The organism is Streptomyces sp. 378, assembly GCF_030124145.1.
In the GTDB taxonomy this organism is placed as follows: Bacteria; Actinomycetota; Actinomycetes; order Streptomycetales; family Streptomycetaceae; genus Streptomyces.
Map to the genome: position 1 here is coordinate 171,026 of NZ_JASKMS010000006.1, position 115,343 is coordinate 286,368.

A 115,343-nucleotide genomic window follows, 5' to 3' on the forward strand; every position below is an offset into this window, starting at 1 on the left:
ATGTCGTCGGCCAGACGCGGCCGGGTGGCCGGGCTGTAGAGCGTGGCGCCCAGGGCGGCCGAGAGCAGCCGGGCCGGGGAGTCCGCGGTGAACGGGCACGGCTCGCGGTAGAAGAGACGCTTCCGCACCTCAGGGGCGATGTGCCCGAAGTGACGCATGGAACTCCCCCGTGGTGGTTGTGCGACCTGCGAATCGACGACATCTGGCCGGTAATAGTACGTAGAAGTCCATGTCGGAGGTTCCCATCAGGCATGAATTTCAGGTAACGCGGGCCATCACAGCCAGTACCCGGCCATCACCACGGTAGTCCGCAACGGCGGTCGGCGCCGCTCGCGACCGTCGCCCGCGTTGTCGTGAGCAGGACCGAGAGGGCAGGATGACCGCATGACGCACGCGATGCTGAAGGGGTCGAACGTCCCGCTGGAAGCCACCACGGTGCGCGCCGTGCTGCGCTGGACACCCGGGCAGGGGGTTCCGGACGTCGACGCCTCCGCGCTGCTCCTCGGCCCCGACGGTCGTGTGCGCTCCGACGAGGACTTCGTCTTCTACAACCAGCCCCGGCACCCGGCCGGGAAGGTGTGGCGGCTCGGCAAGAAGCGGGACGCCGAGGGCCTGACCGACACGATCCAGACGGAACTCACCGGTGTCGAGCAGGAAGTCAGCCGGATTCTGCTGGTCGCATCGGCGGACGGCGTGACGTTCGACCGCGTACAGGCGCTGCGCATCCTGCTGTACGACGCGGCGGGCTCCGACGCCGAGGCGCTGGCGTATTTCGACGTCAAGCCGGAGACGGGCCAGGAGACCGCGCTGATCTGCGGGGAGCTGTACCGGCGCGGCGAGGGCTGGAAGTTCCGGGCGCTGGGCGAGGGCTATTCGAACGGGCTGAAGGGGCTCGCGACGGACTTCGGCATCTCGGTGGACGAGTCGGAGGCGGCCGAGGAGCCGACCACGACGGTCCCCGCGCCGCCCACCACGAACACGCCCGCGCAGCAGACGACCGCCGGTCCCGCGCAGCAGCCCCCCGAGGCCTCCCCGCCGCTGCCCCCGGAGCAGCCCGCCCCCGGAGTGCCCGCGCAGCCCGCCTACGGGTATCCCCAGCAGCCGCCGGCGACCCAGCCGGCGTACGGCTACCCGCAGTCCACCGGCCGCCCCACGTACGGCTACCCCCAGGCCCCTGCCGGGGCGGGTGCGGCGGGGGCGCAGAGCGGCTACGGCTACCCGCCGCCGGTCACGGCGTCCCCCGACCCTGACTTCACCCTGCCCCCGCAGGGCCCGCAGTTCGCCGGACGCTAGGGCGCCGTCCGCGACGTCGCGTCGTCCGCCCGGAAGGCGGGCCCTGCGGCGTCGGCCGGGGCCTCGGGGTCAGCGATCGACCTTGCTCTTGTAGCCCCGGCCCCACTGCAGCCCCCACCCGTACAGCCGGTCGAGTTCGGCCTGGAAGCCGTAGACGAACTTCGCCTCGCGGCGGACGACGATCTCGTCCTTCACCTTCTCGATCATGACGACGGCGCAGGAGCGTGCCTGGGGCTGACGTTCGTCGAGGTGGATCTCGATGCGGGGTCCGTTGCTCGGGTAGAGGGTGACGATGGCCTGTGCGCGGTCGAAGGCGGGTGTCTGGTCGTAGATGTAGACGAACACCAGCAGCCGCTTGATCTGGTCACGGTGGTCGAGGTTGATGTACATCGTCTCGCCGGACGCGGAGCCGAAGCGGTCGTCGCCGCTGAGCTTGACGTAGGGCGCGGCGTTGACGTCGCCGAAGTAGCCGCCGAGGGGCTGGACGACGCCCTTGCTGCCGTCCTGGAGTTCGTAGAGGCAGCCGAGGTCGAGGTCGACGTTGACCATGCTCTGGCTGTGGCCGACGACCTCGGGGGGTTTGAGCGCCCGGAAGGGATGGCGCAGCAGGCTCTCGCGCTGGTTGCCGCCGATGTCGGAGGTGCGCATCCGCCAGCTGAGGTTGACGCGCAGATGGCCGGTGGCCGCGCCCTGTTTGCTGAGTGATATCTGCGCGCGCCGCTTGGTCAGCTCGATCGCGTTGGTCGACGCGTCGCCCGAGTCGAACGGCGTGTCACCGCGCCGGAGTCCGTCGAACAGGCCCATTCCGCCCCCATGTTCACGTGGAGACCGCGGGTCGTCGCCGTACCCGCGGCCCTTGACGACCGACGGGACGGCCGCCGAGGACTCGCCTCGGTGGCCGCCCCGCACAGAGCGTTCCTCACCCGGAGGGGTGTCACACCCCGGACGAGACCTCAGTCTTCGAGTCGGAGCCGGAGTCTCCCTCGGCCGCGGCGATGGCGCGGTTGCGGCGGACGGAGGACCAGAAGGAGGCGCCGATCAGGACGACGCCGATGAGGCCGGTGACGATCTCGTTGATCTCGTAGCGGATGGTGATGAGCAGGATCGCGGCGAGCGCGCCGATGGCGTAGTGGGCGCCGTGCTCCAGGTAGACGTAGTCGTCGAGGGTGCCCTGGCGGACCAGGTAGACCGTGAGCGACCGGACGTACATGGCGCCGATGCCGAGGCCGAGGGCCATCAGGACGATGTCGTTGGTGATGGCGAAGGCGCCGATCACGCCGTCGAAGGAGAACGACGCGTCCAGGACCTCGAGGTAGAGGAACAGGAAGAACGCGGCCTTGCCCGCCACGACCATCGCGGACTTGGGCTTGCCCTCGCGCGCGGCCTGCTCCTCGGCCTCGTGCTCGCGCTCCTCCTCCTCTTCGAGCTTGTCCTCGAAGTAGCCGGACAGGCCACCGACGATCATGTACGTGATCAGACCGCCGATGCCGGAGAGCAGAACGGTCTCCGCCTTGTCGACGTGGGTACCGCCGTGCTGGTGGGCCTGGGTCGCGAAGGTCATGGCCGAGATCAGCAGGACGATCAGCGCGACGCAGACCGACAGCATGTCGACCTTGCCGAGCTTGGCCAGCGGGCGCTCCAGCCAGCCGAGCCACTTGATGTCCCGGTCCTCGAAGATGAAGTCGAGGAAGATCATCAACAGGAACATGCCACCGAACGCGGCGATCGCCGGGTGGGCGTCGGTGACGTACTGCTGGTACTGGTCCTTGTCGGTGAGCGCGAGATCGACGGCCTCGATCGGCCCGAGCTGGGCGCTGACCGCGACGATCACGACAGGGAAGACGAGCCGCATACCGAAGACGGCGATCAGGATGCCGATCGTGAGGAAGATCTTCTGCCAGAAGGCACTCATCTTCTTCAGGATTCCGGCGTTGACCACGGCGTTGTCGAAGGACAGCGAGATCTCGAGGATGGACAGGATCGCAACGACGCCGAACGCGGTCCACCCTCCGTAGAAGATCGCTGCGACCAGGCCGAGCGCGGTGACCGCGAACGACCACCCGAAGGTTTTCAGAACCACTGGCTACCCAATCGTGTGTGTACGGGGCTCCCCCGCGCCGTACCCGGCTTTACGAACTTTTGAAGCCGAAGTCTAGTCGGGACCCCTTCGCGCCCCACTGGCCCCTGGGTTTTGCTCATAACGCGTTATGAGACGTTGACCCCGAAGTCCAGCGCGATGCCCCGCAGGCCCGACGCGTACCCCTGCCCCACGGCCCTGAACTTCCACTCGCCCTGGTACCGGTAGAGCTCGCCGAAGATCATCGCGGTCTCCGTGGAGGCGTCCTCGCTGAGGTCGTAGCGGGCGAGTTCCTGGCCGTCGGCCTGGTTCACCACGCGGATGAAGGCGTTGCTGACCTGGCCGAAGGTCTGTCCGCGCTCGTCGGCCATGTGGATGGAGACGGGAAACACGATCTTGTCGCACTGCGGCGGGACCTTGGAGAGGTCGATCAGGAGCGACTCGTCGTCGCCGTCGCCCTCGCCGGTGAGGTTGTCACCGGTGTGCTCGACCGAGCCGTCCGGGCTCTTGAGCTGGTTGTAGAAGACGAACCACTCGTCCCCGAGCACCCGCCCGCTGTCGCACATCAGGGCACTTGCGTCGAGGTCGAAGGGCGCTCCGGTGGTGGAGCGCGCGTCCCAGCCGAGTCCGACCATCACCTGAGTGAGGTCGGGTGCGGCCTTGGACAGGGAGACGTTGCCCCCCTTGGCGAGCGTGACGCCCATGATGCTGTCCCTCCCCTTGGGCCACCGGCCCGGTGGTGTTACTGAGGTGGTCCTGCACGTCCGGCGCCGCACGTAAACCGTGCGGCGCCGGACAAGAAGACCTCGGGGCCCGGTCGTCAGGGCCCGTCAGGCGCTTCAGACGTTCACACCGAAGTCCTGCGCGATGCCGCGCAGGCCCGAGGCGTAGCCCTGGCCGATGGCGCGGAACTTCCACTCCGCGCCGTGCCGGTAGAGCTCGCCGAAGACCATGGCGGTCTCGGTGGAGGCGTCCTCGCTCAGGTCGTACCGGGCGATCTCGGCGCCGCCGGCCTGGTTCACGACGCGGATGAACGCGTTGCGCACCTGGCCGAAGGACTGCTGGCGGGTCTCGGCGTCGTAGATGGACACCGGGAAGACGATCTTCTCGATGTCGGCCGGGACGCCGGCGAGGTCGATCTTGATCTGCTCGTCGTCGCCCTCGCCCTCACCGGTGATGTTGTCGCCGGTGTGCTCGACGGAGCCGTCCGGGCTCTTGAGGTTGTTGAAGAAGATGAAGTGCTGGTCGTTGCCGACCTTGCCGGAGTTGTTCAGCAGCAGCGCGCTGGCGTCCAGGTCGAAGTCCGTGCCGGTCGTGGTGCGGACGTCCCACCCCAGACCGATGATGACCGCGGTCAGGCCCGGCGCCTCCTTGCTCAGCGATACGTTGCCGCCCTTGCTGAGGCTGACTCCCACGAGTCCTCCATTGGTGTCCAGGGGCGGGATGCCCCGTTGTGCTCGGATGTCGGATCAACGAGTCGATCCTAGTGACGGGTTCCCGCCGCACCCAGGCCCTAAGGCCGACAATTCGGCGGGTGTCGAGCGCTTGCCGCCCGACCGGCGTCACAGGGAGTCGAGCGCCTTCACGTAGTCGTTCAGGTCGCGCGCGTCCGGCAGGCCGTTGACGACGGTCCACCGCACGACGCCCTCCTTGTCGATGACGAAGGTGCCGCGCACGGCGCAGCCCTTGCCCTCGTCGAAGACGCCGTAGGCCCGCGAGACGTTGCCGTGCGGCCAGAAATCCGACAGCAGCGGGTACTCCAGGCTCTCCTGCTCGCCGAAGACGCGCAGGGTGTGGATGGAGTCGTTGGAGACGGCGAGCAGCTCGGTGTCCCGGTCGGAGAACTGCGGCAGGTTGTCACGCAGCTCGCACAGTTCGCCGGTGCACACACCGGTGAAGGCGAAGGGGTAGAAGAGCAGCACGACGTTCTTGCGGCCCCGGAAGTCGGACAGCCGCACGGACCGGCCGTGGTTGTCCTTGAGCTCGAAGTCGGGGGCCTTCTCGCCGACCTGGATCGCCATCGCTGTGGGTGTCCCTTCCTGGTCTCCTCGGGTGGGACCACCCTACGCAGGCACCGGCACAGGCCGGAGGGCGGGCCGACAGCGCCGGCCCGCCCCGCCGTACGACTAACGCTTGGACTTGGCGGCCTTGGGCGTGGCCAGCCGGCTGCCGCTCCAGTCCTTGCCGACGCTGACGCTCTTGGACGCCGTCAGACCCGCCGTGGTGGCGGCTTCCGAGATGTCACTCGGCTCCACGTACCCCGAACGGCCGGTCTTCGGCGTCAGGAGCAGGATCGCGCCGCCCTCTTCGATGTACGTGGTGGCATCCACCAGCGCATCCGTCAGGTCGCCGTCGTCGTCACGGAACCACAGCACAACGGCATCGGCCACGTCGTCGTAGTCCTCGTCCACCAGGTCGGCCTCGATGATGCCCTCGATGGCCTTGCGGAGCTCCTGGTCCACGTCGTCGTCGTAGCCGATCTCCTGGACCACCTGCCCGGGCTGGAACCCCAGCCTGGCGGCAGGGTTCGTCCGCTCCTCCGCGTGGTCCGCGGTCGCGCTCACGGGTTGCCTCCTGATCATGTTTTGGAAATATCTCAGCCACGCGCGTGCGCGAAGCATTGGCCGTAGTCCACACGGGCGGGACCGATCGCGCAAGTACCCGGCCGTTCAGACCGCCGAAACGGTGACGATCCTGGCCGTGTCGCCGCAACTTCAGGCACACCATCATGGCTCGAGGTGACGTACACCACACCTTTCTGCCCTGTTTGGGCGTTTGGGAATCGTCTGTGGGTACGAGACTCGAATGTATTCGCCCCATACGTCACGAAGCCGGGACGGAGTCGATCCCACCGTCGGGTTACCGTCCGGTAGAGATGACGATTCACGGCCCCTAGGGGGACGATGGGGAACGGCGCGGCCCCCAGCGACGACGCCCAGCGACGACAGCGAAACAGCGGCCCTCGCACGGCCCTCTGACAGGTAAGGAACAGCGTGGCTTCCGCATCCGATCGCAACCCGATCATCATTGGCGGCCTTCCGAGTCAGGTTCCTGACTTCGATCCCGAAGAGACGCAGGAGTGGCTCGACTCCCTCGACGCCGCCGTCGACGAGCGCGGCCGGGAGCGCGCCCGCTACCTGATGCTGCGGCTGATCGAGAGGGCCCGTGAGAAGCGCGTGGCCGTGCCGGAGATGCGCAGCACGGACTACGTCAACACCATCCCCACCAAGAGCGAGCCGTTCTTCCCGGGCAACGAGGAGATCGAGCGCAAGGTCCTCAACGCCACCCGCTGGAACGCCGCGGTGATGGTCTCCCGGGCCCAGCGTCCCGGCATCGGCGTCGGCGGCCACATCGCCACCTTCGCGTCCTCCGCCTCGCTCTACGACGTCGGCTTCAACCACTTCTTCCGCGGCAAGGACGAGGGCGACGGCGGCGACCAGGTCTTCTTCCAGGGCCACGCCTCCCCGGGCATCTACGCCCGCGCCTTCCTGCTGGACCGGCTCGGCGAGCAGCACCTGGACGGCTTCCGCCAGGAGAAGTCGAAGGCGCCGCACGCGCTGTCGTCGTACCCCCACCCGCGGTCGATGCCGGACTTCTGGGAATTCCCGACGGTCTCGATGGGCCTGGGCCCGATCGGCGCGATCTACCAGGCGCGCATGAACCGCTACATGGAGGCGCGCGGGATCGCCGACACCTCCAAGTCGCACGTCTGGGCGTTCCTCGGCGACGGCGAGATGGACGAGCCGGAGTCGCTGGGCCAGCTCTCCATCGCCGCCCGCGAGGGCCTGGACAACCTCACGTTCGTCGTCAACTGCAACCTCCAGCGCCTCGACGGCCCGGTGCGCGGCAACGGGAAGATCATCCAGGAGCTGGAGTCGATCTTCCGCGGTGCCGGCTGGAACGTGATCAAGCTGGTCTGGGACCGCACCTGGGACCCGCTGCTGGCCCAGGACCGCGACGGCGTGCTGGTCAACAGGATGAACACCACGCCGGACGGACAGTTCCAGACGTACGCCACGGAGACCGGCGCGTATATCCGCGACCACTTCTTCGGCGACGACCACCGGCTGCGGGCGATGGTCGAGGGCATGACCGACGACCAGATCCTGCACCTGGGGCGCGGCGGCCACGACCACCGCAAGATCTTCGCGGCGTACAAGGCGGCCGTGGAGCACAAGGGCCAGCCGACGGTGATCCTCGCCAAGACGATCAAGGGCTGGACGCTCGGCCCCAACTTCGAGGGCCGCAACGCCACGCACCAGATGAAGAAGCTGACGGTCGACGACCTCAAGCGCTTCCGCGACCGCCTGCACCTGCCGATCCCGGACAAGGAGCTGGAGTCCGGCGTGCCGCCGTACTACCACCCGGGCCGGGACTCGGAGGAGATCCAGTACATGCACGACCGCCGCAAGGGCCTCGGCGGTTACGTGCCCACGCGTGTGGTCCGCTCCAAGCCGCTGGCGCTACCCGAGGAGAAGACGTACGCGACCGTGAAGAAGGGCTCGGGTCAGCAGTCCATCGCGACGACGATGGCCTTCGTCCGGCTCCTGAAGGACCTCATGCGGGACAAGGAGATCGGCAAGCGGTTCGTGCTGATCGCGCCGGACGAGTACCGCACCTTCGGCATGGACTCGTTCTTCCCGAGTGCGAAGATCTACAACCCGCTCGGCCAGCAGTACGAGTCGGTGGACCGCGATCTGCTGCTCGCCTACAAGGAGGCGCCGAACGGCCAGATGCTGCACGACGGCATCTCGGAGGCCGGCTGCACGGCGTCGCTGATCGCGGCCGGGTCGGCGTACGCCACGCACGGCGAGCCGCTCATCCCGGTGTACGTCTTCTACTCGATGTTCGGTTTCCAGCGCACCGGCGACCAGTTCTGGCAGATGGCCGACCAGCTGGCGCGCGGTTTCGTCCTGGGCGCGACCGCCGGCCGTACGACCCTGACCGGTGAGGGGCTCCAGCACGCGGACGGCCACTCACAGCTGCTGGCCTCCACGAACCCGGGCTGCGTGGCCTACGACCCCGCGTTCGGGTTCGAGATCGCGCACATCGTGAAGGACGGTCTGCGCCGGATGTACGGCTCCTCCGAGGAGCACCCGCACGGCGAGGACGTCTTCTACTACCTGACCGTCTACAACGAGCCGATCCAGCACCCCGCCGAGCCGGACAACGTCGACGTCGACGGCATCCTCAAGGGCCTCTACCGGTTCAGCGAGGGCACGGCCGGCTCGATCCCGGCGCAGATCCTGGCGTCCGGTGTCGCGCTCCCCTGGGCCGTCGAGGCGCAGAAGCTGCTGGCCGAGGACTGGAACGTCAAGGCGGACGTCTGGTCGGCGACCTCCTGGAACGAGCTGCGGCGCGAGGCCGTGGACTGCGAGCAGCACAACCTGCTGCACCCCGAGGAGGAGCAGCGGGTGCCGTACGTCACGCGCAAGCTGGCGGACGCGCGGGGGCCGGTCGTGGCCGTCTCCGACTGGATGCGGTCGGTTCCGGACCAGATCGCGCGCTGGGTGCCCCAGACGTACCAGTCGCTCGGTGCGGACGGCTTCGGCTTCGCGGACACGCGGGGCGCGGCCCGGCGGTTCTTCCACATCGACGCGCAGTCGATCGTGGTGGCGGTGCTGACCGAGCTGGCCCGTGAGGGCAAGGTCGACCGCTCCGTGCTCAAGCAGGCCATCGACCGGTACCAGCTGCTCGACGTGTCGGCGGCGGACCCGGGGGCCGCGGGCGGCGACGCGTAGGACGTCGAGGTCGCGGGCGGTTCCCGTGGGGCGGCACCCTGAGCGGTGCCGCCCCACGCGTTTCCTACGATGCTTCCATGACGCTCCCGATGACCGCATCGACCGCTCTGGCCCGTTGGGAGCGGCGCACCCAGGGCCCACTGCTGGTAATGGCCGTGCTCTTCGCGATCGCCTACGCCTTCCCGATCGTGTCCCCGACGGCTTCGCAGGACGTGCTCACCGCGTGCCATGTCGCCAACTGGGTGGTGTGGGCCGCCTTCGCCGCGGACTATCTGGTCCGCCTGTGGCTGGCCGAGGACCGGCTGCGGTTCGTGCGCGGCAATCCGCTGGCGCTGCTGGCCGTGGTGCTTCCGCTGGCGCAGCCGCTGCGGCTGCTGAAGCTGGTGTCGATGCTGTTCCTCGCGGGGCAGCGGGCGCGGCTGGCGTCGCAGGTACGGGTCACCACGTACGTCGCGGGGTCGTGCCTGGGACTGCTCGTGTTCGGTGCGCTGGCCGTGCTGGAGGTGGAACGGGACGAGCCCGGTGCCTCCATCCAGACCCTGGGGGACGCGGTCTGGTGGGCGTTCACCACGATGACCACCGTGGGGTACGGGGACATGGCACCGACCACCGGGCTGGGGCGGATCCTGGCGGTCGGTCTGATGCTGTCCGGGATCGCGCTGCTCGGTGTGGTGACGGCGAACATCGCCGCCTGGTTCATCGCGCGGTTCGAGATGGACGACGCCGAGGAACGGCGGCAGACCGAGGCGATCCGGGAGCTGACCGAGGAGGTGCGGGCGCTGCGCGGGGAGGTGGCGGCGCTCAAGGGCACCCCGGTGGAATGACTGGAGGGCCCGCGTGTACCCCGTCGGCGGGCTTCGATACCGCTGCCTGCGCGCTGCCCCCCTCCAGCAGCGCGCCGCAGCGTCCGTCCTCCATGCCCTGCGGAGGACTTGACCCACTGTGACCTGCCGCGCCCGCCGAAGGGGAGGGTTCGGCGGTTCCGTTCACCCTGATAGGCGAACGGAACCGCCGGGGAGCGTCAGATGTGCGCCGCGCCCGCGCCGGCCTCCGCGTTCGCACCGCGCTTGGTGAGGAACGCGACCAGTACCGCCACCGCGGCGACCCCGGCCGCGACGAGCGAGGCCGCGCTCATGCCCGAGATGAACGTGTCGTGCGCGACGCCCGTGATCTTCGCGGCGATGGCGTCCGGTGTGCCCGGGGCCACCGGCGGAACGCCGACCTGGACCGCCTCCGAGGCCTGGTGCTCCTGCTCCGGGGTGAGCGGCGGGAGGCCCGCCTTCTCCCAGTTGCCGGCGAGGTCGCTGTTGACCTTGGAGGCCATGACGGCACCCAGCACGGCCGTGCCGAGGCTGCCGCCGATCTGCATGGCCGCCTGTTGCAGACCGCCCGCGACGCCCGAGAGTGCCAGCGGGGCGTTGCCGACGATGACCTCGGTCGCGCCGACCATGACCGGCGCGAGGCCGAGGCCCAGCAGGGCGAACCAGAGCGACATGACGCCGCTGCCGGTGTCCGTCTCCAGCGTCGACATCCCGTACATGGCGATCGCGGTGAACGCCATGCCGCCCGCGAGCGGGACCCGGGGGCCGAACTTGGTGATCATCACGCCCGCGAGCGGCGAGCCGACGATCATCATGCCGGTGAGCGGCAGCAGGTGCAGGCCCGCGTCGATCGGGCTCATGCCGTGCACGTTCTGGAGGTAGAACGTCACGAAGAACAGGCCGCCCATGAAGGCGATGGCCATCAGGACCATCAGCACGACACCCGCGGACAGCGGCACGGAGCGGAACAGCGCGAGCGGGATCAGCGGCTCCCTCACCTTCGTCTCCCAGAAGGCGAAGAGCGCGAAGCACAGCACGGAGGCGCCGAGGAAGCCGAGCGTCTTCGGGTCACCCCAGCCCCACTCGGACGGCGGTGCCTTGATGAGCGCCCACACCAGGCAGAACACGGCGGTCGACAGCAGGGCGATGCCCGGCAGGTCGAAGGAGCGCGGGGCGTTCTCGGCGCGGTGGTCGAGCAGGATGAGCACACCGAGGACGACGGCCAGGACACCGACCGGCACGTTGATGAAGAACACCGACTGCCAGTTGACGTGCTCGACGAGGACACCGCCGAGGATCGGGCCGCCCGCGGTGGACGCGCCGATGACCATGCCCCAGATGCCGATGGCCATGTTCAGCTTCTCAGCCGGGAAGGTGGCGCGCAGCAGGCCGAGCGCGGCCGGCATCAGCAGCGCGCCGAACAGGCCCTGGAGGACGCGGAAGACGACGACGAAGGCGATGCTGTCGGACAGGCCGATCGCGCCCGAGGCGGCGGCGAAGCCGACGACGCCGATGAGGAAGGTCTGCCGGTGCCCGAAGCGGTCGCCGAGCTTGCCCGCGGTGATCAGGGAGACCGCGAGGGCGAGGAAGTACCCGTTGGTGATCCACTGGACCTCGGCGAACGTGGCGCCGAGGTCCTTCTGTATGGCCGGGTTGGCTATGGCCACGATGGTGCCGTCGAGGGCCACCATCATGACCCCCACGGCGACGGTGATGAGGGTGAGCCAGGGGTGCCCGCGCAGCCCCTTGGCCGGCGCCGCGCCCGACGGCGACGCCGGTTCCCCGCCCCCCGGTCCCGTCGTGTCGATGGTGGTCTGACTAGTCATGCCGGGAGGCTAATGACAGTCACTGACAATTGACAAACCAATTCACTAGTCGGTTACTGACACGACATCCGCGTATAGCCTGAACTGGGCGAACACTTCAGATGAGAGGCATGTCTTGAACCTGCGCGAACGAAAGAAGCGGCGCACCCGGGACGCACTGCTGCGGGCCGCGCTGGAACTGTTCGCCACGCGCGGGTACGAGGAGACGACCGTCGACGACATCGCCGCCGCCGTGGACGTCTCGCAGCGCACCTTCTTCCGCTACTTCGCCGGCAAGGAGGAGACGGCGTTCTTCGTGCCGCGTCTCGCCGAGACGCTCGTCGTCGAGGCCCTGCGCACGCGCCCGCCGGACGAGGTGCCGCTGGAGGCGCTACGCCGGGCCGTGCTGGAGAGCTGGGACGCGATCAACGAGGCCGTCGAGGAACTCGTGCCGATCGAGCTCCACCTGCGCGTCTACCGGGTGATCGAGTCGACGCCCGCGCTGCTCGCCGCCCATCTGCGGCGGTCGGCGGAGCTGGAGGAGCAGCTCGCGTGCATCATCGCCGAGCGCGAGGGGCTCGACGTGGACGCGGACCCCCGGCCGAGGATCGTCGTGGCCCTCTTCGGCGGCGTGATTCGTGTCACCGAGCGGCTGTGGTCCGCGGGGGACGACCTCAGCCTCGACGGAATGCGCGGACTCACCACGACCTACCTGGATCAGGTGGGTCCCGCGCTGGCCGGGAACTGGCGTGCGGAGCGCTCCCCTTAACGCATCCACCGAAACGTGATCCCAGTCACTTGGCCAACGCGAGACCCTCTCGTTCTCCTAGTGTGTCCTTTCAGTGACTTCCTTCGACACCTCCCCGCAACTGAACGTCTGGCGCGCACTGCTCGCTCTGGCCGTCGTGTTCGTGATGCTGACGACCACCGGCTGGACGGCCCTGCGCAATCAGCGGGGCGCCACGCCGCTCCAAGCCTCGCTCTCCGCCTGGGAGCACGGCCGGATCGGCGGGCACCGGCTGCCGGACCCGCGGTCCGAGCCGGCGAAGCTGGCCCGCTTCTTCACCTCGCTCACCGAGCAGGACCGTTCGACGCTGATCCGCGAGTACTCGCTCGCGGTGGGCAATATGAACGGCGCGCCGGTCGAGATGCGCTACCGCGCCAACCACCTCGCGCTCGCCCAGGCACGCGAGGTCGAGCGGGAACGCATGCACGACAAGCGCCTCACCGCGGCCGGGCAGCACGAGGCGGGGCGCAGGATGCACCGCTTCGAGGACCTCATGGAGCCGGGCCGTCACATCCTGGCCTTCGACCCGGAGGGTTCGGGCCGGGTGGCGGAGGTCTTCGGCGACCTGCGCAGGGCGGAGCGGGTCTCGGTCGTCGTCCCCGGCGTCGACACCGACCTGCTCACCTTCCAGCGCACCAGCCGGCCGTACTCGGCGCCCGTCGGCATGGCCAAGTCCCTGTACGCGGCCGAACGCAAGGCCGGCCCCTCGACCCGTACGGCCGTCATCGCCTGGGCGGACTACACGGCGCCCAGCGGACTCGGCATCGACTCGGCCACGGCGATGCGCGCCCAGGAGGGTGCCGTGCGGCTGAACGCCCTCGTGCGGGCGCTGCCGGGCCGTTCGCCGGTCTCGCTGTTCTGCCACAGCTACGGCTCCGTGGTGTGCGGGGTCGCGGCCCCCGCGCTGCCCGGCCGGGTGTCCGACATCGCGGTGGCCGGCAGTCCCGGCATGCGCGTCGAGAGGGCCGCGCAGCTGGACACCACCGCCCGGGTGTGGGCGATGCGCGACTCCGACGACTGGATCCAGGACGTGCCCTATCTGGAGGTCGGCGGGCTGGGCCACGGCGCCGACCCGGTGTCCTCCGGGTTCGGGGCGCGGGTGCTGTCGGCGGCGGGCGCGAAGGGTCACGCGGGCTACTTCGAGCCCGGAACGGCAAGTCTGTTCAATTTCGCAGAGATCGGCGTCGGCGCATACCGCTCGGTGCACTGCGCGTACGAAGACGGCGTCTGCCGTACCGGTTTGTCCGGCACGGCGTCGGCCTGACGCGCGTAGAGGCGAAGGAATTGCGGTCTGCTCGGGAGGGGGACGGAGGAGCGCGTGCCGCATACGATGAGCCGCATGGGTGACGTACTGGCCGGATTTCATGCCGCCTGGGAGTTCGAGTCCGACTCCGTGCTCATCCGCTACGAACGGGGGATTCGAACACCCAAACTCTTCCAGGCCCTCGGGGAACGTCGTGTGCCCCTGGAGGCGATCGCCGGAGTGACGCTGACGCGCGGGAGACGGGGCACGGTCGTGCTGCGCGTCGAGCCGCGCCCCGGGGCGGACCCCTTGATGGAGGCGGCCGCGGGGCAGTTGAAGGAGAGCGTCGATCCCTACCGGCTGGTGCTGCCGGCCGACCGGGAGGTCCTCGCGGAGTACTACGCCGACGAGCTGCGGACGCTGCTCACGGAGTCCGGGCCGTCCGAGCGGTTCCTCGTGCCGCCGCCCGAGGGGCCGTTGTCGTTCAAGGCGTACGACGGCAAGGCGTCCTTCGACGGGCGGACCGTGAACTTCCGGTGGTTCTGGACGGGCGCGTCCTCGGCGAAGTGGAAGGCCGGCGACCAGAGCTTCTCCGTCGGAGAGCTGAACGGGGTGGAATGGCGCTCGCCGGAGGTGTTCGAGGGGCATCTGCGGCTGCTGCGGCGGGACGAGGCGGCGGCGTCCGCCGCACAGGCCGACCAGGACCCGGCCGCGGTGGTGTTCGGGCTGGGATACGGGCCCGTTCACGAGTCCCTGCCGTTCGCCGCGGCGGTGCTGGCGGCCGTGCGGACGTCCAGTCCGGTGGCGGCGGTGTCCGCCGCCGCGCCGCGGCGTGATCCCGCGGACATCGCCGAGCGGATTCGTCACCTGGGTGAGTTGCATCAGGCCGGTCTGGTGACGGATGAGGAGTTTTCGGTCAAAAAGGCCGAGTTGTTGGCGGAGCTCTAGCTGCCGGGAGTTCGCCGCGGGCGGGCGCGGGTGCGTGCGTGGTGGATCGCGCCCACGCGGCGGAGCCGCACATCGACACGGCCCCGCGCCCCCGGGGGGCTTTCCCCTACTCCCTGCCGGCCGAGGTGAACGCCATGTCCGCGTAGCGGTCGCCCGCCACCTGGGCGGCTATGCCGTCCAGCAGCTCCAGTTGCTCGTCGGTCAGGACGATCCCGGTCGCCGCCGTGTTCTCCTCCACCCTGCCGGGCTTGCGGGTGCCCGGGATCGGGATGACCGGGAGGTCGTGGATCGTCGCCTGCTGCTGGGCCCAGGCCAGGGCGATCTGACCGAGGGTCGCGTCGTGGGCCTTGGCCACCGAGCGGATCAGCTCCAGCAGGGTCGCGTTCGCCGTGGCGTTCTCCCCCGTGAAGCGGGGCTGCCGGCGGCGGAAGTCATCGGCGCTCAGGTCCTGGTCGGCGTCGGTGAAGGAGCCGGTGAGGAAGCCGCGGCCGAGGGGCGAGTACGCGACGAGGGCCACGCCCAGCTCGCGGGCGGCGGGGACGACGTGCGTCTCGATGTCGCGGCTGAACAGCGACCACTCCGACTGCACGGCGGCGATGGGGTGGACGGCGTGGGCGGCACGCAGTTCACCGGCCGTGACCTCGCTCAGGCCGAGGTGCTTGACCTTGCCCTCGCGGACCAGGTCGGCCATGGTGCCGACGCTCTCCTCGATCGGCACGTTCACATCGCGCCGGTGCATGTAGTAGAGGTCGATGGCCTCGACGTCCAGGCGCTTCAGGCTCGCCTCGACGGCCTGCCGGATGTAGGGCGGGTCGTTGCGGACGATGCGGCGCGTCGGGTCGTCCGGCGGTATGGACAGGGCGAACTTGGTCGCGATGACGACCTCGTCGCGGTGGGCCTTGAAGAACGGCGACAGGAACCGCTCGTTCTCACCGGCGCCGTACGCGTCGGCCGTGTCGTACAGGGTGACGCCGAGTTCGAGTGCCCGCTCCAGGGTGGCGCGGGACGCGTCCGCGTCCGCGGGGCCGTAGGCGAAGCTCATGCCCATGCAGCCGAGGCCCTGGACGCTCACCTCGGGACCGTGGTCGCCGAGCTTCGTCGTCGTGATCTTGCCGTCCGTCATCAGGACCTCTCCGACGCCAGGGCACGCCCGGCGTCCGCGTAGAAACTGATCTTCCGGTCGAGCACGGCGAGCGTGCCCCGGAGTTCGTCGATCCTGGCCAGAACGTCCTCGCGGGTCGTCTTCAGCAGCTCGAAGCGCTCGCCGTAGGTGTGGTCGCCCTCGCGCACCAGTTCCGCGTACCGGACCATGTCCGCCACCGGCATGCCCGTCAGTCGGAGCTTCCCGACGAGGTCGAGCCAGTCGAGGTCGCGGTTGGTGTAGCGGCGCTGGCCGGTGTGGGAGCGGTCGATGTGCGGCATCAGGCCGATGCGCTCGTACCAGCGCAGGGTGTGTGCCGTCAGTCCGGTCAGGGCGACGACCTCGCTGATCGTGTAGCGGTCCTCGCCGTCCGGGCGCCGGTTCTGCTGCGGCGGTCCGGCGCAGGTGTCGGTCCTGGTGCCCGTGGTCTCCATCACCGTCATGACCCCAACGCTAGAACCTTGGAGTGCACTCCAAGCAAGCGCCGACGGTAAGAAATCGGCAGGACGATTCCTGATCCGGCTGGTTGGCGTACGGAGCCATGAGTGTCGCGCGTCGCCCCCCGCCCGAGGATGCCGGGGAAGTTCTGCGGCTGCGCAGGCACGCCGACTTCGCGGCGTGGTCCCCGCCGGCGCGGTGCCCGGCGCGTGCGGCTCACCGCCCCGGCGGAGGCCGAGCCGCTGTGCGTCTCCTTCGGGTTCCGGCCCAAGGCCGACCCCTTGCGGGAACTCACGCTCTGAGCGCATAGGCTCGAAAGCATGTCGCTGAAGAGCCTCGCGCTGATCGAGAACTGGCCGGTTCCCACCGCTGCGGCGGGTGTCGTACGAGCGGACGGCACCGTCCTCGGCACGCACGGCCCGGCCGGGCGGCGGTTCCCGCTCGCGTCGGTGACCAAGCCGCTCGCCGCCTACGCGGTGCTCGTCGCGTACGAGGAGGGGGCCGTCGAGTTCGACGACCCGGCGGGCCCCGCCGGGTCGACGGTGAGGCACCTGCTCGCGCACACCTCGGGCCTCGCCTTCGACGAGCACAAGGTCACGGCCCCGCCCGGAGAACGCCGGCTGTACTCCAACGCCGGTTTCGAGCAGCTCGGCGACCATGTGACGAAGGCCACCGACATCCCGTTCGCCGAGTACCTGCGGCAGGCCGTGCTGGAGCCGCTGGGCATGACGTCGACGACCCTGGAGGGCTCCCCGGCCAAGGACGGGGTGTCGACGGTGGAGGACCTGCTGCGGTTCGCGGCCGAGGTGCAGGCACCGCGCCTGCTGCATCCGCGTACGGTCGCCGACGCGATGACCGTGCACTTCCCGGGCACGAAGGGTGTCCTGCCGGGGTACGGCCACCAGAACCCCAACGACTGGGGGCTCGGGTTCGAGATCCGCGACTCCAAGTCGCCGCACTGGACGGGGTCCTCGTCGTCACCGCGCACGTTCGGACATTTCGGGCAGTCGGGGACATTCCTGTGGGTCGACCCGGACGCGGGCGCCGCCTGTGTGGCGCTGACGGACCGGGCGTTCGGCCCGTGGGCGATCGAGGCGTGGCCCGCCTTCACGGACGCGGTGCTCGCGGAACTCTAGGAGAGGCGCGGGGCCTCCCCCCTCAGGCCATCTCCCAGATCAGCAGCTCCGCGGCGGTCACGCCCTCGGCCTCCAGGCCCTCGGCGTCCGTGATCCGGGCCGCGTCGCCCGCGTGCAGTTCCTCGCCGTCCAGGCGGACGTCACCGTGGACGACATGCACGTACGTGTACGGCCCGTCGGGCACCGCCGTCCGCTCCCCCGGCCCGAGGCGCCGCACGTGCAGCATCGCGCCGGCCTCCGGGAGCGCGTAGGGCGTGGAGTCCGCGATGCCGCGGACGACCTCGTAGGACGGGTCGCCACCGGGCCGGAGCGGGGCCAGCCACATCTGAATGAAGGTCAGCGGCTCCGGGCCGTCGTTGCGCTCCACATGACGCACCCCGCCCGCCGAGCTGAGCCGCTGCACATCGCCGTGCCGGACGACCGACTCGTGCCCGGCGGAGTCACGATGGGTCAGCTCGCCCTCCACCACCCACGTCACGATCTCGGTGTGGCTGTGGGGGTGTTCGTCGAACCCGGCGCCGGGCGCCAGCCGCTCCTCGTTGCACGCGAGCACCGCGCCGAAGCGGAGGTTGTCCGGGTCGTAGTGGGAGCCGAAGGAGAAGGCGTGCCACGACTCGATTCCGGCCGCCGCGTCGCCGCCCCGGTAGCGCTCGCCCGCGCGCCGCATGTCCATCACGAAGTCCACGGTAGACCCGGCAGCCCACCTTCCCGTCCGGATAAGGCAGTCTTGTCCCGTGCCCGAACCCGAAACCGGCAAGAACGAAGCCGCAGCCCACGACGTCCATCCGCATGCCCCGACGCTGAAGCGGCTGGAGAAGTCCTCCGGATCGCTCGCCGCGCAGGCCATCGCGCGGATGGACGAGACGCTGCCCTGGTACCGGGCCATGCCCCCGGAGAACCGTTCCTGGATCGGTCTGGTCGCACAGGCGGGCATCGCCGCGTTCACCGAGTGGTTCCGGCGTCCGGACGCCCCGCAGGCCATCTCCACCGACGTGTTCGGCACCGCGCCGCGCGAGCTGACCCGGGCGATCACACTGCGCCAGACCGTGGAGATGGTGCGCACCACCATCGAGGTCATGGAGAGCGCGATCGACGAGGTCGCGGCCCCCGGCGACGAGCGGGTGCTGCGCGAGGCGCTGCTCGTGTACGCCCGCGAGATCGCCTTCGCCACGGCCCAGGTGTACGCGCAGGCCGCCGAGGCACGGGGTGCGTGGGACGCCCGGCTGGAGTCCCTGGTCGTGAACGCCGTGCTCAGCGGCGAGGCCGACGAGGGGGCCGTGTCGCGGGCCGCCGCCCTCGGGTGGAACTCCCCCGAGCACGTGTGCGTGGTGCTCGGCACGGCGCCCGACGGGGACAGCGAGCTGACCGTCGAGGCCATACGGCGCGCGGCCCGCCACGCCAAGCTCCAGGTGCTCACCGGGGTGCTCGGCGACCGGCTGGTCGTCATCGCGGGCGGCAGCGACAACCCGCTGGCCGTCGCCAAGTCGCTCATCGGCCCCTTCGCGGCCGGGCCGGTCGTGGCGGGCCCGGTGGTGCCGGACCTGCTGGCCGCGACCCGGTCCGCGCAGGCCGCCGCGGCGGGCCTCAAGGCGTGTTCGGCCTGGCAGGACGCCCCGCGCCCGGTCCTGGCGGACGACCTGCTGCCCGAGCGGGCGATGGCCGGTGACCCCTCGGCCCGTGAGCAACTGGTGGAGGAGATCTACAGACCGCTGGAGGAGGCCGGTGCCGCGCTCCTGGAGACCCTCAGCGTCTATCTCGAACAGGCGAGCAGTCTGGAGGGCGCCGCCCGGATGCTGTTCGTCCATCCCAACACCGTCCGCTACCGGCTTCGACGTGTGACTGACGTCACCGGCTGGTCACCCTCCGATGTACGCTCTGCGTTCACACTGCGGATCGCGCTGATCCTGGGGCGTCTGGTCGATGGAGATCTCCAGCCCTAGGGTTTTGTCGAAGCTCGACAAAACCCCTTCGTGTTCTTCGTCCTTGTCCTCACGGGCGGCCGTGCCCGTACCCAAGAGAGAGTGTGAGAGTGCTCGTACTCGTCGCTCCCGGCCAGGGCGCTCAGACGCCCGGCTTCCTGACCGCATGGCTCGACCTCCCCGGTGTTCGCGGTGCCCTCGAGGCCTGGTCGGACGCCGCGGGACTCGACCTGATCCGTTACGGCACCGAGGCAGACGCGGACGAGATCCGCGACACCGCGGTGGCGCAGCCGCTGCTGGTCGCGGCCGGACTGGTGTCCGCGTCCCTGCTCTTCGAGGACCCGGCCGACCTCCCGCGCAAGGTCGGCGCCGTCGCCGGGCACAGCGTCGGCGAGTTCACCGCCGCCTCGCTCGCCGGGGTGCTGACCCACGAGGAGGCGCTCCGCCTGGTCCGCACCCGCGGGCTGGCCATGGCGGAGGCCGCCGCCGTGACCGAGACGGGCATGGCCGCTCTCCTCGGCGGCGACCCGGATGTGACGGTTCCGCATCTGACGAAGCTGGGTCTGACCCCGGCCAACATGAACGGCGCGGGCCAGATCGTCGCGGCCGGCACCAAGGAGCAGCTCGCCGCGCTGGAGGCGGACAAGCCCGAGGGCGTGCGCAAGGTCGTCGCGCTGAAGGTCGCCGGCGCGTTCCACACGCACCACATGGCCCCCGCGGTCCACACTCTGGCCAAGGCCGCCGAAGCCCTGACACCCGGTGACCCGAAGCTCACCTGCCTCTCCAACGCGGACGGGCAGGCCGTCCCCGGCGGCGCCGAGGTGCTGGAGCGTCTGGTCGGCCAGGTCGCCAACCCGGTCCGCTGGGATCAGTGCATGGAGACCTTCAAGGAGCTCGGCGTCACCGCCCTGATCGAGGTGTGCCCCGGCGGCACCCTCACCGGTCTCGCCAAGCGGGCCCTGCCCGGGGTGAAGACGCTGGCCCTGAAGTCCCCCGCCGACCTCGACGCCGCCCGCGCGCTCATCGCCGAGCAGAGTGCCTGAGAAGGAGCCCGAGAGCATGGCGAAGATCAAGCCCAGCAAGGGCGCCCCGTACGCGCGCATCCTCGGTGTCGGCGGCTACCGCCCGACCCGGGTCGTGCCGAACGAGGTGATCCTGGAGACGATCGAGTCGTCCGACGAGTGGATCCGCTCGCGCTCCGGCATCGAGACGCGGCACTGGGCCTCCGACGAGGAGACCGTCGCCGCGATGTCGCTGGAGGCGTCCGGCAAGGCCATCGCCGACGCGGGCATCTCCGCCGACCGGATCGGCGGCGTGATCGTCTCGACCGTCTCGCACTTCAAGCAGACCCCGGCGGTCGCCACCGAGATCGCCGACAAGCTGGGCACCGCCAAGGCCGCCGCGTTCGACATCTCGGCGGGCTGCGCGGGCTTCGGCTACGGCCTCACGCTCGCCAAGGGCATGGTCGTCGAGGGTTCGGCGGAGTACGTGCTGGTGATCGGCGTCGAGCGGCTGAGCGACCTGACGGACCTGGAGGACCGTGCGACGGCCTTCCTGTTCGGGGACGGCGCCGGCGCGGTCGTGGTCGGCCCGGCCCAGGAGCCCGCGATCGGCCCCACCGTGTGGGGCTCCGAGGGCGACAAGTCCGAGACCATCAAGCAGACCGTGCCGTGGACGGACTACCGCGACGGGACGGTCGAGAAGTTCCCCGCGATCACCCAGGAAGGCCAGGCGGTGTTCCGCTGGGCCGTGTTCGAGATGGCGAAGGTCGCCCAGCAGGCGCTGGACGCGGCCGGGCTCACCGTGGACGACCTGGACGTCTTCATCCCGCACCAGGCCAACGTGCGGATCATCGACTCGATGGTGAAGACGCTGAAACTGCCGGAGCACGTCACGGTCGCGCGTGACATCCGCACCACCGGCAACACCTCGGCCGCCTCGATCCCGCTCGCGATGGAGCGGCTCCTGGCGACCGGAGAGGCGAAGAGCGGCGACACCGCGCTCGTCATCGGCTTCGGGGCGGGTCTCGTGTACGCCGCGACTGTCGTTACCCTCCCCTAGGCACTCCGTGCCGGATCATGCGATCCGGCACGGGAGGAAACACCTGCCACACCCTCTGGAAATCTACGAAGGAGCGCCGACATGGCCGCCACTCAGGAAGAGATCGTCGCCGGTCTCGCCGAGATCGTGAACGAGATCGCCGGCATCCCGGTTGAGGACGTCCAGCTGGACAAGTCCTTCACCGACGACCTGGACGTCGACTCGCTGTCCATGGTCGAGGTCGTCGTCGCCGCCGAAGAGCGTTTCGACGTCAAGATCCCCGACGAGGACGTCAAGAACCTCAAGACCGTCGGTGACGCGACCGATTACATCCTCAAGCACCAGGCCTGATCAGCCGATCAGACCGCCTGGCTGACTGCCCCGCCACCCGGCGGTGGCGCCGCTTAATCCTCGGATCCGTTGGAGAAAGAATTCCCGTGAGCTCGACCAATCGCACCGTGGTCGTCACCGGTATCGGCGCAACCACACCGCTGGGTGGCGACGCAGCCTCTACCTGGGAAGGGCTGATCGCCGGCAAGTCCGGTGTCAAGCCCCTGGAGCAGGAGTGGGCCGCCGACCAGGCGGTCCGCATCGCGGCCCCGGTCGCCGTGGAGCCGACCGAGGTCATCCCGCGGCCGCAGGCCCGCCGACTGGACCGCTCGGCGCAGTTCGCGCTGGTGGCGGCCAAGGAGGCCTGGGCCGACGCCGGCTTCGAAGCCAAGGCCGGCGAGGACCCCGGCATCGACCCCGACCGGCTGGGCGCGGTCATCGCCTCCGGCATCGGCGGCGTGACGACCCTGCTCGACCAGTACGACGTGCTGAAGGAGAAGGGCGTCCGCCGCGTCTCCCCGCACACCGTGCCCATGCTGATGCCCAACAGCCCGTCGGCCAACGTGGGACTGGCCGTGGGCGCCCGGGCGGGCGTGCACACGCCGGTCTCCGCCTGCGCCTCGGGCGCCGAGGCCATCGGCTACGCCATCGAGATGATCCGCACCGGCCGCGCCGACGTCGTCGTCGCGGGTGGCACGGAGGCGGCGATCCACCCGCTGCCCATCGCCGCGTTCGGCAACATGATGGCGATGTCCAAGAACAACGACGACCCGCAGGGCGCGTCGCGTCCGTACGACACCGCCCGTGACGGCTTCGTCCTCGGTGAGGGCGCCGGTGTCGTCGTCCTGGAGTCCGCCGAGCACGCCGCCAAGCGCGGGGCCCGGGTGTACGCCGAGGCGGTCGGGCAGGGCATCTCCGCCGACGCGCACGACATCGTGCAGCCGGAGCCGGAGGGGCGGGGCATCTCGCACGCCCTGCAGAACCTGCTGGAGCGCAACGACCTGGACCCGGCGGAGATCGTGCACGTCAACGCGCACGCGACGTCCACGCCGGCCGGTGACATCGCCGAGCTCAAGGCGCTGCGGAAGGTGTTCGGCGACGACGCCGACCACTTCGCGGTGTCCGCGACGAAGTCGATGACCGGGCATCTGCTGGGCGGTGCCGGTGGTGTCGAGACGGTGGCGACCGTGCTCGCGCTGTACCACCGGGTGGCCCCGCCGACGATCAATGTGGAGAACCTGGACCCGGAGGCGGAGGCGAACGCCGACGTCGTCCGCGGTGAGGCTCGCAAGCTGCCGGTCGAGGGCCGCATCGCCGCGCTGAACGACTCGTTCGGGTTCGGTGGGCACAACGTGGTGCTGGCGTTCCGGACGGTTTGATCCTGAGCATGGAATGGCCCGAACTCCCTGAGGGGTTCGGGCCATCGCCGTTTCTGTGACGTCGTGTGCCGGGTGCGGGCAGGTGGGGGTTGTTCGCGCCCACGCGGCGGAGCCGCACGTCGAAAACAGCCCCGCGCCCCTGAGGGCGTTCACACCACCTGGTGCAACCAGCGGACCGGGGCGCCCTCGCCCGCGTACCGGAAGGGCTCCAGTTCGTCGTCCCAGGGCTTGCCGAGGAGTTTGCTCAGCTCGGCCTCCAGGTCACTCTCGCCGCGCTGGCTGCGCAGCAGCGCCGCGCGCAGCCGGTCCTCGGGGATGAGGATGTCGCCGTGGATGCCGGTGACGGCGTGATAGATGCCCAGGGCGGGGGTGCAGCTGTAGCGCTCGCCCTCGGCCGAGGGGCAGGGTTCCGCCGTGACCTCGAAGCGGAGCAGGTGCCAGCCGCGGAGCGCCGAGGCCAGCTTGGACGCCGTACCCGTCTGGCCCCGCCAGGAGAACTCCGAGCGCCAGGTGCCCGGTGCGGCCGGCTGGCGGATCCAGTCCAGGCTGACGCGGGTGCCGAGCACCCCGGCGACGGCCCACTCGACGTGCGGGCACAGCGCGCGCGGCGCGGAGTGCACGTACAGAACTCCACGTGTCGTCACCGGAACCTCCGGGCAGAGCGGGACATGGTGCAAACGGGCGGAACGGCTGTGACCGGGGGGTCACGTTGATGGCGAGGCTACCGTGCGGGGGCGCAAGGAGTGTGACGTACCGTCGGTCCAGGTGCCGGGAAACGCCCACCATTCACCCAGGGGGACGCTTGTACGGGTGTGAGCCGTTGCACCTGTTCGGCCGGGAACCCTCATGCGTTGTGATGGGTTGGAGGGACAGGCACGGCGTGGCGAGGGGATGGACCGGATATGCGGGAGCGAGGCCGTCGCACTCGGGGCGTTCTGGCCGTGGTCGCGGCGGCCGTGCTGGGTGCCGCCGGGTGTGATGCCGTGGGCGGTGACGCCGCGGCCCCGTCCGAGACGGCGAAGCCGTCGTCGAAGCCGACGCCCCTGTGGGACCGCAGTCCGGATTCCCTGGCCGCCGTCGGTGACTCCATCACGCGGGGGTTCGACGCCTGTGACGTGCTGTCGGACTGTCCGGAGGCGTCCTGGGCGACCGGGACGAGCCCCGAGGTCGACTCGCTCGCGGTGCGGCTGCTGGGGAGGACCGGGGCCGCCCGGCGGAGCTGGAACTACGCCGTGACCGGGGCGCGGATGGCCGATCTGCCCGGGCAGATGGCGCAGGCGGTGCGGCGGAAACCACAGTTGGTGACGGTGATGGTCGGGGCGAACGACGCCTGCCGGTCCACGCCCTCGGCGATGACTCCGGTCTCTGCCTTCCGCGCCGACTTCGAGGACTCCCTGCGCAGTCTGCGCGAGGCGCTGCCCAAGGCGCAGGTGTTCGTGGCGAGCGTGCCCGACCTGAAGCGGCTGTGGTCCGAGGGCCGCGACAGCCCGATGGGCAAGCAGGTGTGGAAGCTGGGCATCTGCCCGTCGATGCTGGGCGAGCCGGACGCCCTGGACTCGGCGGCGACCCTGCGGCGGAACACGGTGCACCAGCGGGTGGAGGACTACAACAAGGTCCTCAGGGAGGTCTGCGCCGAGGACGAGCGGTGCCGCTACGACGGGGGCGCGGTGCACGACTACCGCTTCGGCGTGGCCCAGTTGAGCCGCTGGGACTACTTCCATCCCAGTGTGAACGGACAGGCACGGCTGGCGGAGATCGCGTACCGCACGGTCACCGCGAAGACCCCCTGAGCCGGGCTCTGTCCTAGAGTTCCGCACATGAACGAACTCTTCGGAACACTTTCCGACGGGTCCCCGGTGCACCGCTGGACCCTGGAGCGGGCGGGTGTGCGGGTGCGGGTCCTGTCGTACGGCGGGATCGTGCAGTCCGTGGAGGTGCCGGACCGGGAGGGCCGGTCCGGGGACGTGGTGCTGGGGTTCCCGGAGCTCGACGGGTATCTCGCCCACCCGGAGCCGTACCTCGGCGCCCTCGTCGGGCGCTACGCCAACCGGATCGCCGGCGGCCGGTTCACCCTGGACGGGCGGACGTACGCACTGGAACCGAACAACGGGCCGAACTCGCTGCACGGTGGGGCGCGCGGCTTCGACAAGCGGGTGTGGCGGGCGGAGCCCGTCGCGCACGGCGTGCGGCTGACGCGGGTCAGCCCGCACGGCGAGGAGGGATTCCCGGGGCGGCTGGAGGTCTCGGCGACGTACACGCTCGACGAGGGCGGGGCGCTGCGGATCGCGTACGAGGCGGTGACGGACGCGCCGACCGTGGTGAACCTGACCAACCACAGCTACTTCGACCTGTCGGGTTCCGGTGACGCGGGCGGCCACGAGCTGCGGCTGGCCGCCTCCCGGTACACGCCCGTCGACGCGGACCTGATCCCGGCCGGTGAGCCGGACGACGTGACCGGCACGCGTTTCGACTTCCGCGAGGCCCGCAAGACCGGTTCCGGCTACGACCACAACTTCGTGCTCGACAAGGGCGTGACGGACACCGCGGTGGCGGTCGCCGAGCTGCACGACCCGGCGTCCGGGCGGGTGCTGACGGTGGCGACCACCGAGCCCGGCCTCCAGCTGTACACCGCCGACCACCTGGGCGCGCCCTTCGCGCCCGGCGACGGCATCGCGCTGGAGACCCAGCACTTCCCCGACTCGCCGAACCGGCCGGACTTCCCCACGACCGTGCTGCGGCCGGGCGCGGTGTACCGCTCGGAGACGGTGTACGGGTTCGGCACCCGCTGAGGTGCCGGGTGGCCGACCGCGAGCCCCGGTCCGGAGGTCAGGTCCCGGACCGGGGCTGCTCGGCGGGGAACTCGTCCCGGATCAGACGTTAATCGTCGCGGTGATCCTGCGGTCGGCGAACGAGCGTCCGACCTGGATCTCGTACGAACCCTTCACAAACGACCACGATCCGGTCGCCTCGTCCCAGATCTCGAAGGCGCGGCGCGGCAGTTCGACGACGGCCTCGGCGCTGTCGCCCGGTGCGGCCTCGACGGCCGCGAAACCGGCCAGCCAGCGGGCCGGGCGGGTGGCATCGGGGTCGCCCGGGGCGAGATAGAGCTGGACGACCTCGCGGCCGGGGCGGTCGCCGGTGTTGCGGAGGCGGACCGTGGCGGTGGTCGTCTCGGCGGTCTCCTCCACCTCGACGGAGTCGTAGGTCCAGTCGGTGTAGCCGAGGCCGTGGCCGAAGGGGTGGGCGGGGCTCCGGCCGTGCTTCTCCCAGGCGCGGTAGCCGATGAAGACGCCCTCGTCGTAGGGGAGTTCGCCGTCCTCGGGGACGACCCGGGTGACCGGGGCGTCAGCGAGGGAGCCCCAGGTGGTGGGCAGGCGCCCGCCGGGCTCGTGTGCTCCGGTGAGGACGTCCGCGAGGGCCGCGCCGCCCTCCTGGCCGGGGAACCAGGACAGGAGCACGGCGGCGACGTCCTCGCCCCAGGGCAGTTCCACCGGGGAACCGGAGTTGACCACCACGACCGTGCGGGGGTTGGCGGCGGCGACGGCGCGGACCAGGTCGTCCTGCCGGCCGGGCAGGCGCAGGTCGGTGCGGTCGAAGCCCTCCGACTCCACGCGTTCGGTGGTGGCGACCACCACGACGGCGGTGTCGGCGGCCCGGGCGGCCTCGGCGGCCTCGGCGATCAGCTCGTCGGCGTCGCGCTGCGGGTCCTGGTGGGCGAGGGTGAAGCCGATGACCCGCATGGGGTGGTCGTCCGGCGGCGGGACGGTGTAGGTGAGGGAGACGTCGACCGGTTCGCCCGCCGCGAGGTCGACCCGGGCGTGCGGCACGGGCGCGCCGAAGAACGCGGCGAAGGGATCGCCGTCCTCGCCGGGGCGCTGGACGCCGTCGAAGTACGTGGTGCCGGCGACGGTCAGCCTGAACGGGCCGAGGCCCTTGAAGCCGAAGGTGTGCGTGCCGGTCTCGCGCGGGGTGAAGGTGCCGGTCAGTTCGACGCTGTGCAGGGTGTCGGGGGTGACGCCGTCGGGGAGATCGGCGCCCATCCACTGGATGTGGCCGCTGGGGGCGGAACGGGTGCCGAGGACGGTGCCTTCGGTGTCGCGGCAGACGGCTCGCAGCACGAAGCCCCGGCCGGCGACGGGCAGTTCGGTGTTGGGGTCGGCGCCGACCCGATAGGTGAGGGTGCCGTCGGGGAGGGCGGCGGTGAGGCCGTCGAGCGGGGAGACGACCCGGGCGGGGAAGACGGTGGCGGAGCCGCCGCCGAGGACGCGGGCGTCACGGGCGGCGGCGCCGATCAGCGCGACCCCGCCGGGCCGCAACGGCAGCACGCCGTTCTCGTTGCGCACGAGGACGAAGGAGCGGCGGGCGATCTCGCGGGCGAGGGCCTCGCCGTCGACGGGGGCGGGCAGGTCGGTGACGGCCGGCTCGGCGCCGTCCAGGATGCCGACCCGGGCGGCGAGGCGCAGCACGCGGCGGACGGCGTCGTCGACCCGGGCCTCGTCGGCCTCGCCGTCGCGGACGGCCCGGGCGAGGGCCTCGCCGTAGACGGTGCCGGGGCCGGGCATGGCGATGTCGAGGCCGCCGGTGAGGGCGCCGGTGGTGGAGCGGGCGGCCGTCCAGTCGGAGACGTTGACCCCGTCGAAGCCCCATTCGCCGCGCAGGACCTCGTTGACGAGGTGGTGGTGCTCGGTCATGGTCGGGCCGTTGACGGAGTTGTAGGCGGTCATGATGCCCCAGGGGTGGGCGTTCTCGACGATCGCCTCGAAGGGGGCCAGGTACAGCTCACGCAGGGCGCGTTCGCCGACGAGGTTGTCGACGGTGAGGCGGTCGGTTTCGGCGTCGTTGGCGACGAAGTGCTTGACGGTGGTGCCGACGCCGCCGGACTGGACGCCGCGGACGTACGCGGCGCCGATCCGCCCGGTGAGGTACGGGTCCTCGCTGTAGGCCTCGAAGTGGCGGCCGCCGAGCGGGGAGCGGTGCAGGTTGACCGTGGGGGCGAGCAGGAGGTGGACGCCCTTGCGGCGGGCCTCCTGGGCGAGCAGGACGCCGGCCCGGTGGGCGAGGGCGGGGTCCCAGGTGGCGGCGAGAGCCGTCGGGGAGGGCAGCGCGATCGACGGGTCGTCGGCGCTCCAGTGCACGCCGCGGACCCCGATCGGGCCGTCGGACATGACCAGCGAGGCCAGTCCGGCCTCCGGCAGCGCGGGCAGGCTCCACATGTCCTGGCCGGCCAGCAGCCGCGTCTTGGCGTCCAGGTCGAGCTTGCCGAGGGCGGCCTCGACCGCCGCCTCGCGCCGTCCCTCTGCTGTCTCCGCCACGTCGGCACCTCCACGTCGAAAGCCGCTGGATGTCACCATCGTGCACCGGTCACCTGTGACGCGGTAGGTTTCGTTATCTGCTCGTGATGAAGAGCGGTTCGGCATGTCGTACGGTGACGCCATGACGGCCAGGACGAGAAGCGAGGAGCGGCGCGCGGAGATCGTGCGGGCCGCTCTGGAGGTGATCGCCGAACGCGGTTACCGGGGGGCGAGCCTGGCCGCGGTCGCCGAGCGGGTCGGGCTCACCCAGCAGGGGCTGCTGCACCATTTCCCGACGAAGGAGGCGCTGCTGGTGGCGGTGCTCCGGGAGCGGGACCGCTGGGACGCGATGCCGGCCGGGCATCTGCGGCTCGACCTGCTGGCGTCGCTGGTCGAGTACAACGCCATGCGGCCCGCCATCATCCAGACCTTCTCGGCGCTGCTCGGCGAGAGCGTCACGGAGGGGCATCCGGCCCGGGCGTACTTCACGGAGCGCTATGTCGGAGTGCGGGCCGGTCTGGCCGAGGTGCTGCGCGCCGAGTACGGCGACCGGCTGCCGAGCGGCCTCACCCCCGAGCGGGCGGCACCGCTCCTCGTGGCGATCCTGGACGGGCTGCAGTACCAGTGGCTGCTGGACCCGGAGTCGGTCGACATGGCGTCGGCGTTCCGGGACTTCCTGACCCTGCTCGGCGAGGGCGGCGACTGAGCTACCGGGCGGTGTACGCGGCGACCGTGCGCGGCCGGTCCCCGGCCCCCGCCGCCTCGGCCTTCCTGGACGCGGTGCGGGAGGCGACGGCGAGGATCCACGCCTGAGACCCACACGAGCCCCGCACGACCCAGCCCATGGCATGGACCGCGCCCGTCACGCGATACTGCGGCCGTCCGACACCGACCCCCCACCGCGACGGAAGGCCCGAACACCCTTGAATTCCATACGCGTTCGCCTCGGCGTCCTCGGCCTCGCCCTGCTGGCCGGTTTCACCACCCCGACGGCCGCGAGCGCCGCCCGGGCGGCACCCGCTCCCACCGTCGAGGAGCAGCGGCTCGACCGAGCGGTGCCCCAGGAGATCCTGCGCCGCTCCGGATTCGACACCGTGGCACCGCGACTGGCCCGGGCCCTCGACGCGGCCCGCTCCTACGGGGAGGCCCGCCGGGCGGTCACGCGCGAGGGCACGCGGCTGTGGCAGCGTGCGGTCGACCGGGCCCAGGGGCGGGGCCCCCTCGCCGGGGACCTCAGCCGCGACGACGACCGGCCCCTGTACTGGGCGCGGCTCGGCATGACGCGTGACGTGCGCACCTGGGAGCCCGAGTTCGGTCTGACGGACCGGCAGCGGGCCGCGCTGCTGGACCGGCTGGAGCGCACCTCGCGCGGCCAGGAAACCATCGGGCATCCGCACGGCAAGGGCCTGAAGCGGATCCTGCTCACCGGCTTCGACCCGTTCACGCTGGACCGGGACATCCGTATCTCCAACCCGTCCGGCGCCACCGCGCTGGCCCTGGACGGCACGGTGATCGAGACGGCGGACGGCCCGGCCCGGATCGAGACGGCCGTCTTCCCGGTGCGCTGGCAGGACTTCACCGACGGCACCGTGGAGCGGACCCTGCGGCCGCACCTGCCCGGGACCGACCTGTTCACGACCGTGAGCCAGGGCCGGGTCGGGAGGTTCGACATCGAGCGGACCAACGGGGCCTGGCGGGGCGGCTTCGGGGACAACGACGGCATCGGCCGCACCGAGACGGTTCCGGTGAGCGACCCGGCCTCGCAGCCGCAGTGGACGACGACCACCCTGCCGTACCGGGAGATCGTCGCCGCGCACACCGGCCGCTTCCCCGTGTACGACAACACCGGCGTCACCGAGATCCCGGCCAGCGGCACCGAGCCCGTCGTACGCCCCGACGGGCCGACGCCCGGCTCCACCGCTCGCGCGGGCGGTGGCGGGGACTACCTCTCCAACGAGATCGCCTACCGGGCGACGCTGCTGCGGGACCGGCTGGGGCTGCACGACACCCTGCCGGGCGGGCATGTGCACACACCGGTGCTGCAGTTCGGCGCCGGGAACACCACGCAGATCACCGACCCGGAGTTCGTGCGCAACCGCCTGGACATCATCGCCCAGGTGAAGGCGATCCTGAGGGTGGCTGCGGAAAGGGCGTGACGGCCCCGTCGCCCTTCCGGCCGCCCCCGCCGCCCTCGTCGATCTCCTCGCCCAGCAGGTCACGCGCCATGAGGGTGGCGCCCGCGACCGCGCCCGGCATCAGGAACACCGCGACGAACGGCACCAGGAAGGACACCGCGAGCGGTGTGCCGAAGCCCCAGACCAGGGTCTTCCGGGAGCGCAGCAGGGCGAGGCGGGTGCGCAGTTCGACGCCGCGGCGCTGGAGGGCGACGGCGGTCAGTTCCTCGGTGAGGAAGAACCCGGTGACGAGGAGCCCGAGCACCGGGACGACCGTCTGCCCGACCACCGGGATGAAGCCGCAGGCGAACAGCAGCACACCCCACAGGGCGGCCCGCACCACGATCCGGAGGCTGTCGCGGGCGGAGATCCACAGTTCGCGCCAGAGCGGCAGGCCCGACTCGGGGGCGTGCCCGTCCGGCGACACGTCACGGTCGACCTTCTCGGAGAGGTTCTCGTAGAAGGGCTGCCCGATCAGCAGGGTCACCGCGGTGAACGTCACGACGGCGAGGAGCAGGGCGAGGGCGAACAGCACGGCGGTCAGGAAGCCGCGGAAGAGGCCGAGCCAGGGGCCGGACCAGCCGTCGGCGAAGGGCGTCGCCCAGGTGACGGCGTCCTCGCCCCACCGGGCCAGCGCGACCAGCGCCGCCGCGTACAGGACGAGGGTGATCAGACCCGGGAGCAGCCCGAAGCCGTACTGCTTGCCGTGCCGGGCCACCCATCGCTGGCCTTTGAGCAAGTACCGGAAACCCGTCCCCAGATCGCGCATGGGTCGACCCTATCCGGGCCCCTGTCGTGCTCTTGACGCGCTCCGGTCACACCACGGTCACAGGCCGCCGGGGCCGGGCGGGGCGCGCCGGGTGGAGCCGTCCGGGGCACCGGTGACACCAAGGCGCACTTGTTGCCGTTGAGTCGAACCGGTACACCTCGCCGTACCGATCTCAGGAAGCCCCCGGAGGAGGTACGCGTGCGCACCACGAGAACCGTTCCCGCGAGACCCGCGCCGAGGGTCACCCCCACCGAACCACTACAAGGGGGAGTTCCCGCAGGTGGCGAGGGCATTGTTCACAGTGGCACACAGCGGTTCAGTTGAGGAGAGCGGATGACGCAGGAGATCCACGGCACCGTGGCGGACGGCTTCGAGGCGGTGCGCGAGGAGTTCGCCGCGTTCGTCGCCGGGGAGCGAGCCGACTACGAGGGGCAGCTGTGCGCCTACGTCCACGGCCGGAAGGTCGTCGACCTGTGGGCGGGGACCGGCGCGGACGCCCTCTACGGTGTGTTCTCGTCCACCAAGGGCGCCGCCTGTCTGGTCGTGGCTCTGCTCGTCCAGGACGGCACGCTGGAACTGGACCGCAAGGTGACCTACTACTGGCCGGAGTTCGCGGCCGAGGGCAAGGGCGCCCTGACCCTGCGGGATCTCCTGGCGCACCGGGCGGGCGTGGTCGGCACGGACAGCGGCTTCACCCTCGCGGAGCTGGCCGACGACCGCCAGCTCGCCGAGCGTCTCGCCGACCAGCGGCCGTTCTGGCGCCCCGGCACGGCGTTCGGCTATCACGCGCTGGTCGCCGGGGCCCTGGCCGGTGAGGTCGTCCGCCGCGCGACCGGCCGCACGCTCCAGGAGGTCTACCAGGAGCGGATCAGGAGCCCGTACGGCCTGGACTTCCACCTGGGCCTGCCCGCGTCCGAGGAGCCCCGCTTCCGCGGCACCCAGCCGATGGACCCGACCCCGCGGCAGCAGGCCCTCCTCGATGCCACGCCGACGGGCCCGCACGCGCTCGCCTCGATCGCGTTCAACCGCAACGCGACCGAGCCGACGGACCTGGTCTCCCTTCCGAACGTGCCGCTGATCCGGGCGAAGGGTCCGGCGTCGGTGGGCGGAGTGGCCTCCGCGCGGGGTCTGGCGGGGATGTACGCGGCGGCGATCAGCGAGGTGGGCGAGCAGCCGGCGCTGCTGAAGCCGGACACCGTGGCGGAGTTCGGCCAGTTCCACTCGGCCGGTTACGACCTGGTGGCCCGGGCGCACAAGTCGTTCGGGCTGGGCTTCCAGATGACGGCTGACACGTGGTACCCGTTCCTCGGGGCCGGGACGATCGGGCACAGCGGCGCGGGCGGCTCCCAGGCGTTCGCGGACCCGTGGAGCGGCCTCGCCTACGGCTACACGCGCCGCCGGTTCGCCTTCCCCGGCGGGGCGGCCCCGGAGAACGACCGCCTGGTGCGGGCGGTCCACGCGGCGGCGCTCGCCCGCTGAGCCCGGGCAGGGCACGGGCACGGGCGGAGGCCACACCCCACGTCCAAGGGTGCGGCCTCCGTCTGTGCAACGACTGTCGTCAGACCAGCGTCACGGTGATGTCGCCGCGCGTCGCCTTCGAGTACGGGCACACCTCGTGGGCCTTCTCGATCAGCGACCGGGCGGTGTCCCGGTCGGCCCTGGGGATGTCGGCCGAGATCTCGACGATGATCCCGAAGCCGTCCCCGTTCCTGCCGAGGCCGACCTTCGCGGTCACCGTCGAACCGGTGAGGTCGGCGCCCTCCTGGCGGGCGACGACTCCGAGAGCGCCCTGGAAGCAGGCGCTGTACCCGGCGGCGAACAGCTGCTCCGGGTTGGTGCCGGCGCCGCTCCCGCCCATCTCCTTCGGCGGGTTGACGACGAGGTCGAGCGTGCCGTCGTCGGTGGCGACCCGGCCGTCGCGCCCGTTCTCTGCGGTGGCGACGGCGGTGTACAGGACGTCGGACTGCTGGATCGGCATGCGGTGGTGTTCCTTCGCTCGTCCGCCGCGGCTCGCGCCCGGGCCGGGACGGATTCGGAAACAAGTTACCGCATGCCGGAATCATGAGGGAAGGCGTCAGAGCTTGACGATCATCTTCCCGGTGTTGTCGCCGCGCAGAACACCCAGGAACGCCTCCAGGTTGTTCTCGATGCCCTCGACGACGGTCTCCCGGTACTTGAGCTCACCGGAGGCGACCCAGGGGGCGACCTCCTGCACGAACTGCGGCTGCAGGTCGTAGTGGTCCCCGACCAGGAAGCCCTCGATACGGCCGCGGGTGGCGATCAGGCGGGCGAGGTTCTTCGGTCCCGGGGCGGGCTCGGTGTCGTTGTAGACGGAGATCATGCCGCAGACGGCGATCCGGCCGCCCTCCTTGAGGGAGCCGATGGCCGCCTCCAGGTGGTCACCGCCGACGTTGTCGAAGTAGACGTCGATCCCGTCGGGGGCGGCGGCGCGCAGCTGCTTGCCGACGGGCCCGGCCTTGTAGTTGAAGGCGGCGTCGAATCCGTACTCCTCCACGAGGAGCTTGACCTTCTCGTCCGACCCGGCGGAGCCGATGACCCGCGAGGCGCCCTTCAGCTTGGCGATCTGCCCGACCTGGCCGCCCACGGCGCCGGCGGCACCGGACACGAAGACGGTGTCGCCCTCCTTGAAGGCGGCGGTGCGCAGCAGGCCCGCGTAGGCGGTCAGGCCGGTCATGCCCAGCACACCGAGGTACGTCGACAGCGGCGCGGCCTCGGGGTCCACCTTCACGGCGTTCTTCCCGTTGACGACCGCGTACTCACGCCACCCGAAGAAGTGCAGCACGTGATCCCCGACGGACAGCCCTTCGGCGTTCGAGGCCACGACCTCGCCGACCGCGCCGCCCTGCATGACCTTGCCGATCTCGAACGGGGCCACGTAGGACTTCGCGTCGCTCATCCGGCCGCGCATGTACGGGTCCACGGAGAGGTACTCGTTCCGGACGAGGACCTGCCCCTCGCCCGGCTGCGGGACCTCCACCTCGACGAAGGCGAAGTCCTCGGGCTTCGGCCAGCCGACGGGACGGCTCGCCAGGTGCCACTCGCGGCTGACGGCGGGGAGGGTGGGGGTGTCGGTCATGATGCGCCTTACCTCACTGGCTCGATGAATGTTTCAGTACCTGAAACAACCATGCTCCTGAAAATTTCAGGTTGTCAAATAACCGGGTACCCTCGATGCATGGCCTCCACCACACCGACGCCCCAGAACATGACCAACCGCCCGGATCCGCTGACCGTCGAGGTCGTCGAACTGATCGGGGAAGTCGTGGCGCGGTTCCACGAGGACTACGAGTCGGCGGCGGCCGAGCACGCCCTGACCGGCGCGCAGGCACGGCTGCTGAGCCTGCTGTGCCTCGAACCGCTGCCCATGCGGAGGCTGGCCCAGCAGCTGAAGTGCGAGCCGTCCAACGTGACGGGCATCGTCGACCGGCTGGAGGCCCGGGGGCTGGTCGAGCGGCAGCCGGCGCCCGCCGACCGCCGGGTGAAGGTGGCGGCGGCCACGCCGGAGGGACGGCGGGTGGCCCGGAGCCTGCGGGAGTCACTGCGGTTCGCCCGGGAGCCCCTGGCCGGGCTTTCCGAGGGTGAGCGGGTGGCACTGCGGGACGCGCTGCGGCGGATGCTGGGCTGAGCCGGGGCCGGTGCCGTCAGCCGACCTCGTGGCGGCATCTCGCCGTCGGACAAGAGCGGTTGCCGAGAGGCCCGGATCGCCTCGTCGCCCCTCCCTCGCGTCGGAACGCGACCACGGCCTGTCCGTTCCGGTTGAAGACCCGGTGGAAGTCCGGGCGTTCGACATCCTCGGGGTTTGACTCGCGCGGCGTCGGCCGAGACACCCGACCCGCCACGGCGGCGTGCGGACGCCGGGCGGCAGGCGCTAAGTGCACCACCACAGGAACCGGTCGCACGTCTGGGAGGGGGTCGGTTCCGGTTCGGGTGCCGGGGTGGTCGGGTCCGGGGTCGGGGTCGGGGCAGGGGCCGGCGGGGCGGCCGTGGGTGCGGCGCTCGGGCGGTCGGGGGAATCGCCCGCCGCGGCCGACTCGGCCTGCTTGCTCGGCTCGTCACCCTCCGGGGACTCCGACGCGCCGTCCGTCGGGGACGCCGACGCGGAGGGTGAACCGGACGCGTCCGGGGACGGGGAAACCGACGCTCCGTCAGCTCCCGCCTCGCCACCCGGGGTGCCGCCCGGCTCCCCCGCCTCGGCCGACGCGCCTCCGTCCGGGGACTCGCCTCCGACCACGGCCGGCCCGGGCGTGGAACTCGGGGCGTCCATGCCGAGCTCCGCGAGGCTCAGGCCCCCCGCGGCCAGCACGAACCCGGCCGCCACGAAGAGGGTCCTGCGCCGCCGCCGGCGGTGTGCCGCGGCCTTGCGGTCCCGCCGGCTCGCCACGCCCGGGCCGTCAGCGGCCGGCCCGCGGCCCCGCCCGCGACGACGCGCCGCACGCCCCAGGTGCTCGCCGTCGCCGTCGTCCTCGTCGGCCTCGTCCCCGTCGTCGCCGTGCGCGTCGTCCGGCGCGTACGGTTCCGGCGGCCCTTCGAGGGTGTCGCCCGGCGCGTACGGCTCCGCCGGCGCTCCGGGGGTGTCACCCGCGCTCCCGGACGCGGTGGCGCCGTGGCCGCCGTACTCCGGCCCGGACCGGCGCAGCGCTTCGGCCGAGGTGCCGCAGCCCGGGCAGGCAAGGGCGCCGTTGAGGTGCCGACGGCACGGGTCGCAGTAGTCCATGACGCGGGAAGATTAAGTTCCGCGCCGGTCCGGTTCCTAGATCCATCTGTGAAGGTTCTGTAGGGACACCGCTCCTCGGTGGTTTCGAAACTGTCGAAACCGTTATGTGCGCGACCCATTGACACCCCCGCCACCGGATCCTTACTGTCACGCCAGCATTTCGAACGTGTGCCGAAATCTCGAACAGAGCGAGTCGCCGGAACACGAACGGGACGCTGACGCAACACTCTGACGGAAATGAACCGACGAAGCTGCGAGGGACAACCGCCGTGCGCATCACCGGAATCAGCACACACGTGGTCGGGACGCCGTGGCGCAACCTGACGTACGTCCAGGTGCACACCGACGAAGGCATCACCGGAGTCGGCGAGACCCGGATGCTGGGACACACCGACGCCCTTCTCGGATACCTGAGGGAGGCCGAGGCCAATCACATCCTCGGTTCCGACCCCTTCGCCGTCGAGGACCTCGTCAAGCGCATGAAGTACGGCGACTACGGCCGTGCGGGCGAGATCGTGATGTCCGGTATCGCCGTGATCGAGATGGCCTGCTGGGACATCAAGGGCAAGGCCCTGGGCGTCCCCGTCTGGCAGCTGCTGGGCGGCAAGGTCACCGACAAGGTCAAGGCGTACGCCAACGGCTGGTACACCACCGAGCGGACCCCGGAGGCCTACCACAAGGCCGCCCAGGGCGTGATGGAGCGCGGCTACCGGGCGCTCAAGATCGACCCCTTCGGCACCGGCCACTTCGAGCTGGACCACCAGCAGACCCTGTACGCCGTCTCCCTGATCGAGGCGGTCCGCGACGCCATCGGCCCCGAGGCCGAGCTGATGCTGGAGATGCACGGCCGCTTCTCCCCCGCCACGGCCGTGCGCCTGGCCAAGGAGCTGGCGCCGTTCAAGCCGGCGTGGCTGGAGGAGCCGGTCCCGCCGGAGAACCTGAAGGCGCTGGAGAAGGTCGCCGCCAAGGTCGACATGCCGGTCGCCACCGGTGAGCGCATCCACGACCGGATCGAGTTCCGGGAGCTGTTCGAGAGCCAGGCCGTCGACATCATCCAGCCGGACGTCGGCCATATCGGTGGCATCTGGGAGACCAGGAAGCTCGCCGCGACCGCCGAGACCCACTACATGCTGGTGGCTCCCCACAACGTGGGCGGCTCGGTCCTGACCGCCGCGTCCCTCCAGGTCGGCTTCACCTCGCCGAACTTCAAGATCCTGGAGCACTTCAACGACTTCGCCGACGCGGAGATCAAGAAGGTGGTCAAGGGCGCGCCGCAGGTGAACCCGGAGGACGGCTGCTTCCACCTCTCCGACGCCCCGGGCCTGGGCGTGGAGCTGGACGTGGACGCCGCCGCCGAGTTCCCCCAGCAGCAGGCCCGTTTCGACCTCTGGGCGGAAGGCTGGGAACAGCGCAAGCCGAAGGGCTCGCAGTGAGCACGGCTGTCGTCGTCGACGCCCCGGGCGAGCACCGGCTCGTCCCGCACGAGCCTCGGCGGCCCGAGGCGGGCGAGGCCCTGGTGCGGGTGCACGCCTCCGGGATCTGCGGCAGCGACCGCGAGGTCTACCAGGGCAACCGCCCCGAGGGCTATGTGCGCTACCCGCTGACCCCGGGCCACGAGTGGTCCGGGACGGTGGAGGCCGTGGGCGCCGGTGTCCCGGCGTCCCTCGTCGGCCGCAAGGTCGTCGGTGAGGGCTTTCGAAACTGTCAGGTCTGCGATCGCTGCCACGCGGGCGACACGACCCTGTGCAGCGCGGGGTACGAGGAGACCGGGTTCACCCAGCCGGGCGCGATGGCGGCCACGCTGACCCTCCCGGCCCGCCTCCTGCACACCCTCCCGGACGACTGCGACCTCACGGCCGCCGCCCTCCTGGAACCCGCCGCCTGCATCGCGGCCGCCGCGCTGAAGGGCAACGCACAGCCCGGTGAGCGCGTCGCCGTGGTCGGCACCGGCACCCTCGGCATGTTCGCCGTGCAGTTCCTGAAGGCGAACTCGCCGGCCGAGCTGCTGGTGGTCGGCACCCGCCGGGACCGCGAGGCGCTGTCGCGACAGTACGGCGCGACGGACTTCCGGACGAAGGACCAGGAACTCCCCGACGACTTCGACGTGGTGATCGAGACGGCCGGGTCCGCGGACGCCGCCCGGATCTCGGCCGGTCTGCTCAGGCGCGGCGGCCGGCTGGTGCTGACCGGCATCCCGGCGCCGGACGCCGACGGACTCGACCCGACCGACCTCGTGGTACGGCAGTTGGAGGTGCACACCGTGTTCGGTGCGCCGCCGGACGCCTGGGCGCACACGGTGCGGGTGTTCGCCGCCGGTCTGCTCGACCCGCTGCCGCTGGTGACGCACGAGTTGCCGCTCGCCGAGTTCTCGCAGGCCATCGAGCTGGTCGGGGCCGGCGATCCGAAGGTGGGCAAGGTTCTGCTCCGCCCCTAGACGTACGCCGGTACGGGGGCGACCTGACGGCTCCCGTACCGGCGTACACCCAGTTTTGCCCTAACCCCTTGCCCCAGCGCCCCAGAGCCGCGAACATCGTCCGACATATCGAACCGAAGGACATTCCCGTGATCGACGCTTCCGCCCCGGCAGCGCGCAGGCCCGGTGAGCAGGCGCTCACCGCCCTGGGCCTGAACGCCCCCGCCCCCGACCCCGCCGACGCCTCGCCGCACTCCTTCCCGGGCGGTGGCCGCTGGCGCACCGAGATCCCCTCCTGCGAGGGTCCCGAGGCACTGGCGGTGGTCCTGAAGGAGGCCTCGCGGCTGGACGTGCCGATTCACCGGATCAGCCAGGGCAGCGGCGTGTGGATGCTGTCCGACGCCGAGATCACCGAGATGGTCGAGGCGACGGCCGAACGCGACATCGAGCTCTGCCTGTTCACCGGGCCGCGCGGCACCTGGGACATCGGCGGGTCCACGCGCACCGACTCGCGGGGCGCCGGACTGCGCGCCCGCGGCCACGACGCCGTGGCCGGCTGTGTCGAAGACGCCGTCAGGGCCACGGAGTTGGGCGTCGCGTGCCTGCTCGTCGCCGACGAGGGCGTGCTGTGGACGCTGCACCGGGCCCGGGCCGCCGGGATCATCCCGGCCGACACGACGCTGAAGGTCTCCGCGCTCATCGGCCCCGTCAACCCGGCCGCGTACGCGGTCTACGAGCGACTCGGCGCCGACTCGGTCAATGTGCCCAGTGACCTGACGCTCGATCACCTCACCGAGATACGACGGGTGTCGAGCGCTCCGATGGACATGTACATCGAGGCCCCCGACGACCTCGGCGGCTACGTCCGGATGTACGAGGTGGCCGAACTCATCAGACGTGGGGCCCCGTTGTACCTGAAGTTCGGCCTGTCCAAGGCCCCCGGGATCTACCCGTACGGGCACCACATGCGGGAGCTGACGCTGGCCACGGCCAAGGAGCGGGTGCGGCGCGGGCGGCTCGCCCTGGATCTTCTGGCCCGCCACGGAGCCGACGGCGACATGGCGCCGCTCGGTTCGCGGCTGCCGGGTGATCTGCAACGGTTCGAAATCTCGTCATAACGTTCCGGATACTCGCCTTCACAGAAGAAGACACAGCCGACCACAATCCGACACATCTCTTCTCGGTCTTTCCGGCCCGACCCCCCGGAGCGGCTTCGCGCCCCAGACCGAGCCCTGCACACACATCAAGGATGATGATCATGCGTAATCGCAGAGCCGCCCTCGCCGCCATAGCCGGAGCCGCGTCCCTCGCCCTGACCCTGTCCGCCTGCGGGCAGAGCAGCGAGGGTGGGAGCGAGGAGAGCGGGGACAGCGCCAAGGGCGGCACCATCGGCATCGCGATGCCGACCAAGTCCTCCGAGCGCTGGATCGCCGACGGCAACAACGTCAAGAAGGACCTGGAGTCCAAGGGCTACAAGACCCAGCTGGTCTACGGCGAGGACGACCCGGACCAGCAGGTCTCGCAGATCGAGAACCTGATCACCCAGGGCGTCAAGGCGCTGATCGTCGCGGCCATCGACAACAAGTCGATGAACAACGTGCTCCAGCAGGCCAAGGACGCGAACATCCCGGTCATCTCCTACGACCGCCTGATCCTCGGCACGGAGAACGTCGACTACTACGCCTCCTTCGACAACGAGAAGGTCGGCGAGCTCCAGGGCACCTACATCGTCGAGAAGCTCGGCCTGAAGGACGGCTCCAAGAAGGGCCCGTTCAACATCGAGCTGTTCGCGGGCTCGAACGACGACAACAACACCCGCTACTTCTTCCAGGGCGCGATGAACATCCTGCAGCCCTACATCGACAAGAAGCAGCTCGTCGTCCGCTCCGGCCAGACCAAGCTCAACCAGGTCACCACCCTGCGCTGGGACGGCGGCACCGCCCAGAAGCGCATGGACGACATCCTGACCTCCTCGTACAAGAGCGAGCGGGTCGACGCCGTCCTCTCGCCCTACGACGGCATCTCCATCGGCATCCTCTCGGCGCTGAAGTCGGACGACTACGGCTCCAAGAGCAAGCCGCTGCCGGTCGTCACCGGCCAGGACGCCGAGCTCGCCTCGGTGAAGTCGATCATCGCCGACCAGCAGTCGATGACGGTCTACAAGGACACCCGCGAGCTCGCCAAGGTCGCCTCGAACATGGTCGACGCGCTGCTGAACGACAAGAAGCCCGAGGTCAACGACACCAAGACGTACGACAACGGCTCGAAGGTCGTCCCGGCCTACCTGCTGGAGCCGGTCGCCGTCGACAAGTCCAACTACCAGAAGGAAGTCGTCGACTCCGGCTACATCAAGGCAAGCGACCTCTAAAACCGCCGGCACACTCTGATTGGAAGGCACGACCATGGCGGGACCCGTCCTGGAAATGCGCTCGATCGTCAAGACCTTTCCCGGCGTCAAAGCGCTGTCGGACGTCACGCTGACCGTCCGGCAGGGCGAGGTCCACGCCATCTGCGGGGAGAACGGCGCCGGCAAGTCGACCCTCATGAAGGTCCTCTCCGGCGTCCACCCGCACGGCACGTACGAGGGCGACATCCTCTTCGAGGGTGAGGTCTGCCAGTTCAAGGACATCCGGGCCAGCGAAGAGCGCGGCATCGTGATCATCCACCAGGAACTGGCGCTGGTGCCCTACCTCTCCCTCGCGGAGAACATCTTCCTCGGCAACGAGCACGCCACCCGGGGGATCATCAACTGGACCGAGACGCTGCGGCACGCCACCGAGCTGCTGCGCCGGGTGGGTCTCGCGGACCACCCCGACACCCGCGTCGCCGACATCGGCGTGGGCAAGCAGCAGCTCGTGGAGATCGCGAAGGCGCTGTCGAAGAAGGTGAAGCTGCTCATCCTGGATGAGCCGACCGCCGCCCTGAACGACGAGGACAGCGGCAAACTCCTGGACCTGATCCTGGAGCTGAAGAAGCAGGGCATCACCTCGATCATCATCTCCCACAAGCTCAACGAGATCCGCAGGGTCGCCGACTCGGTGACGATCCTCCGTGACGGCCAGACCATCGAGACCCTCGATGTGAAGGCCCCGGAGACCACCGAGGACCGGATCATCAGCGGCATGGTCGGTCGCGACCTGGAGAACCGCTTCCCCGAGCGGTCGCCGCACGAGCCCGAGGAGGGCGCGGCACCCGCCCTGGAGATCCGGGGCTGGACCGTGCACCACCCGATCGACCAGCAGCGCAAGGTGTGCGACGACGTGTCGATCCACGTGCGGCGCGGGGAGATCGTCGGGATCGCCGGTCTGATGGGCGCCGGCCGCACCGAACTGGCGATGAGCGTCTTCGGGCGGACCTACGGCCGGTACGCGGGGGGCACCGTCCTCAAGGACGGCAAGGAGATCCGTACGAAGTCCGTCCCCGAGGCGGTCAAGCACGGCATCGCGTACGTCACCGAGGACCGCAAGCACTACGGCCTCAACCTCATCGACACCATCAACCGGAACATCTCGCTGAGCGCCCTGGGCAAGGTCGCCAAGCGCGGTGTGGTCGACGAGCACGAGGAGCGGCAGGTCGCCGAGGGCTTCCGCAAGTCCATGAACATCAAGGCGCCGACCGTCTTCGAGCCGGTGGGCAAGCTGTCCGGCGGCAACCAGCAGAAGGTCGTCCTCAGCAAGTGGATCTTCTCGGGTCCGGAGGTGCTGATCCTGGACGAGCCGACGCGCGGCATCGACGTCGGTGCCAAGTACGAGATCTACACGGTCATCGACCAGCTGGCCGCCCAGGGCAAGGCGGTCGTCTTCATCTCCTCCGAGCTGCCCGAGCTGCTCGGCATGTGCGACCGCATCTACACGATGGCCGCGGGGCGGCTGACGGGTGAGTTCTCGCGGGCCGAGGCCTCCCAGGAATCGCTGATGCGTCAGATGACGAAGGACAAAGAGGTAACCCGATGAGCACGGACGTGACCGCCAAGAGCCCGGCCCCCGCGCCGCCGGGCAAGAGCGGAGGGGCCGAGGGCGGCGGCCTGCTGCAGCTGGTGATGGACGGCATGCGCCGCAACATGCGGCAGTACGGCATGCTGATCGCCCTGGGCCTGATCGTGGTCCTGTTCGCCGTCTGGACCGACGGCGACCTGCTGCTGCCACGCAACGTCTCCAACCTGGTGCTGCAGAACAGCTACATCCTCATCCTCGCGATGGGCATGATGCTGGTGATCATCGCCGGGCACATCGACCTGTCGGTCGGATCACTGACGGCGTTCATCGGATCGATGGCCGCCGTGTTCATGGTCAGGAACGATCTGCCCTGGCCGGTCGCGGTGATCCTGTGTCTGGCGGTGGGCGCGCTCGCGGGCGCCATCCAAGGATTCTTCATCGCCTACGGCGGCATACCATCGTTCATCGTGACCCTCGCGGGCATGCTGATCTGGCGCGGACTGACGGAGATCTTCCTGGAGGGCCAGACGCTCGGCCCGTTCCCGCGGGGCCTGCAGAAGATGGCCAACGGCTTCCTGCCCGAAGTGGGCCCGGAGACGAACTATCACAACCTCACCCTGCTTCTGGGCTTCGCGCTGATCGCCCTCGTGATCTTCCAGGAGGTCCGTGACCGCAAGCGGCAGCAGGAGTTCGACCTGGAGGTCCCGCCCGCCAAGCTGTTCCTGCTGAAGCTGGTCGCGATCGGCGCCGCCATCCTCACGCTGACGATGCTGCTGGCCAGCTACAAGGGCACCCCGATCGTGCTGCTCGTGCTGGGCGTGCTGCTCGTCGGCTTCGGCTACGTCATGCGCAACGCGATCATCGGCCGCCACATCTACGCCATCGGCGGCAACCTCCCGGCGGCCAAGCTGTCGGGCGTGAAGGACAAGAAGGTCACCTTCCTGGTCTTCCTGAACATGGGCATGCTCGCGGCCCTGGCGGGTCTGGTCTTCGCCGCCCGCTTCAACGCGGCCTCGCCCAAGGCCGGCCTCAACTTCGAGCTTGAGGCGATCGCGGCAGCGTTCATCGGCGGTGCGTCGATGAGCGGCGGTGTCGGCACCGTGCTCGGCGCGATCATCGGCGGCCTGGTCCTGGGCGTGCTGAACAACGGTATGAACCTCGTCGGCATCGGCACCGACTGGCAGCAGGTCATCAAGGGCCTGGTGCTGCTGGCGGCGGTCGGGTTCGACGTGTGGAACAAGCGCAAGGTCGGTTCGTAAGTCAGAGCGGGGCCCCGCCGCCAGGCGGGGCCCTCTCCTTATCGGGAGCCGCACATGGAACTGAACAGACGCACGGTCATCGCGGGAGCAGCGGCGGCGGGCATAGCCGCCACCACGCTCGGCGGCACGGCGCACGCCACGGGAGGCAGGAAGCCGGTGAAGAGGCTCTTCGGCAAGCTGGCCGACGGCACCAAGGTCCACAGCTGGTCGCTGGAGAACGGCGGCACCCGCCTGAAGGTCCTGTCCTGGGGCGGTGTCGTCCAGTCCCTGGAGATCCCCGACCGTCGCGGCCGGTACGCCAACGTCTCCGCGGGCTTCGACAACCTCGAGGACTACGTCGCGAAGACCCCGTACTTCGGCGCGCTCATCGGCCGGTACGGCAACCGCATCGGCCAGGGCAAGTTCACCCTCGACGGCAAGAACTACCAGCTGTCCGTGAACGACGGCGAGCAGAGCCTGCACGGCGGCGCCCAGGGCTTCGACAAGCGCGTGTGGGACGTCGAGCCGTTCACCAAGGGCTCCGACGTCGGTCTGCACCTGTACTACACGAGCGTCGACGGCGAGATGGGCTACCCGGGCACGCTCAAGACGAAGGTGACGTACACGCTGACCCGGCAGGGCGCCTGGCGCATCGACTACGAGGCGACCACGGACAAGGCCACCGTCGTCAACCTCACCAGCCACGTCTACTTCAACCTCGCCGGTGAGGGCAGCGGCACGATCGAGGACCACGAGCTCCAGATCGCCGCCTCCCGCTACACGCCCACCGACGCGGGCCTGATCCCCACGGGCGAGCTGGCCAAGGTCGCGGGCACGCCGTTCGACTTCACCCGGGCCAAGCCGATCGGCCGGGACATCCGCGTCTCGCACCCGCAGCTGGTGACCGCCAAGGGCTTCGACCACAACTGGGTCCTCGACAAGGGCATCACCGCCCGGCCCGAGCACGTCGCGACTCTGCGCGACCCGGCCTCCGGCCGCAGTATGAAGATCGCCACGAACGAGCCGGGCCTGCAGTTCTACTCCGGCAACTTCCTCGACGGCACGCTGACCGGCCCGTCCGGCCGCACCTACCGACAGGGCGACGCCCTGTGCCTGGAGACGCAGCACTTCCCGGACTCGCCGAACAAGCCGAAGTTCCCGTCGACGGTGCTGCGACCGGGGCAGACCTACCGGACGACCACGATCCACACGTTCGGCTGCTGAGGCCGCCGGCAGGCCTCACGAAACCGAGGCCACTGACGCCCCTTCACAGGAAGGGCACACGTTCCGACCGTTTTCCCGACGCTTGAACGGTGCCACCGTGGTCTCCGTATGAATGGGCGGCCCGCGCTCCCCCGCGCGGGCCGCCCTTGAACGTCGGGCCCGTCCGTCCCCAACGGGCCCGCCCCATACGGAGGTTCCATGGCCGACAACGTCACGTCGCTGTTCCGCAGTACCGCGGCACACAGCCCGTCGATGGCGGCTCTGACCCGTGAGGGCGGCGAGGGTGCCGGCCCCGTGGACTTCTGTATCCCCTGCAACCCGTACTTCCCGACCCCGGCCATGTTCGAGGACATGGCGGGCCGGCTGCGCGACATCATCACGTACTACCCGAGCAGCGCCGACACGATCACCGCCGAGCTGTGCAGCCTGCTCCAGCTGCCCCCGCAGTGCGTGGCCATGGGCAACGGCTCGACCGAGCTCATCACCTGGATCGACCACCTGCTGGTGCGCGAGTCCCTCGCCGTCCCCGTCCCCACCTTCGGCCGCTGGACCGACCAGCCCATGGAGACCGGCAAGCGGGTCGACATGTTCCCGCTCCAGGAGTCCAGCGGCTTCGCCCTCGACCTCGCGCAGTACGCCGAGTTCATCCGGGCCCGCGGCACCCGCGTCGCGGTGATCTGCAACCCGAACAACCCCGACGGGGGCTTCCTCCACAAGCATGCCGTCGTGCAGTTCATGGACGCCATGGCCGACCTCGACCTGATCGTCGTCGACGAGTCGTTCCTGGAGTTCGCGGACGCCGAGGCCGAGCCGTCCGTCGTCCAGGAGGCGATGCTGCGGCCCAACGTGGTCGTGCTGCGCAGCCTCGGCAAGAACTTCGGCCTGCACGGCATCCGCTTCGGCTACCTCGTCGCCAACCCGGCGCTGGCGGGCCGGGTCCGCTCGATGCTCCCGAAGTGGAACCTCAACTCCTTCGCCGAGCACGTGGTCTTCATGCTGAAGGAGCACGGCGCCGAGTACGCGCAGAGCCTGCAGCAGGTGCGCCGCGACCGGCTCGACATGTCCGGCCAGCTCTCCTCCCTGCCCGGGCTGACGGTCTACCCGTCGCAGGGCAACTTCCTCTTCGTGCGCCTCCCCGTGGGCGCCGAGGGCACCGTCGTCCGGGACCGCATGCTCACCGAGCACCGCATCCTGGTCCGCGAGTGCGGCAACAAGATCGGTTCGTCCAGTCGCTTCCTGCGTCTCGTGGTGCGCCCCCAGGTGGACGTGCGTCGCCTGGTGTCCGGCCTGGAACAGGTGCTCTACGGGACGTCCAGGAGGGGAGCCGCCGTACCCGAGCCGGGCAACGGGACCAGCTACAGCTCGGGTACGGCGGCCGTGGACCGTCTGGTGAGCGAGACGAACGGGTCGGGCATGCGGGGGCTCGCGGCGCAGGCGATGGGGATGGCCGCGGTTCCGGCCGCCGCCGGGGGGCCGGGACTCGCCGCGGCTCCGGCTGCCGCGAGCGCCGGGGCGGGCGGCCCGGGGTTCTCCCCCGCGCCAGTGCCCGCGCCCGCGGCCGCGAGTACCGGTGTGGGCGGGGGGCCGGGGCTCGCCCCGGCCACCGCCCCCGCTCCGACCACCGGCATCGGCATGCCGCTCCCCGCCGCCGCGTCCGCCGTACCGGCGGGCACGACCGGTGGGATGCCGATGCCGGCTGCGGCGCCGATGCCCCAGCCGCAGATACCGCAGCCCCAGCCCCAGATGCCGCAGCCGGCTCCCCAGCCGATGGCCGCCCCGGCACCGCTCCTGGCGCCCGCCGCCCAAGCCCCGGCGCCGGTCCCTGCTCCGGCGCCGGTCCCTGCCGCCGTGCCCGCGCCGACGCCGATGGCCGCCCCGTTCACCGGGCCCACGCCGCCCGGTGTCCCGGCCCGTGGCGGCCTGACGGCGGCGCAGGTGCGGGGGACGAACGGGCTGACGCCGGCGCCCGCCACGGGGTGGCCCGCCGCGCAGAGCTGGCCCAACGCGGCGGGGATGGGTCAGGCCGGGTAACGCCTCAGCGCCGTAGGTGGTTTCCGCGACCGGGCGAGTGCGGGTCCGTCGGGGTTGTTCGCGCAGTTCCCCGCGCCCCCCAGGGACTCACACCGCCGTCAGTTTCCACTGCTGGCAGGCGTTGTTCAGCCAGGACCACTGGCGTACATCGGCGCTGTCCGCCGTCGAGCAATCGGCGACGTCCGCCACCTTCCCCGTGGCCTTGTTGACGATGCGGACGAAGCCACCGTCCGTGGCCACGAACTGGTACCGCTGGCAGGTGTTGTTCAGCCAGGACCACTGGCGCAGGTCGGCGCCGTCGGCGGCCGAGCAGTCGGCGGTGTCCAGCACCTTGCCGGTGGCGACGTTCACCAGACGGTGGGTGTCGTCGCCGAGGTCCTCCAGGCGCCAGCGCTGGTTGGCGTTGCCGTTGCAGGAGTACTGCCGGACATCGGCCCCGTCCGCCCCCGAGCCGCCTGCCACATCCAGGCACTTGCCGCTGTTGCGGTTGGTGACGGTGTAGGTCGTCGACGCGGTCGCCGGCTCACCCGACGGGCCGGTCATGCTCGCCCCCAGCCGGACGGGCGTACCGAGGTTCGGCGTGCCGTCGGAGTTCCACGTGAACTTCTGCGCCCGGGTCGTACGGCCGTTGTCGCAGCCATCGGAGGCGGAGTCGTTGGCGTGGTAGACGATCCAGTTCTCACGGCCGTCGGGTGAGGTGAAGAAGCCGTTGTGGCCGGGTCCGTACACCCCGTTGGCGTCACTGCGCTGGAAGACGGGCGTGGATTTCTTGGTCCAGGAGGAGGCGGACAGCGGGTTGGAGCCGGTCAGCTCCAGTTGGCCGAGTTTGTAGTCGGGCGTCCAGCAGCCACTGGCCGAGTAGATGAGGAAGGTGCGGCCGTTTCGCTGCAATACCTCCGCTCCCTCGTTGACCGTCCCGCCCTGCCGTTCCCAGGCGTGCGTCGGTGTCGAGATCGTCGAGTAGGAGCCGCTGACGGTGTAGGGGTTGGACATCGGGGCGATGACAAGGTTCTGTGTGCCGCCGGTGATCGCGCTGCCCAGCATGTACAGCCGGCCGCCCACGTTCAGCACGCTCGGGTCGAGCATCCAGGCGTTGCTGAGCTGCCCCTTGTAGGTGTACGGCCCCATGGGGTCGGAGCCGGCGCTCTCCAGCACATGGCTGCGCTGCGTCGGGTTGTAGTCGGACACGTTCTGCCCGGCGACGTAGTACAGGTACCAGCGGCCGTTCAGGAAGTGCAGCTCCGGCGCCCAGATGTTGCAGCAGCGGGAGGCGGCGTCGCCCTTCCACACCTGGACGCTGGGCGCGGTCGAGAGCCCGGCGAGGGTGGTGGACTTGCGGATGGTGATGACGTCGGTCCAACTCGTCGTCACCAGGTAGTAGTTGCCGTCGTGGTACGAGATCCAGGGGTCGGCGCCCTTGACGGACTTGACCGGGTTGGCGAAGGAGGCGGCGCTCGCGGAGGGCTGGCCGAGGCTCAGCGCGAGCAGCAGGGCCGCCAGCAGGGTCAGTAGGCGACGGGCCATCCGCTACTCCAGTTCAAGAGGTTGATGCCGAGCTTGGGCGTGCCGTTGGCGTTGCCGTCGTAGTAGTGGTAGACGATCAGGTCGCCGTCGGCGTCCTTCAGGATCGACTGGCCGCCGGGGCCGATGACGCTGCCGTGCGACTCCAGGACGGGCGTGCCGCCGTTGTTCATCAGGTCGACGCCGTTCTTGTCGCGGTACGGCCCGGTGATGCTGGAAGCGCGGCCGACCTTGACCTTGTACGTCGAGCTGGTCCCGGCGCAGCAGGTGTCGTACGAGGCGAAGAGGTAGTAGTAGCCGCCCCGCTTCACGATGAAGGGCGCTTCCACAGCCTTGGTCCCGGTGGGGCGGGAGGCGAGCGAGTGGCGGGTGGTGTTGGAGGAGAGCTGCTTCCCTGTGGACGGGTTGATCTGGATCATCTTGATCCCGGTCCACCAACTGCCGAACGACAGCCACCACTTGCCGTCGTCGTTCACGAAGAGGTTCGGGTCGATGGCGTTGAAGTCGCTGGAGGAGTTCGACGTGTAGACGGTGCCCTGGTCGGTCCAGCTGCCCGGCTGACCGGTGCTGGAGGTGGCGAGGCCGATGGCGGAGGTGTTCGAACCGAACTTGGAGACGGAGTAGTACATCAGGTACCTGCCGCCGTGGTACGAGATGTCCGGAGCCCAGGCCTCCGGCACGGAGGAGTAGTTCCGCCACCAGCCCGGCCTGTTGCCGAAGGCGTCGGCACTGTTCCTGAACGCGGTGCGGTCGCTGGACGCCTTGCCGGAGATGCCTCCACCGGTGGCGTACAGCAGGTACTGCCCGGACGACGTGCGGATCATCGACGGGTCGTGGGTGACGACGTCGCCGGTGACCCGGCCGGGGTTGGGGTAGGCGGACGCCGTGCTCGGGAGGAGTGCCAGGAGGGCGGCGGCGGGGAGGGCGAACAGGGCGGTTCGCCTGCGGAGGGTGCGGGTGCGGGGACTGCGGCTCATGCGGGTCATCTCCTTGCGGTGGGGGTGAAGAGCCGTTCGGCTTTTCGAACAGCGATCGCAAGTTCGAACGGACCGTAGAATCGAACGTCTTACGCGTCAATGGTTCGCGCAGCAACAACTGCGCGGACCGTCGAAGTTCACCTCAGGATCCCGGCAGGAGTCCGACCTCGGCACGTACGGTCTTGCCGGGCGCCGGCTTCCGTTCCAGGACCTCCCACCGGTCGGCGAGCGCGGCGACGAGGACCAGTCCCCGGCCGTGTTCGTCGAGGGAGCCCGGCCGCGCCACGCCGCGCGGCCCCGGCGGACTCGGCGGCCCACTGTGCGTGTCGGTCACCTCGACACGGACGCTGCCGCCGACGACCGACAGCCGCAGCTCGAAGTCCCTGCCCGGCACGCGCCCGTGCGTCACGGCGTTGGCGGCCAGTTCGGCGACGATCAGGGCGACGGCGTCGGAGGCGTCCGAGCCGTGGGGGATGCCCCAGGTGTGCAGCCGGCCGACGGCCAGGTGCCGGGCGAGGCGAGCGCCGCGGGGAGTGGCACTCAGGCGCTGCGCGAACACACGTACGGTGACGGTGGGTTGGGGAGTGGCAGGTGCTGTCATGCGGCCAATGTCCCGCGCCGGGACCCTCTGCGCGAGGTCAAAGCCGCGTACGCCGGTGCGGCGTACGCGGTCACGGACTGGACAGTACCGGTGACGTGCCGTAACCATGACGCGCGGGAGGTGATCGACGGTGGTCGATGGCGTGGTGGGGGCGGGAACGGGCGGCGAGCCGGAGTCGTCGGACAGCCTGCGGACGTTCGGGGCGGTGGTCCAGGGCTTGCGCGAGCACGCGGGGCTGAGCCGGGAGGAGTTCGGCGAGCTGGTGAGGTTCTCCAAACACACGGTGGCTTCCGTGGAGTTGGGGAGGCGGATGCCGGATCCGGTGTTCGTGGAGCGGGCGGAGGAGGCCCTGGGAAACACGGGGGCGTTGCAGAGGGCAGCGCAATGCCTGGCCCGGCAGCCGGGACTCGCGGCGTGGTTCCGCCAATGGGCTCGGCTGGAGAAGACGGCGATCGCCCTCTACACGTACGAGTCCCGCATGGTGGCGGGTTTGTTGCAGACGGAGGCGTACGCGCGGGCGATGGCTCTCGACCATCTGCCGCCCTTGGGCGACGCGGAGATCGATGAACGATGGGCCGCCCGAGCCGAACGACAGAAGCTGCTGCGGGAACGCCTCGACACGGCGTTCGGGTTCATCCTGGAGGAACAGGTGTTCCTGCGGCGCACCGGCGGGGCGGATGTCACCCGAGGCCTCATCGACCAAGTGCTGGAAGTCGCGCAGTTGCGGAACGTCGAGATCCAGATCATGCCGCTCGTGCAGGAGTCGCACACCGGCATGCAAGGGCCCTTCCAACTGCTGGAGACGCCGGAGAACCAGTGGTTCGCCTACACCGAAGGACAGGAGAGTGGCCAGCTCATCGCCGACCGGAAAGTGGTCAGCGTGCTCCAGAGGCGGTATGCCAGGATGCGTTCACAGGCACTCACCATGCAGGACTCAGTGAGCCTGCTGGAGCGGATGCGAGGAGACCTATGAACACGTCCGACATGACCTGGCGCAAGTCCAGTCACAGCAGCAGTGCTTCCGGCGACTGCCTGGAAATTGCCACCCGCCCCCACACCGTCCACATCCGCGACTCGAAGAACAAGCAGGGCCCCCAGCTCACCCTCTCCCCCACCGCCTGGTCCGCCTTCCTCACACACGCCTGCAAGTAACGGTCGGGGCCGCCCGCTTCCTGGCCGGTATCGTGCTTCCACGGCACGCGGCCCCGGCCTCAACCGTCTCTCACTGCGCTGAGCCCCTCGTCACCGCCGCCCGCCGAACTCCCACGCGTGCACCTCGATGCCCGCGTACCGCCCCTGGTGGGCCAGCACGGCACGCGCCGCCTTCGCGTCCGGGGCCCGCACCAGCGCTGCCGTCCCCACCCACACGGCACCATCGTCGGACAGCAGCGGCCCGTAGGCGATCAGCTCGTCCGGGTCGTACGGCACATCGAGGTCGAGGGCCGCCCCCGAGCCGAAGCCGAGCACCAGGAACCGTTTCCCGCCGCTCGACCCACCGGGGAACTCCCACATGGTCCGCCCCAGCAGATTGCGCCACCGCCGCAGCAATACGTCCCGGTACACCCCTGCCTGGTGGTTGGGCTCGTCGAAGGCGAACGCCCGCGCGTCGACGGAGTCCGGCAGATCGACGATGTGCACACTGCCCGTGGGCGTCTCATCGTCATCGGCGAAAGTCGGCCCACGGGCGATCAACTCCGCCTCATACCGGTCCATGTAGGCCCAGTGCGCTTCCCCCAACTCCTCACGCAAGGGCAGGGAACCGGGGCGGTCGCGGTGGTAGCAGAAAAACTCCATGGCTCATCCAACCTCGGGACCATGCGCGAACTCCTGTTGGACGTGAGGGTTCCCCGCACCTTCCTGCCCCCCGAGTCCGACGGCCCGCTCCCGGGCGCCGACGCGCTCACCGAGGCGGGCGTGTCCGTCGTCGCGATCCCCGACTGCGGCCACAACATCATGCTGGATAACCGGAGGACTTCGCCGCCGCCATTGCCGTCGCGCTCACACCAAGGACCGAGTCCCAGTCAAGCGGAACCTGAGTCAGGCCGTTTCCGGACGTCCTCCAGCCGCTCCCGCCCCGCAGCCACATTTCGCGCCCTGCGACCTGAGAACGACGTTGAGGGCGACCTTCCCACCAACGGAATCGCAACGGCTCGCTACTGAAAGGCATCCTCTGCTATTGAAAACCCAGATGCCCCACCGGTTACGGGTGGGGCATCCGCTGTCATTCAGTCAGCGCTGGGAAGATCTCCTGCGAGCTATAAGAATCAAGACCAGCGCGACTCACCTTGAGGTGAGTTCAACCAGTCTTGCGCGCGCCTGCTCCCGCGCCCGCTCTCTCATGAACTGAAGGAGATCGTGATCACCCGGATCGTCAGACCCGCACACGGAGGCGATGTCGGCACGTTGATTTCCGAGTTCGATTTCATATCGGTCCACTCCGTCGGCCAGCTCTTCGGAAACGAATTCCGCAGAGTTGAGAGCATGGTTCGAGCAGCTGACCGCATCCACGATGCTTCCGGTTTCCCGGTACTTTGCGGCGTAATACAAAGTGGCCGCTGCATCATACGCGTACGCCAGCAATCCTGACGGCTCCTCCTCACCCACCAACTCCGGAAGAGCACCGAGCTTTTCGACCTTCTCGCCCCAAGAGGCCTGAGATTGAGGTTTCCAGAGCAGGTCCAGGCAGTCAATCGCAGATTCGACGTCCAGCGATCTCGTCGCGTCCATACCGACAACGCCGGTGAAGAGTTGAGCCATCCGCTCCGCGCACGATGCGACGAAGGTACGGATCTGACTTGGACTCGCATTCTGCATGAACTCTGTGATGACCGGCTCGGAGCTCACCATTTGAACGTCCTCACCTTTGTCCCCGATTCGTTCTGGTACACGCGGCCAGTGATTCTACCACCACTAGCTCGAATGAGCGGCGCACACGTATGGCTGCACACACTCCTTGAGGCACCTCCTGCGATAGGAGACCATCCCATTTGGTTGATGAACAGAAGCGCATTCTGTTCCGCATGTGCACCGGGAATGTTGCGAGCAGGCAACTCCACACCATTGAGCATTGCTTTCTGCGCCCTGTTCAGGCCACGACCGCTGCCAGCAACCACGTGAACCACGCCGCGAGGGGTCTGAGCACTGACGACGGCGACAGTGGACTTCTCCATAGCCATGTCGCTTCCGGCCTGAGCATGGATTTCGGACGCTCGGTCAGCCAGGGCCTGGGCATCACCACAGTTGTGGACGAGGACAAGAGTGGTCCTAGCGAGCACATAAAAGGTGCGCGCCTCGGTGACCGTGAGGTTGTGGACCGTGGCCTTGCCCGCAGTCCAAGCCTTCACCGCCCCGACCTGCACCCACGTCCCCGAGGACGTCTGCAGCCACTGCCCGGCCTTCAGTTCACCGGCGTCGATCCACTCCCGCAGGGACGGGACCCAGAAGGGGTGGCCCTCTGTGGCTGTGATCGTCGTGGTCTTCGTTCCCGACTTGGACGACGCGCCGTCGTGGATCGACAGCGTCACCTTCACCAACCGCTTGGTGCCGTTGCCGATGATCGTCGCCGTCGCCGTCTGGATCGACGTACGGCCCGTTTTCGGGTCGGTGGCGACGACCTTGTCGCCGACCTTGACCTTCTCGATCGGCTTGGTCGAGCCATCCGCCATCAGGACCCGGGTGCCGGGGACGAAGCTGTTCGCCGACTCGCAGCCGATGTTCTGAGCCTCGTCCTTGGCCGTTTCCTTGGCCTCGTCCCGTACTTCCCGTGCGACCTTCTTCACCGCCCGCTTCACCTGCGACGGCTTCGGACGCGCCTTCGGCTGTGAACGAGGTTTGGCGCGCGGTTTCGGGCGGGCCGCCGCCTTGCGGGCCGCCGCCCGGCGAGCTGCCGCCTTGCGAGCCGCCGCACGTGCCGCGCGGGCACGCGCCTGCGCCGCCGCGCGACGGGCAGCCGCGCGTTTGGCAGCAGCACGGGCCGCCGCCCGCTTCGCCGCCGCCCGCTTCGCCGCCGCCGCCTTCCTCGCCGCTTCCCGGCGGGCCTTCGCCGCCGCGCGCTTGGCGGCTTCGAGCGCCCGCTTGCGTGCGAGTGCCGCCGCGCGTCGGGCCGCAGCCTGGGCCGCCTTGCGTGCCGCGATGATCGCGGCCCGTCGAGCGGCCGCGCGGATCGCGGCCTGGATAGCGATGCGAGCCGCGATGCCGATCAGGATCGGGAAGAACTCGCCCGTGGGGTCGGAGAAGGTCGCCGGTGCGTTGTTGCTGTAGGCGTACGGGTTCATCGTGGCCGGCTGGCCGTAGTCGACCATCGGGTCGACCGAGATGAACCGGCCCGTCACCGGGTCGTAGTCACGGGCGCCCAGGCGGGTCAGCCCCGTGTCCGGGTCGACCGTGCCGCCGACGAAGCCCCGCTGTCCGGGCCAGTCGGTGGGCTGCTGCCCCCGTGCCTCACCGAACGGCATCGACTTGCGGCGCGTGACACCCATGGCCGGGTCCACCATGTCCACGACCGTGTGGGACGTGCCGTGGTGGTCGGAGATCATGAGCTCGCGTATGCCGCCGGTCGCCCGGACCGTGGTCATGCCGTCCGGGTGTGCGTAGAAGCGTTCCGCCTTCGCCGTCATGTTGTCGGCGCTGACCGTCAGCTCCGCCTCGCCGAGGTACAGGGTGCGGCTGCCGTCCGCGCCGGTGCGGATGAGGCGTTCACCGTCCGCGCCGTACAGGTACGACGTGGTCTTCGTGCCGCCGCCCTCGACGGGTTCGGTCACCTTGCGCAGCTGGCCCTCGACGTCCCATTCGAGGGACTGTTCGGTGCCGCCGTGCTGGCGTTTGGTGGTGTTGCCTGCCTTGTCGTAGGAGAACGTGTTCAGACGTTCGCCCTGCGGGCCGACCGATTTGATCTCCGCCAGCGCGTTGGGGCCGCCGACGCCCGGCTTGCCGTAGGTGTAGGTGCGCTTGACGTCCTTCGCCGTGTCCCCGGTCGGGTCGTGCTCGACGAGTTCCTTGCGGTTGCCCGCCTCGTCGTACGTGTACGACTGCCAGTACGCCTCCGGGCCGCCGACCGTGCTCTTCGACGGACCGGTCGTACAGTCGTCCGTCTTCGCCGACCAGACCGAGGTCATCTGCCGCAGCTGGTCGTAGACGAAGCACTGCGTGTCCGTGCCGCCCGCGTCGCCCACCGCGGCACCGGGCACGTCGGTGATCTTCTTGACGTTGCCGGCTTCGTCGTAGCCGTAACGGGTCTCGCTGATACGGGCGGGAGCGAGGGAGCGGTCGAAGGTCGCCGTCTGGAGGCGACGGGTGAACTCGTCGTAGGTGTAGGTACCGTGAACGCGTTTGGCGGCCGGGCCCGCGTCCGTGCGCAGGATCTCGCCGAAGGCGGAGTACTCGACGTCGGCGAGGTACGTGGACGCGCCGCCGATGGCGATGGGCAGGTCATCGGAGTTGTAGCGGAAGACGACCTTCTCGGTCACCAGGCCGCCCATCCCCGGGACTTCGGCCCAGAACAGGTTGCCGGTCGGCGTGTAGTCGTAGCGGTAGGTGTACGTGCCGGCCAGGCCGATCTCGGCTTCGGGGATCACCGTCTTCGACGACTTCACGCGGTAGGCGTTGTCATACTCGGTGACCTCCTCCCGGTACTCGCGTCCGCCGTCGTAGCGGATCGCCGCCGTGGGCAGGCCCTTCACGAGCGTGTCGTACGTCCACTCGACGCGCTTGGGACCGGTCTCGCTGTCCTCGCGCAGGGCGGTCGGCCGCCCGCCTTCGTCGTACGTGGTGACCAGCGTCCGCTCGAAGGGGTCGGTGGTCGCGACCACGTTGTCGGTGGCGTCGTACCGCATCTTGGTGCGACCACCGTCGGGGTCGATGACCACGGTCTGACGGCCGCGCTTGTCGTACTCGAAGGAAGTGGCGGCACCGCCGGGTGCAGTGACCTTCCTCAGGTTGTCGAGGTCGTCGTACTCGTAGACCGTGTCGCGCCACTTGGTGCGTTCGGTGTTCGTGTACTCGCGCAGCCGCTCGGTGCGGCCCTCCGCGTCCTCGAAGACGGTCGTGACCGTGTCGCCCTTGGGCGGGATGGTCGTGGTGGCGTCGCCGTCCCGTTCGGTCGTGGTGCGGACCTTCTCGGTGCCGTGGTTGTAGGTGATCTCGGCACTTGGCTGGCCCAGGCCGTCGAAGTGGGTGCGGTTCTGCGACGGTACGTCGTTGTCGGCGACCGGGAGCAGCTTGGCTTCGGGTTCGGCCTTGTTGTAGTAGCCGTCATTTTCCTTCCATTTGCGGCCCGCTGAGTCGTAGAAGGAGTCGTTGACGATCCGGCCCGCACCGACCGCCTCGTCCTGCGTCTGCCGCTCCCGCAGCAAGCCGTCGAGGATCTCGTAGGAAACGGCGTAGTCGCCGTTGTCCTTGAGCGTGCGGGTGGTGACGATCGTCGGGCCCGCGCTGCCGCGCAGGGTGTAGTCGTATGTGGCCGTGGGCGTCTGCTTGACGGGATCGCGGTCGATCTCCCACACCTTCAGGAGCCGGCCCAGCGGGTCGTACTCCATGGTGGCCCGCTTGCCGTTGGTGTCCTCCTCGGTGAGCGGCATACCGCGGACGTCGTCGAAGACGGTGGTCTCCGTGTGGCCCAGCGGGTCGGTGGAGACCTGCTTGAGCGGGCGCACCACGGTCTTGGGGGTGAACTCGACGGACGTCTTGCGGTTGTCCGCGTCCCACGTGGCGATCTCACGGCCGTGGATGTCGTACTCGGTCCGGTCGATGGTGAGGTAGCCGTCGCCGGAGCCGTTGAGCTCCTGCACCTCGGTCGGCAAGCCCTTGGTGGGGGCCGCTCCGAAGGCCCGGTTGTCGTACAGCGTGCGGGTGTCCTCGACGACCTCGCCGCCCGTGCTCCCGCAGGCGCCGAGCACAGTCCGCTCGCGGGACTCCGACTCCATCATGTGGGCTTCGGCGTTACGGGCGTAACTGACCGTGGAGCAGCGAAGTTTGCCGCCCGTGGTCTTCTCCTCCACCTGGTACGGCAGGCCGAAGCTGTCGTACTTGGTGGTCTCGGTGGAGGTGCGCCAGGTGTCGCCCTTGACCCGCTCGCGGCTCCGGACGGTCTCGGGACGGGTCATCCACGCCTCGAGCGCCGTGTTGCCGGGCCGGGCCCGGGTGGCCGTCTTCACAGCCCAGGGGGTGGTCACGGTCGCCGAGTCGACGGGGCCGCCATCGGACTCGTAGGTGATCTGTTCGAGCAACTGGCCCTGGTACTGGGGCAGGTCGTCGTACGTCTTGCCCTCGCTGTCGGTGACCTGCGTGGTGCGGGTACCGGAAGGCAGCTTGTCACCGTGCAAGCCACGGAAGTAACGGTGCTCGGTGAGCTGCTTGACGTCCTTGCCTGCGCCGAGACGGGTGCGGACCCGTTCGTAGCCGCGGTACTGCGACCAGGTGCGGTGCTTGTTCTCGGTGAACTCGCTGTCGTCGTGGGCCCAGCCGGGCTTGCCGACGAACTCGTAGCTCGTCACCTTGGCGGGGCTGTCGGTGACGAGGTCCTCTTCGCTTACCTCGGTGGCGACGTACTTGTGGAACCAGTCCTTGACCGGCTTGAGCGCACCCTTCGGCGTCCAGTACTGCGGGAAGCAGCGCATGGTGTTGGACTCGGGCGCCGCCGGCATCTTCCTCGGCTCCAGTGCCTGGCACTCGCGCGGCGAGTAGGTGACGCCGATGCGTCCGCCGCTCTCGGTGTCGATGGCGTGGATGCGCAGGCGGGAGAAGGGCGGCAGGCCCTCCACGCCGTCGACACGGTTGTCCATCTGAGTGCCGGCGAACGTGACCTTGGGCATGGCGGCGGTGCCGTCCGCCCCGTGTCCCGTACGGGTGATGGAGTTCAGCCAGAGGGCCGGTGAGGTGCCGTCACCGGTGGACGGGTAGGACTGTTCCAGCGTCCAGGAGTCGACGGTGTTCAGCGCGCCGCCGGAGAGCACCTGGGTGGTGATCTTCTCCAGGCGCTTGGTGGTCCAGAACGTCGGGGAGTACTTGTCGGTGCACTTGGCACCGGAGGCGCAGGCCTGGTCCAACGGGACGTCCGGCCAGTGCTTGGCGTTGGCGGTGGTGCGCTTGGACTCGGCGCAGTCGAAGGTGCTGGTGGGTACGCAACGCTCGGCCGTCTTGAAGGCGACGCGTCCCGCGGGCTGGACGCCGAAGAGCTTGTCGTGCCGCAGGCCGTAGTCGATGCGGTCGAGCTGGGCGGAACGGTCGTAGGAGATCTGCTGGTCGGCCTTCATGTTCTGGCCGTAGTAGTTCTTCCACTTGGCCCACCACAGGGTCATGGCGTCGCCGAGCGGGTCGACGACGTAGTCCAGGTTCCAGCGGTAGCCCTGGGCGCAGTCCGAATCCATGAAGGCGGTGGCGTGGCACGGCTCGGTCGGATGGTTGCCGAACACCGGGACCGTGAGGGCTGAGTTCGTGACCGCACCGTCGGTTGCGCCGGGCAGTTTGTTCAGACCGAAGTGGTACCGGGTGCCGTCGGTCGTGGTCAGGACCCAGTACTCGCCGTCCTTGGTGCCGTTCGCGGCGCCCTTCTTGTGTTCCAGGCGCGAGCCGTCGTCGTCGGCGGGGCGCCACTCGTCGGTGCCGTCCTTCTTGACGAGTTCGGTGGTGTTGCCGCCGAGGGACATCACGACGTGGTCGGATCCCCAGCAGAGGTCACCGCTGTCACCGGTGTTGTTGGGCTTGTGCTCCTTGCCGCTCTCGTCCTTGATCGGCGCCTTGTCGTCGGAGCAGGATCGGTAGCGGCGCTCGATGAAGCCGGGTTCGTAGTCCCAGCCCTCGGCGATCCAGGAGGACTGCCCGTTGGTGGAGGCGGTGCGGCCGTCGACGGCCTGCGAGGAGTAGGAGAGCTCGACCTCCGGCTGCGGGCCGCCGGGCACCTCGGGTGCCTCGATCGGGTACGTCCACGAGAAGCCGCCGGACGAGGAGCCAGCCATCCAGGATCCGGACGGGGACAGCGAGGTGGCCTCGTGGCTGCCGCCGGGCCCGGAGGCGGCGGCGGTCGCGGCGAGCACGGTAGGGGCGGCGCTCGCGGTGGCGAGGTCGACCGTGGCGGTCACCTTCTGCTCCGCCGGGTCGTTGGCCCCGGTCAGTTCGGTGCGGTCACGGCAGCCGTCCTTCTCCGGCGTGGTCAGCGCACAGGAAGGGAGCTGCACAAGACGGAGCCGGGAGCCCCAGTCACCGCCGTAGGTGTCCTTGAACGACGAGTAGTCCAGCTCGATCTCGACCGAGCCGGAGGCTGCGGGTGCCAGACCATCGCGCGCGGGGGCTGCGGTGAGGAGCAGGCCCTGAACACCGGCCTTGCGGGCAGCGGCCGCGTCCTTGACTTGCATCTGGACGGCGGTGCCGGCGTCGGCGGTCTCCCGCTCGGGGGCGCGGCCACTGATGCGGACACCGTGGCGCAGTTGGGTCTCGGGGACCTGACGGGCCTTCACCACGCCGGTCTGTACGGCGGTCGGCTTCCGCAGTCCGGAGTCGTCGGTCGCGAGCGGCGCCTGCTTCGGGAGGCGGTCTCTGGTGTCGGTGACGAGGGTGGTGAAGGTGCGGGCCGGAACCCTGCCGGCCTCGGGCCGCCAGTCGGCGGCGGCGGCGTCGTTGTGTGTCTTGGTGCGCTTCTTGCTGAACTCCCGCCCGGGTACGGACGGGTCGCGCTTCACCTCGGAGATCCGGGTACGGCCTGAGGCGGCGCTGGCGTCGTCGGGTATGAGCCCGACGAACATCACGAGCCCTACGAACACGGACACGGATCTGTGCCAGTATCCGAAGTAGCGTAACTGTCTTATCAATTCGTCCATTGAAGGACTTCCCCCCTTACTCTGCGTGATCGACTGATCAACGGTCAGACGGTAAGCGCTCTCGATCACGCTGACAAGTAAAGGGAACGCAATGCGACCATCCCCACTTCGCTCAGAAAACGGCAAAGACTTCACACTAGGCGCGGGTACTGTTCGGGCGACTCTTGCCCGCGTGAGCGGGCTCACAGCTGCCCTCGTGAAGGGGGTGGCACGGCGACGAATCGGGGGAATTCGGCCATGCCAGACAGATTACGAAGACGCCGTTCGACCGGGCGCTCCGCGCGGTGTGCTCTCACGGTGGTGCTCGTCGGAAGCGCACTCGGGCTGACACCGCTGACGACCGCCTCGGCCGAACCGGCTTCCGCCCCCGCGGCCGCGAACGCCGAGGGACAAGCGCTCCAGCGGGCCGCCCGCACCGGCGAGGCCGTGGAGGTGATATCGGCCCGCACCGAGACCAGCGAAACCCACGCACTGCCCAACGGCAATCTGCGGCACACCCAACACACGCTCCCCGTGCGCGTGAAGCGCGAGGACGCCTGGACACCGGTGAACACGACGCTCACTGAGGCGGGCGGCCGCATCTCACCCAAGGCGACACCGGGTCGGGTCACTTTCTCCGCCGGAGGCGACAACCGGCTCGTCACCCTGTCCGACCGGGGTGGCTCCCTCTCGCTGACCTGGCCCGGTGACCTGCCCGAGCCCACTGTCGAGGAGTCGACGGCCACCTATAGCGAGGTCTTCCCCGGAGTCGACCTGGCGGTACGGGCGAGTGTGGACGGTTTCAGCCAGGCACTGATCGTCAAAACGCCTGAGGCGGCCGACCGGCCGGAACTGAAGGAGATCGGCTTTGGGCTGCGCACCGAGGGCCTGGAGCTGCGCAAGGACGCCGATTCCCGCACGCTCAGCGCCGTCAACGCCGCCGGACAGACGGTGTTCGCCTCGTCGACGGCCCGCATGTGGGATTCCTCCGGCAGGGAGCCGGAGTCGGCTGCGGGCACGAGTACGGGTGCGGGTGCGGGCGCCGTGCGCACGGCGGGTGTGAACGCCGCTAGGAGCGAGCCGAGTTCCCCCTCACCGCTGACACCGGGCACGAAGAGCAGTGAGGTCGGCGTCGAGGTGACGGACACGCAGGTCGTCCTGCGACCGGACCAGCAACTGCTCGACGCTCCGGACACGACGTACCCCGTCTACATCGACCCGCGCATGACCGGTACCCGAGAGGCGTGGACGATCGCCTACAAGCCGCACCCCACCGACAGCTACTGGAACGGGACCGGCTGGAACGGGAAGACCACGGACGAGGCGCGCGTCGGCTACGAGCACTCCACCAACGGCACGGCACGCTCCTTCTTCCGGGTGGGTTCCAAGTTCCTGGCGGGTGTGAAGGTCGTCGACGCCCAGTTCCAGATCACCGAGACCCACTCGTGGTCCTGCACGCCCAAGCCGGTCGAGCTGTATCTGACCGGTCCCATCAGCTCGAAGACCACGTGGAAGGAGCAGCCTTCCTGGTCCACGCTGCAGGACCGCCGTAACTACGCGCATGGCAACGAGGACCACGGTTGTCCGAACAAGCCGGTCGACTTCACCGCCAAGGACGCGGCGGTCAAGGCGGCTGTCGGCAAGTGGGCGAACATCACGTTCGGGCTGCGTGCCCCGCGTGCCGCGGAGGAGGGTAAGGACGAGTACAGCTGGAAGAAGTTCAAGCCGGACGCCAAGCTGATCGTCGAATTCAACCGGCCGCCGAAGGCACCGTGGGCCCTCGATACGATCCCAAGCACCAAGGTCGGCACCACTCAGTGCGGCAACGGGTCGTCGTACGTGACCGTGGGCAACACGGACGTGAGACAGACCGCGCAGGTGTGGGATCCGGACGGCGGCGGCGTCAACGTCCAGTTCCACCTGTGGCCGACCGGCAAGCACGCCGCCTCGCCCGGCATCGTCTTCGACGAACGGGTGAAGGTCACGGTCAAGGCCGGTAACTCCAAGGGTGCTCAGGCGCGGGTCGTCGTTCCCAAGGCCCTGCTCGACAAGTACAAGGGCGCGAGCAACGGGCAGTTCTCCTGGAAGGCACAGGCCGAGGACACCACCGACGCTTCGCTGGCCTCGGACTGGACCCCGACGCAGGGCGCGGCCGGGTGTCGCTTCGGTTTCGACCCGCAGGCGCCGACGGTGATGCCGAAGGTGACCTCAGCGGACGGCCTGTACCCCGAGACCCCGCCCGGCGACGAGCCGGTGGAGGGCGCTCTGGCGCGCACGGAAGCCGTGTTCGAGTTCAGCGCCAACGGCGTGGCCGACACGGTGAGGTATACCTGGGGCCTGGACCGAACCCCGCCGAGCGAGCCGACGGACGAGAAGCCCGTCAAGGGGGGCTCCGTAGAGCAGAAGGTGACGCCACTCACCCCCGGGCCGCACACGCTTTACGTGCGGGCTTACGACGTGGGTGGCAACCCTGGACCGGTCTACCCCTACCGCTTCTACGTCAAGAGTCCCGGAGTCACCGACAAGCCGGGCGATGTGAACGGTGACGGTCGGCCCGACATGCTCGCCGTCGACGGTACGGACAATCTGCGCCTCTACGGCGGCACGGGCGGCGGTGCGGTGGCGACGATGGTGCCCCTCTCCTCCGGAGGTGGCTGGAGCGGCGCACAGCTGACCCATCGGGGCGACTGGGACGAGGACCTCTACGAGGATCTGGTGGCCCGCCGCGAAGGCAGACTGTGGTTCTACCCGAACAACGGTCAGGGCGAGTTCACCGACGACACCCGCCAGGAGGTCACGATCCTCGGCGCCTCCGAGGAGCCGGGTGGGCTCACCAGCACCGCGGACATCGACCAGATCGTCTCGGTCGGAAACATCACGAACGACTCCGAGGCGAGCTACCCCGACTTCGTCGCGGTCATCGGGGACCAGCTCTGGTTCCTGCCCGGGTACTTCGGCCAGACGCTCAGCTCGGGCTATCTGATCGGCGCGTCCGGCTGGAGCAAAATGCACCTCGCCTCCCCCGGTGATGTCGACGGTGACGGCTTCACCGACCTGATCGCCCGTAACCGCGGCACAGGAGAGGTTTGGCTCTATCACGGCCGCAGCACCGGGGACGCGGACGCCGACGGGGTTCCGGACGGCGGAACCGACCCGGCCTCGCTGGGCTCGGCCGCCAACCGGACGGCGTACGCCACCGGGTGGACCCCGACCTCCCGCCCGCTGCTCACCGCGTCGGGCGACTCCGACGGCGACGGTGTTCCGGACCTGTGGACCACGACGGCGAACACCACGGCAGGCCTGGAGTTCGTGCCAGGACGCAAGAGCGGCCTGCACGGACCGCCCGTCGTGGTCGGCGGAGGTGGCTGGCAGGGCATCAAGGCGATCTCCTGAACGACGCCGGGGACCGGCTCCCGCTCCGGCCCTCGGCGCACGCGCGTCAGAGAGTCCCGTCCGTACACACCGGTGGGCCCCGGCGGCCCAACCTGGGCCCACCGGCTCGCAAAGGGGGAGGGCCGCCGCCATGCGGTACGCACGATTCGTCAAGGGCGCCGTCACCGCCACCGCCGCCACCGCCGTCTGTCACACGCTGATGACCGCCGGCTACGCCTGGGCCCGCGGCAAAGCGGCGGCGGGCGAGGCGACGATCTTCGCCGGCGCCTTCGAGTGGTTGGTGACCACGGCCGGCACCTGGGCTCTCATGCCCCTCCTGCTGGGAGCCGGGATGCGCGCCATGCGGGAGCGCGGCAACACCACGCTGATGGTCAGCGGCGGACTGCTCTGGGCGTTGCTCTCGCTGTCCGTGGTCGACGAGATCGACGGCCCGGGCCGGTCCATGCCGCTGCCCTTCCTCGCCTTCTACGTACTGGCCGGGACGGGACTGGCCGGGGCCGGGGGCCGTACGGGACGCCGAGGCTAGGGGTGTCCGGAACACCTTGTTCCGGAACACCTTGTGAGGGGCGGCCCGCCGGTCGGCGGGCCGTCCCTCACCCCGTCACGACTTCTTCGGGCACTCCTTCCACGCCAGGTGGTACACCGTGCTGATGTCCCCGTCCGTGGAGTCCATCGTCATGAAGCTGACCTTGTCGGCCGACTGGGTGCCCGCGTTGACGCGGAGTTCGGTGTTGATGTTGAAGTTGCGCTGGACTCCGCAGGGCGCGTAGACCAGTTGGGCCCAGTCGGTCTCGTCGGTGGCCTGCCAGTTGTCGTTGAGGGGGCCGCTGAAGGGGTGGTTCTTGTACACCGTGCTGGGCGAGCCCTGGAAGTAGTACGAGGCCCGCTGGCTCGCGCTCGCCCCGGGCTGGAGGGCGGCGAAGCCCCGGTAGTCCGCGCTCGCGATGGCGTAGGTGAAGCCGCCGGGGACGTGGACGACCAGGCTGAGCTGGCAGTTCCGGCGGAACGCGGTCGGGTCGGAGTTCCCGCCCGCCTGGGCGAGGTAGTCGCTGTAGGTCACCGTGAACGCCGTGTTGTCCTCGGAGACGGCGACCGCCGCCGTGCCCTGCGGGCAGCCGGAGCCGTTCACCGTGGCGACCTTGATGACGATCTTGTCCGGGGGCGGGTCGTCGAACCCGGAGGACGGGGATTGCGCGGGAAGTGCGCTGGTGAGCAGCGCGGCGATCGCGCCGCTCAGGAGCAGGCCACCGGCCATGGTTCTCCCATTCCGTTCGTGGGGGGTGGATCACGAAGGTGATTGAACATGCACATGTCAAAACAACGGCATGCACACCCCCGACCTGTGGCCATTCCATGAAGGAGATGTGAAGAGCGGGGGCGGTCGCATCGTACGCAGGACGGCAGGGGTGGGCCAGGTCGCTGTCCGGCCATTCACACTGGCGGGAATTCACCCGGGCACCGGCAGGCGCATAGGGTGCGTTGCACCAGTGCGTCAGAGCGAGGACCGAGGACGGAATGAGGACCACGCACCGCGCGGCACCCGGCCGCCACCCCTCGGGGGTTCTCCCAGGCCGCCGCCCGCTCCACCGGCTCGGGCGGCGTCCCGGTCGCGAGGTCGGCGATCGTCCCGCCCTCGAGGGTCCCGCGCAGTGGCGACGGCCTCCGCCCTGACCGGTCCCTCCCCCTGCCGCACGGCCGGCTCCACGACCGCTCGTACCGTGGAGTCCGCACGTGCCGAGGTCCTCAGAGGACCGTTGTCCTCGTCACCCTGTAGACATTGAGCACACGTACCGCGTGACACATCCCGCACCCCGCACCACGCATCGCAGGCACAACAGGAGGCGCTCCCTTGGAGCTCAGCAGGCGTACCTTCCACGCTCTGGCCGGCACGGCGACGCTCGGCTTCGCGCTGACCGGCAGCGGGTCGCCGACCTCCGCCCACCCGGCACGCACCGCCCCCACCGGCCCGCCGCCACCGGTGCCGAGTGCGGACGGCAGGCGGCACGACGTGGGCTTCGACCACTACTCGCTGCTGGTCGACGGCCGCCGCCTGGTGCTCTGGTCCGGCGAGATGCACCCCTTCCGGCTGCCGAGCCCGTCGCTGTGGCGGGACATGCTGGAGAAGATGCGCGCGCACGGCTTCAACGCCGTCAGCGTGTACGTCGCCTGGAACTACCACTCCCCCGCGCCCGGCCGGTACGACTTCAGCGGCGTGCGCGACCTCGACCTGTTCCTGCGGACGGCCGCCGAGACGGGGATGTACGTCATCGTGCGGCCGGGGCCGTACATCAACGCGGAGGTCGACGCGGGCGGCTTCCCGGGCTGGCTGACCGCGACCGAGGGCCGGGCCCGGACCGCCGACCCGACGTATCTGCGCTACGTCGACGAGTGGCTGACCGCCGTCAACGCCGTCGTCGCCAAACGCCTGTTCACGCGGGGCACGGGCACCGTCCTGCTCTACCAGATCGAGAACGAGTACGACGCCCACGTCGACGAGCCGTCCGGACGCGCCTACATGTCGTACCTCTACGAGAAGGTCCGCGCCGACGGCATCGACGTGCCGCTGTTCCACAACGACAAGGGCCGCAACGGCCACTGGACCCCGGGGTCGTTCGGCACCGGCGGCGAGAAGGGGCGCTGGCTGTACGGGTTCGACGGGTATCCGGAGCCTGACCGGGTGCCGCCGGACTGGGGGCTCTTCGGGCCCGGCGGCGCGAAGGGCGGGGCGACGGCCAGTCCGAACACGCCCGGGTTCCTGCCCGAGTTCGGCGGGGGCTGGTTCGACCCGTGGGGCGGCTCGTGGTTCGACGGCAAGGGGTACGCCGAGGCGCGCCGCACCCGGGACGCGGCGTACGAGCGGCGCTTCCACCTCACCAACCTCGCCAACGGCATCACGCTGCACAACGTCTACATGACGTACGGCGGCACCTCCTGGGGCTGGCTGCCCGCGCCGGCCGTCTACACCTCGTACGACTACGGCGCCGCCTTCGACGAGGCCCGCAACGCCACCCCGAAGCTCGCCCCGATGCACCAGACCGGGCAGTTGCTGCGGTTCGTGCCCGACCTCGCCAAGCTGAAGCGGGCGAAGACGGTGCGGGCCACCGACAAGCGGCTCACGGTCTACCACCTGACCAACCCCGACACCGGCGCCCACTTCTACGTGCTGCGCAACGACACCGGCGAGGCGCTCTCCTCGACGCTGCCGGACGCCGGGATCGACGTGCCCGTCACCGTCCCGGCCCGGGACGCCAAGCTGGTCGCCGCCGGTCTGAGGCTCGGGAAGCGGACACTGGTGCACGCCACCGTGCAGCCCATGCTGAGCCTGACCGCCGGGCGGCAGGACATCGCCGTGTTCGCCGGCCGCCGGGGCGAGATGGCCCAGGTCGTCCTGGAGTGCGCGGACGAGCCGACACCCATGCGGCTGGACGCGGAGCCCGCCTGGGCGTACAACCTGGGCAAACTGAACATCACGGCTCCGCTGGGCGCCGGTGGGCTGAGCCGGGTGCGGGTCGAGGGCGACGGGGTGGACACGCCGATGCTCGTGCTGTTCGCCGACGACGCCACCGCCCTGCGGCTGTGGCCCTACGAGACACCGTCCGGCCCGCTCCTGGTCTACGGCCCCGCCCTGCTGCGCTCGGCCGAGCTGCGCGGCTCCACCGTCCACCTCACCGGCGACACCACCGGGCAGACCGGCCTGGAGGTGTGGGGACCGCGCGGGATCACCCACGTCACCTGGAACGGACGCCCGGTCCCCAGCCGGATCAGTGCCTCCGGCAGTCTGCTGGCGCTGCGGCCGCTGCCCGGCGTGTCCCGGCCGGCCCTGCCCGCCCTGGACGGCTGGCGGCGCCGGGCCGGGAACCCGGAGGCCGAGCCGGACTTCGACGACTCGGGGTGGACGACGGCCGACAGGACGACGACCTTCAGCACCACACCCGTGCCCGACGGGCAGCCCGTCCTGTTCGCCGACGACTACGGCTTCCACTACGGCGACGTCTGGTACCGGGGTGAGTGGACCGGCGACAGCGGCATCGAGTCCGTGTCCCTCGCCTACAGCACGGGCACCCAGGGGCTGCTGATGGCCTGGCTGGACGGCGAGCCGCTGGGCACGCACCGGATGCCGGTGCCGGACAAGGCCCGGGCGCGGCAGGGGACGTGGACCGCGAAGGCCGGCTTCGGCCTGCCGAACGACCTGCGCAAGAGGTTGCGTGCGGCGCAGAAGGGGCAGCGGCACGTGCTGTCCGTGCTCGTGCGGCGGATGCAGCACGACATGGACGGCAAGGCGCTCGACACGCACAAGGCCGCGCGCGGACTGACCGCCGTCACCTTCGAGGGCGCCGCCCCCGAGGTCACCTGGCGCATCCAGGGCACCGCCACGCCCGACCCCGTGCGCGGGCCGCTGAACACGGGCGGGCTGCACGGGGAGCGCGAGGGCTGGCACCTGCCGGAGTACGACGACAAGGACTGGGCAGACGCCGAACTGCCCCGGGCCGACCGGCGGCAGGGCGTCACCTGGTACCGGACGGACTTCCGGCTGGACGTCGACCCGGGCGTCGACGCCTCGGTCGGACTCGTCCTCGACGACGACCCGGGCCGGGCCTACCGCGTCCAGATCTTCCTCAACGGCTGGAACATGGGCCAGTACATCAACGACGTGGGCCCGCAGCACACCTTCGTGCTGCCGAACGGGATCCTGCGCACACGTGGTGCCAACACACTGGCGTTGGCGGTGCTGTCCGACGGGACCACACCGTCGGGGCCGGGGGATGTGCGGCTCACCGTGCTGGGCGCGGCGGCGGGAGGGGTGCCGGCCGAAACGGTGTGACCGGATCGAGCCGTCCGTGCGCATTGCCTTCTGGGGCAAGCTGGTTCACCGCGTTGGCCTTTCAGGGCTGCCGACAGGGAGGGGAACCTCGTGCGGAGACGGCGTTTCATCGGTGGGTTGGGCGGATTGGTCGGGGCCGGACTCGGCTCGACGCGGGGCGGAACGGCATGGGCGGCTCCCGGGACCCTGGGTGAGGCCCGCGAGTGGCAGGCCGTCGCCGCCCCGGAGGCAAGCCCGGCCGCCCACTTGCTCGACGTGGCGGCCGCCGGCCCCGGCCTCGCCTGGGCCGTGGGCGAGGAGGGCCGCGACGGCGGTGTCCGGGGGACGGCGCTGGCCCTCGTGTGGGACGGCACCACCTGGCAGCGCACCGGCCCCCGCTTCAGCGGCCATCTCCGCTCCGTGGCCGCCACGTCCGACGGCTCCGCCTGGGCCATCGGCTCCGACTCCTCCGGCACGGCCCGGCTCCTCGCCTGGGACGGAATGACCTGGCAGGAGGCCGACTACCCCGGGCGTGGGGCGGCCGGCACCTCCCTCGGCCGGGTCGTGACCGGTCCCCGGGGCCACGTCTGGGTCTCCGGCCGCGCCGGCGACGGCTCGGTGCTGCTGCACGGCCACCGGGGCAAGTGGACCTGGCTGCCTGCACCCCCCGCCACGATCACCATCGCGCCCACCGGCATCCACCGTGCGCTCTGCGGCGACATCTGGGTCTGCAGCAGTGAGCTGGTCGCGCGCTGGGACGGTCAGGCCTGGACCGTGCTGCCGGCGCCCGGCGGCATCCGCGCCGGGTTCACCGGGCTGCTCGCGGTCGCCCGCGACGACATCTGGCTGACGGGCTACGACTACGGCGTCGGCGGTCCGCCCGGAAAGCCGCCGGGCGTCCGGCTGCTGCACGGCGACGGCACCGCCTGGGAGTCCGTCACGGCACCCTTCGGCGTCGGCATGCTGTCCGGCATCGTGGGTGACGCGCGGGGGCGGCCCGACCGTATCGCCGGGTGGGACTTCTGGGACCAGACCCGGGCCCACTACCTGCGCTGGGACGGCACGGCCTGGGTGAGTGAGCGGGGGCCGGTGGCCACGACCCCTGTCGTCATGAACGCCCTCGCGAAGGTGCCCGGTTCGGACGGCTACTGGGCGGTGGGGACGACGTCGACCTCGGCGTCCTCCTCCGCCCAGCCGCGCATCGAACGCTGACCGGGCCGGTCACGCCAGCCGGATCACGTTCCAGGACAGCGGCTCCAGTACGGCGTTCAGGGTGCCGTCCTGGAGGGTTGTGCCGTCGACCTGGTGGGGGGCGACCCGCTCGGGGTCGTCGAGGGTGTTGCGGGCGTCGGGGTCGGCGTCCGCGAGGGCGCTGTGCTCGACGACCCGCGCCAGATCGAGGCCGTTCAGGGCGACCTCGAGCGGCAGGGCGTCGGTGCGGCTGCGGTTGACGGCGAAGACGGTGACCGTGCCGTCCTCGGCGCGCACGGCGGTGGCGTGCAGCAGGTCGGTCGCGCCGTACTTCTTCGTCTCGTGCTGCGGGGAGTCCACGCGGACGTCCAGGACCTGGCCGCGGCCGTACCGCGAGGCCTGCGCGAACGGGAAGAACGTCGTCTGCCGCCAGGCCGGGCCGCCGGGCTCGGTCATGATCGGCGCGATGACGTTGACGAGTTGGGCGAGGCAGGCGACCGTGACGCGGTCGGCGTGCCGGAGCAGGGCGATGAGCAGCGAGCCGAAGACGACCGCGTCCATCACGCTGTAGTTGTCCTCCAGCAGGCGCGGGGCCTCGGGCCAGTCGTCCTGCTCGAAGGTCTTGGCGCGGGCCTCCCACTCGGGCAGGTACCAGACGTTCCACTCGTCGAAGGAGAGGTTGATCCGCTTCTTCGACTTGAGCCGGGCGCCCACGTGGTCGGCGGTCGCGACGACGTTGTCGATGAAGGACTCCATGTCGACGGCGGAGGCGAGGAAGGAGTCGAGGTCGCCGTTCTCGGGCCAGTAGTAGGCGTGCAGCGAGATGTAGTCGACGAGGTCGTACGTCTCCTTCAGGACCGTCGCCTCCCACTCGGCGAAGGTCGGCATGGACTGGCTGGAGGAGCCGCAGGCGACGAGCTCGACGCCGGGGTCCAGCTGGCGCATGGCCCGGGCCGTCTCCGCGGCGAGGCGGCCGTACTCCTCGGCCGTCTTGTGGCCGGTCTGCCAGGGGCCGTCCATCTCGTTGCCGAGGCACCACAGCCGGATGCCGAAGGGGTCCTTGTCGCCGTGGGAGACGCGCAGGTCGGACAGGGCGGTGCCCGAGGTGTGGTTGGCGTACTCCTGGAGTTCGAGGGCCTCGGCGACCCCGCGCGTGCCGAGGTTGACGGCCATCATCGGCTCGGCCTGCGGGCCGATCTTGCGCAGGAAGTCGATGTACTCGGAGAGGCCGAAGCGGTTGGACTCCGTCGAGTGCCAGGCGAGGTCGAGGCGGCGGGGGCGGTCCTCGGCGGGGCCGACGGAGTCCTCCCACTTGTAGCCGGAGACGAAGTTGCCGCCGGGGTAGCGCACGGCGGTGACGCCGAGTTCCCGGACCAGGTCCAGGACGTCCTGGCGCAGTCCCTTGTCGTCGGCGGTGGGGTGGCCCGGTTCGAAGACGCCGGTGTAGACGCAGCGGCCGAGGTGTTCCACGAAGCTGCCGAAGACGCGGGGGTTCACTTCGCCGACGGTGAAGGCGGGGTCGAGGGTGAAGCGGGCCTTGTGCATGGTCGCCTTTCGGGATGGGTGGTTCTGCGGTGGCGGCTGCGGGTGGTTCGTGGCTTGTCGCGCGGTTCCCCGCGCCCCTGGGTGATGGGCGTTACTGCCCTGCCAAGCCTGTATGCGCCACGCCGGACACGATCTGGCGCTGGAAGAAGACGAACACGATGATCAGCGGCAGGCCCGCCATGAGCCCGCCGGCCATCAGCTGGGCCCATTGGATGCCGTAGGAGTTCATGACGGTCGCGATGCCGTTCGGCATGGTCATCAGGTCGGGGTTGTTGGTCACCATGTACGGCCAGAGGAAGTTGTTCCACGAGGCGATGAAGGTGAAGATGCCGACCGCGGCGAGGGAGGGGCGCGAGAGCGGCAGGATGATGGTGAAGAAGACCCGCCAGCGGCCGGCGCCGTCGATGAAGGCGGCCTCCTCCAGCTCCCGCGGGATGCCCTGGAAGAACTTGTAGAGGATGTAGACCATCGCGGCCGGCGCGCACTGCGGCAGGATCATGCCCCAGTAGGTGTCGACCATCCCCATCTGCTGGACGGTGGTGAAGAGGGGGACGCCGAGGACCGCCGGGGAGACCATCAGGCCCGCCATGACCACGCCCATCAGGACGTTCTTGCCGCGGAACTCGGTGCGGGCGAAGCCGTAGCCGGCGAGGGCGCTCACCAGCAGCACCACGGACGTCACACAGACGGAGACGACCAGGGAGTTCACGAACCAGTTGGTGATGTTGCCGGTCTCGAACAGGGCCTGCCACGCCTGACCGGTCCAGTCCTTCGGGAGCCAGTGCGGCGGGATCTCGGCCGCCTCGGCCTCGGACTTGAACGAGGTGAGCAGGGCCGCGGCGATCGGCGCCATGAAGACGGCGGAGACGGCGACGCCGAGCACGGTCAGGACGATCTGGCCGGGCGTCCAGGAACTGCGGGGCGTGAGCCGTATCGGGGTGCTGCTCATCGGGTGCCCTCCGCTCGGTCGCGCAGCAGCCACATCCGCGCCAGGGCGACGACTGCGATGATCACGAAGAAGATGACGGACATCGCGGAGGCGTAGCCCACGCGGTAGCTGGTGAAGCCCTGTTCGAGGGTGTACTGCACGAAGGAGCGCGTGCTGAGCTCCGGTCCGGGGCTGAAGTCCATCATCACGACGGCCTGGTCGAACAGTTGGAGCGAGGCGAGGATCTGGAGCGCGATCACCAGGCCGGTGATGTTGCGCAGCATCGGCAGGGTGATGTGGATCATGCGGTGCCAGGCGCCCGCGCCGTCCAGCTTCGCGGCCTCGTACAGGTGGGCGGGGATGCCCTGGAGGGCGGCGAGGTAGAGCAGGAAGCTGAAGCCGACCGTCCACCACAGGGTGGTGATGACGATGGCGAACATGGCGTACGACTTGTCGGTGAGCCAGGGCGTGTCGAGCCCGAAGGTCTCGTTGAACAGGCCGATGCCCTGGGTGAACAGCCACTGCCACATGTTGGCCGCGACCGTCGACGGGAGCAGGAACGGTGTGAAGAAGCACAGCCGCCACAGCCACTTCCCGCGCTCGATGCTGTGGGCGAGCATCGCGAGCAGGAAGGCGAGGAGGGTGATGCAGGGGACGACGAGGAGCGTGAAGTACGCGCTGTGGCCGAGCGCGTCCCACATCGCCGAGTCCTTCAGGGCCTCGCGGTAGTTGTCGAGGCCGACGAAGCTCGCTCCCTCGCCCGTGATGTTGGCGTCCGTGAGGCTGAGGTAGAGGCCACGCAGCAGCGGCCAGATCACGAACAGCGCGAAGAGCACCAGGAACGGGGCGACGAACCAGCCCCCGTGCTGGAAGCCCTGTTTGCGGCGGACGGTCGCGGCGGCGGTGGCGGTCCTCGCCCGGGCCGGTGCGACGACGGTCTGAGCGCTGGTCGTCATGCGACCGCACCTCCCTGCGCGGCGGTCCTGCCGTCCATCGGGTTCTTCGAGGCGAGGAGCCTGGTGAGCCGGCTCTTCATCCGCCGCGCGACCGCGGCCGGCTTGGCGGAGCCCATGGTCGAGGAGACGACGACCGGGCCGAGGTCCTGGGCGAGGACGCCGGTGGAGCCGGCGAACCACACCTTCGGCTCGGTGGCCTGGTGGTCCATGGCGCTGACGTACTCGTTCTGCGGGGTGAGCCTGTGGTAGGCGGGCGTGGAGAGCGTCGGCGTGTAGGCGGGGATGTGGCCGCCGGCCGCCCACTGGAGGGCGTGCTTGACGACGTAGGCGGCGAGTTCGTGGGCGCCCTCGTCGGTGGCGCCGCCGCGGCCGGACTGGTGGGGCAGGACGAAGGCGTGCGACTCGGCGTGGGTGGCCTGTGTGCCGAAGACCGGCGGCAGCGGGGTGGCGCCGTAGTCGAGCTTCGCGCCGGAGAAGACCGGCACGGACCAGTTGCCCTCCCAGGTGAAGGGGGCGCCGTTGACGAACTGCTCACCGGTGGGGGCGCCCGGGATGACATAGCCGTCGGTGACGTGCCGGCGCAGGAACTCCAGGACCCGGGTCGCCTTGTCGGTGTCGAAGAGGACGTCGGTGTTGTCGTCGTTGAACCACCGGCCGCCGAGCTGGGTGTAGAAGGCGACGAAGAACCACCACTGGAAGTTCTGGTCGTTGGTCCACAGGCCGATGGTCTGGAGGCCCTTCTTCTGGACCTGTCTGGCCTTCTTCAGGACGTCGAACCACTCGGTGGTGGAGGTGACCGGGATCATCCGGCCGTCGTCGCCGAGCAGCCCCGCCTTCTTCAGCACGTCCTTGCGGTAGAAGCAGAGCTGGACGTGGATGTCGAGCGGGAGAGCGTAGAGCTCGCCGTCGATGACGCCGCGCTTCCACAGGGTGGGGTGGTAGTCCTGCTCCCGCACGCCGTACTTGGCGAGCAGGTCGACGTCCCAGGGGTCCAGGAGGCGGCCGGGTGAGAAGCCGGGTACCCGGCCCAGGTGCATGACGGCGAGGTCGGGGGCGCGGTTGCCCGCGGCCGCCATGGCGAGTTTGGTGTAGAAGGGGTTGCCCCACTGGAGCGTGGAGTCCTTCACGTCGATGCGGGGGTTCGCCTCGCGGAAGGCGTCCAGCATCGTGATCATGTTGGCGCCGTCGCCGCCACTGAAGAGGTTCCAGTAGCGCACGCGTGTGTCGGCGCTGGAGGCGAGCGCGTCGGCTCCGGTGCCGAGCGCGGCGAAGCCGAAGCTGCCGGCGACGCAGAGTCCGCCGAGCCCGCCGAGAAGTTGTCTGCGGTTCAGGTCAGGTCGTCCCATGCCCTGCCCTTACGATCGATGACCAGTACCGTTCGGTATTTCGGATGGCGCTCGTTACTTCGAACGGGACCGTAGATTCGAAGCGCTTGCGCGTCAATGGTCCGGCCCTCTTTCGGTCCCGGACATTCCGGTCGGGAACGGTCGTTTCGTGTTGAACATCGGACACCGGATCGCATGACGCGCACACTTTCGGGCGCGTAGTCTCGGACGCGCCGACAGGCCGGCCGGCGGCGAGAAGGGGGAGCGATGGACATCGCGGGCGCGCGGATGAGAGCCGCCCGAGTCACCGCCGCGCTCAGGCGCACGCGCAGTGGCTCCGCGATGCGCGGCCTGGCCGCCGAGCTCGCCACCGCGGTGCGCAAGAGACCGCAGCAGCCCACCGACGTACGGTCGTTGTGCCGGGCGCTGTGCGAGGAGATGAGCACGCGGCGCGGCGGTCGGCCCATCCAGCTGCGGTTCGAGCGCTTCCCCGACGAGATCGAAGTGACCGGCCTGTGGGTGGAGTTCCAGGACTTCGACCTGGTCATCGTCGAGGAACGGGCGGAGGCCGTGCAGCAGTTGGTCATCCTGGGCCACGAACTGTGGCATCTGCACGCGGGGCACGGGCATCATCAGGGGGCGGGCGCGGCGGCGGCCCACGCGTTCGCCGACCGGCCGGGCTGGGAGGGCGGCGCGCTGGCGATGGCCGCCCGCAACGGCTCCCGGGAACGGGACGAGGCCGATGCCGACGCCTTCGGACTGCGGCTGGCGGCGGGGTGCCGTGCGCTGCTGCCGGGTGGGCGCGGTCCGGACGTCCCCCTCGAACCCGTGCAGCGGTCGCTGGGCTACCGGGGGCCGCGAGGAGGTGCGGCACCGTGAGGACGGTGGCGATGACCCCGGTCGAGCTCGTCAACCAGTTCTATCCGAACTTCTGGTGGATCCCCGCGGGGGTGCTGGCCGCCGCCCTGGCCATCAAGCTGCCGAGCATCATCCGGCTGTGGAAGGACCCGATGCTGCGCGCGGTCGGCGGGCTGCTGCTGCTCGCCTGCGCGGTGTTCGTCTTCGTGGCGCCCTCGACGATCGCCCGGGTCAACCGGCTCACCGGGGTGGCGAACTTCTCCGGCCCCTGGGTCTACTCGCTGCTCACCGCGTTCTGCGCCTTCTGCCTGCTGCTGATCATCTCCTGGCGCAACGGCCTGTCCGACCGCTCGGACCGCACCCGGCGCGCGATGCGCGGGGTCGTGGCGGTCTATTCGGGTGTGATCGTCGCGATGTGGGTGCTGTTCGCCCTCGCGGACGTGCCGGTGGAGCGACTGCGGGATCTCGACACGTACTACGCGAACACCCCGTACATGCGCGAAGTGATCGTGCTCTACCTGCTCGCGCACACCGTGGCCGCGCTGGTCACCAACGGGCTGATCTGGAACTGGGTGCGCACGGACGGACTCGACTCGCTGCTGCGCTGGGGGCTGAAGTTCCTCGGCGTGGGCTACGCGGCGCAGTTGTTCTTCGACGCCGCCAAGATCAGTGCCGTGGTGGCCCGTTGGTCCGGACGGAACGTGGACTGGCTGAGCACGGCCGTCGCCCCGCCGCTCGCCTGCCTGTCCGCCGTGCTCATCGCGGTCGGCTTCATCCTCCCGCACGCCGGGCAGTACCTGCACGGCCGCTGGCACGTCCGGCTCGCCCACCACGAACTGCGGCCGCTGTACCAGTTGATGAAGACGGTCAACGGCGAAGGGGTCCCGTTCCTGCTGCGGGCGACGCCGGAGCTGCGACTGGTGCGCCGGGAGACGTTCATCCGCGACGTGCTGCTGCCGCTCGCCCGGCACATCGACGAGGACCGGCGCGAACGGTTCCACGACGCCGCCCTCGCCCTCGGCCACCCGCCCGACCTGGCGAAGGCACTCGGCGCCACCGCGGCGATCCTCGACGCGGCCGACGCCGGGAACCGGACCCGGGAGGACGAGACCACCGGGGCCCGTGACACCACCGACCTGCTGCGCGAGATCGGCGCCGTGTCCCGGGCGCTGCGCCGCACGGAGGACCTCCGGGCGATCCGCGCCCTGGCGCATGACCACACGGACGGCAGGTCGCTCACCGGCTGACCACGCCCCGGGGAGCCGCCTCCGGCGGCCACGGGCGCCGGGTCCGGCCGCGGCCGGTGCCCGCCGTGCCCTCGCGCCCTCGCGCCCGTCGAGCGACCGGATTCGAGGACGAGACCCGCACAGGGGGCCGCACGCACGGTACGTGAAGGTACGGTGAGAGCTGTCCGGAACGGGGCCCGTATGGCTCGAAACCGGTGCCGGCGGCCGGAGTTGGCCGCCGCACGGCTGTGGCCGGACGTCGGGGAATGCCCTCAGGGCGGGGGGAGCCTTCATGGCTGAGTGCGAGGAGTCGCATGTCGCGTAGAGCTGTCGTCATCGGTGCGGGTCTGGCCGGCATGCTGGCCGCGGCGGCCCTGTCCGCCGTCGCGGACGAGGTGGTCGTGCTCGACCGGGACGAACTGCCCGAGGGGCCGGAGCACCGCAAGGGCCTGCCGCAGGGACGTCACGCGCATCTCCTCATGGCCGGCGGCCTGGCCGCCATGGAGGACCTGGTGCCGGGCGTGAGCATGCGCAAGCATCTGCTGGCCGCCGGTGCGCACGAGATCCCGCTCGGCTCGGGCATGGTCGCCCTCACGCCCGAGGGCTGGTTCCGGCGCTGGCGTCACCCCGGGCCGCGGATGCTGACCTGCACCCGGGCCCTGCTCGACTGGGCGGTACGGGGCGCCGTGCTGGACAACACCGGGGTGGTGATCCGCAAGGCGCGGGTGCTGGAGCTGACGGGGTCGCGGCAGCGGGTGACCGGGGTTCGTCTCTCGACCGCCGCCGGGGACGAGGAACTCGCCGCCGACTTCGTGGTGGACGCGAGCGGACGCGGCTCGCGGATCGTGACCTGGCTGGCGCGGCTGGGCGTCGACGACGTGCGCGAGAAGACGGTGGACGCCGGCCTGGTGAACGCCACCCGTCTCTACCGCACTCCCGAGGGGGCCGGGCGTTTCCCGCTGACCATGGTGCAGGCCGATCCGTATCAGGGACGGCCCGGGCGCAGCGGCATGGTGCTGCCGATCGAGGGCGACCGCTGGATGGTCAGCCTCGCCGGCACGCGGGGCGGCGGTGAACCGCCGTCCGATCCGGACGCGTTCCTCCGCTACACGCTGGACCTGCCCGACCCCATCGTGGGGCGGCTGATCTCCGGCGCGGAACCGCTCACCGAGGTCCATGTCAGCCGCAGCACCAGCAATCACCGCCGGTACCTGGAGAAGGTGCGCTCCTGGCCCGACCGCCTCGTCGTCCTCGGCGACGCGCTGGCCACCTTCAACCCCGCCTACGGACAAGGCATGTCGGTGGCCGCGCTGGGTGCCCGGGAGCTGGACCGGGAGCTGCGCGGGTCCGGCCTCGACGAGCCCGGACTCGCCCGGCGTGTGCAGCGGCGCGCGGCCAGGCCGGTGGAGGCCGCGTGGACGATGGCGGTGAGCCAGGACGTCTGGTACCCCGGGACGCGCGGGGGCTCGCCCGGGGTCGCCGACCGTCTGGTCACCGCCTACACCCGCCGCATGATCCGCACGGCGACCGGCTCGTACAGGGCGGCGTCGGCGGTCTGGGACGTCATGAGCATGACGACGAGGCCGACGCGACTGCTGCGGCCCTCGACGGTACTGGCGACGCTGAGCGGGCCGCCGTTGCCGGCGGCGGTGGGGGCGCCGCTGACGGAGGAGGAGCGGGCGGTCCTGCGGCGGCTGGACGTGACGGAACGCTGAGGCAGGGGCGGCCCGGCCCGGTCCGCGCCCGTCGGCAACCTCACGCACGGGCGTGCCGGGAGCGAGCCCGGCCGCCTCCGCCCCAGCCACCCGATCCGCGCCCCATCGGCAACCTCACGTGCCGACGTGCCGAGAGCCGCCCCGGCCGCCTCCGCCCCACCCCGTCCGGCCCGCACCCCGTCGGCAACCTCACGCACGGGCGTGCCGGGAGCCAGCCCGGCCGCCTCCGCCCCAGCCACCCGATCCGCGCCCCATCGGCAACCTCACGTGCCGACGTGCCGAGAGCCGCCCCGGCCGCCTCCGCCCCACCCCGTCCGGCCCGCACCCCGTCGGCAACCTCACGCACGGGCGTGCCGGGAGCCAGCCCGGCCGCCTCCGCCCCAGCCACCCGATCCGCGCCCCATCGGCAACCTCACGTGCCGACGTGCCGACAGCCGCCCCGGCCGCCTCCGCCCCACCCCGTCCGGCCCGCACCCCGTCGGCAACCTCACACGCGGGCGTGCCGAGAGCCGACCTGGCCGCCTCCGCCCCAGCCACCCGCTCCGCGCCCCATCGGCAACCTCACGTGCCGACGTGCCGACAGCCGCCCCGGCCGCCTCCGTCCCACCCCGTCCGGTCCGCGCCCCGTCGGCGTCCTCACACGCGGGCGTGCCGAGAGCCGACCTGGCCGCCTCCGCCCCAGCCGTCCGGCCGCCCGCCCTCGTCCCCCGTCAGCCGTCAGCCGTCAGCCGGCGAAGACGGGCTGGGCCAGTCCCTTGCCCGCCCCCGGCACCACGAACAACGACCCCGCCAGCGCGGGCGGATCGGTCAGACCCACACGAGCGGTCGTCACATACAGGTCGGTGAGCCCGGCCCCGCCGAACGCACAGGCCGTCACCAGCGGCACCGGCAGCTCGATCACCCGGTCCAGCTCACCGTCGGGTGTGTACCGCCGCACCGCCGAGCCCTGCCACAGCGCGACCCACACGCACCCCTCGGCATCCACGGTCAGCCCGTCCGGGAAGCCCGCGCTCTCCTCGATCTCGACGAGGGTCCGTCGTCCGGAGATCCGGCCGTCCGCGTGGTCGAAGACGTCGACCCGCCGGGTCGGGGAGTCGATGTAGTACATCAGCCGCCCGTCGGGGCTCCACCCGGTGCCGTTGCTGACGGCCACGTCGTCGAGCACGACCGCGACCGAGCCGTCGCCGGTGACGCGGGACAGCGTCCCGCCCCCCGGCGCCTCGTCGTAGCGCATCGTGCCCGCCCACAGCGCGCCGTCGGGAGCGACGGCGGCGTCGTTGGCACGGTGGCCGGGGACCGGCTCGTGGTGGAGCCAGCCGAAGCCGCCGTCCGGGTCGAGGAGGCCGACCCCGTCGCGCAGGTTCAGCACGAGCCCGCCACCGGCGCGCGGCTTGACGGCACCGATGTGCTGCTCCGTGCGGCGGACCGTGCGACGCCCGGTGTCCGGGTCGTAGGTGTGCAGGCGCGAGCCGAGGATGTCGATCCACAGCAGCCGTCCGGCCGCCGCGTCCCAGGTCGGGCCCTCGCCGAGCTCGGCCTCGGCCCGCACCGCGACCTCGTACGGCCTCGTCACGCCAGGCTCCGGTGACCGAGGTGCTCGGACAGCTCGGCGGCGCCCTTGGCGGCGAGCTGCTCCAGCTCGGCGCGGCGTTCCTCGCTCCAGCGGATCATGGGAACGGAGATCGACAGGGCGGCGACGACCTGCCCGGTGCGGTCGCGGACCGGTGCGGCCACGCAGGAGACGTCCGGGTTGGACTCGCGGTTCTCCACGGCGAGGCCGCGCTCACGGATCTCGGCCAGGGCCTCGCGCAGAGCGCCCGGGTCGGTGATGCTGTTGGGGGTCATCCCCACCAGCTCGGCGCGGTCGGGGATGCGCGCGGCGAGCTCCGGCTCGGGAAGGGAGGCCAGCAGCATCTTGCCGACGGAGGTGCAGTGGGCGGGCAGCCTGCGCCCGGCCGCCGACACCATCCGCACGGCGTGCGTGGAGTCGACCTTGGCGATGTAGATGACGTCCGTGTCCTCCAGGATCGCCACGTGCACGGTCTCGTCGCAGGTCTCGGCGACGGACCGGGCGACCAGCTGTCCCTCGGCCGCGAGGTCGAGATGCTCGGCGTAGCGGGCTCCGAGCTGGTACGGGCGCACACCGAGCCGGTAGCGTCCGGGCTGGCCCGGCATCGGGACGATGTACTTCCGGGCGGCGAGCGTGGTCACCAGTTCGTGCACGGTGGTGCGCGGCAGCTGGAGCTTGCGCACGATGTCGGGGGCGGAGAGCGTCCCGTCCCCGTCGAGAAAGAGCTCGAGAATGTCGAGAGCCCGGGTCACGGCTGGTACGAGGCGTCCCACGACGGCCCCCTCCCTCATATGTCTCAGGCGCCTGTGTTCGAGATTTCAACAGGCGATCGGCATGACGAACACAGGCTAGCCATATAGGTATGCCCGGGCAATGGGCAGGCCCCCTGCGAGCGGAAACCCCCGAGCACCCCACGAGCGCGTGGCGCGCACATTAAAGTGCGCGGTGTGCGACACGTCACACGTGTCGCAGAGGTGGGGGGATTTTCTGTGCGTGACATGACCATGGGCTCGAACGTGTCCCTGACGGACCTGAGCGAGAACGTCGACTCCGCGATCGTCAGCCTGGGCTGGTCCAGCCCGACCGGGGAGGGCGACGCCGATGTGTCCGTCCTGTTGCTGGGCGGACGGGGCAAGGTGCGCAGCGACGCGGACTTCTACTTCTACAACAACCCGGTGGCGGCCGACGGCAGCGTGCAGCTGCTCGGCAAGGAGCCGACCGGGGACGGCAGCGAGGACCGGATCAGCTTCGACCTGACCGCGGTCCCGTCAGAGGTGGAGCGGATCGTCGTGGCCGCGAGCCGTTACGAGGGGGCCCGCTTCGGCGAACTGGCCGATCTGCAGGTCACGCTGGCCGACGCGGGCGGCGAGAACCTCCTCCGCTTCGTCATCGAGGACGCCGGCCAGGTGAGCGCGATCATCTTCGGAGAGCTGTACCGGCGGGGCGAGGAGTGGAAGTTCCGGGCCGTCGGTCAGGGATACGAGAGCGGTCTGGCGGGGCTGGCGACGGACTTCGGCGTCGACATCGAGGACGACGAGGCGGAGTCGGGGACACAGGCGGCCGAGGATCCCGCCACCGGCCCCGCCGACGCTCCGCCGGAGCCGACGCTGGCGGCGGTACCGGCACCGCGCCCACCGGCCGAGGAGGACGCCGCGCCGAAGAAGCGGACGACCCGGCCCCGGACCGCGAAGAACAAGGTCACACCGCCCCGGGCACCCGCGAAGAGCCTCGCGGAGAACGAGTCCTGGAGGCAGGCCCGGCTCTTTCCGGTGTCAGCACTGAAGAACGACCGGGACCGGGAGACGCGGGCCACGTCGGTACTGCTGTCCGTGATGGCGCAGGTGCCCCGGTTCGGCAGACGCGTCACCGCCCCCTTCGGCGCGCCGTCCGGCCGCATGGAGACCTTCACCGAGGTCTCGCTGCCGCACGGGGACACGCCCCGGCGCCCGGACGGGGTGATCCGCGTCGAGCGCGCCGGCAAGCTGTGGACCGCTCTGGTCGAGACCAAGACCAACGGCAACCCCCTGAAGTCCGACCAGGTGCAGGCCTACATGGACATCGCGGCCCGGCGTGGCTACGAGGCCGTGATCACCCTGTCGAACGATGTGGCGCTGGAGGGCAGTCCACTGGTCGACGTCAAGATCGACCGGCGACGCAAGCACCAGGTGGCGCTCTGGCACCTGTCGTGGGCCGAGGTGGCCCATCAGGCCCAGATGCTGATCCGGCACGAGGGCGTCGGCAACGCGGCGCGCACCTGGCTGCTCCAGGATCTGCTGCACTACCTCCAGCACGACAACTCCGGCTGCCACGGCTTCCAGAACATGGGCGCGTCCTGGGTGCCCGTACGCAACGGCATCGACGACGAGACGCTCTGCCAGGGCGACCCGCGCGCCCTGGAGGTCGTGGAGAGCTGGGAGCGGCTCATCCGCCAGGTGTGCCTGCGGCTCGGGGGCGAACTCGGGCAGAAGGTGCTGCCCGCCCAGCGCACCCGGCGTGGCACCGATCCCGGGGCACGGCGCGCCCGCCTGGCCGACCAGCTGTGCCTGGAGGGCCGGCTGCAGGCGGAGTTGCGTGTCGAGGGGGCACCCGGCCTGCTCACCATCAGCGCCGATCTGCGGACCGCCAAGCTGCGCACGTCCGTGGAGATCCCGGCACCCGAGCAGGGTTATCCCCTGACCTGGGCCAAGCGCCTGGTCCGCCGCCTCGCCGAGGCGCCTGCCGACCTGCACGTGGAGACGCTGGTGGAGGGTGAGACGGGTGGCCCGCGGGGCACGCTGGAGCGGCTGCGCCCCGAACCGGCGGACCTGCTCCCCAAGGACAGCTCGACCCGCATCACCGGTTTCCGGCTGTCCCTCTTCAAGGGCATGGGGAGCGGCCGCGGCAGCGCCGAGTCCGGTTTCATCCGCAGCGTCGACGAGGCCGTGCACCGCTTCCACACCTCGGTGGTGGCACACCTGGACGCTCCCGCCTCCGGGCGCGCTGCGGCGAAGGAGCGGGTCGCGGTGTGACGCCGGGGCGGCGGTGGTCGTCGCCGGCGGTGCGGCCCGGCTCAGCGCCGCCCCCGTGCCACCCCCAACTGCCCCCGCAGCCGCTGCGCCCGCAGCACCAGTTCCAGTTCGAAGCGGCGGTCGGGGTCGTCGATCTCGTCGCCCCACAGTTCGCGGATCTGGCGCAGGCGGTAGCGGACCGTCTGGGGGTGGACGCCGAGGCGGGTGGCGACCTCCGGGGCGCCGCCGCGGGTCTCCAGCCAGGCCAGGAGGGTTTCGGCGAGGCGGCGGCCGTGGGTGGGGCCGCAGTGGGTCAGGGGGGCCAGGCATCTCAGGGCCAGGTCGTCGATGAGTTCCTCGGGCTGGAGGAGGACGAGGGCCTCGGTGTGTTCGGTGCAGTAGAGGACCTCGCCGGCGGGGAGGAGATCGCGTTCCATCAGGCGGACCGCCGCCTCCGCCCAGCGCAGGGACTTCGCCGCGTCGGTGAGCGGGACCGGTGGGCCGATCGCGCCGGACCAGCCGGCCAGGGCCCGGTGCATGAGCTCGGAGCGGCCCGCCGCGTCCGGTTCGGGCACCACCATGCGGGGCTGCTCGTACTCCATGTCGAGCAGGACGCCCTGGCCGACCGCGGGTGCCATCGCCTCGCGGGCCGGGCGCAGCAGGACGCCGACCGCGACCTTCGTCGGTAAGGGCCAGCCGATGCGGGCGGCCCGTTCGGTCAGGGCCTCGGCGGGGTCGCCGCGGTGGTGCTCGGCGAGGAGCAGTTCCATGAGGCGGCGTTGCAGGCGCAGGCGTTCGCCGGCCTGGCGGGCCGCGGCCTCGGCGTAGCCGCGTACGGACTGGTCGACCAGGCCGTCGAGGTACTCGTAGCCCGCGTCGACGAGTTCGTACATCGCCGGGGGTGGGATGTCCACGCGCTGGCCGATGTCGGCGAGGCGGCGCCAGGCCAGGCGCACGCCCATGCGGTAGATGGCCTGGAGGGAGTCGAGCGAGCGGCCGTTCAGGCCCTCGCCGCGCCCGAACTCCTGGAAGACGCCGGGCGGGACGGTCGGGCGTCCCTCCGAGTGCTCCAGGTGCTGCACGAAGACCTCGATGGCACGGCGGATGCCGACCAGGGCCATCGGCTCGCCGGAGTCGTCGAGGACGACGGGCAGGTGCGGGTACTCCCGCTGGATCGCGCAGAGGATCTCCTCGGCGAGGGCGGGCGCCTCGGCCATGGCGATGGCGGCGAACCGGCGCACCTGGAAGCGCGGTACGTCGTGCCAGGCCGAGCGGGTCGTGAGAGCTGCGGTGCGGGCGGCCGTCACGGTCAGCCCCCCTGACCGGCTCGCTCGTACGTGATCAGGGGGGTGTTCGGCTGGTCGGGTGTGGCTTCGAGCAGCGCGACCACGCCCAGCGCGGCGCCCACGGCGAGGGCGGCGGCGAGCGCGACGGTCAGCGCGGCAGCAAGCAGTCTGGACATCGCAGGGTCAGCCTCTCTGTCCGGATTCGTCCGGAGATCGTCCGGAGGTTTCCCCACCTCGGCGTCCCGTCCCTGCCTGTCGCGCCCAGTCTCGACAAGCATTGACACCCCGTCAAGAGCCGCCTACGGTTCCCGGCCCAAGGGGGTGCCGAACGGGCCGGCGCGGCGTCGCGACGCCTGGCGCGCACGCTCGCCGCGTTGCCGAACCACCCACGTGGCTCCGCCGCGCGGGCGCTCCGGCGCGTTGCGATCGCACGCACCAGACGCCGCTCCCCCTCCGCCCCGGCCCGTTCGACACCCCCTTCGCACGCGCTGATTCCTCCGCCGTGCCGACCCTCTCGTACGTCGAGCCGTCCCAAGCCACTGGAGTGCCCGGATGCGCCGTACAACCTCTCCCCTGTCCCTGGTCCTGCTGGGTCTCGGCACGTTCCTGCTGGTGCTGGCGCCCCTGCTCGCCTGGTACGTGGAGCCGCGTGCCGCGGTCAACCCGATCGACATCGACACCACCGCCGTCTACACCGGCCGGGGCAGCGTCTTCGACACCGACCGGATCGAGACGGTGCCCGACCGCAGGATCACCGTGACCCAGCGGGTGCGGGGCAACGTCGAGGACAGCGAACGCAGCGGCAACGCCGTCTGGGACGTGACGACCACGGTCGACACCGACACGTCGCTGCCGGCCGCCGACCCGCACGACGCGCTGGACTTCGTGCCGCACCGCTGGGTGATGGACCGGAAGACCACGCGGCCGGTGCACTGCTGCGGCGAGAAGCCGTACATCGAGGGCGAGGCGTATCTGAAGTTCCCCTTCGACGTGCAGAAACGCTCCTACCAGTGGTGGGACAACACGCTCGGCGACACGGTCGTGCTGCGCTACCGGGGCACCGCGAAGGTCCAGGGCTACACCGGCTACCGGTTCACCGGCTCGGTGCCGCCGACGAAGACCGGCACGCGCATGGTGCCCGGCACCCTCGTCGACCAGCCGGACCGGCCGCAGGTGCTGGCCGAGGAGTGGTACTCCAACCACGGCTTCGAGCTGGTCGTGGACCAGGCGACGGGCCGTGTGATCTACGCGCGGACCGGCCCGAAGCGGACCCTGCGGGCGCCGGGCGGGACGAAGGACGCGGCGGTGCTGCTGGACAGCCGGAAGCTCGCATTCACGACCGCGACCCAGAAGGAGGCGGTGCGCCAGGCGAAGCGGGACAGCGGGCAGCTGCGGATGGTGGGCACGACGCTGCCGATCGGGGCGGCGATCGGCGGCTTCGTGCTCGCGGTGGTGGGCGGCGTTCTCGTGGCACGTGGGCGGAAGGAGCCGGAGCACCCCACTCCGTCCGATACATCCGGTACACCCCAGCCCACCCTCACGATGTGATGTGACGTCAGCTCCAACAAAGCCGGAAATTGTCACCTCGGTGAGTAGCCGTGGCGATCGTCCGGGCGAAAACTGTCCAACCCCACCCGAGCACATCCCGTCCACACTCCCCTCCCAGGAAGAGCTCAGGCTCCCCACGGACCGACCCCGCCGAGACGACCCCACCCCCACGTTTTCCCCACGCTGAGTTCCGCACCCCGAGACGAGTTGGAGCACCCATGCCCCAGCACGTGCCGTCCACGCTGCGCACCGCGCCCCCCAGCGCGCCGCAGCACCCTCCGGCGCTCCCCCCACCTCCGCGCCGGATCGTCTTCCTCGCCCACCGTGATCTGGACAACCCCTCCGCCGGCGGTTCCGAACTGCTGGTCGACAAGCTCGCCGACGGCCTGACCCGCCTGGGCCACCAGGTGACCCTGCTGTGCGGAGGGCCCGCGTCCTTCCGCGACTACCGGGTCGTGTCGGCGGGCGGCCCCTACGGGCACTACCTGCGCGCACGATCGGCCTTCACCCGCCAGGTCGGCGACTGCGATCTGCTGGTCGAGGTGTGCAACGGCATGCCGTATCTGGCGCCGTTGTGGCACCGAGGGCCCACGCTGTGCCTGGTCAACCACGTCCACACGGATCTGTGGAAGATGCGCTTCGGCGGGCCGCTGGCGCCGGCCGCCCGCATCGGCCGGAGACTCGAACACTGGGCGCTGACCGGGGCGCAGCAGCGCAACCTGCTCGTCGCCGTGTCCTCCTCGACCGCGCACGCGCTGCGGGCGATCGGGGTCGAACGGGACCGGATCAGAGTCGTGCACAACGGGGTCGAGGAGCCGGGCCCGAGAGCCGAGCGCTCGGCCGAGCCGCTCTTCGTCGCCGTCGGGCGGCTGGTCGAGTACAAGCGGATCGATCTGCTGCTGCGGCTGTGGGAGCGGGTGCGGCCCGTGACCGGCGGGCGGCTGGTGATCGTCGGTGACGGGCCCGAGCGGGAACGTCTGGAGCGGCTCGCCGGTCCCGGTGTGGAGTTCACCGGATACGTGACGGAGGCAGAGAAACACCGACTGCTCTGCGCCGCCTGGCTCTTGCTGCATCCCTCCGCCGTGGAGGGGTGGGGTCTCGTCGTGACGGAGGCCGCGGCGCGCGAGACACCGAGTGTGGCCTTCGACGTGCCGGGGCTCAAGGACTCCGTGGTGGACGGTGAGACCGGGATCCTCGCGCGCGGTGAGTCCTCGTTCGCCGCGGCCTGGTGTGCGCTGACCCTGTCCGGCCGACAGCGGGAGCTGATGGGCAAGGCGGCCCGGGAGCGGGCGGCGCAGTTCCGGTGGGACCGTACGGTCCGGCAGTTCAGGGCGGTCGCCGCGGAGGCGGTGAAGGGCTGGGCCCCGTGACACCGCTCCCGCGCGGTGCGTCCCGCGCCCGGGAAGGCACCTTTCGGCGTCCCGGCTGGAGGGATCCGTCCCTTCGGCGCTCGGTCGCCCTGTTCCGCGCCTTCCTCCGCGAGCAGGACGATCCCGAGGCCTGCTACACGCTGCTGGCCCGCGACGCCGTCGACCAGGTCGAGGCCTGTGACGGGTCCGTCGCCGGGCGTACGGTCCTCGATGTCGGGGGCGGCAGCGGGTACTTCACGCGGGAGTTCCGGCGGCGCGGGGCGCACGCGTTCCTCTTCGAGCCCGACCTGGCCGAACTCGGCGGGAAGCCGCCCGAGTCGGCCGTGGTCGCCGACGGGTACCTGCTGCCGCTGCGGGACGGCGTCGCGGACGTCACCTTCTCGTCCAACGTGCTGGAGCACGTGGCGGATCCCGAGACGTTCCTCAGCGAACTGGCCCGGGTGACGCGGCCCGGCGGGCTGATCTACGTGTCGTTCACCAACTGGCTGTCGCCGTGGGGCGGGCACGAGTGGGCCCCGTGGCACTACTTCGGCGCCGAGCGGGCCCGGGCCCGCTACCTGCGGCGGACCGGCCGACCCGCCAAGCACACGCTCGGCGAGAACCTGTTCGCGGTGCACATCGGCTCCACCCTCAGGCAGGTGCGCGCCCGGGACGACGTCACGGTCGTCTCGGCGCGCTCCCGCTACTGGCCGTTCCTCGCGGAGACCGTCGTCAAGGCGCCCGGCATCCGCGAGTTCGCCACCTGGAACCTCCTCCTCATTCTGCGGCGGTGCCCTACATGACAACCACGGTCCAGGCTCCTCCCCCGGCAGCCGTTCCCACCACCGCGACCACCGCGGGACCGCCCGACGGCCCGCGGTCGCGGCGCTGGCTGCTGGGCTTCTGGGCCGTGGTGTTCGTGTTGTTCCTCGCGGTGCGGCCGGGGCGGCAGACCTTCGACACCAAACTCGGTGTCACGGTCGACCCGGGGCAGTTCCTCGCCGACCTGGGCCAGTTGTGGCACGACCGGGCCGGGTTCGGCGGGATCCAGGACCAGTACGTCGGTTATCTGTGGCCGATGCTGCCGTTCTACTGGCTGTGCGACCTCGTGCGCCTGCCGGTGTGGCTGGCGGAGCGGCTGTGGCTGTCGCTGATCGTGTCCGTCGCCTTCTGGGGCGCGTTGCGGCTGGCGGAGCGGCTGCGGGTGGGCAGCGGGGCGTCCCGGCTGCCAGCCGCGGTGGCGTACGCGCTGTGGCCGGTGTTCACGACCGTCATCGGGTCGACGTCGGCCGCGGCACTGCCCGGGGCGTTCCTGCCGTGGGTGCTGCTGCCGCTGACGAACGAGCGGTACACCGCCCGGGTCGCGGCCCTGCGCTCGGCGCTGCTCGTGCCGTTCATGGGCGGCGTCAACGCCTCGGCGACACTGGCGTCCCTGCTGCCGGTCGGGCTCTACCTGCTGTCCCGGCCCCCGGGACCGCGGCAGCGCAAGCTGATCGCCTGGTGGACACCGGCCGTGATCGTGGTGACGGCCTGGTGGTGGGTGCCGCTGCTGCTGCTCGGGGTCTACGGCGAGAACTTCCTCCCCTATATAGAGACGGCGCGTACCACCACGGACACCATGTCGGCGACCGAGGCGCTGCGCGGCGCCGGGAACTGGGTCGCCTATCTGCACCTCGGTGACGCCTGGCTGCCGGCCGGCTGGACCGTGGCCTCCTCCGTCGTCGTGATCCTCTGCTCGGCGCTCGCGGCCGGACTCGGCCTCGCCGGACTCGCCCGGCGGGACCTGCCCGAGCGGCGGTGGCTGGTGCTCACGGTGCTGGTGACGGCCCTGGTGCTGCTCGCCGGGTACGGCGGGGCGTTCGGGGCGCCGTTCCACGGGGTGGTGCAGGACTGGCTGGACGGGTGGCTGTCGCCGTTCCGGAACATCTACAAGTTCCAGACGGGCCTGGCACTGGCCCTGGTGCTGGGGCTGGCACATCTGGTGGGGGTGGCGGCCGAGCCGCGCGGGGCCCGGCGGGTGCGCGGCCGGCGTTTCGCCCCGCTGGTCGCGGCGGTGCTGATCCTGCCCGGCCTGCTGTGGCCGTACCTCAACGGCTCGATCCTGAACCCGGGTTCGTTCCAGCAGCTCCCGGCCTACTGGCAGGCCACGGCCGACTGGCTGGAGAAGTACTCGCCCGACTCGCGTGCCCTGGTCGTCCCGGCGACCGCGCACGGCGTCTACACCTGGGGCTCCCCCATCGACCAGCCGCTCGACGTGCTCGCCGAGTCGCGGTGGGCGCAGCGCGACTACGTGCCGTTCGGCACGCCCGGCAACCGGCGGGCGATGGACGCCGTCGAACAGGCGCTGATGTCCGGCGCCGAGGTGCCGGGCCTGGCCGACTACCTGAGCCGGGCCGGGCTGTACTACGTCGTCGTACGCAACGACCTCGACCCCGACCAGATCGGCCATGTGCCCACCACGACCGTCAAGCGCACCCTCGAACAGTCGGGGTACGAGCGGGTGACGGGGCTCGGGCCGGTGATGACCGGCGGCCGGATCGCGCAGGACGCCCCGCTCCAGGTGGAGGGGCTGTATCCGCGGCAGCGGGCGGTGGAGATCTACCGGCCGACGGGGGACGACGTGATCCGTCCCGGTCAGGCCGGACTCGCCGCGGTCGCCGACACGGCCGTGGTCTCCGGCGGGCCGGAGGCGCTGCTGCCGCTGGCGTCACGTCTGCGCGGGCGGGCGGCCGTCCTGACCGGCGACAACCATCCCGGGCTCGGCACCCCTGCCGTGCAGGTGGTGGGTGACGGGCTGCGGCGGGCGGACACCCGGTTCGGGCTGGTCAACTCCGGTACCTCGTACACGTACACGCGCGACGAGCGCAACGCGCCGGACGCGCTGCAGGACCCGGGCGAGAAGCCGCGCCAGATCCTGCCCTCCGAGGGCATCGCTCACCAGACGGTGGCCGAACTGCGCGGCGCCCGCTCGGTGTCGGCGTCCTCCTACGGCAACTGGCTCTTCCACCTCCCGCAGTACGACCCGGTGAACGCCTTCGACGGCAACCCGGACACCGCGTGGGCGGAGGGCGCGCCGGACACGCCGGACGGGCAGTGGCTGCGCATCGGCTTCACCGGCCCCTACGACATGCCCTCCTCCTTCAAGGTCACGCCGCTGCCGCAGGAGAGCGTGCGGGCGGCGGCGACGAGGGTGCGGGTGGAGACCGAGAAGGGCTCGAAGACGAGTTTCCTCCAGCCCGACGGCACGACCCAGCGGATCGAGGCGCCCGAGGGCGCGACGCGGTGGATGAAGCTCACGATCGTGGACTCGGTGGCGCGCAGGGCCGGTCTGACCGGGGCGGGCTTCTCCGAGATCGACCTGCCGGACGTGCGGGTGACGCGACTGCTGCGGCTCCCGACGGACGCCGATGACGCCACCTCGGCCGCGACCGTCGTCTCCCTGCACCGCGCCTCCGACCCGACCGGTCTGGCCGCGACCGGCACCGAGGCGGGCCTGCACCGCCGCTTCACGACTCCGGCCGCCGGTACGTACGAGGTGAAGGCGAGGGCGGTGCCCGTGCCGGGCGGGGCACTCGACGAGCTGCTCTACGAAGTCGCGCCCGAACAGCAGGCCCGGATCGTCGCCACCGCCGACTCCACGGCACGCCTCGGGGCGGGCCTCGCGGCGCGCAACCTCACCGACGGCGATCTGACCACGGCGTGGATCGCGGGCGACCGGCCGACGATCCACCTGCGCTGGCAGGGCAAGCAGCCGGTCGGCGAACTGGTCCTGGCTCCCGCGGGCGGCCTGTCCGCCCGGGCCTCCGAGGTGCACATCAGCTCCCCGGACGGCGCCGCCATCGCCGGTGTCGACAAGAACGGCTGGGTCCGCTTCCCGGCCATCACCACCGACCGCCTCGACATCACCATCACCGAGACGGCCCCGCTGACCCTGCACAACCCGGTCGCCGACGAGGACCTGCGCCTCCCGGTGGGCCTCACGGAGGCGTACCTCCCGTCCCTCGACCAGTACCGCACACCGCAGCCGGACGGCACCCGGACGTTCTCCCTGCCGTGCGGCAGGGGCCCGGACGTGGCGCTGGACGGTGAGCTGTACCAGTCGAGCGTGAAGGGCACCGTACGGGACCTGGTGGAGCGGCGCGGCGTTGAGGTGACGCTCTGCCAGGACGGCGGGGACGACACCGAGGTGCGGCTTCCCGCCGGGGAGCACCGGCTGGAGGGCGGGGACGCCGGCCCGCTCACGCTCACGGACGTGACCCTCACCCGCGGCGCGGTCCCCGAGGCCGCGACGGCCGGGCGTGACCTGCGAATTGGGGACTGGCTGGGCGACCGCCGCCGGGTGACGGTCGGCTCGGGCGCGGCCTCGTACCTCACGATGTACGAGAACTTCAACGACGGCTGGAAGGCCACCCTGGACGGCAAGGAGCTGACCCCGGTGCGGCTGGACGGCTGGCAGCAGGGCTGGCGGGTCCCGGCCGGGGCGGGCGGCGACGTCGAGCTGTCCTACGAGCCGGCCACGACGTACGACGCCGCCCTGATCGGCAGCGGCGTCGGCATCGCGGTGCTGCTGGGCCTGACGCTGTGGCGGCGCCGCGCCGCCAACCCCGACGCGCCCCAGCCGGTCCCGCCGCCGCCCGGGCCGTGGCTCGGCGCGGTGGCGCTGACGCTGGTCGGCGTGGTGATCGCGGGCTGGTTCGCGCTGCTGGTGCCGGCGCTGGCGCTGCTGGCCTGGCGACGGCCCGCCCTGCTGGTGCCGATCGCGTTCGCCGCCCTGGCCGGTGCGGGCGTCGCCGCCCTGTTCGGGGCCGGGGAACCGGTGGGCGCGGGCGAGGGAGCGTTCGGGCACCTGGCCCAACTGCTCGCCCTGATCGGGCTGTTCGCGGGACTGGTGAGCCTGCGCGAGGAGCCTCCCGCTCAGGCGCCGACCCAGCGGTTGCCGAGGACCGACCCGGGGGAGGGCAAGCCCGCATGACGGCACCGGCGCGCATTCCGTTCCCGGTGGTGGACGAGGTGTCCCGCCACTGCCTCCAGGAGGCGGAACCGGAAACGGTCCACATCGAGGTGCACCTCCCGGGCCCCCTCGACCGGGCGCGGCTGCGCAAGGCGTTCGTGGAGGCCCTGCACCGGCATCCGAGGATCCTGATGCGGGAGGCGCGGGGGCCCTGGTACCGGCGGCGCTACGAGTGGGAGCTGACGCCGGAGCCCGATGTGGAGGTGGTGACCTTCGCCCCGCCGGGCCCCCGGGCCCTGCGGGACGCCAGGGCCCGGGCCCTTTCCCACGCGCCGCCGTTGTCGTCGTCCCCGCCGATACGGCTCGAGGTGGTGGACTCGGTCCTCCTCCTCACCATCAACCACACCGCCCTCGACGGGCCGGCCTGCCTCCGCGTCCTGGCGACAGCCGCGGAACTGTACGGGGACAGGGACAACGCCCCCGCGGCGCCCCCGGTCCGCGCGCCCCAAGCCCGCCAGGAGGCGGCGGACACCCCGGCCGGCTGGTCGCCCCCGGCGCGGGTGGCGCGGGGCACGCCCGACCCCTCCCCGGGCAACGGCATGCTCGTCACCGAACTCCCCCTCCCGCACCGCCCCAAGGGCTCCCCCTACACCGTCAACGACCAGCTCATGGTCACCACCGCCCTGACCATCGCCCACTGGAACAGGGAGCACGGCGCCCGCCCCCGCCCCCTGCGCATCACCATGCCCGTGGACGACCGCCCCCGCGACACGACGATGCCCATCGGCAACGGCACACGTCTGGTGGAGGTCCCGTACGCGCCGCGGGAGCTGGACGTCACCGACATGCCGGCCCTCCTGCGCCGCACCGCGGAGCGGACCCGTGCCCTGAAGTCCCTGCCCCGCCCCCAACTCGGCCACGGCGCGGCCCTGCTGACCGCGCCCTGGGCACCCGTCACCGCCCGCGCCGCCCTCACCCGCGCCCTGCGCCGGGCCGCCGCGCCCTGGACGTCGACGACCCTGCTCAGCAACATCGGCCGTATCCCCTACCCGCTGGACTTCGGGGAGGAGGCGGGCCGCGCGCACGCCGTCTGGTTCTCCGCCCCGGCCCGGATGCCGCGGGGCCTGACCGTGACCACCGCCTCCACGGCCGGCCGTCTCCATCTGGCCCTGCGCTGGTCGAACGCCCTGCTCGGCCACGGCGACGGCGCCCACCTCCGCGACCTCTTCGAGCACTATCTGCACACCACGGAGGTGACCCCATGACCACCCCGGCCACCACCGGACGCCCACCCCGGGACCTGCGCGACTTCTACGAGAACCCGGCCGTGCCGGTCGCCTCCGGCACCCCGCGCAGCCTCCGCCAGGCCCGCATGCTGGCCCGCGCCCTCGGACCGGCGGCCCGGACCCCCCGCACGGTCCTCGACATCGGCTGCGGGGACGGCACCGCCGCCGCCACCGCCGCCCCGCTCCTGCCCGGCCACCGCGTCATCGGCGTCGACTGGTCCCAGGACGCCCTGCGCCGCGCCCGCACCCGCATCCCGTACGCCGTCCGCGGCGAACTCACCGGCGGGGGGCTGCCCTTCGCGTCCGCCTCGGCCGACGCCGTGCTGTTCAGCGAGGTGATCGAGCACCTCGTCGACCCGGACGCGGCCCTCGACGAAATCCGGCGGATCCTGCGCCCGGGCGGCCATCTGATGCTGTCCACCCCGAATCTGGCCGCCTGGTACAACCGAGGCCTGCTGCTGGCCGGGGTGCAACCGGTGTTCTCGGAGGTCAGCCTGCGCGGCATCCACGGCCGTCCGGGCAAGGAGGTCGTGGGGCATCTGCGGCTCTACACCGCCCGCGCGCTCAAGGAGTTCGTCGCCGCGTCCGGATTCACCGTCGTACGGCTCGAAGGGGCCCCCTTCCACGGTGTGCCGCGTCCGCTGCGGCCGCTGGACCGGCTGGCCTGCGCCCGGCCGCAGCTCGCGTCGATCCTGCTGCTGCACGCCCGGAGGACGTAACCCATGTGGTGGGGAGTGGCCGCGGCCCTGCTGGCGAACACCCTGTACAGCCTGGGCTTCGTGCTGGAGAAACGGGCGCTCACCTCCCTGCCCGAGGTGTCGATCCGGCAGCCGGCCCGGCTGCTGCGCCTCGTCCTCGGCAGTCCCCTGTGGATCGGCGGCTCCCTCGCCCTCGCCGCCGGTTTCGCCGCGCAGCTCGTCGTCTACCGCACCCTGCCGATCGCCGCCGCGCAGGGCATCTTCGTCTCCGGCCTGGTGCTGCTGGTGCTGCTGTCGGCGCGGCTGCTCGGGGAGGAGACCTCCGGCCGGGAGCGGTACGCGCTGGGCGCGATCCTGCTGGCGCTGCTGATGGTGGTGCTGTCGCTGCGGGAGGGCTCCGACACCGTCAGCCAGGACGCGCCCTACCAGCTGATCCTGCTGGTGTGCGTGCCCTCGCTGGCGGCCGGGGTGTGGCTGTACGCCTCCGCCGAGCGGCGCACCCGCAACCGGCACCGGCGCCCGACGACCGGCGTCGAGTACGGGGTGGCCGTGGGCCTGCTCTACGGGGTCAGCTCCCTTGCCATCAAGGGCGTCGCCGGCCACCTGACGACCAGCGGGATCGGCGGCGCGATCCTGGACCTGCTGAGCTCCCCGTATCCGTATCTGCTGCTGTTCACCGGTGTGGTCGGCCTGGTGATGTCGCAGGCGGCGCTCCAGCGCTGCCGGGCGTCGCTGATCGTGCCGGTGTGCACGACCGTCACCAGTCTGTTCACGGCGGTGCTCGGCACGGTCTCGTTCGGCGAGGCCCTGCCGGACGAGCCGCTGCGGCTCGCGCTGCGGGTGGCGGGCACGGCCCTCGCGGTGGCCGTGCTGCTGACCATGCCGAAGCACGACACCACTCCCCAACCCACCCCACCCGCCGAGGAGCTGGCATCCCCTTGAAGCCCGACGACCCGCTGCTCAGGATTCTCGCCTGCCCGATCGACAAGGGCCCGCTGCACCTGCTGGCCGAGGAGGCCGGGCAGGAGGAGGCGCTGTACAACCCCCGCCTGCACCGCCGTTACCCGATCACCGACGGCATTCCGCAGCTGCTGCCCTCCTCGGGCGAGCAGGTGCCGGACGACGTGCACGAGGAACTCCTCAAGAGGATGGCACCGTGACCAGCCTGGCAGCGCGCCTCGCCCCTCTCCTGCCCACCCGTCTGGTGGCCGCGGCGGCCCGGGCGCTCTATCCCCGGTTCGAACCGGAGCTGGCGCGGCTGGCCGAGCTGTGCCCGCCGGGCTGCGGTACGGCGGTGGACGTCGGCGGCTGGTACGGGCCCTGGACGCACCGCCTGGCCGGCCTGGCCGAACAGGTCGTGACGGTCGAGCCGGTGCCCCATCTGGCCCGGCTGCTGGCCGCCGCCGCGCCGCCGAACGTCCGCGTGATCCGGGCGGCGGCCTCGGACCGGCCGGGCATCGCCCGCCTGTGGCTGCCGCCGGACGACTCCGGCGACCGGGGCGTGTCCTCGCTGGTGCGGCGCGACATCCACGGCCGCGCGCTGGACGTCTCCTGTGTCACGCTGGACGAGCTGGGTCTGCGGAACGTCGGCTTCATCAAGATCGACGTGGACGGCAACGAACCGGCGGTGCTGCGGGGCGCGACGGGTCTGCTGGCCCGGGACCGCCCGGCCCTGTTCGTGGAACTGGAGTCCCGCATCCAGCCGATCGCGCCGGTGGTGACCTATCTGTCCCTGCTGGGCTACGAGGGCTGGGTGCTGCCCGGCGACCGGTGGGTGCCGCTGGCGAAGTTCCCCCTGGAGGCGCACCAGGCGGACGCCTCCTACGTGGTCTCGCACGGCCTGCTCCGCCGTGTCCTGCCGTACGACCCGCTGCGCGGCCCGCGCTACGTCAACTCGGTGCTCTTCCTCCCGGACGGCCGCCGCCCGGGCACCGCGCCGGTGGGCGACGATGGTTCCCATGCCCTCCGCGAAGCGCCCCGCTAGCCCCTTCACCCCGCTCGACTTCCAGCTGGTGCTGCTGCGCCGCATGGCCGACCACAACTCGGATCTCGTGGAGGACGCCCGTCACGAGCTGGGGGCCTCCCTCGCGGACCTGCGCGAGGCCAACAAGCGCTGGCAGGCCATGGTCCGCTCCCCGCGCTCGCGCACGCCCCTGTCCCGCTACCGCCAGGTGCTGGGCGACCCCGAGTCCCGCACGCCCCGCCGGATCGGCGACCTGGACTGCGAGGCCTGGCTGTGGCCGCTGCCCCTGTGGCCCACCCTGCGCTTCGAGGTGCTGACCGCCCCGAACCGCGCGGTGTGGAACGAGTGGCTGGTCCGCGCCCCCGGCGCCCCGGGCCCGGAGCTGCGCACGCTCGACGATCTCACCCCCTGGTCCTGCACGGTCGACGAGGCGGCCCGTGCCTTCGCCCCGGCCCGCCCCCTGGAGGGCTCGGCACCGACCCGGTGGGGGCTGGCCTTCAGCGCCCCGGACGCTCGGGGCGTGCGGCGGGAGGCCGCCGCGGAGTTCACCTGGGGGCTGGTGCAGCGGGTGTCCGTCACCGGCCGTCCGGGCTGAGGGGCCCGGGCAGTCCGTCCGCAGACATGAGTCCTACCGGGCCTGCGCAACATGCCGGGGCTTCGCCGGTACGCACCACCATGCGAGGACCGCCGCGGTCAGACACGCGAGCGCGCCGATGCCCACGCCGGTCCGGATCCCGGTGCCGTGGTTCGCGGCGGAGGCGAGCAGGCTGCCGCCGAGCGCGACGCCGGTGGCGCTGCCGACCTGGCGGGTGGTGTTGAACATCGCGGAGGCGGCCCCCCGAGTACGCCGGCGCACACCGCCGGCAGCGGTGCCCAGGTCCGTCGCGCGGGCTCCGGGGCCGGCTCGGGAGAGGGCATGGCCCTACCCGTACACCAAAAGCCCCACCGAGGGACGTATGCCCCACCGTGCCGATCAGCGGGCGGCTGCCAGCACCGCCCGCACGACGCGCGGCACGGAGTCCGGGTGCAGACCGAGGAACAGGTTCGGCTCGATCAGTTCCAGCTCCATCACCCACGGCTCCCCGTCCGGTCCGGTGACGAGGTCCACGCGCGCGTACAGCGGCTCCGCGTCCCCGGGCACGGCGGCCAGCGCCCGCTCGGCGACGGCCAGTTCGGCACCGGTCGGCTCCCAGGGGCGCAGGTCGGGATGGGCGACCTTGTCGGCGTCGTAGGGCGTGCCGGGCGCCAGGACGGCGCCCTTGACGCTCGCGTGCAGCAGGCGTCCGCCGAAGAACTGCAGAGCCCGCTCACCGTGCGTGTCGATGCCGGCCAGATAGGGCTGCACCATCACGGTCAGCCCCTCGGCGTGCATCCGCTCCACCTGGCGTGCGGCGGCGTCCCGCTCTCCGGCCGGGTAACGGGCGGCGTACCGGGCCCCGGCCCCGGAGGCGGGCTTGACGACGTACTCCCGCTCGGCGGGCAGGTCGACGGGGTCGCCGGGCGCGACATACCGGGTGGACACGGCGGGCACTCCGGCCTCGGCGAGCTGCCCGAGGTAGCGCTTGTCGGCGTTCCACCGCACGATGTCGGCCGGATTGGCGAGCCGCGTCGCCTTCCCGCACCGCTCGGCCCACGCCGTGAACTCCTCGGCGCGCCAGCTGTAGTCCCAGGTGGACCGGATGAGGACGAGATCGAACGCGGCCCAGTCCACCGAGGGATCGTCCCAGTGCACGGCGACGGCCCCGGCCCCCGCCTCCCGCAGCGCCTCCACCAGCACCGGCAGGTCCCGGTCCTTGTGCTCCTCGCCGCGAGGGTCATAGGTGACGACGGCGATGCGCGGGGTGCCGGCCACGGCGACTCCATCCTCGTAGAGGTGATCGACTCGGTGTCCGTCGCAGGCTAACAATGCCCTCCGGAGCCACGACAGCCCGTGTGACCTCAGCAGACCGGCGCGCACGCAGGACGGCCGCACCGGGCGCCGACCGCGAGCGTTTCTTCCGGCGGCCGATGGTGTACGGAGGGAGGGTGGCGGTCGTACCGGCGGCGGCCTGACGGGTCGCGGCGCTCCGCCCCCGGGCGGGGCGGACCGCCGGGGACCCGTGACAGGCGAACAGCTAAGGAGATGTGACGCGTGACCTCTCTCTTCCCGGCCCTGACCAGTGGCCCGGCCGACCGGCCCGCCCTGCGGTTCGGTGAGCGCTCCTTGACCTACGGCGAGCTCGCCGCCGCGGCCGGTGCGACGGCGGAACGCATCGGGCGGGCCCGCCGGGTCGCCGTCTGGGCGACGCCCACGATGGAGACGGCCGTCGCCGTCGTCGCCGCGCTGATGGCCTCGGTGCCGGCCGTGCCGCTCAACCCCAAGTCGGGCGAGAAGGAGCTCGGGCACATCCTGTCCGACAGCGCCCCCGGCCTCGTGCTCACCGCCCCGGACGACCAACTCCCCGCCCCCCTGCGGGACCTCACCCGGGTGGACGTCGACGTGCACGCCACCGGCGCCGCCCCCGAGGACCGTGCGGGAGCGGAGGACCCGGCCCTGATCGTCTACACCTCGGGCACCACCGGCCCGCCCAAGGGTGCCGTCATCCCGCGCCGGGCCGTCGCCGGCACCCTGGACGCGCTGGCCGACGCCTGGCGGTGGACCGGCGACGACGTCCTCGTTCACGGGCTGCCGCTGTTCCATGTGCACGGGCTGGTCCTGGGTACGCTCGGCCCGCTGCGGCGCGGCGGTTCGGTGCGGCACCTGGGCCGCTTCAGCACCCAGGGCGTCGCCCGGGAGCTGAACGGCGGGGCGACCATGCTGTTCGGGGTGCCGACGATGTACCACCGCATCGCGGAGGCCGTGACGAGCGACCCGGATCTGGTGAAGGCCCTGACCGGGGCGCGGCTGCTGGTCTCCGGTTCCGCCGCGCTGCCCGTGCACGACCACGGCCGGATCGCGGCCGCGACCGGGCGCAGGGTGATCGAGCGGTACGGCATGACGGAGACGCTGATGAACACCAGCGTCCGTGCCGACGGCGAGGCCCGCCCGGGCACGGTCGGCGTGCCGCTGCCGGGTGTGGAGCTGCGGCTGGTCGAGGAGGACGGCTCGGAGGTCGCGGCGTACGACGGGGAGACGGTCGGCGAGATCCAGGTGCGCGGGCCGAACCTGTTCACCGAGTACCTCAACCGCCCGGACGCCACCGCCGCCGCCTTCACCGCCGACGGCTGGTTCCGTACCGGCGACATGGCGGTGCGCGACCCCGACGGCTACGTCCGGATCGTGGGCCGCAAGGCCACCGACCTGATCAAGAGCGGCGGTTACAAGATCGGTGCCGGTGAGATCGAGAACGCGCTCCTGGAACACCCCGGGGTGCGGGAGGCGGCCGTCACGGGGGAGCCGGACGCCGACCTGGGCGAGCGGATCGTGGCGTGGATCGTGCCGGCCGACCCCGAGTCGCCGCCCGGGCTGGAGGAGTTGGCGGACCATGTGGCGCAGCGGCTCGCCCCGCACAAGCGGCCACGGGTCGTCCACCACCTGGACGCGCTGCCCCGCAACGACATGGGGAAGATCCTGAAGCGGGCGCTGGCCCATGACTGAGCGCCTCTCCGCCCGCGCCGTCGTCACCGCCCTCGCCGACGAGGCCACGTTCGCCGGACTTCCCGTCCCCGCGAGGCCGTCGAGGCCCGACGGCCCGCTCGCCTGGTCGGGTTACGACGACTCCCGCGCGCGGGCCGCCGAACGCACCGGCGAGCAGGAGTCCGTGGTGTGCGGCACCGCCCGCGTCGGCGGCACCCGGGCCGTGCTGCTCGCGTTCGAGTTCGGCTTCCTCGGCGGCTCCCTCGGCGAGCGCACCGGGGACCGGCTGGAGGCGGCGTACGCCTACGCCCGCGAGCGCCACCTCCCGGTGGTGCCGCTGGTGGCGACGGGCGGCAGCCGGATGCAGGAGGGCATGCTCGCGCTGACCCAACTCCAGCGGGTGGCCCGTCAGTCGGCGCTCACCCGGGAGGCCGGTCTCGCGCAGGTCGCGGTCCTGCGCGACCCGACCACCGGGGGCGGCTGGGCCACCCTGGGCGCGGGCGCCGACGTGGTGCTCGCACTGCCCGGTGCCCAGGTCGGCTTCGCCGGTTCCCGGGTGCGGCCGGCGGACGCGGACCCGGCGGCGTACACGGCCGAGGCGCAGGTCGCGGCGGGCGCGGCGGACGCGGTCGTACCGCCGGAGGAGCTGCGCGAGACGCTGGGGCGGTGGCTGCGGCTGCTGACGTGCCCGTCGGTCACGCCCGCCCCGCCGCCCGACCCGCTCGGCGAGTGCGGGGTCCTGCCCGCCACGGGCTGGGACGCCGTCCGGCGGGCCCGCTCCTCCCGGCGGCCGCGTGCCACGGCCTACTTGGACGCGTACTTCACCGAGCGGGTCGCGATCAGCGGCGACCGCTGCGGCGGCACCGACCCGGACGGCATGCTGTGCGGCTTCGGCACGCACGAGGGCCGTACGGTCGCGTACGCCGCGCAGACCGGGAGCGCGACCCGGCCGGCCGGGTACCGCACCGCCGCCCGGCTGATCCGTCTCGCGGACCGGCTCGGCATCCCGGTGCTGACCCTGGTGGACACCCCGGGCGCGGCCAACGACGCGGAGGCGGAGCGGCAGGGGGCGGGCGCGGCGATCGCCGACCTGTTCGGCGCGGTCGCGAGCGCCGGCACCCCGGTGACCACGCTGGTGATCGGTGAAGGCGGCTCCGGCGGTGCGCTGGCCCTGGCCGCTCCCGGCAACACCTGGGCCACACCCGACAGCTACTTCTCGGTGATCGCCCCGGAGCTCGCGGCGGCCATCCTGAAACGACCGCCGCGCGCGGTGGAGGCTACCGCGGACCAGCTCCGCATCCGTCCGCAGGACCTGGTGGAGCTGGGGGTGATCCGGGGGACCGTCGGCGGATGAGTACGGTGCATGCCGACCGCGTCATCAAGTACCTTCCGTCACAATGGTGCTGCCCAGCGCAATCGGACGACGGGGGTGTCGTGGACGGCTTGGTCGAGTTCAGAACCGGTGACGGCGCCGTGGTCGCGGTCGAGGCGGTGGAGGAGCGGTCCGGCTCCCGCCTGGTCTCCCGCGGCGACGGCGCGGCCCGGGCGGCCCACACCTTCGAGGGCGCCCTGGACGGAGTGCGTGCGGCGGCCGAGGCGGCGCTGCGCGTCTTCCGGGACGGCTCGCTGAGGCCCGACGGCGTGGAGATCGAGTTCGGCGTGAAACTGGCCGCCGAGACGGGCGCGTTCATCGCCAAGGGCACCGCCGAGGGCCACTTGGTGGTCAAGCTGACCTGGTCCCCGTCCACCCCCGAAGCGGCAGCCGCGGCGGGAGCCCCGGCGGCCCCGGAGGCCGGCACCACCTCATGAACGGCGCCATGGACAGCGCACCGGTGAGCGCTCTGAGCAGCGCCGAGTGGCACGCCCGCGTCGAGTTACGGGGCCGGGTGGCCGGGGCGGGTTTCCTGGTCACCCCGAACACGGTGCTGACGTGCGCCCATGTCGTGGCCGACGGCGAGGACCTGGCGGTGACCTTCACGGAGCGGCCCGGCACCCCGCCCGTCCCCGCCCGGGTCGTCGCGCACGGCGGCTGGAGCGGCGGCGTCACCGACCCCGGCGACCTGGCCGTGCTGCGACTCGACCGGGAGATGCCGATCGCCCCGGCCGCGCTGGCCCCGGTCGACGCGGCGCACGGCACGACGGCCCGCAAACTCGTCGTCTACGGCTACCCGGACGGCTTCGACGAGGGCACCCTCGCCGAATACCGCGTCACCGCACCGCAGTTGATCAGACGGGAGTGGCTCCAGCTGGAGGCCTGGCAGCCGGGCGGCCAGCCCCTGGCCCCCGGTTTCAGCGGAGCCGCCGTCACCCTGGCCGACACCGGCGAGGTCGTCGGCATGGTCACCGCGGACTCCGTCAGCCGGGACGTGCGCACCGGCCGGATGATGCCCACCCAGGTCATGGCCCGCTACTGGCCGGATCTGGAGAGCCTGGTCCCCACCTCCGACCACACCGGTGCCGACCGGGCCCGGCTGCGCGCCCTGGTCGAGAAGGCGGCCCGCGCCGGCGTCGACTGCGACCCGGTGCGGCTGTACACGGCGGCGGCCGACCCGTTCGATCCCCCGCCGCCCGAGGAGGGCTTCGACTCGCTGTGGTCGGCGGCCCTGTTCGTGCTGTGCGAACTCGACGGACCGGGCGCCGCACGGACCGTCACCCGGTTCGCCGACCGGCTCCAGGACCTGCTGCACACCCCGACCGCGGAGCCGTCGGTGCCCGACTGGTCGCCGATCCTCGTCGAGCTCGGGCACAGCGGAGCGGGCGACGGCCTGGTCCGGGTGGAGGTGTCCGCGTACAGCGGGGGGCGGCGGCACCCGGTGGCCTCCGGCACGGTCGAGCAGCACCGGCTGCACACGTTCGTACGGGACGGCATCGAGGCGGCCTTCCGATATCTGACGCCCGGTGCGGACGAGCTGGTCGCCTTCGCGCTGCCCCGGGACTGGCTGGACTGGCCGGTCGACCGCTGGGAGAGCGCCCCGGACGACGACACCCCGCTCGGCTGCGTCTACCCACTGGTCGTCACCGACCACACCCGCCGCAAGGCCAGCACCCGGCACGTGCTGACCCGGGCGTGGAAGCGCCTCGACTCCTGGCCGGGCGCGCGGATGCACCGGGTGGAGTGCGGCGGGCCGGAGGAGCCCGGGCGGCTGCGGTTGCGGCTGCGCCGGCGCGACGCCTGCCTCGCCGGGTTCGGCACCGCCCCGGCGGCCTCGCGGACCCGGCTCCACTTCGACGTCTCGCTCGCCGCGCCGGCCCCGGTGATCGTGTGGTCGCGCGGCGGCTGCGGCTCCGGGCAGGAGGAGTGCGTCGGGGCGGACGGCTGCACCGGCAAGGCGTTCCTGGACGCGCTCGACGCCCACGTAGCGGCCGTACCGCCCGCCGAACTGCCGCGCCACGTCCTCGCCCTGCGCGAGGAGGCGCTCGCAGAGGAGGGCCACTGGGCCCGCGGCATCCAGCTGCTCTGGGACGACCCGCGGCTCTTCGCCGACCCGCACGCCGTCGCCGCGACGCACGCGAGGTCGCCGGTGGCCTGACCCACCCGCCCGCGACGCGTACGAGAGACACCCGCACGAAAACGGAGAGCGAGACCACTCCCCATGCCGCACTGGTCCGTCTACACCGGCCGGAACGAGCCGCACGACGGCATCGACGACCTGCCCGCCCCGCCTCCCTGGCGGGCCTTCGACGGCGGGCCCGCCCTGCCGCCGCCGCACGACGGCGACGACGCGACGGCCGTCTCCCCCGACCGCGTGCACCGGGCGAAGACGTACGTCGCCACCGAGGAGAGCGTCCGGCTCGTCAACGCCGCGCTGTGCCTGCGCCGGCCGCTGCTCGTCACCGGCCCGCCCGGCACCGGCAAGTCCTCCCTCGCCTACGCGGTGGCACGCGAGCTGCGGCTCGGCCCGGTGCTGCGCTGGAACATCACCAGCCGCAGCTCGCTGGCCGACGGCCTCTACCAGTACGACCCGCTGTCCCGGCTGTACGCGGCCCGGGAGGCGCCGGACAGGTCCGGGGGCGTCGAGGACCACCTGCGACTGGGCCCGCTCGGCACGGCCCTGCTCCCCTACGACCGGCCCCGGGCGCTGCTCGTCGACGAGATCGACAAGAGCGACCTCGACCTGCCGAACGACCTGCTGAACGTCCTGGAGGAGGGCCAGTACGAGATCCCGGAACTGGTCCGCGCGGCCCGGCACTCCGGCGACGGCGGGGCCGAGGTCCTCGCCGACGGCACGGACACCCCGGTCACCGTCCGGCAGGGCCGGGTCCGCTGCCGGGCCTTTCCGTTCGTCGTGCTGACCAGCAACGGGGAGCGCGAGTTCCCGCCCGCCTTCCTGCGCCGCTGCGTCCGGCTCAAACTGCGCCGCCCCGACCGGGACCAGCTCACCCACATCGTCCGGGCCCACCTCGACACGCCGGACGGTGACGCGGACCGCCTGATCACCCGCTTCCTGGAGCGGGCCTCCGGCGGTGAACTGGCCACCGACCAGCTGCTGAACGCCCTCTACCTCACCGGAGTCGCGGGGCTGGACGCCGAGTCCCGCGACGACCTCGCCGAGCAGTTGATGCCGTACCTCAGCGCGACCGCCGACGGCGATGGCTTCTGAGGCCGGGCCCGGGTCGTCCCCGGTCGCCCGGCTCGCGGCGGCCCTGTCGGCGGCGGGTGCCACGCCGACCCCCCGGGAGATCGCCGAACTGCTCTGGCTGGCGGGCCGGTTGGGGCCGCCGACCGGGGCGGCCGAGACCGGCCCGGCCCCCGATCCCCGGCCTCCGGCTGTCGAGGAGGAGTCTCCCGCCCCGGGAGAGCGAGCCCCCGCCGCCCCCGTACCGCCGCAGCCCGCCGAGCCCCCCGCCCGGGTCACGGCCGCCCCCGACCGCGTCCCCCTGCGCCTCCCCGCCCCGCGCTCCCCGGCCCGCCCGCGGCACCACCCCGGCGGCGGATCGCCCCTCCTCGCGCCCGCGCCTTTGATGCTCCCCCGTCCCCTCGCACTCCAGCGCGCGCTGCGTCCGCTGCAGCGCAAGGTGCCCTCCCCGCATCTGCGCCGGCTGGACGAGCGGGCGACGGCCGACCGGATCGCACGGCTCGGCGCCCACCCGGACGTGTGGTTGCCCGTGCTGCGCCCGGCGCCCGACCGCTGGCTGCGCCTGAACCTCGTGCACGACACCGGCCCCACCATGCCGGTCTGGCGCCCCCTGGTGAGCGAACTGCACACCGCCCTGGCCCAGTCGGGCATTTTCCGCACGGTCACCCTGCACCCGGCCACGCCCGACGGGCGGGCCCGTCAGGTCCCCGTCCTCGACGACGGCCGTACGGTCACCCTCGTCGTCAGCGACTGCGTGGGCCCGCAGTGGCGCCCCGGCGAGGCGGGCGACCGCTGGTACCGCACGCTGCGGCACTGGGCCCACCGCATGCCGCTCGCCGTGGTCCAGCCGCTGCCCGAACACCTCTGGTCCACCACGGCGTTGCCCGCCGAGCCGGGCCTGCTGACGTCCCCGTCCACCGCGGCCCCCTCGGCGGCACTCGCCTTCACCCCGTACGACGCGTCACCGCCCCCGGACCGGGCCCTGCCGCTGCCGGTCCTGGAACCGGGCGCCCCATGGCTCGCCCACTGGGCGGCCCTGCTCTCCGACCCGGGCGGCGCCCGCACGCCGGGTGCGGCGGCCTGGCTGCCGCCCGCCCCCGCACCCCCTGCCGAGCCCTCCCCCGACCTCGCCACGTCCTCCCCCGAGGACCTGGTCCTGCGCTTTCGCGCGACCGCGTCCCCGGAGGCCTTCCGTCTCGCCGGACACCTCGCGCTGGCGGTCCCCTCGGTCCCGGTGATGCGTCTGGTCCAGCGCACCCTGGAGCGCGACCCGCGCCCCCAGCACCTGGCCGAGGTGATCCTCAGCGGCATGCTCACCGCCGCCCCCGGCCCACCCGGCTCCTATACGTTCCGGCCCGGCGTGAGGGAGTTGCTGCTGCGCTCCCTGCCCCGTACGGCGCGTGGCCGGACACGGGAGTTCCTCGCACAGGTCGGGGGCCTGATCGACGAGCGCGCGGGACTCGCGGCCGGGGAGTTCCGGGCCGAGACGGACAGCGGGCCGGGCGGGACGGGCCCGGCGTTCGCGACGGTCAGCCGGGAGACCGTGCGGCGGCTGGGCGGGGAGGAACTGTTCGCCGGGCGGTACCGGCTGGGCGCGCGGCGCGGGTGGAACGGGCGGGTGTCCAGGGCCCGGGACGTCCGCACGGACCGGCAGGTGATCGTGCGCCGCTACCGCGGCCGTCCCGCCCCGCACGACCGCTTCCTGGAGCAGGCGGGTGCGCTGGCCGGGGTGGACGACCCGCATGTCGTGCGGGTGCTCGACTTCGGCGTGGAGGACGACGCGCCGTACCTGGTCACGGAGTTCGTGGACGGTCTGACGGTGTCCGAGGTGCTGCCGGGCCTGTCCTTCCGGGTGTTCGCCACCCTCGTGAGCCAGGGCACGGCCGGGCTGCGGGCCCTGCACGCGCACGATCTGGTCCGGGGGGAGCGCGGGCCCTCCGGTCTGCTGCTGCGGCCCGACGGCACCCTGCTGCTGAGCCGGTTCGCCCTGGGCGAGGAGTCGTCGGGCAAGGACGCCGAGTCGGACCTCGCCGAGTTCCGGTGGCTGCTCAAGCAGTTGGCCCCGGGCGCGCGGATCCCGGACGAGCACCAGGAACTGCTCCGCCTGATCGACCGGCACCGGCTGCCCGAGGCCGCCGATTACGCGGCCCGCCTCGTCGCCGGAGCCCCGTGGCCGCCGGCGCGCTCCTTCAGCCTGCTCGGCCCGCTGCGCGTCACCGACGGCACCCGGGACATCGAGCAGCCCTCGCCGACGGCCCAGGCCCTGCTGTGCATGCTGCTCCTCCGCCACGGACGGCGCGTCACCCACGACGAGCTGGCCACGGGCCTGTGGGAGCAGCCCCCGCCACCGAACGAGGCCGTCGCCCGCCTCGCACGCCTGGCGGCGGAGGTCCGCGAGGTGCTGCCCCCCGACCGCCTCATCTCCTTCTCGCGCTCCTACGCCCTGCACGCGCCTGACCTGTACGTCGACGTGCTGCACTGCGAGCAACTCCTCGCCGACGGCACCGGCGGCAGCCGGCGCGCCCTCGACCTCTGGTACGGCGAGCCCCTCGACGGCGTCCCGGGCCCGGCCGCCGAAGCCGCCCGGGACCGGCTGCGCACCCTCAGGGCGGACCTGCTGTCCCGGCTCGGGGCCCGCGCCCCCACGATCCTCTTCGAGGCCGACGGGCTCACCGGCCACCCCGAGGCCCGTATCACCCTCGAGTACGCGGTGCACGAGATGCTCTCCCGCGGCGCGCTCGACCCCCACCGGTTCGACGTACGCGTCCGCGGCAACGGCTACGAGGTCCGCACCGAACCCGGCACCTACCTCCTGCCCGTCCTGGTCGCCGTCCTGCGCGGCCTGCCCGACGTCCTCACCGGGCTCGTGGACCCGCCGCCCCTGACCGTCACGTTCTGGGACCGGCCCACCCCGCCGCCCGGGCCGCCGCCCGTGCCCGCCGGCATCCAGGTCATCGTCTCCCCTGCCGTCTACGAGCAGTTCGCCGCCAGCTCGGCCGCCCAGGGCCCCCAGCGCTTCCAGCCGCTCTACCAGGACGGCGCCACCGACACCCCGCCGGTCGCCTGGTACTGCCCGCTGTCCCCCGAAACGGCGCCGGAGCCCGAGGCGCGCGACCTGGTGCAAGGTCCCTTCATCACCCACGACCTGCGCCGGCTGGGCGTACCGGCCCCGGGCCGCGCGGCCGTCGTCCACACCCGGCCCGACGGCCCGCTGACCCTCCTGGACCCTGCCCGGCCGCACGGCGACGGGCCGCCGCGGCTCGTGACCTACTACGAGGTGGACCTCACCCCGCACCAGGCCCACCACCGTGTCTCCCTGCCCAGCTCCGGCAAGGGCGCCTTCACCGCCGCGGTCGAACTGTCCTGGCACGTGGAGGACCCGGTCGCCTTCGTGCGGGCCGAGGTCGGCCGGGTGTCCGAGCCGCTGCTCGGCCATCTGCTGGAGGAGTCGGCCCGGATCACCCGCCGTCATCCGCTGCGCCGGGCCGGCGCCGCCCAGCGCGCGGTCAACGCCGGGCTGCGCCACTGGCCGGTGCCCGGGCTGTCGGTGACGGCGTCGGTGCGGCTCGGCCCGGAGGGCGCCGCCCTGCCCGGACCGCACGGGGCCGCGCCCGCGCAGCGCCCGCTGCCCCACCTCCTCGGCGAGACCCAGACGGTCCTGCTCGGCTTCGACGGCCCGATGGCCCGGCTGTTCTCCGCGACCACCGCACGCGAGGCCGTACGCGATCTGCTCGCCCTCGTCGACGAGCACCGTGAGCCGGGGCAGGCCCTGCCCGCCGCGGTGCGGGAGACGTTCACCCACCCTCTGGACCTCCTCCGGGCGTTCGCGCGGGACCCGCTCGGGCCGCTGCTGCGGGAGCGTCTCGACACGCTCGAACTCCAGGCGGTGCCACATGCGCCGGCGACCCACAACTGCGCGCCCCTGATCCGCGCCCTGCACGCCTCCGGCCGCCGCGTCTGTGTCATCACGGACGTCTGCGCCGAGGCCGTGCCCCGCTACCTGCGGCCCTACGGCACACTGCCCCTGGCCGGGGTCCACGGGCGGGCCGAGGACCTGGGGCTCCTCACCCCGCACCCGGACTGCATGCTGCGCGCCCTCGACTCCTGCGAGGGGTCCGCCGCCACCGGCCTGGTCATCGGTTCCACGCTCGCCGAACTCGCCGCCGCCCAGCGGGCCGGGCTGCGCTTCATCGGCCTGGCCCGGAACACCACCACCGACCGGCGGCTGCGCGAGGCCGGCTGCGCGACCACGGTGGCGTCCCTCGCGCCCCTGCTGGAGGCCGCGCACTCCCTGTGACCGGAGGTCGATACCCCCGTTCGGCGGCGCCCCGCCCGGCCCCCCAGGAAAGGCGGCCGAGCCCGCTCCCGCGCACCATGCGAAGGAGGCCCGCCACCCGGCGGACCCACGCCCGCGAGGCCCGCCACCTGGCGGCCCCCCACGGTCTGTGCTCTCGGGAGGACCTGCCATGACCGCCAGTCTGGAGCAGTTGCGCCGCTGCCACTTCGCCGTCGACCTCGGGGCGGCCCGCACCCGCGTCTACGTCAAGGGCGCGGGTCTCGTCGTCGACCAGCCGTCCGCCGCCGCCGTGAACACCCGGACCGGGGCGCTGATCGCGGTCGGCGAACTCGCGGAGAAGATGACGGGCCGCACCCCCGACTACATCCGGGTGGTCCGGCCGGTGTCCGGCGGCACCGTCGTCGACATCGAGATGGCGCAGCGCATGCTGCGGCACCTGCTGGGCGACAAGATGCGCCGCGCGCTGCGCCGCAAGCCCATCCTGCGGGCGGCGGCCTGCACCCCGCACGACGCCGACCCGCTGGCCCAGCGCGCGGCCATCGAGACACTCGTCGGCATGGGCGCCCGCCGGGTGGAACTGGTCGACACCCTCATCGCCGCGGCCGTCGGCTGCGGACTGCCCGTGGAGCATCCCGAGGCGACCATGATCATGGTGTGCGGGGCGGCGGCCACGCAGGTGGCGGTGCTGTCGCTCGGCGCGATCGTCACCGCCGAACGCATCCCGGTGGGCGGCGAGGCCGTCGACCAGGCGATCGTGCAGCACCTGCGGCACGAGCACGAGCTGATGCTGCCGAGCCAGTCGGTCCGGCCGCTGCAACTCGCCCTGTCCGGCAACGGCCTCACCCCGCAGGGCCCGGCCTCCACGGAGATCCACGGCAGGGACGTCGCCACGGGACTGGCCCGTTCCGTCCAGGTCGACACCGCGGCCGTCCGGGACGCCATCCAGACACCGCTCACCGCGATCCTCGACGGCATCGGCGAGGTGCTGCGGGCCTGCCCGCCCGACCTGGTCGCCGACCTCGCCGACCGAGGGATCATGATGGTCGGCGGCAGCGCCCTGCTGCCGGGCCTGGACCAGATGCTGCGGCAGGCGACCGGCATGCCGGTGCACATCGCCGAGCGCCCGGACGTGTGCGCCGTGCAGGGTCTCGGCGCGATGCTGGAGGGCAGGATCGCGCCGCTGGCCCTGGACCCGCTGGGCTCCTGAGCGTCAGCGGCCGGTCAGCGGGCGAACCAGCAGCGCACGGTCGTCCCGCTGTCGCTCCGGTGCACCCGCACCAGATCGGCGATCAGATTGACCAGCAGCATCCCGCGCCCGCCGCGCTGCTCGCGGGGCACGGGCCGGCGTCCGGCCAGGACGTCCGCGAGCCGCCCCTCGTCGCGGACCTCGCACACCACATACCCCTCCTCGGCCCACAGCCGCAGCACACCCGAACCGCCGCCGTGCACCACGCTGTTGGTGGTGAGCTCGGCCGCGGCGAGGGCCAGGTCCTCCCGCTTGACGCCGACGAGGCCGAGCCGCGCGCCCTCCCCGACGGCCATGTGCCGGGCCTGGGAGAGCGAGTCGGAGTCGAAGGCGAACGTCAGCGCCTCCCGCACGGGCTCCAGCGGCTCGTTGTAGCGGCTGACGACGTCCTCGGGGGCGTAGGCGTCGCTTTCCCGGGCGACGTCGGAGCCGGGGTGGATGACGGTGGGGTGGGTGGCGTAGGCGTCGGCGACGAAGTGCTCGGGCAGCCGGGCGATGTCGTACGGGCACAGGATGGTCGCCGTACGGCCCCGGAAGGCGGCGTTGATGAGCGCCTCGTGCTGGGCGCAGGCCGGGTACTCGGTGTCGGAGCGCCCCGCCCAGACGGGCTCGCCGATGATCCGCACCCGGCGGCCGTCGGGCTGGGCGTCGGCGAAGGCGCGCAGCACGCCGGGGATGATCCGCCCGGGGTTGCGTCCCGCCTCGCGCATGTCCAGGAGCCGCACGGACTCGGCGGCGTCCCCCAGCGCGTCCCTGATCAGGGTGAGGCTCTTGCCGGGCACGGCGACGGCGACCGGCTCGCCGGCCTCCAGGCCGGCGTGCACGAAGGGCAGGGTGCCGTCGAGATACTCCTGCTCGTCCCGGTAGAAGAGTGCCGGGTGAGCGAAGGGATCGAGGGGCCCGAAGGGCTCGGTCACCGCGGCGGTCGTCACGTCGACACCTCGATCCCCGTCTGGCCGGGCCACAGCAGGTCGAGCGTGCGTCGCAGCGCCGCCGGCGGCCGGCGCACCACGAACTTCCGGCCGTCCCGGAGCCGCCCGGCGGCCGTCGCGAGCGCGTCGGCACCCGCGACGTCGACGAACGTCACCTCGGACAGCTCCAAGTAGTACACGTCCTCATCCTCACGGACAGCCTGCTCCAGTACGCCTTCCCAGATCGCACGCGTCGTCAGGCCGACCTCACCGGCTGCCCTCACGCCCTGCTGCCCGGCCAGCGGAAACACCGCCAAGCCCGGCACAGGTCCGCGCGGGCCGGTCGCCGACACCTGCTGGCGAGTGTTCAAGCCCCTCTCCCCCCGCTTCTTGCGGACCACTGCGCTCGTACCCGTACGGGACAACCTCATTCCCCGGAAGCGTGTGTAGTACGCCGTACGGCGGGCAGGCGCACGTCACACCGACCTCCACGGGGGCGAGTGACGTCATTCAGGCCGGCGAGACGAACACGACCGACGAGGACCGACAAGGCGGTGACATGACCTCAGCGGCATCACTGCGACTCACAGGAGGGCTGGACACCCTGGTCATCTGTGGCCGCGTCGACGCGGACCGCGCCGAGCTCACCCCGCGGGGCGAGCTCGTCCACGGCTGTGCGGAGATCCTGGACAGAACCCTGGCCGACCTGCCGGCCACCGTCACCCGGGTCGAGCTGGACATGAGGGGCGTGCATTTCATGGACACGGCCGGCCTGCAGTTCCTGGACGTGCTGGCCGACCACGGCCGACAGTGGTCGCGGACGGTGACGGCGACGAACTGGAACGGCCAGCCGCGCCGGATCCTGGAGCTGGCGGGCCTGGACACGACCGACCCGCTGAGCGGCCCGGACGCCGTCGGCCGGATCTCCGCGTCGGCGCCGGCCGCTCCGGCCTCCTCGGCGGTCGCCCTGGAACGCGCGGAGTGTCTGCACGTGCTCCGGGAGGAGGTCGAGCAGCTCCGCCAGGCCATCGCCTCGCGCCCGGTCATCGACCAGGCCCGGGGCATTCTCATGGCCACCCACGGCTGTACGTCCGACGAGGCGTGGCACATCCTGCGGGAGGCGTCGCAGCTGTCGAACACGAAGCTGCGGGATGTCGCCGCGGCGGTGACGGCGAGTGCGGAAGCGGACGGTCCGCCGCCGTCGCCGGAGCTGCGCACGGCGTTGCAGAGGGCCGTCGCGAGGCGCCGCGCGGTCTGAGGGGCCGGAGGCCCCCGGTTTCGCACCGGAGGGCCCGGGTACCCGGCGGCCCGCTCCGGCCCGCCTCCGCCGAGGAGAACGCCATGGGCTTCGCGCCCCGCGACCGCGGCCAGGGACGGGCGAGATGCCACCGCCCCCCGGCCGCCGAGCCCCTGCCCCCTGCCACCCCGCCAGGGACCCGGGCCCGTTCCTCCACCCGGGCCCGCGCCACGAACACGGCCCGCCGCCCCCACACCGGATCCGCCACAGGGCGCGCCCCCGACCGCACACCGGGACACGGAACATGACCGCCGCCCTGCCCCCATCAGCCGACCACCCGCCAGGGGTACGGGCCCGTTCCTCCCCACCGCCCCGCACCGCGAACACGGTCCGCCGCACCCGCCCCAAAATCCGCGACGGCCCGTTCCTCCGCACCGCCCCGCGCCACGAACACGGCCCGCCACCCCCACACCGGATCCGCCACGGGGCCCGCCCTCGGTCGCACACCGGGACACGGAACATGACCGCCGCCCTGCCCCCGTCAGCCGGTCCGCTCCCCGGACGCCGCGGCCGGCGGAGGGGGGCGCGGTGACGACCCCGGCTCCCCTGCCGGTGCTCGTCCTGGTGGGCTGTCTGCTCTACACGGCCTGCGCCGCCCGGCTGCGGCGCCGCGGGGATCGCTGGCCGGTGCGCCGCGACGCCGGGTTCTGGCTGGGCGGGGTACTGCTCGTGGCCGCGTTCGCCGTGCCGTGGGGGGCGTGGCTGCCGCCGTTCACCGCGCACACGGCCGCCCATCTGACGGCCGGCATGGTGGCCCCGCTGCCGGTCGTCCTGTCCCGCCCGGTCACGCTGGCCCTGCGCACCCTCCCGCCGCCCGGCCGCCGCGCCCTGGTCTCGCTGACCCGTTCGCGCCTCGTCACGGCGCTCGTCTTCCCACCCGTCGCCGCGGTCCTGGACATCGGCGGCCTGTGGCTCCTCTACCGGGCCCCACTCCCGCCCGCCGTCCACCACGACCCGCTGGTGTACCTCCACCTCTTCGGCGCCGGCACCCTCTTCACCTTCGCGCTCCTCGCCGTGGACCCGATCCGTCACCGGCCCGGCTGGGCCGTGCGGGGCGGCACCTTGCTGGCCGCCTCCGCGGCCCACGCGATCCTCGCGAAGAGCCTGTGGGCCACGGGCCCGTCCGGCACCGCCCACACCCCCGCCGACCTGCACGCCGCCTCGCAGCTCATGTACTACGGCGGTGACGCGGCGGAACTCGTCCTGGCCGTGCTGCTGGCCGGCCAGTGGTACCGCGCGCGGGGCCGGTGCTCCCGGCCCCACCGGGGTACCCGGCAGCCGGCAACCGCACAAGGAGCAACACGATGAGCGACCACACACCGTCTCAGGCCGAGGGCGACCGCGACGACGAGCGGGACACGACCCCGCGTCCCACCCCGTCCCAGGCGGAGGGCGACCGCGACGAGGCCGGCGCCGAGGGCGAAGACGACGGAACGGACGGAACCGGCGCCTAGCAGGCCACATGGAGGTGACGCGACGGGGCACCCGTATCTCCCCACCACTCAAAGGAGTTGCCCGTGATCATCGCCGCCGTCATCGCCGGATGCGTGCTCCTGGCCGTCCTGGCCTTCCTCGTCCCCCGTCTCTCGCGCCACCCCGAACGCGGCACCCAGCGTTCTCTCGGCGCGGGCGCCCGCGCCGGCGGCAAGGCTCCGGGTGCGCTGGGCAGGCTCTTCAGCAAGCCCTTCCACTCGAGTTCCCGCGCCGTGAGCCGCAGCGGCTCGGCCGGGCGCCGCACGCGCGGTCGCATGCCCTTCTGACCCACCACGCGGCCGGATCGCCCGGCATGCTGGTCCCGGACACAGGGCAGGCAGAAGGAGACCTTCTCGATGGGTACCGCTGTGCATGTCCCGCAGACCCGGGACATGATCGGGGAGGAACTCTCCGGAGACGAGGCGTTCACCGCGCTGCGGCGCTACGGCGGCCGCCGGCTGCTCATCGACGCGTTCACCCGGTTCCGTTACGCGGACGGATTCAGCAACTCGCGCTCCCTCGCCTTCCAGGTGGTCCTCGGCATGGTGCCGTTCACCATCGCCCTGGTCGGCGTGGCCACCACCGTGCACACGGAGAGCGTGGGGCGGATCATCGAACTCACGCTCGGCCAGATCGTCCCGGGCGCCAGCGCGAAGCTGATCGAGGACGCTTTCGGGAGCACGCAGCGCAGCGCCGGTTCCGGTGTCTGGGGCGCGGTCGCCATGTGGCTGGGCCTGGGCTTCGCCGTCCTCAACCTGACCTCGGCGATGGCCCAGGTCGAGCGCGGCGCCAACCGCATCTACGGCATCGAGCGGGACCGTCCCTTCCTGTTCAAGTACGGCCGGTCCCTGCTGCTCGCCCTCGCCGCGGGGATGCCGATGGTCCTGGGCTTCCTGGTGCTGGTGGCCGGTGACGCCGTCGGCGGCGCGGTGGTGCAGGCCCTCGGCTGGTCCCGCACCTGGCTCGACTGGTGGCGCGCTCTCGACGTGCCGCTGGGCGTGGTGCTCGCCTGGGTCGCCTCGGCGGTGATCTTCCGTTGGTCGCCGCGCCGGGACCAACCGGGCTACACCTGGCTGGCGTTCGGCTCGGCGGTCCATCTGGTGCTGTGGATCACGGCCACCTGGCTGCTGGCCCTCTACGTCGCCCAGAGCGGGTCCTTCGGTGCCGTGTACGGGCCGCTGACGGCCTTCGTCGCCCTGCTGCTGTGGGCCAACCTGACGGGTGTGGCCCTGTTCCTCGGCATCGCGTTCGCCGCTCAGCTGGAGGCGGCCCGGGCCGGCATCACCGAGGCGGTGCGGCCGGACCCGGGGCCGGGGCCGTGACGCACCCGGCCCGGTGTCCGGGGTGGATCGCTGACGCGCGCCCGGCCCCTGTGATCACCGCGCGCAACCAGGACGTATCGTCCTCGGTGTGAGCGATGTGCCTCCCGCGACCACCACGCCGGCCGACCGACAGGTGACCCCGGAAACCGCCGGACGGCCGGTGACCGGCGCCGATCCGGCCCTGCGGGCGGCCTACCGACTGTGCCGGCGCCGGACGAAGGACCAGGACCCGGCGGAGTACGCGCTGATCCAGCTGGTGCCGCCGACCCTGCGCCCGGCGCTCCACGCCCTGTGGGCGGCCGCCAACGCGCTCGACGACCTCGGCGACGACCGCACCGCGCCCGCCGCCGAGCGGGCCGCCCGGGTCGAGGCCTGGATCACCGCCCTGCACCGCGAACTGCCCACCGGCTCCAGCCCCGACCCGATCCGCCACGCCCTGGTGGACACCGCCTGTCGCTGGCGTCTGGACCTGTCGGAGCTGCGGGACGCCATGGCCCAGGTCCGGGACGACACCCGCGGCAGGCACTTCGCCGACTGGGCGCAGTGGCGCGCCTGGGGCCGGGACAACCTCCTGCCGTGGTTCGGGCTGGTCCGCACCGTCTTCGACCGGGCCGGTGTCCCCGTGGCGCTGCGTCTGGACACCCGGGAGGCCTACGAGGAGTTCCTCGACGGCGTCCGGCTCACCGACATCCTCACCGACCTGTCCGCCGACCTCGCCCAGGGCGACCTGCTGCTGCCCGCCGAGGTCCTCGACCGGCACCCCGGGTCCGCGGCCGACCTGACGCGGCGCCGCTGGAGCCCCGCCGTCGCCGCCCTGGTCACGCAGCTGACCGGCCTGGCCCGCCAGTGGGTGACCCGCGAGGCCCTCACCCGCGGCATGCACCCCGGCCCCGCCACGGTCCTGGACACCATGGCCGCCCTGCTGCGCGCCCAGCTCGACGCCGTCGACGCCGCAGGCCCGGCCCTCCTGCGCTCCCCGCCCCGGCCCGCGCTGCGGGTCCGGGCCCGCATCCTCGCCCCCGCCCGGACCCGCGCGGCCCTGGCCTGGAGCCTGACCCCGCTGACGGTTCCGCCACGGCACCGCCCCGGCCCGCACCGGTCACCGGCACCCGCCCGGCCGGCGTCCACCGGCCGCTTCCGGCAGCCGCCGCCCCATCCCGGTGGTGAGCAGCCGCCCCGGATCCCGCCCGGCCTGCTGCCCGCCCATGTCGCCGTGATCATGGACGGCAACGGCCGCTGGGCCCAGCAGCGCGGCCTGCCCCGGCACGAGGGCCACCGCGCCGGTGCCGTCAC

General features: G+C 71.5%; 95 protein-coding genes and 1 pseudogene (2 of these 96 running past the window's edge). 60 read left to right on the top strand and 36 right to left on the bottom strand.

Going from position 1 to position 115,343, the window contains the following annotated elements; all coding sequences use genetic code 11:
* Nucleotides 1-158: the start of an HpcH/HpaI aldolase/citrate lyase family protein gene (locus QNO09_RS11215; protein WP_283969971.1), read on the bottom strand. Its footprint begins 1,009 nt before the window's first position; the window shows 158 of its 1,167 coding nt (coding positions 1-158); its start codon is at nt 156-158; the stop codon falls past the left edge of the window.
* A 226-nt stretch (nt 159-384) separates the two neighbouring features.
* Here QNO09_RS11215 and QNO09_RS11220 point away from each other — a divergent pair, with 226 nt between their 5' ends.
* The gene (locus QNO09_RS11220) at nt 385-1,293 is read left to right on the top strand and encodes a TerD family protein (RefSeq protein ID WP_283969972.1); all 909 of its coding nucleotides are present in this window, start codon (nt 385-387) and stop codon (nt 1,291-1,293) included.
* Nucleotides 1,294-1,362: 69 nt separating this feature from the next.
* Here the strand turns inward: QNO09_RS11220 and QNO09_RS11225 are convergent, their stop codons facing one another.
* The 6 genes from QNO09_RS11225 to QNO09_RS11250 all read right to left on the bottom strand — a co-directional run bounded on the left by QNO09_RS11225 (nt 1,363) and on the right by QNO09_RS11250 (nt 5,934).
* A complete protein-coding gene (locus QNO09_RS11225; protein WP_283969973.1) occupies nt 1,363-2,097 on the bottom strand; it encodes a TerD family protein in 735 nt (244 codons plus the stop codon).
* 130 nt (nt 2,098-2,227) lie between these two features.
* The gene (locus tag QNO09_RS11230) at nt 2,228-3,373 is read right to left on the bottom strand and encodes a DUF475 domain-containing protein (protein ID WP_283969974.1); all 1,146 of its coding nucleotides are present in this window, start codon (nt 3,371-3,373) and stop codon (nt 2,228-2,230) included.
* A 125-nt stretch (nt 3,374-3,498) separates the two neighbouring features.
* Nucleotides 3,499-4,074: a TerD family protein gene (locus tag QNO09_RS11235; protein ID WP_283969975.1), complete on the bottom strand. Its 576-nt coding sequence runs from the start codon at nt 4,072-4,074 to the stop codon at nt 3,499-3,501.
* A 135-nt stretch (nt 4,075-4,209) separates the two neighbouring features.
* Nucleotides 4,210-4,785, bottom strand: coding sequence for a TerD family protein (locus tag QNO09_RS11240; RefSeq protein ID WP_283969976.1), 576 nt, complete (start codon nt 4,783-4,785; stop codon nt 4,210-4,212).
* 147 nt (nt 4,786-4,932) lie between these two features.
* Nucleotides 4,933-5,391 (bottom strand): peroxiredoxin, encoded by a 459-nt coding sequence (locus tag QNO09_RS11245; protein ID WP_283969977.1) that lies wholly within the window; start codon nt 5,389-5,391, stop codon nt 4,933-4,935.
* 105 nt (nt 5,392-5,496) lie between these two features.
* Nucleotides 5,497-5,934, bottom strand: a complete 438-nt coding sequence (locus QNO09_RS11250) for a DUF3052 domain-containing protein (protein WP_062926619.1) — start codon at nt 5,932-5,934, stop codon at nt 5,497-5,499.
* Nucleotides 5,935-6,363: 429 nt separating this feature from the next.
* Here QNO09_RS11250 and aceE point away from each other — a divergent pair, with 429 nt between their 5' ends.
* Nucleotides 6,364-9,111 (top strand): pyruvate dehydrogenase (acetyl-transferring), homodimeric type, encoded by a 2,748-nt coding sequence (aceE, locus tag QNO09_RS11255; RefSeq protein WP_283969978.1) that lies wholly within the window; start codon nt 6,364-6,366, stop codon nt 9,109-9,111.
* A gap of 77 nt (nt 9,112-9,188) precedes the next feature.
* Nucleotides 9,189-9,935: a potassium channel family protein gene (locus QNO09_RS11260; protein WP_451522233.1), complete on the top strand. Its 747-nt coding sequence runs from the start codon at nt 9,189-9,191 to the stop codon at nt 9,933-9,935.
* Between the two features lie 197 nt (nt 9,936-10,132).
* On the opposite strand, the gene QNO09_RS11265 is transcribed toward QNO09_RS11260, so the two are convergent.
* On the bottom strand, nt 10,133-11,758 hold the full coding sequence (locus QNO09_RS11265) for an MFS transporter (RefSeq protein WP_283969979.1): 1,626 nt from the start codon (nt 11,756-11,758) through the stop codon (nt 10,133-10,135).
* Between the two features lie 115 nt (nt 11,759-11,873).
* Here QNO09_RS11265 and QNO09_RS11270 point away from each other — a divergent pair, with 115 nt between their 5' ends.
* The 3 genes from QNO09_RS11270 (at nt 11,874) to QNO09_RS11280 (ending at nt 14,715) form a co-directional block, all read left to right on the top strand.
* Complete coding sequence (locus QNO09_RS11270) at nt 11,874-12,506, top strand: TetR family transcriptional regulator (RefSeq protein WP_283969980.1); 633 nt, start codon at nt 11,874-11,876, stop codon at nt 12,504-12,506.
* A 73-nt stretch (nt 12,507-12,579) separates the two neighbouring features.
* Nucleotides 12,580-13,788 carry an alpha/beta hydrolase family protein gene (locus tag QNO09_RS11275; protein ID WP_283969981.1) on the top strand — a complete coding sequence of 403 codons (1,209 nt, stop codon included), beginning with the start codon at nt 12,580-12,582 and terminating at the stop codon, nt 13,786-13,788.
* 66 nt (nt 13,789-13,854) lie between these two features.
* Nucleotides 13,855-14,715: a DUF4429 domain-containing protein gene (locus QNO09_RS11280; RefSeq protein ID WP_283970106.1), complete on the top strand. Its 861-nt coding sequence runs from the start codon at nt 13,855-13,857 to the stop codon at nt 14,713-14,715.
* A gap of 106 nt (nt 14,716-14,821) precedes the next feature.
* On the opposite strand, the gene QNO09_RS11285 is transcribed toward QNO09_RS11280, so the two are convergent.
* Complete coding sequence (locus QNO09_RS11285; RefSeq protein WP_283969982.1) at nt 14,822-15,838, bottom strand: aldo/keto reductase; 1,017 nt, start codon at nt 15,836-15,838, stop codon at nt 14,822-14,824.
* Entirely contained in the window at nt 15,838-16,299 is a 462-nt protein-coding gene (locus tag QNO09_RS11290) for a MerR family transcriptional regulator (protein WP_283969983.1), read from the bottom strand. The genes QNO09_RS11285 and QNO09_RS11290 overlap by 1 nt, the downstream gene beginning before the upstream one ends.
* A gap of 315 nt (nt 16,300-16,614) precedes the next feature.
* Here QNO09_RS11290 and QNO09_RS11300 point away from each other — a divergent pair, with 315 nt between their 5' ends.
* A complete protein-coding gene (locus tag QNO09_RS11300) occupies nt 16,615-17,430 on the top strand; it encodes a serine hydrolase domain-containing protein (protein WP_283969984.1) in 816 nt (271 codons plus the stop codon).
* A 22-nt stretch (nt 17,431-17,452) separates the two neighbouring features.
* Here QNO09_RS11300 and QNO09_RS11305 read toward each other — a convergent pair whose 3' ends face one another.
* Entirely contained in the window at nt 17,453-18,106 is a 654-nt protein-coding gene (locus QNO09_RS11305; RefSeq protein WP_283969985.1) for a pirin family protein, read from the bottom strand.
* 58 nt (nt 18,107-18,164) lie between these two features.
* On the opposite strand from QNO09_RS11305, the gene fasR reads away from it, so the two are divergent.
* From fasR to fabF, 5 genes are all read left to right on the top strand, one after another.
* Nucleotides 18,165-19,370 (top strand): fatty acid biosynthesis transcriptional regulator FasR, encoded by a 1,206-nt coding sequence (fasR, locus tag QNO09_RS11310; protein WP_283969986.1) that lies wholly within the window; start codon nt 18,165-18,167, stop codon nt 19,368-19,370.
* Nucleotides 19,371-19,459: 89 nt separating this feature from the next.
* Nucleotides 19,460-20,392, top strand: a complete 933-nt coding sequence (locus QNO09_RS11315; RefSeq protein WP_283969987.1) for an ACP S-malonyltransferase — start codon at nt 19,460-19,462, stop codon at nt 20,390-20,392.
* 16 nt (nt 20,393-20,408) lie between these two features.
* On the top strand, nt 20,409-21,410 hold the full coding sequence (locus tag QNO09_RS11320; RefSeq protein ID WP_283969988.1) for a ketoacyl-ACP synthase III: 1,002 nt from the start codon (nt 20,409-20,411) through the stop codon (nt 21,408-21,410).
* 81 nt (nt 21,411-21,491) lie between these two features.
* On the top strand, nt 21,492-21,740 hold the full coding sequence (locus QNO09_RS11325; RefSeq protein WP_030341284.1) for an acyl carrier protein: 249 nt from the start codon (nt 21,492-21,494) through the stop codon (nt 21,738-21,740).
* Between the two features lie 86 nt (nt 21,741-21,826).
* Nucleotides 21,827-23,098, top strand: a complete 1,272-nt coding sequence (gene fabF / locus QNO09_RS11330) for a beta-ketoacyl-ACP synthase II (RefSeq protein ID WP_283969989.1) — start codon at nt 21,827-21,829, stop codon at nt 23,096-23,098.
* A 149-nt stretch (nt 23,099-23,247) separates the two neighbouring features.
* Here fabF and QNO09_RS11335 read toward each other — a convergent pair whose 3' ends face one another.
* Nucleotides 23,248-23,742 (bottom strand): DUF3145 domain-containing protein, encoded by a 495-nt coding sequence (locus QNO09_RS11335; protein WP_283969990.1) that lies wholly within the window; start codon nt 23,740-23,742, stop codon nt 23,248-23,250.
* A 258-nt stretch (nt 23,743-24,000) separates the two neighbouring features.
* Between QNO09_RS11335 and QNO09_RS11340 the strand changes: the two genes are divergently transcribed.
* Together QNO09_RS11340 and QNO09_RS11345 are read left to right on the top strand one after the other, a co-directional pair.
* Nucleotides 24,001-24,888, top strand: coding sequence for an SGNH/GDSL hydrolase family protein (locus QNO09_RS11340; protein WP_283969991.1), 888 nt, complete (start codon nt 24,001-24,003; stop codon nt 24,886-24,888).
* A gap of 27 nt (nt 24,889-24,915) precedes the next feature.
* On the top strand, nt 24,916-25,887 hold the full coding sequence (locus QNO09_RS11345; protein ID WP_283969992.1) for an aldose epimerase family protein: 972 nt from the start codon (nt 24,916-24,918) through the stop codon (nt 25,885-25,887).
* An 81-nt stretch (nt 25,888-25,968) separates the two neighbouring features.
* Here the strand turns inward: QNO09_RS11345 and QNO09_RS11350 are convergent, their stop codons facing one another.
* Entirely contained in the window at nt 25,969-28,449 is a 2,481-nt protein-coding gene (locus tag QNO09_RS11350; protein WP_283969993.1) for a beta-glucosidase family protein, read from the bottom strand.
* A 64-nt stretch (nt 28,450-28,513) separates the two neighbouring features.
* Here QNO09_RS11350 and QNO09_RS11355 point away from each other — a divergent pair, with 64 nt between their 5' ends.
* Both QNO09_RS11355 and QNO09_RS11360 read left to right on the top strand, forming a co-directional pair.
* Nucleotides 28,514-29,095 carry a TetR/AcrR family transcriptional regulator gene (locus tag QNO09_RS11355; protein ID WP_283969994.1) on the top strand — a complete coding sequence of 194 codons (582 nt, stop codon included), beginning with the start codon at nt 28,514-28,516 and terminating at the stop codon, nt 29,093-29,095.
* Nucleotides 29,096-29,312: 217 nt separating this feature from the next.
* Nucleotides 29,313-30,545, top strand: a complete 1,233-nt coding sequence (locus QNO09_RS11360) for a pyroglutamyl-peptidase I (protein WP_283969995.1) — start codon at nt 29,313-29,315, stop codon at nt 30,543-30,545.
* Here QNO09_RS11360 and QNO09_RS11365 read toward each other — a convergent pair.
* Nucleotides 30,496-31,332, bottom strand: coding sequence for an EI24 domain-containing protein (locus QNO09_RS11365; protein WP_283969996.1), 837 nt, complete (start codon nt 31,330-31,332; stop codon nt 30,496-30,498). The two genes, QNO09_RS11360 and QNO09_RS11365, sit on opposite strands and share 50 nt — an antisense overlap.
* A gap of 333 nt (nt 31,333-31,665) precedes the next feature.
* Between QNO09_RS11365 and QNO09_RS11370 the strand changes: the two genes are divergently transcribed.
* Nucleotides 31,666-32,811, top strand: coding sequence for a serine hydrolase domain-containing protein (locus tag QNO09_RS11370; RefSeq protein WP_283969997.1), 1,146 nt, complete (start codon nt 31,666-31,668; stop codon nt 32,809-32,811).
* 79 nt (nt 32,812-32,890) lie between these two features.
* Here QNO09_RS11370 and QNO09_RS11375 read toward each other — a convergent pair whose 3' ends face one another.
* Nucleotides 32,891-33,310, bottom strand: a complete 420-nt coding sequence (locus tag QNO09_RS11375) for an organic hydroperoxide resistance protein (RefSeq protein ID WP_283969998.1) — start codon at nt 33,308-33,310, stop codon at nt 32,891-32,893.
* 96 nt (nt 33,311-33,406) lie between these two features.
* On the bottom strand, nt 33,407-34,429 hold the full coding sequence (locus tag QNO09_RS11380) for an NADP-dependent oxidoreductase (RefSeq protein ID WP_283969999.1): 1,023 nt from the start codon (nt 34,427-34,429) through the stop codon (nt 33,407-33,409).
* A 99-nt stretch (nt 34,430-34,528) separates the two neighbouring features.
* Between QNO09_RS11380 and QNO09_RS11385 the strand changes: the two genes are divergently transcribed.
* A complete protein-coding gene (locus QNO09_RS11385; protein WP_283970000.1) occupies nt 34,529-34,978 on the top strand; it encodes a MarR family winged helix-turn-helix transcriptional regulator in 450 nt (149 codons plus the stop codon).
* Nucleotides 34,979-35,221: 243 nt separating this feature from the next.
* Here the strand turns inward: QNO09_RS11385 and QNO09_RS11390 are convergent, their stop codons facing one another.
* Nucleotides 35,222-36,067, bottom strand: coding sequence for an SCO2400 family protein (locus QNO09_RS11390; protein ID WP_283970001.1), 846 nt, complete (start codon nt 36,065-36,067; stop codon nt 35,222-35,224).
* A 269-nt stretch (nt 36,068-36,336) separates the two neighbouring features.
* Here QNO09_RS11390 and QNO09_RS11395 point away from each other — a divergent pair, with 269 nt between their 5' ends.
* The 8 genes from QNO09_RS11395 to QNO09_RS11430 all read left to right on the top strand — a co-directional run bounded on the left by QNO09_RS11395 (nt 36,337) and on the right by QNO09_RS11430 (nt 46,908).
* Complete coding sequence (locus QNO09_RS11395; RefSeq protein ID WP_033306141.1) at nt 36,337-37,500, top strand: mandelate racemase/muconate lactonizing enzyme family protein; 1,164 nt, start codon at nt 36,337-36,339, stop codon at nt 37,498-37,500.
* Nucleotides 37,497-38,501: a zinc-dependent alcohol dehydrogenase gene (locus QNO09_RS11400; RefSeq protein ID WP_283970002.1), complete on the top strand. Its 1,005-nt coding sequence runs from the start codon at nt 37,497-37,499 to the stop codon at nt 38,499-38,501. Before QNO09_RS11395 ends, QNO09_RS11400 begins: the two co-directional genes overlap by 4 nt.
* Nucleotides 38,502-38,629: 128 nt before the next feature.
* Nucleotides 38,630-39,598, top strand: coding sequence for a glycosyltransferase family protein (locus QNO09_RS11405; RefSeq protein WP_283970003.1), 969 nt, complete (start codon nt 38,630-38,632; stop codon nt 39,596-39,598).
* Nucleotides 39,599-39,738: 140 nt separating this feature from the next.
* Nucleotides 39,739-40,848 (top strand): multiple monosaccharide ABC transporter substrate-binding protein, encoded by a 1,110-nt coding sequence (gene chvE, locus QNO09_RS11410; RefSeq protein WP_349636960.1) that lies wholly within the window; start codon nt 39,739-39,741, stop codon nt 40,846-40,848.
* Between the two features lie 34 nt (nt 40,849-40,882).
* Nucleotides 40,883-42,433, top strand: a complete 1,551-nt coding sequence (mmsA, locus tag QNO09_RS11415) for a multiple monosaccharide ABC transporter ATP-binding protein (protein ID WP_283970005.1) — start codon at nt 40,883-40,885, stop codon at nt 42,431-42,433.
* Nucleotides 42,430-43,674, top strand: coding sequence for a multiple monosaccharide ABC transporter permease (gene mmsB / locus QNO09_RS11420; protein ID WP_283970006.1), 1,245 nt, complete (start codon nt 42,430-42,432; stop codon nt 43,672-43,674). The genes mmsA and mmsB overlap by 4 nt, the downstream gene beginning before the upstream one ends.
* Nucleotides 43,675-43,728: 54 nt before the next feature.
* Nucleotides 43,729-44,877, top strand: a complete 1,149-nt coding sequence (locus tag QNO09_RS11425; RefSeq protein ID WP_283970007.1) for an aldose epimerase family protein — start codon at nt 43,729-43,731, stop codon at nt 44,875-44,877.
* 198 nt (nt 44,878-45,075) lie between these two features.
* On the top strand, nt 45,076-46,908 hold the full coding sequence (locus QNO09_RS11430) for a pyridoxal phosphate-dependent aminotransferase (protein WP_283970008.1): 1,833 nt from the start codon (nt 45,076-45,078) through the stop codon (nt 46,906-46,908).
* A gap of 87 nt (nt 46,909-46,995) precedes the next feature.
* On the opposite strand, the gene QNO09_RS11435 is transcribed toward QNO09_RS11430, so the two are convergent.
* The 3 genes from QNO09_RS11435 to QNO09_RS11445 all read right to left on the bottom strand — a co-directional run bounded on the left by QNO09_RS11435 (nt 46,996) and on the right by QNO09_RS11445 (nt 50,007).
* On the bottom strand, nt 46,996-48,432 hold the full coding sequence (locus QNO09_RS11435; RefSeq protein WP_283970009.1) for a family 43 glycosylhydrolase: 1,437 nt from the start codon (nt 48,430-48,432) through the stop codon (nt 46,996-46,998).
* Nucleotides 48,414-49,406, bottom strand: a complete 993-nt coding sequence (locus QNO09_RS11440) for an arabinan endo-1,5-alpha-L-arabinosidase (RefSeq protein WP_283970010.1) — start codon at nt 49,404-49,406, stop codon at nt 48,414-48,416. Before QNO09_RS11440 ends, QNO09_RS11435 begins: the two co-directional genes overlap by 19 nt.
* Before the next feature lie 142 nt (nt 49,407-49,548).
* Nucleotides 49,549-50,007 carry an ATP-binding protein gene (locus QNO09_RS11445; protein WP_283970011.1) on the bottom strand — a complete coding sequence of 153 codons (459 nt, stop codon included), beginning with the start codon at nt 50,005-50,007 and terminating at the stop codon, nt 49,549-49,551.
* 130 nt (nt 50,008-50,137) lie between these two features.
* Here QNO09_RS11445 and QNO09_RS11450 point away from each other — a divergent pair, with 130 nt between their 5' ends.
* Both QNO09_RS11450 and QNO09_RS11455 read left to right on the top strand, forming a co-directional pair.
* A complete protein-coding gene (locus tag QNO09_RS11450) occupies nt 50,138-50,980 on the top strand; it encodes a helix-turn-helix domain-containing protein (protein WP_283970012.1) in 843 nt (280 codons plus the stop codon).
* Entirely contained in the window at nt 50,977-51,159 is a 183-nt protein-coding gene (locus QNO09_RS11455; RefSeq protein ID WP_283970013.1) for a DUF397 domain-containing protein, read from the top strand. Before QNO09_RS11450 ends, QNO09_RS11455 begins: the two co-directional genes overlap by 4 nt.
* Nucleotides 51,160-51,249: 90 nt before the next feature.
* Here the strand turns inward: QNO09_RS11455 and QNO09_RS11460 are convergent, their stop codons facing one another.
* Nucleotides 51,250-51,801, bottom strand: a complete 552-nt coding sequence (locus tag QNO09_RS11460) for a YciI family protein (RefSeq protein WP_283970014.1) — start codon at nt 51,799-51,801, stop codon at nt 51,250-51,252.
* Here QNO09_RS11460 and QNO09_RS11465 point away from each other — a divergent pair.
* Nucleotides 51,790-52,043, top strand: a pseudogene (locus QNO09_RS11465) (alpha/beta fold hydrolase); the annotation flags it as partial. The gene QNO09_RS11460 and the pseudogene QNO09_RS11465 overlap by 12 nt on opposite strands.
* 244 nt (nt 52,044-52,287) lie before the next feature.
* On the opposite strand, the gene QNO09_RS11470 reads toward QNO09_RS11465, so the two are convergent.
* Both QNO09_RS11470 and QNO09_RS11475 read right to left on the bottom strand, forming a co-directional pair.
* On the bottom strand, nt 52,288-52,854 hold the full coding sequence (locus QNO09_RS11470) for a hypothetical protein (RefSeq protein ID WP_283970015.1): 567 nt from the start codon (nt 52,852-52,854) through the stop codon (nt 52,288-52,290).
* Complete coding sequence (locus QNO09_RS11475; RefSeq protein ID WP_283970016.1) at nt 52,848-59,765, bottom strand: RHS repeat-associated core domain-containing protein; 6,918 nt, start codon at nt 59,763-59,765, stop codon at nt 52,848-52,850. The genes QNO09_RS11470 and QNO09_RS11475 overlap by 7 nt, the downstream gene beginning before the upstream one ends.
* Before the next feature lie 348 nt (nt 59,766-60,113).
* Here QNO09_RS11475 and QNO09_RS11480 point away from each other — a divergent pair, with 348 nt between their 5' ends.
* Together QNO09_RS11480 and QNO09_RS11485 are read left to right on the top strand one after the other, a co-directional pair.
* Nucleotides 60,114-63,188: an FG-GAP repeat domain-containing protein gene (locus QNO09_RS11480; RefSeq protein WP_283970017.1), complete on the top strand. Its 3,075-nt coding sequence runs from the start codon at nt 60,114-60,116 to the stop codon at nt 63,186-63,188.
* A 130-nt stretch (nt 63,189-63,318) separates the two neighbouring features.
* On the top strand, nt 63,319-63,714 hold the full coding sequence (locus tag QNO09_RS11485; RefSeq protein ID WP_283970018.1) for a hypothetical protein: 396 nt from the start codon (nt 63,319-63,321) through the stop codon (nt 63,712-63,714).
* A 75-nt stretch (nt 63,715-63,789) separates the two neighbouring features.
* On the opposite strand, the gene QNO09_RS11490 is transcribed toward QNO09_RS11485, so the two are convergent.
* Complete coding sequence (locus QNO09_RS11490) at nt 63,790-64,443, bottom strand: DUF4360 domain-containing protein (RefSeq protein WP_283970019.1); 654 nt, start codon at nt 64,441-64,443, stop codon at nt 63,790-63,792.
* A gap of 594 nt (nt 64,444-65,037) precedes the next feature.
* On the opposite strand from QNO09_RS11490, the gene QNO09_RS11495 reads away from it, so the two are divergent.
* Together QNO09_RS11495 and QNO09_RS11500 are read left to right on the top strand one after the other, a co-directional pair.
* Nucleotides 65,038-68,010, top strand: a complete 2,973-nt coding sequence (locus QNO09_RS11495) for a glycoside hydrolase family 35 protein (protein ID WP_283970020.1) — start codon at nt 65,038-65,040, stop codon at nt 68,008-68,010.
* A 117-nt stretch (nt 68,011-68,127) separates the two neighbouring features.
* Nucleotides 68,128-69,201, top strand: coding sequence for a hypothetical protein (locus QNO09_RS11500; protein WP_283970021.1), 1,074 nt, complete (start codon nt 68,128-68,130; stop codon nt 69,199-69,201).
* Between the two features lie 9 nt (nt 69,202-69,210).
* Here the strand turns inward: QNO09_RS11500 and arfA are convergent, their stop codons facing one another.
* The 4 genes from arfA to QNO09_RS11520 form a co-directional block, all read right to left on the bottom strand.
* Nucleotides 69,211-70,725 carry an arabinosylfuranosidase ArfA gene (gene arfA / locus QNO09_RS11505; RefSeq protein WP_283970022.1) on the bottom strand — a complete coding sequence of 505 codons (1,515 nt, stop codon included), beginning with the start codon at nt 70,723-70,725 and terminating at the stop codon, nt 69,211-69,213.
* Between the two features lie 91 nt (nt 70,726-70,816).
* Nucleotides 70,817-71,674: a carbohydrate ABC transporter permease gene (locus tag QNO09_RS11510; protein WP_283970023.1), complete on the bottom strand. Its 858-nt coding sequence runs from the start codon at nt 71,672-71,674 to the stop codon at nt 70,817-70,819.
* Nucleotides 71,671-72,609 carry a carbohydrate ABC transporter permease gene (locus QNO09_RS11515; protein ID WP_283970024.1) on the bottom strand — a complete coding sequence of 313 codons (939 nt, stop codon included), beginning with the start codon at nt 72,607-72,609 and terminating at the stop codon, nt 71,671-71,673. Before QNO09_RS11515 ends, QNO09_RS11510 begins: the two co-directional genes overlap by 4 nt.
* Nucleotides 72,606-73,955, bottom strand: a complete 1,350-nt coding sequence (locus QNO09_RS11520) for an extracellular solute-binding protein (protein ID WP_283970025.1) — start codon at nt 73,953-73,955, stop codon at nt 72,606-72,608. Before QNO09_RS11520 ends, QNO09_RS11515 begins: the two co-directional genes overlap by 4 nt.
* Before the next feature lie 246 nt (nt 73,956-74,201).
* Between QNO09_RS11520 and QNO09_RS11525 the strand changes: the two genes are divergently transcribed.
* From QNO09_RS11525 to QNO09_RS11535, 3 genes are all read left to right on the top strand, one after another.
* Entirely contained in the window at nt 74,202-74,813 is a 612-nt protein-coding gene (locus QNO09_RS11525) for a toxin-antitoxin system, toxin component family protein (RefSeq protein WP_283970026.1), read from the top strand.
* A gap of 11 nt (nt 74,814-74,824) precedes the next feature.
* A complete protein-coding gene (locus QNO09_RS11530; RefSeq protein ID WP_283970027.1) occupies nt 74,825-76,039 on the top strand; it encodes an MAB_1171c family putative transporter in 1,215 nt (404 codons plus the stop codon).
* A 293-nt stretch (nt 76,040-76,332) separates the two neighbouring features.
* Complete coding sequence (locus QNO09_RS11535; RefSeq protein WP_283970028.1) at nt 76,333-77,733, top strand: FAD-dependent oxidoreductase; 1,401 nt, start codon at nt 76,333-76,335, stop codon at nt 77,731-77,733.
* Between the two features lie 724 nt (nt 77,734-78,457).
* Here the strand turns inward: QNO09_RS11535 and QNO09_RS11540 are convergent.
* Nucleotides 78,458-79,306, bottom strand: coding sequence for an SMP-30/gluconolactonase/LRE family protein (locus QNO09_RS11540; RefSeq protein WP_283970029.1), 849 nt, complete (start codon nt 79,304-79,306; stop codon nt 78,458-78,460).
* Nucleotides 79,303-80,076: an IclR family transcriptional regulator gene (locus QNO09_RS11545; protein WP_283970030.1), complete on the bottom strand. Its 774-nt coding sequence runs from the start codon at nt 80,074-80,076 to the stop codon at nt 79,303-79,305. The genes QNO09_RS11540 and QNO09_RS11545 overlap by 4 nt, the downstream gene beginning before the upstream one ends.
* Before the next feature lie 225 nt (nt 80,077-80,301).
* Between QNO09_RS11545 and QNO09_RS11550 the strand changes: the two genes are divergently transcribed.
* Nucleotides 80,302-82,311: a TerD family protein gene (locus QNO09_RS11550; protein ID WP_283970031.1), complete on the top strand. Its 2,010-nt coding sequence runs from the start codon at nt 80,302-80,304 to the stop codon at nt 82,309-82,311.
* Between the two features lie 41 nt (nt 82,312-82,352).
* Here the strand turns inward: QNO09_RS11550 and QNO09_RS11555 are convergent, their stop codons facing one another.
* Both QNO09_RS11555 and QNO09_RS11560 read right to left on the bottom strand, forming a co-directional pair.
* Complete coding sequence (locus QNO09_RS11555; RefSeq protein ID WP_283970032.1) at nt 82,353-83,597, bottom strand: PucR family transcriptional regulator; 1,245 nt, start codon at nt 83,595-83,597, stop codon at nt 82,353-82,355.
* 2 nt (nt 83,598-83,599) lie between these two features.
* Nucleotides 83,600-83,752: a hypothetical protein gene (locus tag QNO09_RS11560; RefSeq protein ID WP_200839425.1), complete on the bottom strand. Its 153-nt coding sequence runs from the start codon at nt 83,750-83,752 to the stop codon at nt 83,600-83,602.
* A 376-nt stretch (nt 83,753-84,128) separates the two neighbouring features.
* Here QNO09_RS11560 and pgfA point away from each other — a divergent pair, with 376 nt between their 5' ends.
* The 10 genes from pgfA (at nt 84,129) to QNO09_RS11610 (ending at nt 95,966) form a co-directional block, all read left to right on the top strand.
* The gene (gene pgfA / locus QNO09_RS11565; RefSeq protein ID WP_283970033.1) at nt 84,129-85,124 is read left to right on the top strand and encodes a cell envelope lipid trafficking protein PgfA; all 996 of its coding nucleotides are present in this window, start codon (nt 84,129-84,131) and stop codon (nt 85,122-85,124) included.
* Nucleotides 85,125-85,342: 218 nt separating this feature from the next.
* Nucleotides 85,343-86,494: a glycosyltransferase family 4 protein gene (locus QNO09_RS11570; RefSeq protein WP_283970034.1), complete on the top strand. Its 1,152-nt coding sequence runs from the start codon at nt 85,343-85,345 to the stop codon at nt 86,492-86,494.
* Nucleotides 86,491-87,276, top strand: a complete 786-nt coding sequence (locus tag QNO09_RS11575) for a class I SAM-dependent methyltransferase (protein ID WP_502962277.1) — start codon at nt 86,491-86,493, stop codon at nt 87,274-87,276. The genes QNO09_RS11570 and QNO09_RS11575 overlap by 4 nt, the downstream gene beginning before the upstream one ends.
* Nucleotides 87,273-91,445, top strand: coding sequence for an alpha-(1->3)-arabinofuranosyltransferase domain-containing protein (locus tag QNO09_RS11580; RefSeq protein WP_283970035.1), 4,173 nt, complete (start codon nt 87,273-87,275; stop codon nt 91,443-91,445). The genes QNO09_RS11575 and QNO09_RS11580 overlap by 4 nt, the downstream gene beginning before the upstream one ends.
* Nucleotides 91,442-92,689 (top strand): condensation protein, encoded by a 1,248-nt coding sequence (locus QNO09_RS11585; protein WP_283970036.1) that lies wholly within the window; start codon nt 91,442-91,444, stop codon nt 92,687-92,689. Before QNO09_RS11580 ends, QNO09_RS11585 begins: the two co-directional genes overlap by 4 nt.
* The gene (locus tag QNO09_RS11590; protein WP_283970037.1) at nt 92,686-93,429 is read left to right on the top strand and encodes a class I SAM-dependent methyltransferase; all 744 of its coding nucleotides are present in this window, start codon (nt 92,686-92,688) and stop codon (nt 93,427-93,429) included. Before QNO09_RS11585 ends, QNO09_RS11590 begins: the two co-directional genes overlap by 4 nt.
* A gap of 15 nt (nt 93,430-93,444) precedes the next feature.
* Nucleotides 93,445-94,350 (top strand): hypothetical protein, encoded by a 906-nt coding sequence (locus tag QNO09_RS11595; protein WP_283970108.1) that lies wholly within the window; start codon nt 93,445-93,447, stop codon nt 94,348-94,350.
* Nucleotides 94,347-94,568 (top strand): Trm112 family protein, encoded by a 222-nt coding sequence (locus tag QNO09_RS11600; RefSeq protein ID WP_283970038.1) that lies wholly within the window; start codon nt 94,347-94,349, stop codon nt 94,566-94,568. Before QNO09_RS11595 ends, QNO09_RS11600 begins: the two co-directional genes overlap by 4 nt.
* Nucleotides 94,565-95,392 (top strand): FkbM family methyltransferase, encoded by an 828-nt coding sequence (locus tag QNO09_RS11605; protein ID WP_283970039.1) that lies wholly within the window; start codon nt 94,565-94,567, stop codon nt 95,390-95,392. Before QNO09_RS11600 ends, QNO09_RS11605 begins: the two co-directional genes overlap by 4 nt.
* Complete coding sequence (locus tag QNO09_RS11610; protein ID WP_283970040.1) at nt 95,358-95,966, top strand: hypothetical protein; 609 nt, start codon at nt 95,358-95,360, stop codon at nt 95,964-95,966. Before QNO09_RS11605 ends, QNO09_RS11610 begins: the two co-directional genes overlap by 35 nt.
* Nucleotides 95,967-95,999: 33 nt before the next feature.
* On the opposite strand, the gene QNO09_RS11615 is transcribed toward QNO09_RS11610, so the two are convergent.
* A complete protein-coding gene (locus QNO09_RS11615) occupies nt 96,000-96,194 on the bottom strand; it encodes a hypothetical protein (protein WP_283970041.1) in 195 nt (64 codons plus the stop codon).
* 150 nt (nt 96,195-96,344) lie between these two features.
* Nucleotides 96,345-97,223, bottom strand: coding sequence for an ATP-grasp domain-containing protein (locus tag QNO09_RS11620; RefSeq protein WP_283970042.1), 879 nt, complete (start codon nt 97,221-97,223; stop codon nt 96,345-96,347).
* A gap of 279 nt (nt 97,224-97,502) precedes the next feature.
* Here QNO09_RS11620 and QNO09_RS11625 point away from each other — a divergent pair, with 279 nt between their 5' ends.
* From QNO09_RS11625 to QNO09_RS11655, 7 genes are all read left to right on the top strand, one after another.
* Nucleotides 97,503-98,948 (top strand): acyl-CoA synthetase, encoded by a 1,446-nt coding sequence (locus tag QNO09_RS11625; RefSeq protein WP_283970043.1) that lies wholly within the window; start codon nt 97,503-97,505, stop codon nt 98,946-98,948.
* Entirely contained in the window at nt 98,941-100,281 is a 1,341-nt protein-coding gene (locus QNO09_RS11630) for a carboxyl transferase domain-containing protein (RefSeq protein ID WP_283970044.1), read from the top strand. Before QNO09_RS11625 ends, QNO09_RS11630 begins: the two co-directional genes overlap by 8 nt.
* Nucleotides 100,282-100,361: 80 nt before the next feature.
* Entirely contained in the window at nt 100,362-100,736 is a 375-nt protein-coding gene (locus tag QNO09_RS11635; RefSeq protein ID WP_283970045.1) for a CU044_2847 family protein, read from the top strand.
* 8 nt (nt 100,737-100,744) lie between these two features.
* Nucleotides 100,745-102,457: a VMAP-C domain-containing protein gene (locus QNO09_RS11640; RefSeq protein ID WP_283970046.1), complete on the top strand. Its 1,713-nt coding sequence runs from the start codon at nt 100,745-100,747 to the stop codon at nt 102,455-102,457.
* Between the two features lie 63 nt (nt 102,458-102,520).
* The gene (locus QNO09_RS11645; RefSeq protein ID WP_283970047.1) at nt 102,521-103,528 is read left to right on the top strand and encodes an AAA family ATPase; all 1,008 of its coding nucleotides are present in this window, start codon (nt 102,521-102,523) and stop codon (nt 103,526-103,528) included.
* Nucleotides 103,518-107,801 carry an SAV_2336 N-terminal domain-related protein gene (locus QNO09_RS11650; RefSeq protein ID WP_283970048.1) on the top strand — a complete coding sequence of 1,428 codons (4,284 nt, stop codon included), beginning with the start codon at nt 103,518-103,520 and terminating at the stop codon, nt 107,799-107,801. The genes QNO09_RS11645 and QNO09_RS11650 overlap by 11 nt, the downstream gene beginning before the upstream one ends.
* 169 nt (nt 107,802-107,970) lie before the next feature.
* The gene (locus QNO09_RS11655) at nt 107,971-109,008 is read left to right on the top strand and encodes a rod shape-determining protein (protein WP_283970049.1); all 1,038 of its coding nucleotides are present in this window, start codon (nt 107,971-107,973) and stop codon (nt 109,006-109,008) included.
* 14 nt (nt 109,009-109,022) lie between these two features.
* Here QNO09_RS11655 and QNO09_RS11660 read toward each other — a convergent pair whose 3' ends face one another.
* Both QNO09_RS11660 and QNO09_RS11665 read right to left on the bottom strand, forming a co-directional pair.
* A complete protein-coding gene (locus QNO09_RS11660; protein ID WP_283970050.1) occupies nt 109,023-109,979 on the bottom strand; it encodes an anti-sigma factor RsbA family regulatory protein in 957 nt (318 codons plus the stop codon).
* Nucleotides 109,976-110,329 carry an STAS domain-containing protein gene (locus QNO09_RS11665; RefSeq protein ID WP_283970051.1) on the bottom strand — a complete coding sequence of 118 codons (354 nt, stop codon included), beginning with the start codon at nt 110,327-110,329 and terminating at the stop codon, nt 109,976-109,978. The genes QNO09_RS11660 and QNO09_RS11665 overlap by 4 nt, the downstream gene beginning before the upstream one ends.
* 188 nt (nt 110,330-110,517) lie before the next feature.
* On the opposite strand from QNO09_RS11665, the gene QNO09_RS11670 reads away from it, so the two are divergent.
* The 6 genes from QNO09_RS11670 to uppS form a co-directional block, all read left to right on the top strand.
* Nucleotides 110,518-111,216 (top strand): ANTAR domain-containing protein, encoded by a 699-nt coding sequence (locus QNO09_RS11670; RefSeq protein ID WP_283970052.1) that lies wholly within the window; start codon nt 110,518-110,520, stop codon nt 111,214-111,216.
* A gap of 567 nt (nt 111,217-111,783) precedes the next feature.
* A complete protein-coding gene (locus QNO09_RS11675) occupies nt 111,784-112,563 on the top strand; it encodes a cytochrome c oxidase assembly protein (RefSeq protein WP_283970053.1) in 780 nt (259 codons plus the stop codon).
* Entirely contained in the window at nt 112,560-112,709 is a 150-nt protein-coding gene (locus tag QNO09_RS11680; RefSeq protein ID WP_283970054.1) for a hypothetical protein, read from the top strand. Before QNO09_RS11675 ends, QNO09_RS11680 begins: the two co-directional genes overlap by 4 nt.
* A 63-nt stretch (nt 112,710-112,772) precedes the next feature.
* Nucleotides 112,773-113,015 carry a DUF6411 family protein gene (locus QNO09_RS11685; RefSeq protein ID WP_283970055.1) on the top strand — a complete coding sequence of 81 codons (243 nt, stop codon included), beginning with the start codon at nt 112,773-112,775 and terminating at the stop codon, nt 113,013-113,015.
* Between the two features lie 69 nt (nt 113,016-113,084).
* On the top strand, nt 113,085-114,050 hold the full coding sequence (locus QNO09_RS11690) for a YihY/virulence factor BrkB family protein (RefSeq protein WP_283970056.1): 966 nt from the start codon (nt 113,085-113,087) through the stop codon (nt 114,048-114,050).
* Between the two features lie 88 nt (nt 114,051-114,138).
* Nucleotides 114,139-115,343: the 5' portion of a polyprenyl diphosphate synthase gene (uppS, locus tag QNO09_RS11695; RefSeq protein WP_349636962.1), read on the top strand. The gene runs 688 nt beyond the window's last position; 1,205 of the gene's 1,893 nt are visible here — the first part of the coding sequence; it begins with the start codon at nt 114,139-114,141; its stop codon lies off the right edge, out of view.

Bases quoted from the DNA above. Each gene is read 5' to 3' on its own strand.
- arfA (WP_283970022.1), bottom strand. From the start codon at position 70,725: ATGCACAAGGCCCGCTTCACCCTCGACCCCGCCTTCACCGTCGGCGAA.
- QNO09_RS11550 (WP_283970031.1), top strand. From the start codon at position 80,302: ATGACCATGGGCTCGAACGTGTCCCTGACGGACCTGAGCGAGAACGTC.
- QNO09_RS11485 (WP_283970018.1), top strand. From the start codon at position 63,319: ATGCGGTACGCACGATTCGTCAAGGGCGCCGTCACCGCCACCGCCGCC.
- QNO09_RS11585 (WP_283970036.1), top strand. From the start codon at position 91,442: ATGACGGCACCGGCGCGCATTCCGTTCCCGGTGGTGGACGAGGTGTCC.
- QNO09_RS11520 (WP_283970025.1), bottom strand. From the start codon at position 73,955: ATGGGACGACCTGACCTGAACCGCAGACAACTTCTCGGCGGGCTCGGC.
- QNO09_RS11570 (WP_283970034.1), top strand. From the start codon at position 85,343: ATGCCCCAGCACGTGCCGTCCACGCTGCGCACCGCGCCCCCCAGCGCG.
- QNO09_RS11245 (WP_283969977.1), bottom strand. From the start codon at position 5,391: ATGGCGATCCAGGTCGGCGAGAAGGCCCCCGACTTCGAGCTCAAGGAC.
- QNO09_RS11285 (WP_283969982.1), bottom strand. From the start codon at position 15,838: ATGACGGACGGCAAGATCACGACGACGAAGCTCGGCGACCACGGTCCC.
- mmsB (WP_283970006.1), top strand. From the start codon at position 42,430: ATGAGCACGGACGTGACCGCCAAGAGCCCGGCCCCCGCGCCGCCGGGC.
- QNO09_RS11365 (WP_283969996.1), bottom strand. From the start codon at position 31,332: ATGCGCGATCTGGGGACGGGTTTCCGGTACTTGCTCAAAGGCCAGCGA.
- QNO09_RS11515 (WP_283970024.1), bottom strand. From the start codon at position 72,609: ATGACGACCAGCGCTCAGACCGTCGTCGCACCGGCCCGGGCGAGGACC.
- QNO09_RS11385 (WP_283970000.1), top strand. From the start codon at position 34,529: ATGGCCTCCACCACACCGACGCCCCAGAACATGACCAACCGCCCGGAT.
- QNO09_RS11525 (WP_283970026.1), top strand. From the start codon at position 74,202: ATGGACATCGCGGGCGCGCGGATGAGAGCCGCCCGAGTCACCGCCGCG.
- QNO09_RS11460 (WP_283970014.1), bottom strand. From the start codon at position 51,801: ATGGAGTTTTTCTGCTACCACCGCGACCGCCCCGGTTCCCTGCCCTTG.
- pgfA (WP_283970033.1), top strand. From the start codon at position 84,129: ATGCGCCGTACAACCTCTCCCCTGTCCCTGGTCCTGCTGGGTCTCGGC.
- QNO09_RS11530 (WP_283970027.1), top strand. From the start codon at position 74,825: ATGACCCCGGTCGAGCTCGTCAACCAGTTCTATCCGAACTTCTGGTGG.
- QNO09_RS11510 (WP_283970023.1), bottom strand. From the start codon at position 71,674: ATGAGCAGCACCCCGATACGGCTCACGCCCCGCAGTTCCTGGACGCCC.
- QNO09_RS11370 (WP_283969997.1), top strand. From the start codon at position 31,666: ATGACGCAGGAGATCCACGGCACCGTGGCGGACGGCTTCGAGGCGGTG.
- QNO09_RS11235 (WP_283969975.1), bottom strand. From the start codon at position 4,074: ATGGGCGTCACGCTCGCCAAGGGGGGCAACGTCTCCCTGTCCAAGGCC.
- QNO09_RS11340 (WP_283969991.1), top strand. From the start codon at position 24,001: ATGCGGGAGCGAGGCCGTCGCACTCGGGGCGTTCTGGCCGTGGTCGCG.
- QNO09_RS11680 (WP_283970054.1), top strand. From the start codon at position 112,560: ATGAGCGACCACACACCGTCTCAGGCCGAGGGCGACCGCGACGACGAG.
- QNO09_RS11630 (WP_283970044.1), top strand. From the start codon at position 98,941: ATGACTGAGCGCCTCTCCGCCCGCGCCGTCGTCACCGCCCTCGCCGAC.
- QNO09_RS11225 (WP_283969973.1), bottom strand. From the start codon at position 2,097: ATGGGCCTGTTCGACGGACTCCGGCGCGGTGACACGCCGTTCGACTCG.
- QNO09_RS11470 (WP_283970015.1), bottom strand. From the start codon at position 52,854: ATGGTGAGCTCCGAGCCGGTCATCACAGAGTTCATGCAGAATGCGAGT.
- QNO09_RS11430 (WP_283970008.1), top strand. From the start codon at position 45,076: ATGGCCGACAACGTCACGTCGCTGTTCCGCAGTACCGCGGCACACAGC.
- QNO09_RS11655 (WP_283970049.1), top strand. From the start codon at position 107,971: ATGACCGCCAGTCTGGAGCAGTTGCGCCGCTGCCACTTCGCCGTCGAC.
- QNO09_RS11380 (WP_283969999.1), bottom strand. From the start codon at position 34,429: ATGACCGACACCCCCACCCTCCCCGCCGTCAGCCGCGAGTGGCACCTG.
- QNO09_RS11390 (WP_283970001.1), bottom strand. From the start codon at position 36,067: ATGGACTACTGCGACCCGTGCCGTCGGCACCTCAACGGCGCCCTTGCC.
- QNO09_RS11445 (WP_283970011.1), bottom strand. From the start codon at position 50,007: ATGACAGCACCTGCCACTCCCCAACCCACCGTCACCGTACGTGTGTTC.
- QNO09_RS11220 (WP_283969972.1), top strand. From the start codon at position 385: ATGACGCACGCGATGCTGAAGGGGTCGAACGTCCCGCTGGAAGCCACC.
- QNO09_RS11455 (WP_283970013.1), top strand. From the start codon at position 50,977: ATGAACACGTCCGACATGACCTGGCGCAAGTCCAGTCACAGCAGCAGT.
- QNO09_RS11580 (WP_283970035.1), top strand. From the start codon at position 87,273: ATGACAACCACGGTCCAGGCTCCTCCCCCGGCAGCCGTTCCCACCACC.
- QNO09_RS11490 (WP_283970019.1), bottom strand. From the start codon at position 64,443: ATGGCCGGTGGCCTGCTCCTGAGCGGCGCGATCGCCGCGCTGCTCACC.
- QNO09_RS11355 (WP_283969994.1), top strand. From the start codon at position 28,514: ATGTCGTACGGTGACGCCATGACGGCCAGGACGAGAAGCGAGGAGCGG.
- QNO09_RS11610 (WP_283970040.1), top strand. From the start codon at position 95,358: ATGGTTCCCATGCCCTCCGCGAAGCGCCCCGCTAGCCCCTTCACCCCG.
- QNO09_RS11260 (WP_451522233.1), top strand. From the start codon at position 9,189: ATGACGCTCCCGATGACCGCATCGACCGCTCTGGCCCGTTGGGAGCGG.
- QNO09_RS11325 (WP_030341284.1), top strand. From the start codon at position 21,492: ATGGCCGCCACTCAGGAAGAGATCGTCGCCGGTCTCGCCGAGATCGTG.
- QNO09_RS11690 (WP_283970056.1), top strand. From the start codon at position 113,085: ATGGGTACCGCTGTGCATGTCCCGCAGACCCGGGACATGATCGGGGAG.
- QNO09_RS11590 (WP_283970037.1), top strand. From the start codon at position 92,686: ATGACCACCCCGGCCACCACCGGACGCCCACCCCGGGACCTGCGCGAC.
- QNO09_RS11615 (WP_283970041.1), bottom strand. From the start codon at position 96,194: ATGTTCAACACCACCCGCCAGGTCGGCAGCGCCACCGGCGTCGCGCTC.
- QNO09_RS11645 (WP_283970047.1), top strand. From the start codon at position 102,521: ATGCCGCACTGGTCCGTCTACACCGGCCGGAACGAGCCGCACGACGGC.
- QNO09_RS11560 (WP_200839425.1), bottom strand. From the start codon at position 83,752: ATGTCCAGACTGCTTGCTGCCGCGCTGACCGTCGCGCTCGCCGCCGCC.
- QNO09_RS11670 (WP_283970052.1), top strand. From the start codon at position 110,518: ATGACCTCAGCGGCATCACTGCGACTCACAGGAGGGCTGGACACCCTG.
- QNO09_RS11640 (WP_283970046.1), top strand. From the start codon at position 100,745: ATGGACAGCGCACCGGTGAGCGCTCTGAGCAGCGCCGAGTGGCACGCC.
- QNO09_RS11345 (WP_283969992.1), top strand. From the start codon at position 24,916: ATGAACGAACTCTTCGGAACACTTTCCGACGGGTCCCCGGTGCACCGC.
- QNO09_RS11375 (WP_283969998.1), bottom strand. From the start codon at position 33,310: ATGCCGATCCAGCAGTCCGACGTCCTGTACACCGCCGTCGCCACCGCA.
- QNO09_RS11300 (WP_283969984.1), top strand. From the start codon at position 16,615: ATGTCGCTGAAGAGCCTCGCGCTGATCGAGAACTGGCCGGTTCCCACC.
- QNO09_RS11440 (WP_283970010.1), bottom strand. From the start codon at position 49,406: ATGAGCCGCAGTCCCCGCACCCGCACCCTCCGCAGGCGAACCGCCCTG.
- QNO09_RS11435 (WP_283970009.1), bottom strand. From the start codon at position 48,432: ATGGCCCGTCGCCTACTGACCCTGCTGGCGGCCCTGCTGCTCGCGCTG.
- chvE (WP_349636960.1), top strand. From the start codon at position 39,739: ATGCGTAATCGCAGAGCCGCCCTCGCCGCCATAGCCGGAGCCGCGTCC.
- mmsA (WP_283970005.1), top strand. From the start codon at position 40,883: ATGGCGGGACCCGTCCTGGAAATGCGCTCGATCGTCAAGACCTTTCCC.
- QNO09_RS11350 (WP_283969993.1), bottom strand. From the start codon at position 28,449: ATGGTGACATCCAGCGGCTTTCGACGTGGAGGTGCCGACGTGGCGGAG.
- QNO09_RS11290 (WP_283969983.1), bottom strand. From the start codon at position 16,299: ATGACGGTGATGGAGACCACGGGCACCAGGACCGACACCTGCGCCGGA.
- QNO09_RS11320 (WP_283969988.1), top strand. From the start codon at position 20,409: ATGGCGAAGATCAAGCCCAGCAAGGGCGCCCCGTACGCGCGCATCCTC.
- QNO09_RS11535 (WP_283970028.1), top strand. From the start codon at position 76,333: ATGTCGCGTAGAGCTGTCGTCATCGGTGCGGGTCTGGCCGGCATGCTG.
- QNO09_RS11425 (WP_283970007.1), top strand. From the start codon at position 43,729: ATGGAACTGAACAGACGCACGGTCATCGCGGGAGCAGCGGCGGCGGGC.
- QNO09_RS11280 (WP_283970106.1), top strand. From the start codon at position 13,855: ATGAGCCGCATGGGTGACGTACTGGCCGGATTTCATGCCGCCTGGGAG.
- QNO09_RS11265 (WP_283969979.1), bottom strand. From the start codon at position 11,758: ATGACTAGTCAGACCACCATCGACACGACGGGACCGGGGGGCGGGGAA.
- QNO09_RS11650 (WP_283970048.1), top strand. From the start codon at position 103,518: ATGGCTTCTGAGGCCGGGCCCGGGTCGTCCCCGGTCGCCCGGCTCGCG.